Origin of the sequence: Kitasatospora sp. NRRL B-11411, assembly GCF_000721345.1 — a bacterium.
Lineage (GTDB): Bacteria > Actinomycetota > Actinomycetes > Streptomycetales > Streptomycetaceae > Kitasatospora > Kitasatospora cineracea.
On sequence record NZ_JOGH01000011.1, the window covers coordinates 56778 to 164009 of the forward strand.

Annotated in this window: 82 protein-coding genes and 1 pseudogene (1 of these 83 cut by a window edge); 48 read left to right on the top strand and 35 right to left on the bottom strand. The window is 74.3% G+C overall.

Features of this window, described 5'->3' with window-relative positions:
• From IH44_RS0107820 to IH44_RS40720, 7 genes are all read right to left on the bottom strand, one after another.
• A protein-coding gene (locus tag IH44_RS0107820) for a beta-ketoacyl synthase (protein ID WP_030458690.1) crosses the window boundary here: on the bottom strand, positions 1-83 show its 5' end (the start). The gene continues 1171 nt to the left of window position 1, outside the view; 83 of the gene's 1254 nt are visible here — the first part of the coding sequence; the start codon lies at positions 81-83; its stop codon lies off the left edge, out of view.
• Positions 80-403 carry an acyl carrier protein gene (locus tag IH44_RS0107825; protein WP_030458691.1) on the bottom strand — a complete coding sequence of 108 codons (324 nt, stop codon included), beginning with the start codon at positions 401-403 and terminating at the stop codon, positions 80-82. Before IH44_RS0107825 ends, IH44_RS0107820 begins: the two co-directional genes overlap by 4 nt.
• A 112-nt stretch (positions 404-515) precedes the next feature.
• Positions 516-1799: an aspartate aminotransferase family protein gene (locus IH44_RS0107830; RefSeq protein WP_035954320.1), complete on the bottom strand. Its 1284-nt coding sequence runs from the start codon at positions 1797-1799 to the stop codon at positions 516-518.
• Positions 1796-2251, bottom strand: a complete 456-nt coding sequence (locus IH44_RS0107835) for a type II toxin-antitoxin system RatA family toxin (protein WP_030458693.1) — start codon at positions 2249-2251, stop codon at positions 1796-1798. Before IH44_RS0107835 ends, IH44_RS0107830 begins: the two co-directional genes overlap by 4 nt.
• Positions 2238-3536, bottom strand: coding sequence for a GNAT family N-acetyltransferase (locus IH44_RS0107840; protein ID WP_198544964.1), 1299 nt, complete (start codon positions 3534-3536; stop codon positions 2238-2240). Before IH44_RS0107840 ends, IH44_RS0107835 begins: the two co-directional genes overlap by 14 nt.
• Positions 3537-3540: 4 nt before the next feature.
• Positions 3541-4671, bottom strand: a complete 1131-nt coding sequence (locus IH44_RS0107845) for an acyl-CoA dehydrogenase family protein (RefSeq protein ID WP_030458695.1) — start codon at positions 4669-4671, stop codon at positions 3541-3543.
• A gap of 60 nt (positions 4672-4731) precedes the next feature.
• Positions 4732-6000, bottom strand: coding sequence for a cytochrome P450 (locus IH44_RS40720; RefSeq protein ID WP_051816661.1), 1269 nt, complete (start codon positions 5998-6000; stop codon positions 4732-4734).
• A 391-nt stretch (positions 6001-6391) separates the two neighbouring features.
• Here IH44_RS40720 and IH44_RS0107855 point away from each other — a divergent pair, with 391 nt between their 5' ends.
• The 12 genes from IH44_RS0107855 (at position 6392) to IH44_RS0107910 (ending at position 20255) form a co-directional block, all read left to right on the top strand.
• Positions 6392-7243, top strand: coding sequence for a heparin lyase I family protein (locus IH44_RS0107855; RefSeq protein WP_035954324.1), 852 nt, complete (start codon positions 6392-6394; stop codon positions 7241-7243).
• Between the two features lie 63 nt (positions 7244-7306).
• Positions 7307-9346, top strand: a complete 2040-nt coding sequence (locus IH44_RS0107860; protein ID WP_030458698.1) for a PQQ-binding-like beta-propeller repeat protein — start codon at positions 7307-7309, stop codon at positions 9344-9346.
• A 110-nt stretch (positions 9347-9456) separates the two neighbouring features.
• A complete protein-coding gene (locus IH44_RS0107865; protein WP_107066491.1) occupies positions 9457-10653 on the top strand; it encodes a substrate-binding domain-containing protein in 1197 nt (398 codons plus the stop codon).
• A gap of 113 nt (positions 10654-10766) precedes the next feature.
• Positions 10767-12071: an ABC transporter substrate-binding protein gene (locus IH44_RS0107870; protein ID WP_030458700.1), complete on the top strand. Its 1305-nt coding sequence runs from the start codon at positions 10767-10769 to the stop codon at positions 12069-12071.
• Positions 12072-12162: 91 nt separating this feature from the next.
• Positions 12163-13059 carry a carbohydrate ABC transporter permease gene (locus tag IH44_RS0107875; protein WP_030458701.1) on the top strand — a complete coding sequence of 299 codons (897 nt, stop codon included), beginning with the start codon at positions 12163-12165 and terminating at the stop codon, positions 13057-13059.
• Positions 13056-14003, top strand: coding sequence for a carbohydrate ABC transporter permease (locus IH44_RS0107880; protein WP_030458702.1), 948 nt, complete (start codon positions 13056-13058; stop codon positions 14001-14003). Before IH44_RS0107875 ends, IH44_RS0107880 begins: the two co-directional genes overlap by 4 nt.
• A gap of 10 nt (positions 14004-14013) precedes the next feature.
• Positions 14014-15045, top strand: a complete 1032-nt coding sequence (locus IH44_RS0107885; RefSeq protein ID WP_030458703.1) for a hydroxyacid dehydrogenase — start codon at positions 14014-14016, stop codon at positions 15043-15045.
• Positions 15046-15100: 55 nt separating this feature from the next.
• Positions 15101-15781 carry a ThuA domain-containing protein gene (locus IH44_RS0107890; protein WP_030458704.1) on the top strand — a complete coding sequence of 227 codons (681 nt, stop codon included), beginning with the start codon at positions 15101-15103 and terminating at the stop codon, positions 15779-15781.
• A 113-nt stretch (positions 15782-15894) separates the two neighbouring features.
• Positions 15895-17070 carry a Gfo/Idh/MocA family protein gene (locus tag IH44_RS0107895; protein WP_030458705.1) on the top strand — a complete coding sequence of 392 codons (1176 nt, stop codon included), beginning with the start codon at positions 15895-15897 and terminating at the stop codon, positions 17068-17070.
• Positions 17067-18212: a dihydrodipicolinate synthase family protein gene (locus tag IH44_RS0107900; protein WP_030458706.1), complete on the top strand. Its 1146-nt coding sequence runs from the start codon at positions 17067-17069 to the stop codon at positions 18210-18212. The genes IH44_RS0107895 and IH44_RS0107900 overlap by 4 nt, the downstream gene beginning before the upstream one ends.
• A 109-nt stretch (positions 18213-18321) precedes the next feature.
• Positions 18322-19158: a sugar phosphate isomerase/epimerase gene (locus IH44_RS0107905; RefSeq protein ID WP_030458707.1), complete on the top strand. Its 837-nt coding sequence runs from the start codon at positions 18322-18324 to the stop codon at positions 19156-19158.
• Positions 19155-20255 (top strand): glycerate kinase, encoded by a 1101-nt coding sequence (locus IH44_RS0107910; protein WP_035954327.1) that lies wholly within the window; start codon positions 19155-19157, stop codon positions 20253-20255. The genes IH44_RS0107905 and IH44_RS0107910 overlap by 4 nt, the downstream gene beginning before the upstream one ends.
• A gap of 136 nt (positions 20256-20391) precedes the next feature.
• Here the strand turns inward: IH44_RS0107910 and IH44_RS0107915 are convergent, their stop codons facing one another.
• The 4 genes from IH44_RS0107915 to IH44_RS49050 form a co-directional block, all read right to left on the bottom strand.
• Positions 20392-20937, bottom strand: coding sequence for an NUDIX hydrolase (locus IH44_RS0107915; RefSeq protein ID WP_030458709.1), 546 nt, complete (start codon positions 20935-20937; stop codon positions 20392-20394).
• 4 nt (positions 20938-20941) lie between these two features.
• Positions 20942-22063, bottom strand: a complete 1122-nt coding sequence (locus IH44_RS0107920) for an NAD(P)-binding domain-containing protein (RefSeq protein ID WP_030458710.1) — start codon at positions 22061-22063, stop codon at positions 20942-20944.
• A gap of 320 nt (positions 22064-22383) precedes the next feature.
• Positions 22384-23598: a helix-turn-helix domain-containing protein gene (locus IH44_RS0107925; protein WP_030458711.1), complete on the bottom strand. Its 1215-nt coding sequence runs from the start codon at positions 23596-23598 to the stop codon at positions 22384-22386.
• A gap of 199 nt (positions 23599-23797) precedes the next feature.
• Entirely contained in the window at positions 23798-26629 is a 2832-nt protein-coding gene (locus IH44_RS49050; RefSeq protein ID WP_051816662.1) for an AAA family ATPase, read from the bottom strand.
• 259 nt (positions 26630-26888) lie between these two features.
• On the opposite strand from IH44_RS49050, the gene IH44_RS0107935 reads away from it, so the two are divergent.
• Entirely contained in the window at positions 26889-27269 is a 381-nt protein-coding gene (locus IH44_RS0107935; protein WP_030458713.1) for a hypothetical protein, read from the top strand.
• Between the two features lie 18 nt (positions 27270-27287).
• Here the strand turns inward: IH44_RS0107935 and IH44_RS0107940 are convergent, their stop codons facing one another.
• On the bottom strand, positions 27288-28088 hold the full coding sequence (locus IH44_RS0107940; RefSeq protein ID WP_030458714.1) for a DeoR/GlpR family DNA-binding transcription regulator: 801 nt from the start codon (positions 28086-28088) through the stop codon (positions 27288-27290).
• A 330-nt stretch (positions 28089-28418) separates the two neighbouring features.
• Here IH44_RS0107940 and IH44_RS0107945 point away from each other — a divergent pair, with 330 nt between their 5' ends.
• Together IH44_RS0107945 and IH44_RS49055 are read left to right on the top strand one after the other, a co-directional pair.
• Positions 28419-29861: an RICIN domain-containing protein gene (locus IH44_RS0107945; protein WP_030458715.1), complete on the top strand. Its 1443-nt coding sequence runs from the start codon at positions 28419-28421 to the stop codon at positions 29859-29861.
• Positions 29862-29964: 103 nt separating this feature from the next.
• A complete protein-coding gene (locus tag IH44_RS49055; RefSeq protein WP_051816663.1) occupies positions 29965-32388 on the top strand; it encodes an RICIN domain-containing protein in 2424 nt (807 codons plus the stop codon).
• Positions 32389-32452: 64 nt separating this feature from the next.
• On the opposite strand, the gene IH44_RS0107955 is transcribed toward IH44_RS49055, so the two are convergent.
• The 4 genes from IH44_RS0107955 to IH44_RS0107970 form a co-directional block, all read right to left on the bottom strand.
• Positions 32453-33520: a LacI family DNA-binding transcriptional regulator gene (locus tag IH44_RS0107955; protein WP_035954331.1), complete on the bottom strand. Its 1068-nt coding sequence runs from the start codon at positions 33518-33520 to the stop codon at positions 32453-32455.
• A 205-nt stretch (positions 33521-33725) separates the two neighbouring features.
• Positions 33726-34751 carry an ABC transporter permease gene (locus IH44_RS0107960; RefSeq protein ID WP_030458718.1) on the bottom strand — a complete coding sequence of 342 codons (1026 nt, stop codon included), beginning with the start codon at positions 34749-34751 and terminating at the stop codon, positions 33726-33728.
• Positions 34748-36307 carry a sugar ABC transporter ATP-binding protein gene (locus IH44_RS0107965; protein WP_035954333.1) on the bottom strand — a complete coding sequence of 520 codons (1560 nt, stop codon included), beginning with the start codon at positions 36305-36307 and terminating at the stop codon, positions 34748-34750. Before IH44_RS0107965 ends, IH44_RS0107960 begins: the two co-directional genes overlap by 4 nt.
• A gap of 145 nt (positions 36308-36452) precedes the next feature.
• On the bottom strand, positions 36453-37502 hold the full coding sequence (locus IH44_RS0107970) for a substrate-binding domain-containing protein (protein ID WP_030458720.1): 1050 nt from the start codon (positions 37500-37502) through the stop codon (positions 36453-36455).
• Positions 37503-37877: 375 nt separating this feature from the next.
• Here IH44_RS0107970 and IH44_RS0107975 point away from each other — a divergent pair, with 375 nt between their 5' ends.
• The 6 genes from IH44_RS0107975 to IH44_RS0108000 all read left to right on the top strand — a co-directional run bounded on the left by IH44_RS0107975 (position 37878) and on the right by IH44_RS0108000 (position 48625).
• Entirely contained in the window at positions 37878-38828 is a 951-nt protein-coding gene (locus tag IH44_RS0107975; protein ID WP_030458721.1) for a carbohydrate ABC transporter permease, read from the top strand.
• A complete protein-coding gene (locus tag IH44_RS0107980) occupies positions 38825-39718 on the top strand; it encodes a carbohydrate ABC transporter permease (protein ID WP_030458722.1) in 894 nt (297 codons plus the stop codon). The genes IH44_RS0107975 and IH44_RS0107980 overlap by 4 nt, the downstream gene beginning before the upstream one ends.
• Before the next feature lie 44 nt (positions 39719-39762).
• The gene (locus IH44_RS0107985; RefSeq protein ID WP_030458723.1) at positions 39763-41109 is read left to right on the top strand and encodes a sugar ABC transporter substrate-binding protein; all 1347 of its coding nucleotides are present in this window, start codon (positions 39763-39765) and stop codon (positions 41107-41109) included.
• An 82-nt stretch (positions 41110-41191) separates the two neighbouring features.
• Positions 41192-42943 (top strand): beta-galactosidase, encoded by a 1752-nt coding sequence (locus IH44_RS0107990; protein ID WP_030458724.1) that lies wholly within the window; start codon positions 41192-41194, stop codon positions 42941-42943.
• A 235-nt stretch (positions 42944-43178) separates the two neighbouring features.
• The gene (locus IH44_RS0107995; protein WP_030458725.1) at positions 43179-46082 is read left to right on the top strand and encodes an RICIN domain-containing protein; all 2904 of its coding nucleotides are present in this window, start codon (positions 43179-43181) and stop codon (positions 46080-46082) included.
• Positions 46083-46123: 41 nt separating this feature from the next.
• A complete protein-coding gene (locus IH44_RS0108000) occupies positions 46124-48625 on the top strand; it encodes an RICIN domain-containing protein (RefSeq protein WP_030458726.1) in 2502 nt (833 codons plus the stop codon).
• Between the two features lie 68 nt (positions 48626-48693).
• Here the strand turns inward: IH44_RS0108000 and IH44_RS0108005 are convergent, their stop codons facing one another.
• The 3 genes from IH44_RS0108005 to IH44_RS0108015 form a co-directional block, all read right to left on the bottom strand.
• Positions 48694-49821, bottom strand: a complete 1128-nt coding sequence (locus IH44_RS0108005; protein WP_232794861.1) for a nucleotide disphospho-sugar-binding domain-containing protein — start codon at positions 49819-49821, stop codon at positions 48694-48696.
• Positions 49822-50207: 386 nt separating this feature from the next.
• Positions 50208-51476, bottom strand: coding sequence for a cellulose-binding domain-containing protein (locus IH44_RS0108010; protein ID WP_030458728.1), 1269 nt, complete (start codon positions 51474-51476; stop codon positions 50208-50210).
• A 100-nt stretch (positions 51477-51576) separates the two neighbouring features.
• On the bottom strand, positions 51577-52737 hold the full coding sequence (locus tag IH44_RS0108015) for a lytic polysaccharide monooxygenase (protein ID WP_030458729.1): 1161 nt from the start codon (positions 52735-52737) through the stop codon (positions 51577-51579).
• Positions 52738-53071: 334 nt separating this feature from the next.
• Between IH44_RS0108015 and IH44_RS0108020 the strand changes: the two genes are divergently transcribed.
• From IH44_RS0108020 to IH44_RS0108030, 3 genes are all read left to right on the top strand, one after another.
• Positions 53072-53848 (top strand): thioredoxin domain-containing protein, encoded by a 777-nt coding sequence (locus IH44_RS0108020; protein ID WP_198544965.1) that lies wholly within the window; start codon positions 53072-53074, stop codon positions 53846-53848.
• Positions 53845-54663: a cytochrome c biogenesis CcdA family protein gene (locus IH44_RS0108025; protein WP_030458731.1), complete on the top strand. Its 819-nt coding sequence runs from the start codon at positions 53845-53847 to the stop codon at positions 54661-54663. Before IH44_RS0108020 ends, IH44_RS0108025 begins: the two co-directional genes overlap by 4 nt.
• 65 nt (positions 54664-54728) lie before the next feature.
• The gene (locus IH44_RS0108030) at positions 54729-55376 is read left to right on the top strand and encodes a GntR family transcriptional regulator (RefSeq protein ID WP_051816665.1); all 648 of its coding nucleotides are present in this window, start codon (positions 54729-54731) and stop codon (positions 55374-55376) included.
• Between the two features lie 54 nt (positions 55377-55430).
• Here IH44_RS0108030 and IH44_RS0108035 read toward each other — a convergent pair whose 3' ends face one another.
• Positions 55431-56921 (bottom strand): NAD(P)/FAD-dependent oxidoreductase, encoded by a 1491-nt coding sequence (locus IH44_RS0108035; RefSeq protein ID WP_030458733.1) that lies wholly within the window; start codon positions 56919-56921, stop codon positions 55431-55433.
• Positions 56922-57049: 128 nt separating this feature from the next.
• On the opposite strand from IH44_RS0108035, the gene IH44_RS0108040 reads away from it, so the two are divergent.
• The 3 genes from IH44_RS0108040 (at position 57050) to IH44_RS40725 (ending at position 61763) form a co-directional block, all read left to right on the top strand.
• Complete coding sequence (locus IH44_RS0108040; RefSeq protein WP_035954374.1) at positions 57050-58267, top strand: CdaR family transcriptional regulator; 1218 nt, start codon at positions 57050-57052, stop codon at positions 58265-58267.
• Positions 58268-58824: 557 nt separating this feature from the next.
• Positions 58825-59352 (top strand): hypothetical protein, encoded by a 528-nt coding sequence (locus IH44_RS0108045; RefSeq protein ID WP_030458735.1) that lies wholly within the window; start codon positions 58825-58827, stop codon positions 59350-59352.
• A gap of 188 nt (positions 59353-59540) precedes the next feature.
• The gene (locus IH44_RS40725) at positions 59541-61763 is read left to right on the top strand and encodes a hypothetical protein (protein ID WP_051816666.1); all 2223 of its coding nucleotides are present in this window, start codon (positions 59541-59543) and stop codon (positions 61761-61763) included.
• Positions 61764-61908: 145 nt separating this feature from the next.
• Here IH44_RS40725 and IH44_RS0108055 read toward each other — a convergent pair whose 3' ends face one another.
• Both IH44_RS0108055 and IH44_RS0108060 read right to left on the bottom strand, forming a co-directional pair.
• Positions 61909-62937 (bottom strand): LacI family DNA-binding transcriptional regulator, encoded by a 1029-nt coding sequence (locus tag IH44_RS0108055; RefSeq protein WP_030458737.1) that lies wholly within the window; start codon positions 62935-62937, stop codon positions 61909-61911.
• Between the two features lie 265 nt (positions 62938-63202).
• Entirely contained in the window at positions 63203-64237 is a 1035-nt protein-coding gene (locus IH44_RS0108060) for a hypothetical protein (protein WP_030458738.1), read from the bottom strand.
• Between the two features lie 382 nt (positions 64238-64619).
• On the opposite strand from IH44_RS0108060, the gene IH44_RS46325 reads away from it, so the two are divergent.
• From IH44_RS46325 to IH44_RS0108085, 5 genes are all read left to right on the top strand, one after another.
• Entirely contained in the window at positions 64620-65720 is a 1101-nt protein-coding gene (locus tag IH44_RS46325) for a hypothetical protein (RefSeq protein WP_157852187.1), read from the top strand.
• Positions 65721-65795: 75 nt separating this feature from the next.
• Entirely contained in the window at positions 65796-66641 is an 846-nt protein-coding gene (locus IH44_RS0108070; RefSeq protein WP_051816667.1) for an ACP S-malonyltransferase, read from the top strand.
• 99 nt (positions 66642-66740) lie between these two features.
• Positions 66741-70412: a type I polyketide synthase gene (locus IH44_RS42495; RefSeq protein WP_051816668.1), complete on the top strand. Its 3672-nt coding sequence runs from the start codon at positions 66741-66743 to the stop codon at positions 70410-70412.
• Complete coding sequence (locus IH44_RS44020; protein WP_051816669.1) at positions 70409-73270, top strand: MATE family efflux transporter; 2862 nt, start codon at positions 70409-70411, stop codon at positions 73268-73270. The genes IH44_RS42495 and IH44_RS44020 overlap by 4 nt, the downstream gene beginning before the upstream one ends.
• A 111-nt stretch (positions 73271-73381) precedes the next feature.
• Positions 73382-75343 carry an aconitate hydratase gene (locus IH44_RS0108085; protein WP_030458743.1) on the top strand — a complete coding sequence of 654 codons (1962 nt, stop codon included), beginning with the start codon at positions 73382-73384 and terminating at the stop codon, positions 75341-75343.
• A 7-nt stretch (positions 75344-75350) separates the two neighbouring features.
• On the opposite strand, the gene ligD is transcribed toward IH44_RS0108085, so the two are convergent.
• The 13 genes from ligD to IH44_RS0108155 all read right to left on the bottom strand — a co-directional run bounded on the left by ligD (position 75351) and on the right by IH44_RS0108155 (position 90193).
• Positions 75351-76253: a non-homologous end-joining DNA ligase gene (gene ligD / locus IH44_RS0108090; RefSeq protein ID WP_030458744.1), complete on the bottom strand. Its 903-nt coding sequence runs from the start codon at positions 76251-76253 to the stop codon at positions 75351-75353.
• Between the two features lie 96 nt (positions 76254-76349).
• A complete protein-coding gene (locus IH44_RS0108095) occupies positions 76350-77573 on the bottom strand; it encodes a PP2C family protein-serine/threonine phosphatase (protein WP_232794857.1) in 1224 nt (407 codons plus the stop codon).
• A gap of 333 nt (positions 77574-77906) precedes the next feature.
• Positions 77907-78674 (bottom strand): enoyl-ACP reductase FabI, encoded by a 768-nt coding sequence (gene fabI / locus IH44_RS0108105; protein WP_030458746.1) that lies wholly within the window; start codon positions 78672-78674, stop codon positions 77907-77909.
• Between the two features lie 92 nt (positions 78675-78766).
• A complete protein-coding gene (locus tag IH44_RS47770) occupies positions 78767-81040 on the bottom strand; it encodes an aminotransferase class I/II-fold pyridoxal phosphate-dependent enzyme (RefSeq protein ID WP_081966781.1) in 2274 nt (757 codons plus the stop codon).
• 21 nt (positions 81041-81061) lie between these two features.
• On the bottom strand, positions 81062-81772 hold the full coding sequence (locus tag IH44_RS40730) for a 4'-phosphopantetheinyl transferase superfamily protein (protein ID WP_157852189.1): 711 nt from the start codon (positions 81770-81772) through the stop codon (positions 81062-81064).
• Positions 81769-83280, bottom strand: coding sequence for a GMC family oxidoreductase (locus IH44_RS0108120; protein WP_030458749.1), 1512 nt, complete (start codon positions 83278-83280; stop codon positions 81769-81771). The genes IH44_RS40730 and IH44_RS0108120 overlap by 4 nt, the downstream gene beginning before the upstream one ends.
• A 46-nt stretch (positions 83281-83326) precedes the next feature.
• Positions 83327-83782 carry a MaoC family dehydratase gene (locus tag IH44_RS0108125; RefSeq protein ID WP_030458750.1) on the bottom strand — a complete coding sequence of 152 codons (456 nt, stop codon included), beginning with the start codon at positions 83780-83782 and terminating at the stop codon, positions 83327-83329.
• A 56-nt stretch (positions 83783-83838) separates the two neighbouring features.
• Positions 83839-85353: a long-chain fatty acid--CoA ligase gene (locus IH44_RS0108130; protein ID WP_030458751.1), complete on the bottom strand. Its 1515-nt coding sequence runs from the start codon at positions 85351-85353 to the stop codon at positions 83839-83841.
• Positions 85354-85362: 9 nt separating this feature from the next.
• Positions 85363-86244 carry an amidohydrolase family protein gene (locus IH44_RS0108135; protein WP_030458752.1) on the bottom strand — a complete coding sequence of 294 codons (882 nt, stop codon included), beginning with the start codon at positions 86242-86244 and terminating at the stop codon, positions 85363-85365.
• A 47-nt stretch (positions 86245-86291) separates the two neighbouring features.
• Complete coding sequence (locus IH44_RS0108140) at positions 86292-87203, bottom strand: SDR family oxidoreductase (RefSeq protein WP_030458753.1); 912 nt, start codon at positions 87201-87203, stop codon at positions 86292-86294.
• 44 nt (positions 87204-87247) lie between these two features.
• Positions 87248-88294, bottom strand: coding sequence for an aromatic ring-hydroxylating dioxygenase subunit alpha (locus IH44_RS0108145; protein WP_030458754.1), 1047 nt, complete (start codon positions 88292-88294; stop codon positions 87248-87250).
• Between the two features lie 11 nt (positions 88295-88305).
• The gene (gene mctP / locus IH44_RS0108150; protein ID WP_063759565.1) at positions 88306-89949 is read right to left on the bottom strand and encodes a monocarboxylate uptake permease MctP; all 1644 of its coding nucleotides are present in this window, start codon (positions 89947-89949) and stop codon (positions 88306-88308) included.
• Entirely contained in the window at positions 89939-90193 is a 255-nt protein-coding gene (locus IH44_RS0108155; protein WP_035954340.1) for a DUF3311 domain-containing protein, read from the bottom strand. Before IH44_RS0108155 ends, mctP begins: the two co-directional genes overlap by 11 nt.
• A 170-nt stretch (positions 90194-90363) precedes the next feature.
• Between IH44_RS0108155 and IH44_RS0108160 the strand changes: the two genes are divergently transcribed.
• From IH44_RS0108160 to IH44_RS40735, 16 genes and pseudogenes are all read left to right on the top strand, one after another.
• Positions 90364-91341, top strand: coding sequence for a DMT family transporter (locus IH44_RS0108160; protein ID WP_198544966.1), 978 nt, complete (start codon positions 90364-90366; stop codon positions 91339-91341).
• A gap of 191 nt (positions 91342-91532) precedes the next feature.
• Positions 91533-92168 (top strand): TetR/AcrR family transcriptional regulator, encoded by a 636-nt coding sequence (locus tag IH44_RS0108165; protein ID WP_030458758.1) that lies wholly within the window; start codon positions 91533-91535, stop codon positions 92166-92168.
• 246 nt (positions 92169-92414) lie between these two features.
• The gene (locus tag IH44_RS0108175; RefSeq protein WP_030458771.1) at positions 92415-93506 is read left to right on the top strand and encodes an alpha-hydroxy acid oxidase; all 1092 of its coding nucleotides are present in this window, start codon (positions 92415-92417) and stop codon (positions 93504-93506) included.
• 219 nt (positions 93507-93725) lie between these two features.
• Entirely contained in the window at positions 93726-95126 is a 1401-nt protein-coding gene (locus IH44_RS0108180; RefSeq protein ID WP_063759566.1) for a class I adenylate-forming enzyme family protein, read from the top strand.
• Between the two features lie 95 nt (positions 95127-95221).
• Positions 95222-95488: an acyl carrier protein gene (locus IH44_RS0108185; RefSeq protein ID WP_030458760.1), complete on the top strand. Its 267-nt coding sequence runs from the start codon at positions 95222-95224 to the stop codon at positions 95486-95488.
• A gap of 2 nt (positions 95489-95490) precedes the next feature.
• Complete coding sequence (locus IH44_RS0108190) at positions 95491-95736, top strand: hypothetical protein (RefSeq protein ID WP_030458761.1); 246 nt, start codon at positions 95491-95493, stop codon at positions 95734-95736.
• The gene (locus tag IH44_RS0108195) at positions 95729-96871 is read left to right on the top strand and encodes a beta-ketoacyl synthase (protein WP_030458762.1); all 1143 of its coding nucleotides are present in this window, start codon (positions 95729-95731) and stop codon (positions 96869-96871) included. Before IH44_RS0108190 ends, IH44_RS0108195 begins: the two co-directional genes overlap by 8 nt.
• Positions 96868-98049 carry a hypothetical protein gene (locus IH44_RS49355; protein WP_198544967.1) on the top strand — a complete coding sequence of 394 codons (1182 nt, stop codon included), beginning with the start codon at positions 96868-96870 and terminating at the stop codon, positions 98047-98049. The genes IH44_RS0108195 and IH44_RS49355 overlap by 4 nt, the downstream gene beginning before the upstream one ends.
• 34 nt (positions 98050-98083) lie before the next feature.
• The gene (locus IH44_RS0108205) at positions 98084-99721 is read left to right on the top strand and encodes a class I adenylate-forming enzyme family protein (protein ID WP_030458764.1); all 1638 of its coding nucleotides are present in this window, start codon (positions 98084-98086) and stop codon (positions 99719-99721) included.
• The gene (locus tag IH44_RS0108210; protein ID WP_030458765.1) at positions 99718-101004 is read left to right on the top strand and encodes a beta-ketoacyl synthase; all 1287 of its coding nucleotides are present in this window, start codon (positions 99718-99720) and stop codon (positions 101002-101004) included. Before IH44_RS0108205 ends, IH44_RS0108210 begins: the two co-directional genes overlap by 4 nt.
• Positions 101001-101510 (top strand): hypothetical protein, encoded by a 510-nt coding sequence (locus tag IH44_RS0108215; RefSeq protein ID WP_035954343.1) that lies wholly within the window; start codon positions 101001-101003, stop codon positions 101508-101510. The genes IH44_RS0108210 and IH44_RS0108215 overlap by 4 nt, the downstream gene beginning before the upstream one ends.
• A gap of 40 nt (positions 101511-101550) precedes the next feature.
• Positions 101551-102603, top strand: a complete 1053-nt coding sequence (hppD, locus tag IH44_RS0108220) for a 4-hydroxyphenylpyruvate dioxygenase (RefSeq protein WP_035954346.1) — start codon at positions 101551-101553, stop codon at positions 102601-102603.
• Positions 102604-102653: 50 nt separating this feature from the next.
• Positions 102654-103568, top strand: a complete 915-nt coding sequence (locus IH44_RS0108225) for a phytanoyl-CoA dioxygenase family protein (RefSeq protein WP_030458768.1) — start codon at positions 102654-102656, stop codon at positions 103566-103568.
• A complete protein-coding gene (locus IH44_RS0108230; RefSeq protein ID WP_030458769.1) occupies positions 103568-104656 on the top strand; it encodes a prephenate dehydrogenase in 1089 nt (362 codons plus the stop codon). Before IH44_RS0108225 ends, IH44_RS0108230 begins: the two co-directional genes overlap by 1 nt.
• Before the next feature lie 152 nt (positions 104657-104808).
• Positions 104809-106476, top strand: a complete 1668-nt coding sequence (locus IH44_RS0108235; RefSeq protein ID WP_030458770.1) for an acyl-CoA dehydrogenase — start codon at positions 104809-104811, stop codon at positions 106474-106476.
• Between the two features lie 82 nt (positions 106477-106558).
• Positions 106559-107232: pseudogene (locus IH44_RS40735) on the top strand (acetyl-CoA C-acyltransferase); the annotation flags it as partial.

Sequence of the window (107232 nt, forward strand, 5' to 3'; positions counted from 1 at the left end):
GTGTGGCCGACCGGGGTCTTCAGGCCGATGCCGGTGACGGCGACCCGGTGGCCGCCCGAGGGGTGCCGGTCGCGCGGGTTCACGCGGCGCCTTCCGGGGCGGGCACCAGGTCGATCACCGCGCCGGCCGGCCGGCTGCGGGGGGCCGCGGCCGCCGGATCGGCCAGCCGGGCGTGCAGCAGGTCGACGGCGTGGCCGACGTCGCGGGCCGAGAGCAGGTCGTCCGGGTCGATCCGCAGGTGCAGCGCCCGTTCCAACCGGGCGCCGATCTCCATGAGTTCGAGGCTGTCGACGCCGTGGTCGTCCGCCAGGCTGGTCCGTTCCTGCAGTGCGTCCGGCTCCGTGCCGAGGACGTCGGAGATGACCGTCCTGACCGTCACGGCCAGTTCCTCTCGCGTGGGCACCTGCGTTCGCTCCTTTCGCCGCACCGGGCGGCGTGCTCCGTACCGGCCGGTCCCGGCCGTTGTCCCGTGCGCCGGCCGGTCCCGGCCGGGGTTCCCCGTGGGCCGGCCGGGGTCAGCCGGTGGTGCCGGTCGGCCGCAGGGCGCGGCCGGTGGCGGTGAGCGCGGCATCCAGGGCCGCGGCCGCCTCGGCGAGTTCGGCCGCGGTCGCGATCAGCGGCGGCAGCAGCCGGACGGTGGTCGGTCGGCTCAGGCACGGAGAGACCAGCAGCCCGGCGGCGGCCAGTTCCAGCACCATCGAGCCGGCCGCCTGCGGGGAGGCGCAGTCCAGGCCGCGCAGCAGGCCGCGGCCGGGAACGGCCCGCACCACCTCGGGGTGGCGCGCGTGCAGGCCGGTCAGTTCGGCGTCCAGCAGGGCGGCCAACTCGCGTCCGTGGTCGGCGAGTTCCTCGATCGCGTCGAGGGCGGCGGGGACGGCGGCGCAGCTCAGCGGGTGGCCGCCGAAGGTCGCCGAGTGCAGGAACGGGTCGGCGGCCAGCGGCGCGTACAGCCGCTCCGAGCACAGCAGTGCGGAGAGCGGGACGACGCCGCCGCCCAGCGGCTTGCCGAGCAGCACCGCGTCCACCGGGAGTCCCTCGGCGAGAGCGACCGAGCGTTCGCCGCAGCGGCGCAGGCCGCACTGGATCTCGTCGGCGATCACGAAGGCGCCGTCCCGGGCCGCGTCCGCGCACCACTGGCGCAGCACGTCGGCGGGCAGCGGCAGCGCGCCGTTCTCGCCCTGCACGGGTTCCAGGACGATCGCGGCCACCTCGCCGCCCGCGGTCTCCCGGCCGACCGCGGCCGGGTCCTCGGCGTCCACGTGCACGACGTCGACCTCGCAGCCGAGCAGGCCGCGCCGGTAGAGCGGGCTGTGGGTGAGCGCGAGGGCGCCCTGCGACTTGCCGTGGAAGCCGCCGCGCACCGCCAGCACCCGGGGGCGGCCGGTGGCCAGCCGGGCCAGCTTGACGGCGACCTCGACCACGTCGGCCCCGTTCAGGCCGAAGTAGACCTTCGGGAGCGCGTCGCCGAGGTAGCCGCTGAGCCGGGCGGCGGCCTCGGCGGTGACCGGGTTGGCCAGGCTGCGGGTCGCGGTGGGCATGGTGTCCAGCTGGGCCCGGACGGCGGCGGTGACCGCGGGGTGGCGGTGGCCGAGCAGGGTGACCGCGTAGGAGCCGAAGTCGAGCGCGGTGCGGCCGTCGGAGAGCGTCACCCGGCAGCCGTCGCCGGCCGCCTCCACCGCGCCGCGCCCGGCGAAGCCGCCGGTCAGCGCGAGTTTCGGGGAGAAGTGGCGGCGCAGCCGGTCGAAGACCGCGGCGGGGTCGGCGGCCGGGCCGGTGGCCGGGCCGGTGGTGGTGGTCATCGGGCGGCTCCCTGGAGCAGCAGGCGCTGTTCGAGGGCGCCGAGCATCTGGGCCGCGCTCTCCCGCAGGGCGTCCGCGGCGACCGGGTCGAGCATCTCGGCGAGCAGCGGGATGCCGATGTCGAAGTCGACGTGCAGGGCGACGGTGCTGCCGCCGCCGGGGGCGGGCGACACCGACCAGTGGCCGGTGAACGCACCGAGGTCGCCGCTGGTCTGCGCGAAGTCGAAGCGGCGGGCGGCGTGGTCGATCACCTCGGCCTCGGTCCAGCGCAGCACCGAGCCCTTGAGCCGGACCGACCAGGCGGTGGTGCGGTGCCGGTCGTCGGGCTGCTCGACGAGTTCGACCGAGTCGACGCTCTCCATGCAGGCGGGGTAGCCGAGGACGTCCACCACCACCGGCCAGGCGTCCTCGGGGGCCGCGGCGACGGGCAGCTCCACTTCAACGTGCGGCATGCGGGGGCCTCTCTTCGGTGCGGGCTTCGGCCCGGGGGTGCGGGGGTGCGGGCCGGGCGCCGCCGTGCGGGCCCAGCGGGCCGTGCGGGCCGAGCGCCCGGTCGCGGGCGGCGGTCAGCGCGGGCGGCAGGAGCCGGCGGAGCAGGGCCCGGGGCAGCGGCCGGACGTGGGTCATCGCGTGCCACTGCTCGACCAGGGCGCAGCCCAGCTCCACCTTGGGCAGGTACGCGGTCTGGGCGAAGCGGATGTGCCGGCAGCCCTCGGCCATGGCCAGCCGGACGGCCGCGTAGTGCAGGTTGTGGTAGAGCGCGGCGTCGTGGGCCAGCCGGTAGTCCAGCCCGATCCGGGCCCCGGTCGCGCCCGCCGCGGCCGCTGCGACGACCCCGTCCCCGGCCCCGGCGACGGCCGCCTCCCCGTCCCCGGCGGTGAAGAGGGCCCCCGGGGTGAACAGGCAGAGCAGGAAGCCGACCAGCCGCTCGCCCTCGAAGCAGGCGACCAGGCGGCTGAGCGGGTCCTCGGCGACGGCGGCCAGGAAGGCGTGGTCGAGGACGTCCAGGGTCTGGTCGGCCCGGTCCATCACCTGCCCGTAGAGGGCGAGCACGGCGGGCAGCAGGTGGGCGAAGTCGGCCAGCACCTCGATCCGCAGGCCGGGGCGGGCGGCGAAGCGGCGGATCTTGGCCCGGGCGTTGCGGCGCGGCTTGGCCGGGAGGGCGGCCAGGTACTGCTCGAACGAGTCGGCGGGGAGGGCGAGTTCGGTGTCCGGGAGGCTGGGGACGAGGAAGAAGCCGGCCGCCGTCAGCGGGGCGCGCAGCGGGGCCAGGTCGGGCCCGGCGAAGTCCTTGAGGACGACGGTGCCGAGCCGCTCGCGGCGGGCGAAGTCGAGGACGGCGGAGACCAGCAGTTCCCCGGCCGGGCCGTCCAGCGGTTCGGCCGCCAGGACGTGGCCCTGGCCGAGCAGGTGGCCGCAGAACAGCATCGGTACCCGCAGCAGGCGGGGCGCGTGGCGGCGCAGCGGGGCGAGCAGGCGGCGTTCCCGCGGGCCGACGATCCGGTCGAGTCGCAGGTCGCGGAAGAGGCACAGCGGCAGCACCGCGACGGTCTCCGCGCCCCGGCGCACCGTCAGGTAGGCGTAGCCGGACGGGCCGACCCGGCTGCGTTCCAGGGCGCGGAAGACGCCGCGGGACCACATCGGGTCGCCCGCGGGGGCGAGCCGTTCCCAACTGCCGGGCGGCAGCTGGTCGATGCTGCGCAGCACCTCGGCCCGGTGGCCGGTCGCGCGTCCCACCGGGTCAGCCGATCCGCAGCGGGCGGCCGTCGAGGTGCTCCCGGAGCGGGCGGGCCATCCTGGTGCGGGCCGGGGGGTGGAAGGTCAGGGCGAGGGCGGCCGAGGCGAGGTAGGAGCCGTCCGGGGAGTGGACGAAGGACATCCCGCCGAGGGCGGCCAGGCAGGCCCGGGTGCTCTCGGCGATCGCGTCCTGCGCGGCGTAGCGGGCGGTGAGCGCCCGGACCAGCAGGGCCTCGTCCCAGGGCTCGTCGGCCATCGCCCGGGCGACGGCCTCCACGGCCAGCATCGCGCCCTCGACCGGGACGAGGTACGGCGTCGGGTCGTCCTCGGCGGCGCCCGGGCGGCGCAGGGCGCGTTCGACCAGGGCGCTGGCGGTGCCGAGGTAGCCGGCGGTCAGCAGCAGTTCGAACCAGAGGAAGCCCGCCACGTTGAGCGCGTCCGGCACGGCGTCGGCGGTGACCTCGGTGGCCACCACCATGCTCGGGTCCAACTCGACGTCGGTGAGCCGGACTTCGTCGCTCTCGGCGCCCGCCAGGATCGGCGTGCCCCAGAACGGGTGGACGGTGATGCCGGGGGTGTCGGCGGGGATCAGCGCGACGGCCAGCCGCGGCACGCCGTCCGGGCCGGTCAGCGCGACGGAGGCGGTCAGCAGGTCCATCGAGCGGGAGAGGCTGCACGGCATCTTGCTGCCGTTGAGCACGATCCGGTCGCCGTGCCGTTCGGCGGTCAGGTGCGGGGTGAGGATGTTCCGGCCGGGGCGGCCCTCGGCGAAGGCGGAGGCCAGCAGCAGCCGCTGCTTGGCGACGCTCTCCAGCAGCGCCCCGGCCAGGCCGTCGCCGTACTCGGCGGCCGCGGCCAGGCCCGCCACCGAGAAGTGGTGCATGGTGGTGGCCACCGCGAGCGAGGGGCAGCGGGCGCCGACCGCCCGCTGCACCCGGACGGCCTGCAGCGCGCTCGCCCCGGCGCCGGAGTTCGCGGCGGGCACCAGCAGCCCGGGGCCGCCGGCCGCCTTGAACGCGGCGATCGCCGGGCTGGGCGCCTGCTCCAGTTCGGCCAGCGGGTGGCGGGCCAGCGCCTGGTCCAACCCGGGCATGAGCGCGTCGAGTTCGGCGCGTTCGCGGTGCAGGAAGTTCACGGGCACGTCCTTCGGGGCTGCGGTCGGGAGGCTTCGAGCGGGGAGGGTGCGGGCGGGGCGCTAGCCGGTGGCCGCCAGCGGCAGTGCGTCGAACGAGCGCAGGCAGGCCGAGGCGCGCCGCACCGGGGGCCCGGCCGGGGCGAGCCGGGGGAAGCGCTCCAGCAGCCGGCCCAGCAGCACGGCCGCCTCCAGCCGGGCCAGGGCCGCGCCGAAGCAGTAGTGCGGGCCGGCGCCGAAGCTCAGCACGTGGACGTCGGGGCGGGTGACCAGGAACGCGTCCGGGTCGGGGTAGCGGCGCGGGTCGCGGTTGGCGGCGCCCAGCACGGCGGTGACGCTGGCCCCGGCGGGGACGGGCACCCCGGCGACCTCGGTGGGGCGGGCCGCCAGCCGCTCGGTCATCAGCACCGGCCCGTCCCAGCGCAGCGCCTCCTCGACCGCGCCGGGCAGCAACCCCGGGTCGGCCCGCAGCAGCGCCGCCTGCGCGGGGTGGGCCAGCAGCGCGGACACCGCGGTGCCGAGCAGGCCGGCCGTGGTCTCGAACCCGGCGACGAAGACCAGCAGCAGCAGGTCGGCCGTCTCCCGTTCGGTGAGCGGCGGTCGCCCGGACGGCGGCCGCGGGCCGCCCGGGTGGGACGCCGGGGCGAGCAGGGCGGTGGCGAGGTCCTCGGCGGGGCGGGCCCGGCGTTCGCGCAGCAGGCCGGTGAAGTACCCGCGCAGCGCGGTCACCGCCGCGTCCGCCCGCTGCCAGTCCTGCTCCGAGCGGACCGGCTCCAGCAGCCGGGCGGCGTCCCGGCCCAGCCGGTGGAAGTGCTCCCGGTCCGCCCCGGGCACCCCGATCAGCTCGCCCACCACCGCGACCGGCAGCGGGTAGCCGACCAGGGCCTGGAAATCCGCCGTCCCGCCGTCCGCGGTGGCGTCCGCGAAACCGTCCATCAGTTCGTCGGCGATTTTCTCGACGCCTGCCGACAGCCGCGCCGCCTGCCGCGGCCCGAACGCGGCCGTCAGCGGCGCGCGGAGGCGTTCGTGCGCGGCCCCGTTCGTTCCCAGCAGTGAGGCGTAGAAGAAATCCGCCGCGGGCCGGGCCGCCCACTCCGGGCGCTCCCGGGCCAGCCACCGCGCGTCCGGCACCGCGAAGGCCGGGCTCGCCAGCGCGGCCTGGCAGTCGGCGAAACCGGTCAGCAGCCGCGTCCCCAACTCCTCGTCGTACCAGGCCGGATCGGCCTCGCGCAGCGCTGCCAGCGCCCCGTACGGATCGGCCCGGAACGCCGGGCCGAAGGCCGTCGACGGGGCGTGCCGGGCGCCCGCCGGGTCAACCGCGGAACCGTCCACCGAGCTCGCCCACCTCCACCCACTGCCGCGCGTGCCGGACCGGACGAGCCGCCCGGGAATTCCGTTCCGTTCGAACCGAGAGTACCTGAATTGGCGGGCCGAATACACCGGGAATGCATTGAAGTGCCCATCCAGCAATAGGAATTACTGCCCGTCGGATCATTTCCTGGATCCCCTTTTCCGGCCCGCCCTCCCGGCCGCTGCCCCCTCGACCGCGCGGCCGTCCGACCGCCCCGGTGGTGGACGCAAGGCCCGCCGCCCCACGGTTCGGCAAACTTTCGCCGACAGCCTTTCGATGTCACATGAAACATGCCAGCATGCTCGGCGTCGAAAGACCCCACCTTCGACAGCGAGTGATGTCACTTGCTTCCATGAGCTTCGGAGGAGCGGCATGACCGCATTCCGCAGAACCTCGGCGCCCCTGCTCGCGGCGGCGCTGCTGCTGCCCGTCCTGGCGGCGCAGGCCCCGGCCCACGCCCAGCAGTCCGCCACCCCGGCGGGGTGCGCGGGGCTCGGCACCAGCCCCGCCCCGGCGCTGCTGGACGTCGACTACGAGAGCGGGACGCCGGACTCCGGCATCCCGGGCCTGACCACCACCCACGCGAGCGCCCCGGACGCCTCCGCCGTCGTGCAGCCGGGCCACCTCAGCGGGTACGCGATCCAGCACCGGGTCACCCTCGACGACCCCGGCTACTTCTCGGACGGCGCCCCGCGCAGCGAGAGCGCGACCGACCTGCTCCCCAACGGCACCTTCCGCCCGGGGGACGCCCAGCGCTACGAGTTCAGCGTGCTGCTGGAGGACTGGCAGCCCTACCAGGCGGGCGACAGCGCGAGCGGCGACATCTTCTTCCAGGGCAAGTACGGCGGCGGCCAGCCGCCGGCCTTCTACCTGATGACCAAGCGCAACGCGGTGGCGTTCCGCTCCCCGCAGCTGAACCGGCAGGAGACGGTCGTCGCGGACTTCCGGCCCTACGTCAACCAGTGGATGGACTTCCGGGTGGACGTGCGCTGGGCGACCGACTCCACCGGCTGCTTCCGGGTCTCGGCGCGGCTGCCCGGGCAGGACGCCTACCAGCAGGTCGCCGCGTTCGACGGGGTGCCCACCTGGCAGCCGTCCGCGCCCGCCGACCACGGCTACCTCAAGTGGGGGCTCTACCGCCCCTCGGAGTCGCTCCTGAACGGCGACGTCCCCACCCGGACCGTCCGGCACGACGACATCCGCATCCTCGACCTCCCCAGCTGACCCCCGCCCCCCCCACCCGCCCCCACGCACCCACGCACCGCAGATCCCCCCGAGGAGTACCCGATGACCGACAGCCCCTTCCTGAGCAGGCGCCTCCTGCTGCAGACCGGCGGGGCGCTCGGCGCCGCAGTGGCCGCCGGGCTGCTGCCCGCCGCCCGGGCCGCCGCCGCGGCGCCGAACCCGACCGCGGCCCCGGACCCGCACGCCGTGACGGTGACCGACCTGGGCCCGGGCCTGGTGCAGTTCTCGCTGATGAGCGGGCTGCGGGTGGGCGACACCCTGTACATCGGCTCGCGGAACCTGACCCCCTCCCGGGTGATCGGCTTCCACCTGCCGAGCCGCACCGTGGTGTCGCACACCGAGCTCGGCGCGGGCCCCGAGCCGTCGATCCAGGCGCTCGCGGCCGACCCCACCGGCCGCTACCTGTACATCGGCGTGCTGCTCAAGGCCGACCAGGGCAAGCCGAACCTGTACCGGTGGGACCTGACCACGCCGGAGCAGCCCGCCGTGCCGGTCGGCCGGACCGAGGACCGCGACATCCGCGACCTGGCGGTCGCCCCGGACGGGACGGTCTACGCGGTGGGCGGCATGCCGGGCACCGCGCCCGTGCTGTGGGAGTACGACCCGGCCACCGGCAAGGTGGCGAACCTCGGCGCCCCCGACCCGAACGCGACCCTGGCCCGGGCGGTGGCCGCCACCGACAGCACCGTCTTCTTCGGGGCGGGCAGCATCCTGGCCGGCGGGAACGGCGCCAGCGCCGCCTCGCTCTACGCCTACGACCGGGCCGCGCGCCGCTTCTCCCCGGTGCTGCCCGCGGAGCTGGCGAAGGACCCGAGCCTGCGCGAACTCGCGGTCATCGGCGACCAGTTGGTGGTGGGCACCTCGGGCGGGACGGACCCGGCGAAGTTCGCCGTGCTGGACCTGGCCGACCTCTCCCGCGCCACGGTGGTGCCCACCCGGGGCACCACCGTCAAGGCCTTCACCTCCGACGCGGAGCGGATCTACTTCGCCTCCGAGTCCGGCATCCAGGTCTACTCGAAGGCCGGACGGACCATCTCCCCGCTGCAGTTCGACGGTCCCGACCTCGGCGAGATCTGGGGCCTGGAGCAGACCGGCGGGAAGCTGGAGGCGGTCTCCGGCTACGGCATCGTGGTCGAGATCGACCTGGCCTCCGGCACCTCGGTGACCACCGACCTGGGCCAGGCGGGCGCGCCCGCCGACGCGCAGGCCGCGATGGGCGTCGCGGCCGGCGGCGGCTACGTCTACCTCGGCGGCAACGGCGCCATCGCCCGGCACGACCTGCGCACCGGACAGGTCGTCAACCTGCGGGCGCCCGGGGAGGCCAAGGACGCCGAGGTGATCGACGGCCTGCTCTACACCGGGCAGTACGACGCGCAGGGCATCTGGTGCTACGACCCGAGCGGCGGCGGGCAGCCGCACCAGGTCGCGGCGTTCCCCAGCGAGCAGAACCGGCCGCTGGACACCGCCTGGGACCCGGTCCACGGGCTGCTGCTGGTCGCCGTGCAGAACGACACCCGGGGCGGCGGCGCCCTGTGGACGTACGACCCGCGGACCGGGAGGTCCGCGTCCTTCGCGGACCCGGTCGACGGCGTCCAGCTGGTCCGGGCGGTGGCCTGCCAGGACGGGGTGGCGTACCTCGGCGGGGACAACGCCGCCAAGTCCGGGGCGCGCGGCACCGTCGTCGCCCTCGACCCGGTCACCGGCCGGGAGGGCTGGCGGATCGAGACCGGGCAGCCGGGCGGCGTGGCCGCGCTGGCCGCGCAGGGGCACCACCTGTACGTGCTGACCAGGAACGGCCGGGCGCTGGTGGTCGACCTGCGCACCCGGGAGGTGGTGTCCAGCGCCGACGTGAGCGGCGTCTGCCAGGGCTTCGCGGCGCTGGTGGCCAACCGGGGCATGGTCTACGGCGTCTCCACCACCACGCTGTTCCGCTTCGACCCGGTGACGTTCGCGGTCGGCACGGTCGTGGCCGGCGTCAACGGCGCCTGGTACAGCGGGCCGCACCTCAACGCCCACGGCGGCAGGCTGTACACGCTCCGCGACCACCACCTGATCGAGGTGGTGGACCGGACGGCGCGCTGACCGCCGTTCCGCCGGTCGCCCGATCCGCTCCGGTGTAGACCTTTGATTGATATCTTTCGACGGTCGAGTGAAGGGCAACCGGCTCACTCGCTACCGAGGGAGGGTCGAAGGTGTTGGCTGACGAACGCCGGCAGGCGATTCTGCGGGCCGTGGAACAGCGGGGCGCGATCACCGTCAAGGAGTTGGCGGAGGAGATGGGGGTCTCCGCCGTCACCCTGCGCCAGGACGTCCGGGAACTGGCCGACCGGGGCCTGCTGGCCCGGGTGCACGGCGGCGCCCGGGCGCTGGCCGGGGCGCCGGCGGCGGGGGGCGGCCCCGCGGCCGCCGCCCCGGCCGCACGGGTCGCACCGGTCCAGGAGCCGGCGGCCGCCGCACCACCGGCGGCCGCCGGCTCCTGGACCGTCGGGCTGGTGGTGCCGCCGGGCGGCTACTACTACGCGGAGGTGATCCGGGGCGTCCAGGACGCCGCCCGGGCCCGCGGCGTGCGGGTGGTGCTGGCGGTGTCCGGGGAGTCGCTGGCGGACAACCAGGAGCAGGTGCGCCGGCTGGTCGCGGGCGGCGCCGACGGCCTGCTGCTGATGCTGCACCCCGGCCTGCACCCGCTGGCCGGGGCCGAGGCGTGGCTGGACGGCCTGGAGCTGCCCGCCGTCCTGGTGGAGCGCCGGGCCGGCCTGCAGGCGGGCCGGCTGGAGCAGGTGGCCTCCGACCACGCCGGCGGCGCGGCCCTGGCGGTGCGCCACCTGGCCGCGCTCGGGCACGACCGGGTCGCCCTGGTGGCCCGCGCCGAGAGCCCCAACACCGCGCTGCTGAGCGCCGGTTGGTCGGACGCGGTGCGGTCCGCGGGGCTGGCGCCCGGGCCGGAGTACCGGATCACCACCGCCGGTGACGCCGCGGAGGCGGACGCCGGGTTCGAGGAGGTGGTCCGGGCGGTGGCGGCCGGCGAGTTCCGGGCCGCGCTGGTGCACAACGACATCGACGCGATCGCCCTGCTCGGCCTGCTGCGCGCCCGGGGCCTGCGGGTGCCGGAGGACCTGGCGATGATCACCTACGACGACGAGGTCGCCGAGCTGAGCGAGATCCCGCTGACCGCGGTGGCCCCGCCCAAGCAGGCGGTCGGGTCCTGGGCCCTGGAGCTGGTGCTCCGCCGGCTGACCGACCCGGCCGCGCCGCTGGCCGAGGTGCTGCTCCGCCCCGAGCTGCGGGTGCGGGCCTCCTGCGGCGCCGACCGCGCTGGCCTCGCCGACCGGGACGACCGCGCTGACGTCGCCGACCGGGCCGATCGGGCTGCCTCCGGGGTCGATGCCTGATCAAGTGACACTGCGGAGCTTTCGTTTCTAACATTCGACATCATTTGTATTGACGAGCTGTCGTACATACCGAATGATTGCGGTGACACCCCAGCAAACGATCGGTGGCACCCATGTTCCGCAGACGTCTGTCCGCGCTGTCCTGTTCCGTGGCCCTGCTCGGCGCCCTCGTCACGGGCTGCGGGAGCTCGGCGAACGAGCCCTCCGCAGCCCGGGAGGCGACCGGCTCGGTCACCTTCTGGTCCTTCGTCAAGGGCTCCGACAAGGTCGCCGACGCCTTCAACCGCACCCACCCCGGCATCAAGGTGACCTTCGAGTCGGTGCCCTCGGGCCAGGAGTACTACTCGAAGCTCACCAACGCGGTGAAGGCCGGCACCGTCCCGGACGTCGCGGTGGTCGAGTACCCGCAGCTCCCGGAGTTCGCCGCCCAGGGCGCCCTGGAGAGCCTGGACGGCGACCTCGCCGCCACCGTCAAGGGCGAATTCCCGGATTCCGTACGGCAGTTGGTCGAGCTCGGCGGCAAGACCTGGGGCGTCCCCCGGGACGCCGCCCCGCTGCTGATGTACTACCGCAAGGACTTCTTCGACGCCCACCGGATCGCCGTCCCGACCACCTGGGACGCGTACCGGACGATGGCCGGGCAGGTGAAGCAGGCCGACCCGAACGCCCGCGGCGGGGTGCTCTTCACCGACAACCCGGGCCTGCTGACCGCCCTCGCCTGGCAGGCCGGCGCCCACTGGTTCGGCATCCAGGGCGACGCCTGGCAGGTCTCGCTCACCGACCCGGCGTCCCGGAAGGTCGCCGACTACTGGGGCGACCTCGCCAAGCAGGACCTGGTCGGCTCGCTGAGCACCCTCGACCCGTTCTGGACCAGCGTCCAGCAGAACCGGACCGTCGCCTACGTCTGCGCCAGCTGGTGCGCCGGGTCCCTGCAGGCCACCGTCGCCGACCAGGCCGGCAAGTGGGCGGTCGCCCCCGTCCCGACCTGGGACGGCAAGCCGGCCTCCGCGATGTACGGCGGCTCGTCCTTCGCCATCCCGAAGGGCGCGAAGAACAGCGCGGCCGCCGCCGAGTTCATCAAGTGGATCACCACCGACCCCGAGGGCATGAAGGCCTGGGTCTCCTCCGGCACCAGCAGCATGTTCCCGGCCGACCCGAAGCTCGTCCCGGTCGCCAAGGCCGCCTACCCCACCACCTACTTCGGCGGCCAGGACGTGTACGCCGTCGGCAGCGCCTCCTACGACGCGGTCGTGCCCGGCTGGACCTGGGGCCCCGTGATGGGCACCACCAACACGGCGATCGTCGACCAGCTGCCGAAGGTCGCCACCGGCGGCGCGGACCTCTTCGCCGTCCTCGACGGCGCCCAGCAGGCCACCGTCAAGGACGTCCAGCACCGCGGCATGCGGCTCGCCCCGTAACCCCCGGCGGGGCCCCCGCCCGCACCCGACCGCCCCGCCCGGCGCCGCCACCGCCGGGCGCCCCTCCCCCGCACCCTCCGAGGAAGCCGGTATGGCAAGCCCGTCAGCCCGTGCCCAGCGCCGAACCGCCGCGCTGCTCCTGGCACCGTTTCTCGTCCTGTTCAGCGCCGTCACCCTCGCCCCGCTGCTCTACGCGGGCTGGATGAGCCTGTTCACCACCCGCACCTCCGGCCTCGGCTTCGGCGGCGCCCACGAGGTCTTCACCGGCCTGGACAACTTCACCAACGCGTTGGCGGACCCGGCGTTCCGCCGCGGGTTCCTCACCATCGCCCTCTACGTCGCGGTCTACCTGCCGGTGATGATCGGCGGCGCCCTCGCCCTGGCCCTGCTGCTCGACTCGGCACTGGTCCGGGCCCGGGCCTTCTTCCAGCTGGCCCTGTTCCTGCCGCACGCCGTGCCCGGACTGATCGCGGCGCTCATCTGGGTGTACCTGTACACCCCGGGGCTCAGCCCGGTGATCGCCCTGCTCGACTCCGGCGGCCTGCACCTCGACTTCCTGTCCGCGGACAACGCGGTGCTCTCCACCGCGAACATCGCGGTCTGGGAGTGGACCGGCTACAACACGGTGATCTTCTACGCCGCGCTCAAGGCGGTGCCCGGCGAGGTGCTGGACGCGGCCCGGATCGACGGCGCCGGCGGCATCCGCACCGCGCTGTCGATCAAGCTGCCGATGATCCGCCCCTCCGTCGCGCTGGCCGTCCTGTTCACCGTGATCGGGTCGATCCAGCTGTTCACCGAACCGAAGGTGATCTACAGCGCCTCCAGCGCGATCGGCAGCAGCTGGACGCCCAACATGTACGTCCAGACCGCCGCGTTCACCCGCAACGACTTCGGCCTCGCCGCCGCCGCCTCGCTGCTCATCGCGCTCTTCGCCGCGCTCCTCTCGTTCCTCGTCACCCGTCTGTCGCGCCACAGGAGCCAGCCGTGACCAAGCCCCTCACCCTCCGGGCCCCGGCCCCCGCCGCGGCCCCGGGCCCGGCCGGCGGGAGCGGGCCGCAGCGGTCCGCGCCGCGCCGCCCCCGCCGCGCCCCGGCCCTGCTCTCCCGGGCCGCCGTGACCGGACTGCTGGGCCTGGCCGCCCTCTACACCCTGCTGCCGATGCTCTGGCTGCTGCTGTCCTCCACCAAGAGCCGCCAGGACCTGTTCGGCACCAACGGCTTCGCCCCGGGCCGCGAGTTCGCGCTGCTGGACAACCTCGGCCACCTGTTCCGCACCGACCACGGCATCTACCTGCGCTGGATCGCCAACACCGTCCTGTACGCGGGCGGCGGCGCGCTGCTGGCCACCGTGTTCGCGGTCGCCGCCGGGTACGCCTTCGACAAGCTCGCCTTCCCGCTGAAGGAGAAACTGTTCGGCTTCGTGCTGCTCGGCGTGATGGTGCCGGGCACGGCGCTGGCCATCCCGCTGTACCTGCTGGCCGCCCGGGTCGGCCTGGTGAACACCTTCGCGGGCGTCTTCCTGGCCGGCCTGGTCTTCCCGTTCGGGGTGTACCTGGCCCGGGTGTTCAGCGCCGCCTACGTGCCCGACGAGGTGCTGGAGGCGGCCCGGATGGACGGCGCGGGCGAGTTCCGGGCGTTCTGCCGGATCGCCCTGCCGATGCTCGCGCCCGCCTTCGTGACCATCTTCCTGTTCCAGTTCACCCAGATCTGGAACAGCTTCTTCCTCCCCCTGGTGATGCTGTCCGACAAGGACCTGTTCCCGGTCAACCTCGGCCTGTACGTCTGGTACTCGTCCGCGCTCTCCCAGGGCCACCCGCAGGACTACCTGCTGGCCGTCGTCGGATCGCTGGTGTCGGTGGCCCCGCTGGTGGTGCTGTTCCTGATGCTGCAGCGGTTCTGGAAGTCCGGCATGACGGCCGGCGCCGTCAAGTAGGCCCACCGACATGAGGATCCCCGTGCCCGCCACCCCGCCCGCCCCGCACCGCCCGCGCGCCCTGTTCGCCATGGGCCGCCGGCACCGCGACGCGCTCTTCCCGCCCGCCGCCGTCGAACGGCTCACCCGCCACGTCGACCTCGACCTGCAGCTCGTCGTCGAGGACTTCGACCGGATCCCCGGCCCCGCCTCCGTCGAACTCCTGATCACCTCCTGGGGCTGCCCCCCGCTGGACGCCGCCGCCCTGGCCAGGATGCCCGCGCTGAAGGCCGTCGTGCACGCCGCCGGGAGCGTCAAGCACCACGTCACGGAAGCCTGTTGGGAGCGCGGCCTGCGGGTGTCCACCGCCGCCGCGGCCAACGCCGTCCCGGTCGCCGAGTACACCCTCGCCGCCGTGCTGTTCGCCAACAAGCGCGTCCTGGAGATCGCCGACCGCTACCGCGAGCACCGCACCGCGCTCGACTGGTCGGCGCAGTTCCCCGGCTTCGGCAACCACCGGCGCACCATCGGCGTCGTCGGCGCCTCCCTGGTCGGCCGCCGGGTGCTGGAACTGCTGCGCCCCTTCGACTTCGACGTCCTGGTGAGCGACCCCCACCTCGACCCGGCCGACGCCCTCGCCCTGGGCGCCCGGCTCACCGAACTCGACGAGCTGCTCGCGCAGTGCGACGTGGTCTCGCTGCACGCCCCCGCCCTGCCCGAGACCCACCACCTGCTGGACGCCCGCCGGCTGGCCCTGCTGCGGGACGGCGCCACCCTGGTCAACACCGCCCGGGGCTCGCTGGTCGACACCGCCGCCCTCACCGCCGAAGCCCGCTCCGGCCGCCTGCACGCCGTCCTCGACGTCACCGAGCCCGAGGTGCTGCCCGCCGACTCCCCGCTGTACGCGCTGCCCAACGTGCTGCTGACCCCGCACATCGCCGGCTCGCTCGGCAACGAACTGCTGCGGATCACCGACAGCGCCCTGGACGAGGTCGAACGCTACTGCGCCGGACGGGAGTTCGCCCACCCGGTGAACCGCGCCGCGCTCGCCGTCTCCGCCTGACCGCCCGCACACCCCGCCCGCACGCCCCGCCCGCACGCACTCCCGGAGGACCCCCGTGCCCCACCCCGGCCGACCCACCGACGTCCTCCTGTACACCCGCACCACCGGCTACCGCCACGACTCCATCCCCGCCGCCACCGCGGCGCTGCACGAACTCGGCCAGGACCACGGCTTCGCCGTCGAGGCCACCGAGGACCCCGCCGTGTTCACCGACGCCTCCCTCGCGGGGCGCGGCGCGGTGCTGTTCCTGTCCACCAGCGGCGAGGTGCTCACCCCGGCCGGCCGCGCCGCACTGCGCCGCTGGACGGCCGCCGGCGGCGGCTTCGCGGGCGTGCACTCCGCCGCCTGCACCGAGTACGACTGGCCGCACTACGGCGAGCTGCTCGGCGCCCGCTTCGCCGGCCACCCCGAACCCCAGCCCGGCACCGTCCTGGTGGAGGACCGCGACCACCCCGCGACGGCCCACCTGCCGCAGCGCTGGGCCTGGCACGACGAGTGGTACGACTTCCGCCACAACCCGCGCCCCGGCGTCCGCGTCCTGGCGACCGTCGACGAGTCCGGCTACCGGGGCGGCGGCATGGGCGCCGACCACCCCCTGGTGTGGTGCCGGGAGCCCGCCACCGGCGGCCGCTCCTTCTACACCGCGCTGGGCCACGCCGCCGACGCGTACGCCGACCCGGCCTTCCGCCGCCACCTGCTGGGCGGCCTGCGCTGGGCGGCCGGCGCCGCCTCCTGACGACCCGTCCGACCTAGGCGCGGCCCCCGTCCCGGGCCGGGCCGCGGCCCCGCACGCCCGAAAACCCCTGCTCCCCGCGCCCGGGGAGCCCCCTCCTCCGAGAAGAGACCCGCATGTCCCGCAGAGTGATCGGCATCGTCATGAACGGTGTCACCGGCCGGATGGGCTACCGCCAGCACCTGGTCCGCTCGATCCTGGCCATCCGCGAGCAGGGCGGCCTGCCGCTCGGCGACGGCGAGGTGCTGTGGCCCGAGCCGATCCTGGTCGGCCGCAACGCGCACAAGATCAAGGAGCTCGCCGACCGGCACGGCCTGGAGCACTGGACCACCTCGCTGGACGAGGCGCTTGCCCACCCCCTCGCCGAGATCTACTTCGACGCCCAGCTGACCCCGCTGCGCGAGCCGGCGATCCGCCGGGCCATCGCGGCCGGCAAGCACGTCTACACCGAGAAGCCGACCGCCGAATCCCTGGACGCCGCCCTGGAGTTGGCCCGCCTGGCCCGCGAGGCCGGGGTCTGCAACGGCGCGGTGCAGGACAAGCTGTTCCTGCCCGGCCTGCTCAAGCTGAAGCGGCTGGTCGACGGCGGCTTCTTCGGCCGGATCCTGTCGGTGCGCGGCGAGTTCGGCTACTGGGTGTTCGAGGGCGACTGGCAGGAGGCGCAGCGCCCGTCCTGGAACTACCGGGCCGAGGACGGCGGCGGCATGATCCTCGACATGTTCCCGCACTGGCGCTACGTGCTGGACAGCGTCATCGCCCCGGTCCGCTCGGTCTACGCGCACACCGCCACCCACATCCCGCAGCGGGTCGACGAGCAGGGCCGCCCGTACGCGGCGACCGCCGACGACGCCGCGTACGGCGTGTTCGAGCTGGAGGGCGGCATCGTCGCGCAGGTCAACTCCTCCTGGGCGGTGCGGGTCGACCGCGACGAGCTGGTCGAGTTCCAGGTCGACGGCACCGAGGGCAGCGCCGTCGCGGGCCTGCGCGAGTGCCGCTTCCAGCACCGCGCCGCCACCCCCAAGCCGGTCTGGAACCCGGACCTGCCGGTCACCGAGCCGTTCCGCGCCCAGTGGCAGCGCGTCCCGGACAACGCCGAGTACGACAACGGCTTCAAGACCCAGTGGGAGCTGTTCCTCCGGCACGTGACCACCGGCTCCGCCTACCGCTGGGACCTGCTGGAGGGCGCCAAGGGCGTGCAGCTCGCCGAACTCGGCCTGCGCTCCGCCCGCGAGGGCCGCCGCCTCGACGTCCCCGCCCTGGAGCTCGACGTCCCCGCGCGGGAGGTCCGGTGACCGCGCTGCAGCTGCCCGGCACCGGCACGTACCGGCTGCGCGAACCCGTCGCGTTCGACGTCCCCGCGGGCCCGCCGGTCTCCCGCACCGCCTTCGCCGCCGCGCACGTGGTCGCCGACCCGCTCGGCGGAAACGCCCCGGGCGCCCCCGCGGCCGTCGACTGGGACGCCACCCTCGCCTTCCGCCGCCACCTGTGGTCGCTGGGCCTGGGCGTCGCGGACGCGATGGACACCGCGCAGCGCGGCATGGGCCTGGACTGGGCCGCCACCCGTGAGCTGATCCGCCGCTCGGGCGCCGAGGCCCGGTCGGTGGGCGGGCGGCTGGCCTGCGGCGTCGGAACCGACCAACTCACCTCCCCCGTCGCCTCGTTGGCCGAGGTGACGGCCGCCTACGAGGAGCAGCTGGCGGTCGTCGAGGACGCGGGCGCGCAGCCGATCCTGATGGCCAGCCGGGCACTGGCGGCCTCGGCCCGCGGGCCGGAGGACTACCTGGAGGTGTACGGGCGGCTGGTCGGGCAGTCCCGGCAGCCGGTGGTCCTGCACTGGCTGGGCGAGATGTTCGACCCGGCGCTGTCCGGCTACTGGGGCTCGGCCGACCTCGACGCGGCCGCGGCGACGGTGCTGGAGCTGATCCGCAGCCACCCCGGCCGGATCGACGGCATCAAGGTGTCGCTGCTGGACGCCGGCCGCGAGGTCGCCCTGCGGCGCCGACTACCGGACGGGGTGCGGCTGTACACCGGCGACGACTTCCACTACCCGGAGCTGGTCCGGGGCGACGGACTCGGCCACAGCCACGCCCTGCTGGGCGTCTTCGACCCGATCGCCGCCACGGCCGCCGCCGCCCTGCACGCCCTGGACGCGGGCGACCTGGCGCGCTACGACGCGCTGTTCGCGCCGACCCTGCCGCTGGCCCGGCACCTGTTCGCCGCGCCGACCTTCCACTACAAGACCGGCGTGGTCTTCCTCGCCTGGCTGGCCGGCCACCAGGAACACTTCACCATGGTCGCGGGCGCCCAGAGCGGCCGCTCGGTGCCGCACCTGGTCGAGCTGTTCCGGCTCGCCGACGCGGCCGGGATCCTGCCCGACCCGGACCTCGCCGCCGACCGGATGCGCCGCTTCCTCGCGGTCGCCGCCCCGGCCTGACCGCCGCCCGGCCCCGGGGCCGCCGCCCGCCCCGGCGGCGGCCCCTCCTCCGTCCTCCGTCCCCCTCCCCCCCTTCCTCCGCTTCCCCTGCAACGAAAGGAGCCGCGCCATGACCGGACCGGACCGGCTGTCGCTCAACCAGGTCACCACCAAGCGGTGGAGCCTGCCCGAGGCCGTCCAGGGCTGCGTGGACGCCGGAATCCCGGCGATCGGCCTGTGGCGGGACAAGGTCGCCGAGACCGGGGTCGCCGAGGCCGCCAAGCTGGTCCGGGACGCGGGCCTGGCGGTCTCCACCCTGTGCCGGGGCGGCTTCCTCACCGCCCCCGGCCCGGACGGCCGGCGGGCCGCCCTCGCCGAGAACCTGCGCGCCCTGGAGGAGGCCGCCGAACTCGGCACCGACACCCTGGTGCTGGTGGTCGGCGGCCTGCCCGACGGCAGCCGCGACCTGCCCGGCGCCCGGGCCCGGGTCGCCGAACTGCTGGCCGAACTCGCCCCGCACGCGGGCGACTTCGGCGTCCGCCTGGCGATCGAACCGCTGCACCCGATGTTCTGCGCCGACCGCGCCGTGGTCTCCACCCTCGGCCAGGCCCTCGACCTCGCCGAACTCTTCCCCGCCGACCAGGTCGGCGTGGTGGTCGACAGCTACCACGTCTGGTGGGACCCGGAGTTGGAGCGCCAGGTGGCCCGGGCCGGCGCCGGCGGCCGGATCGCCTCCTACCAGGTCTGCGACTGGACGCTGCCGCTGCCCGCCGACGCGCTGCTCGGCCGGGGCCACGTCGGGGACGGCCACATCGACTTCCGCGCCCTGACCGGCCTGGTCACGGCGGCCGGCTACACCGGCTGGATCGAGGTCGAGATCTTCAACGAGCAGGTCTGGGACACCCCCGGCGCCGACACCCTGCGGACCGTGGTCGAACGCCACCGCGCCCACCTGGAGCGCGCGTGAGGGTCGTCATCGCCCCGGACTCCTTCAAGGGCACCGTCACCGCGGCGGACGCCGCCCGGGCCCTCGCCGAGGGCTGGCACTCCGTCCGGCCGGACGACCGCCTGGCGCTGCGCCCGATGGCCGACGGCGGCGAAGGCACCCTCGCCGCCGTCACCGCCGCCCACCCCGGGGCCGCCACGGTCCGAGTCGGCGGCCGCACCGGCCCGGACGGCCGCCCCGTCGACGGCGCGTACGCGCTGCTGCCGGACGGCACCGCGGTGGTCGAACTCGCCACCGCCAGCGGCCTGCCGCTGCTCGACGGCCGCCCGGCCCCGCTGACCGCCACCACCCGCGGCACCGGCGAACTGGTCGCCGCCGCCCTCGACGCGGGCGCCACCCGCCTGCTGCTCGGACTCGGCGGCTCCGCCACCACCGACGGCGGCACCGGCCTGCTGGCCGCCCTCGGCCTGCGCCTGCTCGACGCCGACGGCCGCCTCCTGCCCGACGGCGGCGGCGCCCTCGTCCGCGCCCACCGGGTCGACCGCACCCGGCTGCGGCCCGCCCCGCCCCGCGGCGTCGAACTGCTCACCGACGTCACCAACCCGCTGCTCGGCCCCGACGGCGCCGCCACCGTGTACGGCCCGCAGAAGGGCGCGGGCCCCACCGAGACCGCCCGCCTGGAGGCCGGCCTCGCCCGGCTCGCCGAACTCCTCGGCGGCGACCCCGGGCAGGCGGGCGCCGGAGCCGCCGGCGGCACCGCGTACGGCCTGACCGCCGCCTGGGGCGCCACCACCACCCCGGGCGCCACCGCCGTCGCCGACCTGCTGCACCTCGACGAGGCGATCGGCCGGGCCGACCTGGTGATCACCGGCGAAGGCCGCTTCGACGCCACCAGCCTGCGGGGCAAGGCCGTCGGCGAAGTCCTCGCCCGCGCCGCCCGCGCCGGAGTCCCGGCCCAAGTGGTGGCCGGCGAATCCCCCGACCCCACCACCCTCACCCTCACCACCCTGGCCGGCAACCCCCGCACCGCCCGCACCGCCGCCCCCCACTGGCTACGCCGCGCCGGAGCCCACCTGGCCGCCACTCACCGGAACACCGTTGCGCACTGGTCCGCCTGACGCTCCGCCAGCTACCGCGGCGATCCCCCGAAGGCCACCCCTCGGGATGCACGGGAAGTGGCGTTCTCCTGAGCAGCGCGGAGCCCCGCCCACCGGCCACAGGGCGTGGCAGGTGGGCGGGGCCGGTAGCGCCGGGTCAGCGAACGGCGGAGAGGACTCGTGTCCTCAGCCGGCCGTCAGCGATGGTGTCGGCGTCACGCCAGGCGTAGCCGCTCACTTCCTCCTCTTGCAGGGACAGGGCGGTGTCTTCCGCCGTCCGGAAGAGGAACCGGAAGTCGATGTGCTGGTGCGCGGGCTCGCCCTTGGCGTCGTTGGCCGGGATGGGGTGCACGTCGATGTGGACGGGCGAGCTGTCCACCAGGGTGATGCCCTCGGGGCTGATGCCGGTCTCCTCGGTCAGTTCCCGGAGGGCGGCCCCGGACAGGGTGTCGTCCTCCGGCTCCAGGTGCCCGCCGGGGGTGAGCCACTTGCCCAACGCCACGTGATGGATGAACAGCGCCTTGCCGTTCCGGTCCACCAGGACGGCCCCGGCGGTGGCGTGCCCCCGGAACTCCTTGCGGCTGGTCACCTCCGCCCCTTCGTCCACCAGGGCGAGGACGGCCGACAGCTCCGGCTTCTCCTCGGGGTGGGCGTCCAGGTAGGCGGTGACGGTCTCGCTGACGTGCTGTGCCGTGATGGGCATCGGATCACCTGTTGTAGTAGTCGAGCCAGGTAGCGGCGATGGCTGCCCGGTCGTCGCCGGGCACTTCGTGCATGGTGGCGTCGAGGTCCCGCCGGGCGAGCAGTCGCACGCCTGCCAGGATCTCAGCCTGTACGAGGTAGATGAACGGGCCAACTGACGCGCCGTGGAGGAAGTTGACGGCGTTTCCGTTGTTGAGCAGGTAGAAGTAGTGGCCCGTCGTGCTGTACCGGGTGACGTTCTCGCCGGAGCCACTGCGGGTGTAGCCGTCCGGCAACCCGTCCAGCTCCAACTCGTCCTCGCTGCTGGTGACCGTGGCGACGTAGGCCCCGTTCCGCAGGTTCGGGAAGTCCTCGCCCTTGAGCGCGAGCGCTCCCGTGGCGCACAGGACGAGCCCGGCGGCGGCGATCGCCCGCTCCCGGTCCCGGGCCAGGCCGAAGCCCTGGGAGAGCGCCTGGGCGCGCCGCACGGGGTCAATGTCATAGACCGTGACGTGAACTCCCTTTGCGTGCAACAGCCTTGCGATGCTCGAACCCAGCTTCCCGAACCCGATCACCAGCGCCGGACGGCCGTGCAGGATGTCTCCCCGGCCCCGCAACAGCGCCTCGGTGGAGAACACGACGGACTGACCGACGAGGAAGTCCTCCGGGTCCTTGAGCGGCGAGCGGGCCACCGACACGACGGGGCACGGCAGCTTGTCCCGATCGGCGTACCGCTTGTGGCCGTTCTCGGTGTCCTCCACCACTCCGAGGACGGTCCCGGAGAACCGGTCGCACAGCGCGTCGAGCACCGGGGCGAAGTAGCCGCCGACGTCCAGCAGCACCACGTCCTCGCCGGCCGCCCGGGTCTCCAGGTAGGTCACCGCCGCTTCCGGGTCGGCGAACAGCTCACGCGACAACTCGTCGCAGACGAAGCCCTGTTCGACCTCTCGGCGCGCTGCGGCGTCGATCGACTTCGGTTTGGGCAGGACCGCCCGGAGGCTGGACACGGTGCCGACCGCCCGCACGAACGACGGGCGCTCCGGCAACAGGTGCGTCACCAGCAGCGAGGACGGGAGGACCGGGGGCGTGAACCGCCGGGCGATCTTCCCGAAGTACGTGTCCAGTCGTGCGCGCTCCGAGGTCTCCACGGAGACTCCCCTCCCTGTCGCTGCTTTCGCTGGAAACCCGCCCGGGCCGAAGCTCTCCCCCAGCAGCCGGGGCGGGAGGCTGCGAGGCCCGCACGGGCCTGCTGGGGCGAAGGAACGCCCGCCCGCCGTGGGCGCCCATGCAGGTGCCTTCTGCGCCCAAGCGGGCCCGGCCCCGGACCACCTCGCCGATCTTCGGGCGGTAGTTCTCCCGCCTGGGTGTCCTGCGCATTGCCATCGGTCAACTCCTCTCCGTGATCACACGAAGAGGCTCCCGTGATGCGATCGGAGCCAACAGGGATGGAACGTCCTACTTCTGACGGCTAATCAGCAACACCCAGCAGGCGTGCCAGCCTCCGAAGGCCGGGGGGCCGGACCGGCCCCGCCCACAGGTCGGAGACGATCGCCACGGCGAGGGTGTGGTGCCGCATCCATCCGGGTGCCACCCGCTGGAGCTTCTCCAGGGTCGCCACCGCCCCGGCGGCGTCTCCCAGGTCCGTGTGCGCCCGCGCCACGTCCAGCAGTAGCCAGGTGCGCCATGAAGGCGGCGTGTCGGCGCTCAGACGGAGCCCACGGGCCAGCGTCAACGCTTCCTCCGGGCGAGCGTGCTGGACCGCGAGGCGCACCCGTTCGATTCGCACGGACGACCGGCTGAACACGCTCACCATCCGCCCGTCCGCAGGGGCTTCCAGGCGGGCCAGCCGAGCGGTGGCCTGCTCCGCCGTGAGCATCATGTCCGACGCGCCCGCGTAGTCACCGCTGCGGGCGGTGCTGGTCGCAGCCGACATGACCAGACCGCCCCAGACCCTCAGCCGCTCGGCGCTCGTCGTCCGGTCCCGCTCCAGCCCGTCGGCGGCACGCACGGCGAGTACCTGCGCGTCGTCCAAGCGGTTCTGCCGCTGGTAGGCCCAGGCCACGGAGTTGCAGATCATCGCGGACAGCAGCGGGTCTTCGGAGGCATCGGCAGCCGCTACGGCCCGCTCAAGGCTGGACAGCCCGAGGTCCGTCTTCCCCAGCCGGATCGCCAGGTGCCCGCCGAGTTGCAGCACCTTTCCGAGCGCGTGTTGGCCCTGTAGCCGATCACGACCGCGCCCGACAGCGGCAACCAGCCGAGCGTCCGCGATGACCCCCGGTAGAAGCTCCATGACCCTGCCGAAGTCGGCATTGTGGTAGAGCGTCCAAGCCTCTGCGATCTCTGCGCGCAGCAGCGCCGGGGACAGGCGATCAGCCCCGTCCGGCACCAGGGGAGGAGCGAACAGCGGCGGCATGATGGCGCGGCGTACCGCCACCAGCTCCGGGGGCTCCACGTCGCCGGTGGACGGTACGGCGGGCGGGTCTCCGAGCAGGGCCGTCACCTCCACTCCGAGTCCCCGCGCAAGTGCGTGCAGCGTCGGCAGTCGAGCGGAGTGCTTGCGCTTCTGCTCCAACTTCCTCACTACGTCTGCGGATACGCCCGACTTCTCCGCCAAGCCCTCTTGCGTGAGGTCCGCCAGCCGTCGCAGCCGGCCGAGCCGGTCGCCGAGATGGTCGTTCGCCATGTCGCAGACCCTACGCCGTGATCGGGCGGGAACAACCGCCTCGTGGCCAACGCGGAGGAGCCCGACACCGGCCCCAAGGTGACAGCCTGTTCACGGTGACCTTGGAGCGTGAGGGTTCCCCCGGCGCGTTCCGGAGGGTAAACAGTCCCCTCAGCAGAACCGCATCAACAACCCGCCACCCCGCCCACCTGACACGACGTCAGCCGCCGGCCCTGCGCAGCGCCTTGCGCGTGGTGCCGAGCTTGCGGAGCACCGCGGCGACGTGGTGCTCGGCGGTGCGTTCGGAGACGTAGAGGGCGGCGGCGATCTCCTTGTTGCGGGCGCCGTCGGCGAGCAGGCCGGCGACCTGGCGTTCGCGCGGGGAGAGGGTGTCGGCGGGGTCCCCGGGGGTGCGCGGGACGGGGCCGAGGGTGCGCAGGTGGCGTCGGGTCCGGGAGGCGTCGCGGACGGCGCCGAGGCGGTCGAACTCCTCGGCGGCGGCGGTCAGCAGCGGCCCGGCACCGGCGGCCGGCCCGGCGAGCGCGGCGCGTTCGGCGGCGAGGGCGGCGGGGTGGGGGCGGCCGACGGCCTGCCAGGCGTCGCGGGCGCGGAGGAACGCGGCGGCGGCCGCGTCCGGGGTGTCGGCGAGCAGTCCGGCGGCGGTGTGCTGTTCGGCCCGGCCGGCGGGGCTGACCAGCCCGTCGAGGCCGGCCGCGTGCTCGGCGGCGAGGGCGGTGGCGGCGGCCCGGTCGTCGCGGCGCAGGGCGGTGTCGACGGCGGTGGGCAGCAGGTCGAAGGCGAACGGCCAGAGTTCGCGGCGGCGCAGCAGGCGCAGCGCGGGGGCGAGGGTCTGCCAGGCGGTGTCGGGGTCGTCGCGGTCGAGGTGGTGGCGGGCCAGGCCGGCCGCGGAGGGCAGCGCGAGGACGCTGGTGGCGTCCTGGTCGAGGGCGCCACGGAAGTGCTCGGCGGCGCGGGCTGCCTGGCCGCGGGCGGCGGCGATGGTGCCCTGGGCGGCGGCGAGCAGGCCGGTGTCGGCGACGGGGCTGTCGGGGAAGCGCCGACGGTAGGCGGCGAGGGCGGCGTCGAACCGGGTCCACCGGCCGGCCGTCCAGTCGAGCAGGACGGGGTAGCTGTGGGCGTACATGGCGAGGCCGCCGAGTCCGGCGCGCTCGCAGAGGGCGGCGGCTTCTGCGGCCCAGCCGCGGACCGAGGCGTCGAGGCCGGTGCAGCAGCCGATCTCGGCGGCGTTGGAGAGGCTGATGGCCGTGCAGAGCACGATCTTGGGGTGGTCGCTGTGCCGGGGCAGGGCGGCGATCAGGTCGGGGATCCCGGGGGTGGCGCAGAGCGGGAGCGAGACCAGCCGGTTGGTCCGGACGACGGCGGTGGTCTCGGGGTCGTCGAAGCGCTCCAGCAGGGCGAGGGCGCGGTCCATCCAGCCCCGGCGTTCGGCGGCGGTGGCGTCGCCGGTGTCCATGGCGGCGATGACGGCCAGCGTCTTGGCCGCGTGCCGGGGGTTGTCGGCCTCCAACTCGACGGCGGCCTCCTCGAGTTCGGCGACGCCGTGGGAGCCGCCGAGGTGCAGTCGGAGGATGTTGCCGAGCCGGGCCCGGATCTCGCCGCGGACGGCCGGGGCCAGGCCGGGGGTGTCGATGATGCGGCGCAGCGCGTCGGCGCTGGCGCCGGCCTCCTCGGTGTAGGCGACGGCCTCGGCCAGCGAGCGGGCGGCGGCGCCGAGTTCGTCGGTGGGCAGGCCGGGGTGGTCGATGATCCGGCGGAGCATCAGGGCGGCGGTGCCGAGGTCGCCGACCTCCATCGCCCGGTCGGCGGCGGCGCGGGCGTGCACCAGCCACTGCGCGGTGTCGCCGAGCGCCTCGGTGTGGTGGGCGATCTGCACCAGCGGCTGCGGGTCCCGGGCGGTGAGCAGGCCGAGGACGCGGCGGTGCAGCCGGGTGCGGAGCGGGCCGGGCAGCGCGTCGTAGACGGAGCGGCGGGCCAGGGCGTGCGAGAAGCCGTAGCTGTCGGGGCCGTGCTCGACCAGGACGGAGCGCTCCAGGGCGTCGGTCAGGGCGGCGTCGGCCCGGTCGGCGGGGAGCGCGGCGGCCTCGGCCAGCAGGTCGCCGGACGCGGGGACGGCGAGCACCGCGGCGGCGTCGACCAGGTCGGCGGCGTCCGGGGTGAGCCGTTCGATCCGGGCGGCGAGCACCTCGCGCAGGCTGCGCGGCACGCCGAGCACGCCGAGCAGGTCGGGCCGGTCGGCGGCGCCGGGGCGGGTGCCGAGGGTGATCAGGTCCTCGACGGCGATCAGCGGCAGGCCGTGGCTGCGCTCGTACAGCGCGCCGGTGAGCCGGCGGGCGCCGTCCGGGCCGAGGGCGGAGCCGGCCAGTGCGGCGAGGGCCGGCCGGTCCAGCCGGTGCAGGGCCAGGTCGCGCAAGCCGGTGCCGGCGGGGCGGCGCAGTTCGCGGCCCAGCAGCGGGCCGCGCACCTCCTCGCCCCGGTAGGTGAGCAGCAGCGCGGTGTCCTCGGGCAGGCTGCCGGCCAGCAGCAGCAGGAGTTCGCGGGTCGCGTCGTCGGCCCAGTGGACGTCCTCGACCACCAGCACCACGGGGGCCGCGGCCGCCAGCAGGGCCCGGGTGGCGGTCAGCACCGCCTGGCGCTGCTCGCCGGGCCCGGTGGGCTCGGCGGGCGGCGGGGGCAGCCGGTCGGCGAGGTCGGGCAGCAGCGGTGCGAGGGCCGCGGTGGCGGCCCCGAGCCGGGCGCCGGGCGGCAGCAGCGGGCCGAGCGCCCCGAGGGCGTCGATGACCGGGCCGAAGGGCAGCGGCTCGCGCAGCGGGTGGCAGCCGCCCACCACGGTCCCCACTCCGCGGGCCCGCAACGCGTCGGCGGCCTCCGCGACCAGCCGGGTCTTGCCCACCCCGGCCTCCCCTTGCACCAGGGCGACGGCCGGACGGGCGGCCAACAGGTCCACCAGCTCGGCCAGTTCGGGCCCGCGGCCGACGAAGGCGAAGCCCCGCCGCTCCGGGGCGGGACCGAGCTGCCGTACCGTGCCGACCATCCGCCGCTCCTGACCACCGTGAACGCCTGTCCCCCACGCTACTGCCGCCCCCGCCGGGGAACCGCCCGGCGGGGCCCGGCGGATCGGGAGCTGACCGGTCGGGAGTCGGCCGGGCGGACCGCCCCGGTCCGGGTGCGGAACTACCCATGTCCCGGCCGTCGGCGGACGGGAATGGGTAGTTCCGCGTCTTCCGGCGGGCTGCGGGCCGGTCTTCCCTGGAACCAACAGCACCACCCGCACCACCCGGAGGCGAGCAGCCATGAACCCCACGAACCGTCCGGCGGCCAGCCGCCCCACCGCCATCTACCTGCGCTGCTACCCGTACGACGCGGGTTTCCTGCTGGACTTCTGGAGCGCGCTCAGCCATTACGCCCTGGCCACCGGGCTGGGCGAGGCGACCGTGTTCCTGGACAACGGGCGCCGCTCCCAGGACCCGCTGAGTTCGCTGGAGGCGCTGCTGGCGGCGGCCGCGGCGGGGCGGGTGTCGGCGGTGGTGGTGCCCGGCCCGTTCGTCTTCTCGTTGGACGACGAGGCGGCCCGGGCCACGGTGCGCCGGTTCGAGGCGGCGGGCTGCGCGGTCCACGAGCTGCCGGACACGCACCGGCGGCGGCCCTCCGCCCGGTTCGCCGTGGCGGGCTGAGCGGGGGCGGCGGGCCCGTCAGGGGGTCTCGGCGACGACCAGCTGTCCGACCTGTTCGCCGAGCACGGCCCGGGCGGGTGCGTCCAGGCCGGAGTCGGTGACGAAGCAGTCCAGTTCGTCCAGGGCCGCGAAGGCGCTCAGTCCGACCACGCCCCACTTGCTGTGGTCGGCCACCGCGACCACCCGGCGGGCCGAGGAGATCAGGGCCCGGTTGGTCTGCGCCTCGGCCAGGTTGGGGGTGGTGAGTCCGGCCCGTTCGGAGACGCCGTGCGCGCCGATCAGCAGGATGTCGACGTGCAGCGAGCGGATCGCCTGGTCGGCCAGCGGGCCGACCAGGGCGGCCGAGGGGGTGGGGGTGCCGCCGGTGAGCAGCAGGGTCGGTCCGCTGCCCGGGTTCTTCGCGGCGTGCTCGCGCAGCAGGTCGGCGACCGGCAGCGAGTTGGTGACGATGGTCAGGCCGCGGACGTCCAGCAGCCGGCCGGCCACCGCGTGGGCGGTGGTGCCGGCCGAGACGGCGACCACGCTGCCGGGTTCGACCAGGGCGGCCGCGGCGTCGGCGAGCGCGGCCTTGGCGGCGGACTCGCGCTGCGTCTTGGCCTCGAAGCCCGGTTCCTCGGCCCGGGCGGCGCTGGTGACCGCGCCGCCGTAGATCTTCTCCACTTCGCCGGCCCGGGCGAGTTCGTCCAGGTCCCGGCGGATCGTCATGTCGGAGACGCCGAACTGCTCGACCAGGTCGGCCACCCGGACGGCGCCGGTCCGGCGCACCAGTTCGAGGATCAGCGCTCGGCGCTGGGGGCCGAGAAGTGTCGGGTCCGCCACGGGTTCTCCTTACGCCGCTCGGCAGTGGTTCACGGATCAACAGAATAGTGCGGTCCTGATCAGCCGGACGTCCACCCCTGCCCACCCCACCCAGATTCAACATAATCAAACGTTCAATGACGGTGGCGGCAAGGTCACGAAATGTCTCCTTTGAACCGACCGAAACCCGGCTGAGCTGCGCAAACACCCTCGCTCCCGATCGGGGCCCGGAACCGGACCGGTCAGAACCCTTGACACAACCGAACACCGATCCGAAACTCTCCCCAGCCGCTTGTTTGCGCCAACATGCTTCACCCCCCACCCCCACCCGAAGCCGCGAGGTACTCCCCCATGTCGCGTACGAGATCCGCGCTGCTCTGCGCCCTGCTGGCGCTCGGCGCCCCGCTGGCCGCCGGCACCGCCCCCGCGCAGGCCGCCCCCGTGCCCGTCGTCAACGGCACCCAGTTCACCGACACCACCGGCGCGGGCGTGCAGGCGCACGGCGGCGGCGTGATCAAGGTCGGCGCGTACTACTACTGGTTCGGCGAGGACCGCAACGCCGACAACAGCTTCCGGTACGTGTCGGTGTACCGCTCCACCGACCTGAAGACCTGGGAGTTCCGCAACCACGTGCTGACCCAGGCCACCGACCCGGAGCTGGCCTCGGCCAACATCGAGCGACCCAAGGTGATCTACAACCAGGCCACCGGCCAGTTCGTGATGTGGATGCACAAGGAGAGCGCCACCGACTACGGCGAGGCCCGGGCCGCCGTCGCGGTCTCCTCCACGGTGGACGGCGACTACAGCTGGCGCGGCAGCTTCCGGCCGCTGGGCGAGATGTCCCGGGACATCACCACCTTCGTGGACGACGACGGCACCGCGTACATGGTCTCCGCCGCCAACGAGAACCGGGACCTGCACGTCTACCGGCTGACCGCCGACTACACCGGCATCGACGCCCAGGTGCAGAGCCTGTGGAACGGCTCCTCCCGGGAGGCGCCCGCGCTGTTCAAGCGGGGCGGCGTGTACTTCCTGCTCACCTCCGGCGCCACCGGCTGGGCCCCCAACCAGCAGATGTACGGCACCGCCACCAGCGTCACCGGCAACTGGAGCGGCCTGACCAACATCGGCGACGACGTCACCTACGGCAGCCAGACCGCGTACGTGCTGCCGGTCCAGGGCACCTCCGGCACCAGCTACCTGTACATGGGCGACCGCTGGGGCAACTCGATGGGCGGCACCGTCAACGACTCCCAGTACGTGTGGCTGCCGCTGACCTTCCCCACCGACACCAGCATGACGATGGGCGACTCCCCGCAGATCACCGTGGACGCCGCGGCCGGCACCGTCGCCCCGATGAACGCCACCTGGGAGAACCTGACCGGGCAGCAGAGCGGCAAGTGCATGGACGTCGCCAACTACGCGTTCTCCGCGGGCGCGCAGGCCATCCAGTGGTCCTGCGGCTGGGGCGCCAACCAGACCTTCTGGTTCAAGCCGCTCAGCGGCGGCTACGTGCAGATCATGGCCCGGCACAGCGGCAAGTGCCTGGACATCGCGGGCAACTCCACCGCCAACGGCGCGGCCGTCGTGCAGAACACCTGCTCCACCGCCAACTCCCAGCAGTGGCAGGTGCAGAAGGCCGACAGCAGCGGCAACGTCCGGCTGGTCGACCGGCGCTCCGGCAAGTGCCTGGACGTGACCAACCAGTCCACCGCCGACGGCACCGCGCTGGAGCAGTGGACCTGCAACACCGGCACCAACCAGCTGTGGCGGCGCGGCCCCTCCTGGCTCTGACCCCTCAACCGCCCCCACGCACCACCCCCACCCGACGGCACGTCCCTGGCCCTCGCCCGGCGAGGGACGTGCCGTTCCGCATGCCCGCCCCCGGAGGAACACCGTGTCCCCACAGCGCCGCACCGCCCGCGCCGCCGCCCTGACCGCCCTGGCCGCGCTCGCCGCCGGCACCCTGGCCGCCCCGCCCGCCGCGGCCGACGAGGCCGCCGCCCACGTCACCGTCCGGCTCGACCCCAGCTACCAGCAGCAGCCGTTCCAGGGCTGGGGCACCGCCCTGGCCTGGTTCGCCAACGCCACCGGCAACTGGCCGGACGCCAAGCGCAACGAACTCGCCGACGCCCTGTACGGGACGAACGGGCTGGGCTTCACCGTCGCCCGCTACAACATCGGCGGCGGCGACAGCCCCGAGACCACGCCCTACCTGCGCCCGGGCGCGGCCGTGCCCGGCTACTGGAACCGGCCCGCCGCGTACGGCCCGCCCGGCGGCGACACCACCGGGTGGACCGAGCAGCCGAACTGGTGGGACCCGGGCAACCCGGACGACTGGAACCCGCAGGCCGACGCCGCCCAGCGCTGGTGGCTGACCGCCGCGAAGAGCCGCGGCGCCGACACCTTCGAGGCGTTCTCCAACTCCGCGCCGTACTTCATGACCAACAGCGGCCTGGTCTCCGGCGCCGTCAACGGCTGGCAGGACAACCTGCGCCCCGACCAGTACGACCGGTTCGCCGCCTACCTCGCCGGGTCGCTGCAGCGCGCCCAGGCCGCCACCGGCGTCACCTTCGGCTCGCTGTCGCCGATGAACGAGCCCGGCACCTCGTACTGGCACGCCGGCGGCCCGCAGGAGGGCTCGCACTGGGACACCGCCTCGCAGACCCAGCTGGCCACCAGCGTCCGCGCCGCGCTGGACGCGGCCCACCTGACCACGCCCCTGGCGGCGATGGACGAGACCAACCCGGACCTGTTCCGCGACGAGTGGAACGCCTACCCGGCCGCCGCCCGCGCCGCGGTCGGCAAGCTCAACACCCACACCTACTCCACCGGCGGCCGCGGCACCGTGCGCGACCTGGCCAAGGGCGCCGGGCTGCCCGGCTGGATGTCCGAGGTGGACCTCGGCGGCTCGGTGCCGCAGAGCTTCACCGACATGTCGCCCGCGCTCGACTTCGCGCACCGGATCACCGACGACGTCCGGGAGCTGGAGCCGGGCGCCTGGGTGATGTGGCAGGCCGTCGAGGACTACACCAACATGACGCCCGCCCACGAGAACTCCAACTGGGGCCTGGTCCAGGTCGACCTGAACTCCGCCGACCCGGCGAACGAGCCGCTGCGGCTGAACAAGAAGTACTGGGCGATGGCCAACTACAGCCGCTTCGTCCGGCCCGGCGCCCGGGTGATCGCCACCGACTCCACCGACACGCTGGCCGCGCTGCGGCCGAACGGCACCGGCGCGGTCGCGGTGTACACCAACTCCACCGGCGCCGCGCAGACCGTCACCCTCGACCTGGCGGGCTTCCAGAGCGTCGACACCTCGGTGCCGGTGCAGCAGTGGACCACCGACGGCGGCAAGAACCTGGTCCGCGAACCCGACCTGGCCGCGACCGCCGCCAAGACCCTGACCGCCACCGTCGGCCCCGGCTCGGTGACCACCTTCGTGCTGCCCGGCGCCACCGGCACCGCCACCGCGGCCGCCACCGTCCCCACCGGCCAGACCCGCCGGCTGGTCAACGACCACAGCGGCCTGGCCCTGGCCGCCTCCGGCACCGCCGTGGTCCAGCACACCCCGAACACCACCGACACCACCCAGCAGTGGAACTTCACCCGGCTCGCCGGGACGTACGACTCCACCGCCGCCTACCGGATCACCAACGCCAAGAGCGGCAAGGCGCTCAGCGTCGCCGGCGGCGCGCTGTCGCTGGTCGCGGCGGGCAGCTCCACCCAGCAGCAGTGGCTGCTGTCCACCACCGGCGACGGGCACGACACCCTGGTCAACAAGGCCGGTGGCCTGCTGCTGGACGTCAGCGGCGAGTCCACCGCGGACGGCGCGCCGGTCGGCGCCTGGACGCCCACCGGCGGCGGCAACCAGTCCTGGGCGATCGGCTCCGCCGCGCCCGACGCCTACAAGGGCCTGAAGGTCCGGCTCAGCGGGCGCTGCGCGGAGGTCGCGGGCGGCTCCACCGCCGCGGGCACCGCCGTGGTCCAGCACACCTGCGCCAACGCCACCGACCAGCAGTGGACGCTGCGGCCGGCCGGCAGCCCCGGCCAGGTCAACGTGGTGGTCCGGTCCACCGGCCAGTGCCTGGACGTGTCGGGCGCCGCCACCGCGGACGGCGCGCCGCTGGTGCAGTACCCGTGCAACGGCGGGACGAACCAGCAGTGGTCGGTGCGCGACACCGGCTCCGGGTACGTGACGCTGCTGGCCCGGCACAGCGGCAAGTGCCTGGACGTGAACGGCTCCTCGACGGCCGACGGGGCGGCGCTGGTGCAGCGGCCCTGCACGGGCGCGCCGGGCCAGCAGCTGCTGGTCGGCTGACCGACCCGGCCGCGACGACGGCGGCGGGCCCCACCTCCGGGTGGGGCCCGCCGCCGTCGTTCGTTCAGCCGCGCGGGGCGGGCGGGGGCGCGGTGCTGGCCCGCACCACCAGCTCGGGGGCGACCACGACCGGCGCGTCCCCGGCCGTGCCGGGGGCCTCGATCTGGGCCAGCAGCCGGGCCACGCACTGCCGGCCGACCTCCTCGAAGTCCTGCCGGACGGTGGTCAGCGGCGGCAGGTAGTAGGCCGCCTCGGGCAGGTCGTCGAAGCCGGCCACGCTGACGTCCTCGGGGACCCGGCGGCCGGCCTCGTGCAGGGCCCGGAGCAGGCCGAGCGCGAGGTGGTCGTTGGCGGCGAACACCGCGGTGACGTCGGGGCGGGCGGCCAGTTCGCGGCCGATCCGGTAGCCGTCCTCGGCCGTCCAGTCGCCGTACCGCAGCGGGGGCACGGGCGCGCCGGCGGCCTTCAGCGCGGCGTGCCAGGCGGCGGCGCGGCGGCGGGCGGCGTAGGAGTCCTGCGGGCCGCCGAGGTGCCAGACGGTGCGGTGGCCGAGGTCGAGCAGGTGGCGGGTGGCGGCGGCGGCGCCGGCCGCCTGGTCGGTGTCGACCGAGGGGAAGCGGCGCTCCGGGTCGCCGTCGGCGACCACCACCGGGACGCCGGAGGTGACGGAGAAGCCGGGGCGGTCGAGGATCTGCGCCTCGATCACCACCAGGCCGTCCACGGCCTGGTCGGTGAGCTGGCGGACGGCCTGCTGCACGGCGCGCTCGGTCTGGTCCTCGGCGCAGACCACGTTCAGCGAGTAGCCGGCCCGCTGGGCGGCGCGCGAGATCGCGGCCAGGGTGCGGGCGTTGCCCTGGGCGGTGACGTCGAAGGTGACCACGCCCAGGACGTGGAAGCGGCCCAGGGTGAGCGCCCGGGCGGCGCTGTTGCGCTGGTAGCCGAGCACCCGCATCGCCGACAGCACCCGTTCGCGGGTCTCCGGTTCGACGTTGCTGCGGTTGTTGGCGACCCGGGAGACGGTCTGCGAGGAGACCCCGGCGAGCGCCGCGACGTCGGCCTGCGACGGCGGCCGCGTCCTGCCGCGGGCGGTGCCGTCGGCTGTCGGGCCCTGCTGCATGCGGTCCTCCTTCATGTCTGCGTAAACATGGTAGCGGGGTGGAGATCGGAAAAAGCCACCGCCCCGGCTGCCGGAGCAGTCGGGGCGGTGACCTGGCGGGCGCGGCCGACCCTCAACGGCCGGCCCGCCGTTCCGTCCCCGGCCAGGAGCCGGGCCGCCACGCCCGTGGGGCGGCCCACCGAAGCCCGGTGGCAGGGGGACGGAAGCACGGGAGGGCGGGTCAGGCGGGCAGGCCGATGGCGCGTTCGCCGCTGCGGCGCTGCTGGATGACGACGGCGACGACGAGCAGGGCGCCCTGGGCGACGTTCTGCCAGAAGGAGTTGATGCCCTGGACGGTGAGGCCGTTCTCCAGGCAGCCGAGCAGGGCGACGGCGAGCAGGGTGCCGCCGACGCCGCCCTTGCCGCCCTTGAGGGCGCAGCCGCCGAGGGCGGCGGCGGTGATGGCCTTGAGTTCGAGGCCCTCGCTGCCGGAGGTGGGCTGGCCGCTTCCGGTGCGGGCGGTGAGCAGCACGCCGGCGAGGGCGGCGACGATGCCGATCAGGCCGTAGACGGCGATCAGGTACTTGTTGATGTTGATGCCGGCCAGGCGGGCGGCGGTGTCGTTGCCGCCGATCGCGTAGAGGTTGCGGCCCAGGTCGGTGCGGGCCAGCAGGACGTGCACGGCGAGCGCGACCAGGACCAGCAGCCAGACCATGACGGGCAGCCCGGCGATCTTGCCGCGGCCGAGGAAGACGAACACCGGGTCGCCGAGCACGTAGCCCTGGGCGCGGCCGTCGGAGATCAGCTGGGCCAGGCCCTTGTAGGCGGCCAGGCCGGCCAGGGTGGCGATGGTCGGGTTGACCCGGCCGTGCACGATGATCGCGCCGTTGAGCAGGCCGATCAGCAGGCCGACGCCGACGGCGGCGGCGATGCCCGCGTAGGCGTTGGAGCCCGCGGAGGTGAAGGCCATCGCGGAGACCACGGAGGCGACGCCGGCCTGCGAGCCGACCGAGATGTCCAGGCCGCCGCAGATGATGACCACGGTCTGCACGACGGCCAGCAGGCCGGTGATGGTGGCGGCCTCGGCGATCACCTGGAGGTTGCCCAGGCTCAGGTAGTTGTCGTTGAGCGTGCCGAACACGGCGAGCACGACGACCAGGGCGCCGATCAGGCTCAGGTGCTGGGCGCCGAGCCGGGCGATCAGCGAGGGGAGGACGGAGCCCCGGGCGGCCTCGGGCCGGGCGGGCGGGCTGGTCAGGGCGGTCATGAGGTGGCTCCAGGAGAGGGGTTGCGGGGCGTGAGGTCGTCGGCCATGGCGAGGTGCAGGACGGCTTCCTCGGTGGCGTCGGCGCGGTCGAGTTCGCCGGTGATCCGGCCGCCCTGCATGACGACGATGCGGTCGGAAAGGCCGAGCAGTTCGGGCAGTTCGGAGGAGATCACCAGCAGGGCCACGCCCTGTTCGGCGAGGTCGGCGATGATCCGGTAGATCTCGGCCTTGGCACCGACGTCGATGCCGCGGGTCGGCTCGTCCAGGATCAGCACCTCCGGACGGCGGGCCAGCCAGCGGGCCAGCACCACCTTCTGCTGGTTGCCGCCGGAGAGCTTGCGCACCTCGTGCTCGATCGAGGGGGTGCGCACCCGCAGCCGCTCGGTGTACTCCTGCGCCAACTGCTTCTCGGCGCCGCGCCTGACGAACCGGAAGCGGCGCAGGCGCTCCAGCACCGCCACCGAGGTGTTGTCGCGGATCGAGCGGTGCAGGAACAGCGCCTGCGCCTTGCGCTCCTCGGGCGCCAGGCCGAGTCCGGCGCGGATCGCCCGGCCGGGGCTGCCGCCCAGCGGGCGGCCGTCCAGGGTCGCGGTGCCGGAGCGGATCGGCAGGTCGCCGGCCAGCGCCAGGGCCAGCTCGGAGCGCCCGGCGCCGATCAGACCGGCCAGGCCGACCACCTCGCCGGCGTGCACCCGCAGGTCGATGCCGTGCACGTCGTCGGTGCTCAGGTTCTTGACGTCCAGCACCAGGCGGTCGGTGGCCACGCGTTCGCGGGTGAACATCGCGGACAGGTCGCGGCCGACCATCAGGCGCACCAGTTCGCCCTCGTTCGTGGTGGCGGCCTCCTGGACGCCCGCGAGTTCGCCGTCGCGCAGCACCGCGATCCGGTCGGCGAGCCGGAAGATCTCCTGCATCCGGTGCGAGACGTAGATGACGGCGACGCCCTGCGCCCGCAGCCGGCCGATCAGCGCGAACAGCGCCTCCACCTCCTGCTCGGAGAGCGAGGAGGTCGGCTCGTCGAACGCGATGACCTTCGCCTCCCCGGTCAGCGCCCGCAGGATCTCCACCAACTGGCGCTGCGCCGGGGTGAGTTGCGAGCCGAGCAGGTCGGGGTCCAGGACACCGGCGAAGCCCAGGCGCTCCAGGTCGGCCAGGATGCGGCGGCGCAGCTCGGCCCGGTCCAGCCGGCGGCCGGCCTTGCGCGGCAGCGAGCCCGCGTAGACGTTCTCGGCGACGGTGACGTGCGGGATGATCTCGGGTTCCTGCGGGATGATCCGGATCCCGGCGGCCCGGGCGTCGGCCGGGGAACGCAGGTCGAGGCGGTGGCCGTCCAGGTGCAGGTGGCCCTCGGTGGGCAGGTGGTCGCCGGTGAGGATCTTCAGCAGGGTGGACTTGCCCGCCCCGTTCTCGCCCATCAAGGCGGTGACCTGCCCCGCGGGGAAGTCGAGGGTGACGCCGCCGAGCGCCCGGACGGCGCCGAAGCGCTTGCCGACGGCGACGACACCGGCCGTGCCGGGCGGGAGCGGTGGCGGGGAGTGGTCGGGTGGGGTGGTCATGGCGGGTCACCTCGAAGCGGACGGGCGAACGGGCGGAGGGCGCGGCGCGCAGGAGGGGCGCGCAGGAGAAAGGAAGGGGGTGAGGGAGGGTGGGCCCCCGGCCCGGCGGGGGCAGCCGGGCCGGGCCGGGGGCGGCTCGGGCGGGTCAGCCGCAGCTGACGCCGGCGTCCTGCCAGCTGGTGGCGTCCACCATCCGGGTCGGCGCGAACGCCTCGGCGGGGAACTCCTTGCCGTTCTTGAGCTTGTCGTACACGGTCTGGACGGCGAGCGCGCCGACGTCCTTGCCGTTGATGAACAGCGCGGCCTTCATGCCGCTGGGCTGCCCGCTCTTCCAGTCCTTGCAGGCCAGGTAGGCGCCGAGGCCGACGCCGGCCACGTCCTCGGCCTTGAAGCCGGCGTTGGCCAGCGCGGTGACGCCGCCCTGCACGTTCTCGTCGTTGCAGCCCCACACCACCCAGTGCTTGACGCCGGCGTTGGCGGTGACGGTGGCGGCGACCTTGTCCTGCGCGCCGGTGGGGGTGTTGTCGGTGGCGACGTCGATGGTCTTGACGCCGGGGACGGCGGCGTCGAAGGCCTGCTGGGCGGCCTTGACCCGGTCGCCGCAGACCGTGACGTCCTGCTTCCAGGCGGAGATCACCCGGGTGTCGGCGGCGCTCCAGCCGGCCTTGGTGAACTCCTCGGCGGCGCGCTTGCCGACCTCGCCGCCCATCTGGGCGCCGGAGAAGCCGATCCGCGGCACCAGCTGCTCCTTGGCGCAGGCGGCCGGGTCCGGGCCGTTGGCGCAGATCTGGTCGTCCGAGGTGAGCAGCGCGACCTTGGCGTCCCGGGCGGCCTGGACGACCTGCGGGCCGACCGCCGGGTCGGGGACGACCACGATCAGGCCGTTGGACTTCTGCGCGAGGGCGGACTGCACCTCGCTGACCGTCTTGTTGGCGTCGTTGCCGAGGTTGACGACCTTCAGGTCGACGCCGAGCTCGGCGGCCTTGGCCTTGGCGCCGGCCGCCTCGCCGACGAAGTACTCCTGGTCGCCCTGCTTCTGCAGGTAGGTGATCGAGATCTTCCCGTCCACCTTGGCGACGCCGCCGTCGCCGGACCCGGACTGCTGTCCGGTCGAGCAGGCGGTGGCGGCCAGGCCCAGGGCGAGCAGCAGGGCTGCGGCCGAGGCGGTGCGGGAGGAGGGGGCGGTTCGAGGCATGGGGACGCTCCTTGGCGCAGGAGTCCGGACCGGCGCGAGACTGGCGCGCCGAAGTCAACAGACAACCGAACACGATCAAACGTGATGCAACAATGAGAGGGGCGGGGACTCATCGGAGTCAAGCCGGGTGACCCACCGATACCGGGTCGTAATCTGGCCACCGAGTCGACCGAACCCGCCACCGCCCGCCCGACCACCACCGCACCGACCGCCGTGACCTGCGGCTTCTCCGGGTGGAACGGGCGCCCGCCGGGGCCGCCGCCCGATCACGAAGCGGCATCACGACGCAACAACTGCTTGACGCCCCGGCAACACCAGGTCAACACTCGTCGCCAACACCATGTTGGCGTAAACATCCGCCGAAGGGCACTTCCCGTGAGCACGTCGCAGAGCACCACCTCCAGTCCCGCCCGGTCCCGCTCCGCCCCCGCCGCCCGCCGTTCCCGCAACCGCGGTGCCCGGCACGGCGGTTGGGGCTTCGCGTTCTTCGCGCCGTTCCTGGTGGTGTTCGTGATCGGGGTCGCGGCGCCGCTCGGCTACGCCGCCTACCTGAGCCTGTTCCAGGACCGGCTGATCGGCGGCACCGTCTTCGTCGGGCTGGAGAACTACCGCCGGGCCCTGGGCGACGAACTCTTCCGGGCCGGCCTGTGGCGGGTGCTGATGTTCCTGCTGGTGCAGGTCCCGGTGATGCTCGGCCTGGCCCTGCTGGCCGCGCTCGCCGTCGACAGCGGCCGGCTGCGCCGCCCCGGCCTGTTCCGGATCGGCGTCTTCGTCCCGTACGCGGTGCCCGCCGTGGTCGCCTCGCTGATGTGGGGCTACCTGTACGGCGACCGGTTCGGACTCGCCGGGCAGATCGGCGACTTCCTCGGCACCAAGCTGCCCGACCTGCTCGGCCCGGACTGGATGCTGGCCTCCATCGGCAACGTGGTGACCTGGCAGTACACCGGCTACAACATGCTGATCCTGTACGCCGCGCTGCGCACCGTGCCCACCGAGCTGTACGAGGCCGCGGCGCTGGACGGCGCGGGCGAGTTCCGCAAGGCGTGGAGCATCAAGCTCCCCGCGGTCCGCCCGGCCCTGGTGCTGGCCACGGTGTTCTCGATCATCGGTACCTTCCAGCTGTTCAACGAGCCCAACGTGATGCAGTCGCTGGCGCCGAACGTGGTCTCCACCAGCTACACGCCCAACATGTACGCCTACAACCTGGCCTTCAACGGCCAGCAGTTCAACTACTCGGCAGCCGTCGCCGTGGTCCTCGGCGGCGTCACCGCCGTGATCGCCTACGCCGTCCAGCTCCGGTCGATGCGGAAGGGGCAGGGCGCATGAGCAGCACCACCACCACGAAGCGGCGGCCGCGCCGCAGCCGGGCCAGCAACGCGCTCACCCTGGCGATGGCCCTGATGCTCGGCTACGCGCTGCTCCCGCTGGTGTGGCTGTTCATGGCCTCCACCAAGGACACCGCCTCGCTGATGAACAGCTTCGGCCTGTGGTTCGGCCACGGCTTCCACCTGTTCGGCAACATCGCCGACGTGCTGAGCTACGACCACGGCATCTACCTGCGCTGGTTCGGCAACACCCTGCTGTACGCGGTGGTCGGCGCCGGCGGCGCCGCGTTCATCGCCACCGCCGCCGGGTACGGCCTGGCCAAGTACCGCTTCCGCGGCCGCACCGCGCTGGCCGCCACCGTGCTCGGCGCGATCGCCATCCCCGGCACCGCGCTGGCCGTCCCGACCTACCTGCTGTTCAGCAAGGCCGGGATCGTCGACACCCCGTGGGCGGTGCTGCTGCCCTCGCTGGTCAGCCCGTTCGGCGTCTACCTGATGCGGGTGTACGCCGCCGAGGCGGTGCCGGACTCGATGCTGGAGGCGGCCCGGATCGACGGCGCGGGCGAACTGCGCACCTTCTTCACCGTCTCGCTGCGGCTGCTCGCCCCCGGCTTCGTCACCGTCCTGCTGTTCGCCCTGGTCGCGACCTGGAACAACTACTTCCTGCCGCTGATCGTGCTCAGCGACCCGAAGTGGTTCCCGCTGACCGTCGGCCTCAACCAGTGGAACTCCCTGGCCACCGGCGCGGCCGGCAGCGGCGCCACCACCACCGACTTCTACCCGCTGGTCGTCACCGGCAGCCTGCTGGCGATCGTCCCGCTGGTGGTCGCCTTCCTCTTCCTGCAGCGCTACTGGCAGTCCGGCCTGTCGGCCGGCTCCGTCAAGGAATGACGGCACCTCCCCCTCCCTCCCCCTCTCCACGGCAAGGAACCACCATGTCTCCCGCACCCGCCCGCCGCCGCAGACTCGCGGCCCTCGTCCCGGCCGCCGCCCTGGTGCTCGGCCTGACCGCCTGCGGCTCCTCCGGCGCCGGCTCCGCCGCCCCGGCGGTCACCGACCCCGCCGCGGCGCTGGACACCCCGACCACGCTGACCTTCTGGACCTGGGCCCCGAACATCGACAAGACGGTCGCACTGTTCGAGCAGAAGTACCCGAAGATCAAGGTGGACGTGGTCAACGCCGGCCAGTCCGCCACCGAGTACACCAAGATGCAGACCGCGATCAAGGCCGGCAGCGGCGGCCCCGACATCGCCCAGGTCGAGTACTTCGCGCTGCCCGAATTCGCGCTCTCCAAGCGGCTGGTGGACCTCAAGCAGTACGGCGCGGCCGGCCTGGAGTCGAAGTTCACCCCGTCCGCCTGGTCGCAGGTCGCGCTGAACGGCGGCGTCTGGGCCGTCCCGCAGGACACCGGCCCGATGGCGATGTTCTACAACCAGAAGCTCTTCGACCAGCTCGGCCTCAAGCCGCCCACCACCTGGGCCGAGTTCGAGGACGTCGCGGTGAAGATCAAGGCGTCCGACCCGAACCGCTTCATCACCTCCATCGACCCCGGTGACGCGGGCGGCCTGGACAGCCTGATCTGGCAGGCCGGCGGCCGGCCCTTCCAGCAGAAGGACGCCGCCAACGTCGCCGTCGACCTCCAGGACCCGGGCAGCAAGAAGGTCGCCGACCTCTGGACCTCGCTGCTGCAGCGCAAGCTGGTCGACGCCGCGCCCGGCTGGACCAACGAGTGGTGGCAGAGCATGGACAGCGGCCGCTACGCGATGTGGATGACCGGCGCCTGGGCGCCCGGCAACATCGCCTCCACCATCCCGAACACCGCCAAGGACTGGCGGGCCGCACCGATGCCGCAGTGGTCGGCGGGCGACAAGGTCTCCGCGGAGAACGGCGGCTCGGCCGTCGCGGTGCCCACCTCCAGCAAGCACCAGGCCGCCGCCGCGGCGTTCGCCATCTGGCTGAACTCCGACCCGGAGGCCGTCCGCTCGCTCAACGACAACGGCCTCTTCCCGGCCACCACCGGCCTGCTCACCGACAAGGCCTTCCTGGACAAGCCGCTGGACGCGCTCGGCGGCCAGCAGGCCAACCGGGTCTTCGCCGACTCCTCCGCCACCGTCGGCACCGGCTGGCAGTACCTGCCCTACCAGGTGTACGCCAACTCGGTCTTCAAGGACACCGTCGGCCAGGCCATGAACGGCGGCGACCTGAACGCCGGCCTGGGCGCCTGGCAGAAGCGGATCGCCGACTACGGCAACCAGCAGGGCTTCAAGGTCACCACGCCGTGACCCCCGGCCGGTGCCCGCCCGTCCCGCCGCGGACGGGCGGGCACCGGCCCCCTCCCTCCAGCACCCCAGGAGCAGCAACACCATGCCCGTCCTCGACACCGACGGCGGCGAGTTCACCCTCGACGGCGCCCCGTTCCGCATCCTCTCCGGCGGCCTGCACTACTTCCGGATCCACCCCGACCACTGGGCCGACCGCCTGCGCAAGGCCCGGCTGATGGGTCTCAACACGGTGGAGACCTACGTCCCGTGGAACCTCCACCAGCCCCGGCCCGGCGAGTTCCGCTTCGACGGCGGGCTCGACCTGCCGGCCTTCCTCGACCTCGCCGCCGCCGAGGGCCTGCACGTGCTGCTCCGCCCCGGCCCGTACATCTGCGCCGAGTGGGAGGGCGGCGGCCTGCCGTCCTGGCTGCTCACCGATCCCGACATCCGGCTGCGCAGCAACCACCCCGGCTACCTGCACGCCGTCGAGGGCTGGTTCGGCGCGCTGCTGCCACGGGTCCTGGACCGGCTCGCCACCCGCGGCGGCCCGGTGCTGGCCGTCCAGGTGGAGAACGAGTACGGCGCGTACGGCGACGACACCTCGCACCTCGCCCACCTCGCCGAACTGCTGCGCCGGCACGGCGTGGACGTCCCGCTGTTCACCTGCGACCAGCCCGGCGACCTGGCCCGCGGCGCGCTGCCCGGCACCCTGGCCACCGTCAACTTCGGCAGCCGCTCCCGCCAGGGCCTCGCCGCGCTGGACGAACTGCGGCCCGGGCAGCCCAAGCTGTGCGCCGAGTTCTGGATCGGCTGGTTCGACCGGTGGGGCGGCCGGCACGTGGTGCGCGACCCCGAGGACGCCGCCCGCGAACTCGACGATCTGCTCGCCACCGGCGCCTCGGTCAACCTGTACATGTTCCACGGCGGCACCAACTTCGGCTTCACCAACGGCGCCAACGACAAGCACACCTACCGGCCCACCGTCACCAGCTACGACTACGACGCCCCGCTCGACGAGGCCGGCGACCCCACCGCCAAGTACCACGCCTTCCGCGAGGTGCTCGCCAAGTACGCCCCGCTGCCCGTCGAAGCGCCCCCCGCCGCCGGGCCCAAGCTGCCCGCCGCCACCGTCCACCTCACCGAGAGCGCCCCGCTGCTCGCCGACCTGCCGGTGCTCGGCACCGCCGTGCCCGCGCTGCGCCCGCTCACCATGGAGGAGCTCGGCCAGGACTTCGGCTTCGTCCTGCACAAGGCGATCCTGCCCGCCGCGGGTCCCGCCCTGCTGGAGGTCGGCGCCGTCGCCGACCGGGCCCAGGTGTTCGTCGACGGGCAGCCGGTGGGCGTGCTGGAGCGCGAGAACCACGAGCGGGCGATCGCCTTCCACGTCCCGCGGGCCGGCGCCGTGCTGCGGCTGCTGGTGGAGAACCAGGGCCGGGTCAACTACGGCGAGGGCCTGCACGACCGCAAGGGCCTGCACGGGCCGGTGCTCCTCAACGGCGTGGAGCTGACCGGCTGGAGCAGCCTGCCGCTGCCGCTGGACGACCTCGGCGAGCTCTCCTTCACCGGGACCGCGGGCCCCGTCCCCGGCCCGGTCTTCCACCGCGGCACCTTCCAGGTCGACGAGCCCGCCGACACCTTCCTGCACCTGCCCGGCTGGACCAAGGGCAACGCCTGGGTCAACGGCTTCCCGCTCGGCCGCCACTGGTCCCGCGGCCCCCAGTGCTCGCTGTACGTCCCCGGCCCGGCCCTGCGCCCCGGGCCGAACGAGCTCACCGTGCTGGAGCTGCACGCCGCCCCGTCCCACCGCACCGCCCGGCTGCTCCCCCACCCGGACCTCGGCCCGACCGAGGAGTAGCCCCGGCCCCGGACCCGATCACCGAACCGACCACCGGACCCCGGCGGCCACCGCGCCGCCGGGGGCTTCGGCCTGCCCGTGACCAGGGAGAACACCGGCAATCATCACAATCAAACATGATCCATCAGGAAACTCGTCCGTAACCTTGACACAACCAAACAGTGCTCTGAGACTCTCAGCAGTGTCCGCCCGACCGCCCGGGCGCCTCCCCCACCGCGAGCAGGAGTCCACCCCCATGCCCTCTCCCCACCCCTCGTTGGACCGCCGGCAGTTCGTCACCGCCGCCGCCCTGACCGCCGGGGCCGCCGCCCTCGGCGGGGCCCTGCTCCCCGCCGTGCGCGCCGCCGCCGCCGTCCCCCCGCAGGTCACCCTCCCGCAGCGCGGCAGCTACGACACCGCGCAGGCCACCGCCTGGACCGACGGCTTCGTCACCGGCAACGGCACCCACGGCGCGGTGCCCTACGGCGCCCCCGCCCTGGAGCGGGTCGTCCTCAACCACCACTCCTTCGTGCTCCCCAACGGCACCCGCGACCTCCTGCCGCCCGTCCTCTCCGGCAACCTCGACACCGTCCGGGACAAGGCGCTGGCCGGCGACTACTGGGGCGCCGCCGGGACCTTCGCCGACGGCTGGTCGCTGCGCTGGACGCAGACCTTCCACCCCGGCTACGAGCTGCAGCTGAACAGCCCGGCCATGACCACCGCCAACAACTACGCCCGGATCGTCGACTACCGCACCGGCGAGGTCACCCACACCTGGACCGACAGCGCCGGCACCTGGAAGCGGCACGTCTTCGCCTCCCGGGCCGACGACGTGGTCGTGCACGAGCTGCTGCCCGCCACCGGCCAGACCGTCAACACCACCGTCACCGCGAACACCGCGCTCGACGGCGCCCCCGCGAACGTGACGTTCACGACCGCCGCCGCCCGGGTCTCCACCACCGAGGGCACCCTCGACGTGCGCGGCACCTACCCGGCCGGGCTGGGCGCGTACGGCTTCGAGGGCGTCACCCGGGTCGTGGTCACCGGCAGCAAGGCCACCGTCACGGTCTCCGGCAGCGGCCTGGTGGTCGCCAAGGCCGCCAAGGTGCTGCTGCTCACCAAGCTCGGCCGGTACGAGAACGCCACCGGGTGGAACGCCAAGCCGCTGCAGGCCGCCCTGGCCGCGCTGCCCGCCGACTACCCCACCCTGCTGGGACGGCACACGCCGCTGCACCAGGCGCTGTTCGACTCCTCCAGCCTCGACCTCGGGGTGTCCGCCGCCGACCGGCAGCTGTCCACCGGCGAACTGATCGCCCGCCAGAACGGCAACCGCTCCACCGTCGACCTGGCCCTGCTGGAGCGGATGTACGACTCCGGCCGCTACCTGTTCGCCAGCTCCAGCGGCCTGCTGCCGCCCCGCCTCACCGGCCTGTGGGCCGGCTCCTGGAACGCCGCCTGGGCCGACGACATCACCACCGACGCCAACATCAACCTCCAGGTCGCGGGCGGCAACCTGCTCGGCCAGGACGGCGCCATGAACGCCTACTTCACCCTGGTCCTCGGCCAGCTCGCCGACTGGCGCGACAACGCCACCCGCCTGTACGGCGCCCGCGGCTTCCTCGCCCCGAGCCGCACCGACGGCGAGGACGGCCACATGCTGCACTTCAACAACGGCGACTTCCCCGGCCAGTGCTGGACCGGCGGCGCCGACTGGCTGCTGTACCCGCTGCTGGAGCACTACCAGGTCACCGGCGACGCCGCGTTCCTGCGCGACAAGCTCGGCCCGGCCCTGATGGAACTCGCGCTGTTCTACGAGGACTTCCTCACCCGCACCGACAGCAGCGGCAAGGCGGTCTTCGTCCCGTCCTTCTCGATGGAGAACTCGCCGTCCAACACCGGGCAGTCGCTCTCGATCAACGCCACCGGCGACATCATGGCCGGCCGGCACGCCCTGCAGGCGGCGATCGACGCGGCGAACGCCCTCGGCCTCGAACAGGGCTCCGGCCAGGGCGTGGCCCGCTGGACGGCGCTGCTCGGCAAGCTCCCCGACTACACCGTCAACGGCGACGGCGCGCTCGCCGAATGGTCCTGGCCCGGGCTGCAGGACCGCTACAACCACCGGCACGTCCAGCACCTGTACGGGGCCTGGCCGCTGCACGAGATCAACCCCGAGGAGCGGCCCGACCTGGTCCGCGCGGCCGGCCGCGCCCTGGACCTGCGCGGCGACGAGAACTACTCGGCGCACGGCAGCCTGCACCGCGCCCTGGCCCGGGCCCGGCTCAAGGACGGCGCCGGCGTCCTCGACAACATCCGCAAGATCCTCGGCAGCAACATGGTGTGGCGCTCCCTGGTGACCTCGCACAACCCCGACCTGACCACCTACAACTGCGACGCCGCCAACGCACTGCCGGGCGTCCTCGCCGAGGCCCTGCTGTACACCCGCCCCGGCGTGCTGGAGATCCTGCCCGCGCTGCCCGAACAGCTCGTCAAGGGCACCATCCGGGGCGTCCGGGGCCGCAACCGCGTCCTGGTGGAGAGCCTGACCTGGGACACCTCGGCCCGCACCGCCACCGCCACCCTGGTCTCCGACACCACCCAGACCCTCACCTTCATCTGCCGCCGCGGCATCGCCGCGCTCTCCACCACCGCCGCCACCGGCACCTCCCCGCTCGGCGCCCACGCCCGGACCCTGACCCTGACCGCCGGCACCCGCACCACCGTCACCGTCACCACGCTGGCCGGCACCTACCGCCTGGTCAACCGGGCCAGCGGCCAGGTCCTGGACGTGGCGAACCAGTCGACCGGGGACGGCGCCCAGGTCGTCCAGTGGCCCTGGAACGGCGGCGCCAACCAGAAGTGGCAGCTGCTGCCCGACTACGACGGCTCGTTCCGGCTCGCCAACGTCAACAGCGGCAAGGTCCTCGACGACCCCGGCTCCTCCCCCATCCCCGGCCAGGCCCTCGACCAGTGGACGGACACCCGCAGCCCCAACCAGTGGTGGAACCTCGTCCCCGCCGCCACCGCGGGCTACTACAAGCTGGCCAACGCCTCCAGCGGCCTCTACCTGGACGTGGCCGGCTCCACCACCGCCGGCGCCCCGGCCGTCCAGCTGGCCGCCGGCACCGCGGCCGGCCAGGAGTGGCAGCTCGTCGCGGTCTGACACCCCGGCCCCACCCCCCACCCCGATCCAGGAGCCGCACCGTGCAACACCCCCGCAGCAGAACCACCGCCAGGGCCGTCGCGGCCGTCGCCGCGCTGGCCACCGCCGTCATCGGACTCGGCGCCCCGCCCGCGGCCGCCGCCGGGAAGACGTACTACGTCGCCACCGCCGGCCGCGACAGCAACGCGGGCACCCAGAGCAGCCCGTTCAAGACCGTCCAGAAGTGCGCGAGCGTCGCCGTCGCGGGCGACACCTGCCTGATCGGCACCGGCACCTACCGGGAGACCGTCACCCCCGCCGCCTCCGGCACCGCCCAGGCCCCGATCACCTTCGCCGCCGCGCCCGGCGCGAGCGTCACCGTCGACGGCACCGACCCCGTCACCGGCTGGACCCTCGACAGCGGGCACGTCTACAAGACCCGGGTCACCCTGGCCGGCACCGCCACCGCCCCCTACGGCTCCACCCCGTACCCGGGCAACACCGACCTGTGGGCCAACCAGCTGTTCACCGGCACCACGCCCGTCCCCGAGGCCGCCTACCCGGCCGCGTCCAGCGACCCGTGGCAGCAGTCCTTCGTCACCGGCGGCTGGTCCTCCACCCGCTCCGGCAGCCCCGACACCTGCGCCACCCCGCCGTGCACCACCGTGCTGGACGGCACCCTGAGCTACGACGGCTTCCCCGCGCTGGGCGACCTGAGCGGCGCCACCGTCTACCTGGCCGGCTCCTGGGTCGCCAACTCGGCGACCGTCAGCGGCGGCACCCTGGACGGCTCCAACAAGACGCTGAACCTGCGCTTCCCCGCCAGCGACGGCCACGTCGAACCCGGCGGCTACTCCACCAAGTTCCGCCTGGTCGGCAAGAAGTCCCTGCTGACCGGCCCGAACGCCTGGTACTACGACGCCGGCGCCCGCGAGCTGTACCTGTGGGCCCCCGACGGCCGCACCCCCGCGAACATCACCGCCAAGAAGCGCAACTTCGGCTTCGACCTGGACGGCCGCAGCAACGTCACCGTCCGCGGCATCGGCCTGTTCGCCACCTCCGTCACCACCGACGACGCCAGCAGCGGCGACGTCCTGGACGGCATCACCGCCCGCTACCTCTCCACCTGGCAGACCGCCCAGTACGACACCTCGCTGCCGTACGCCGGGGTCTACGACGCCAACCACCACTTCGACAGCGGCATCCTGCTGCACGGCACCGGCAACGCGCTGCGCAACAGCACCCTGCAGTACTCGATGGGCAACGGCGTCTCGGTCAAGGGCAGCGGCCACGACATCAGCAACAACCTGATCTCCGACGTGGCCTACGGCGGCACCTACACCGCGGCGGTCGCCCTGGAGGTCGGCGCGAGCGGGGTGACGGTCACCCACAACACCATGCGCGCCACCGGCCGCGACGTCGTCAACATGAACACCAACGCCTACCCCAACCCCGGGTACCGCGACATCCGCATCGCCTACAACGACATGTCCGACTACGCCCGCACCAACTTCGACCTGGGCGCCGTCTACACCTGCTGCAACACCGCCTACACCGGCAGCCGGATCGACCACAACCGGATCCACGACCCGGCGCAGATCGGCAACGGCCTGCACTTCGACAACGGCAGCTACGACCTGGACGTCGACCACAACGTCATCTGGAACACCCTCGGCGGCACCGGCATCTCCTTCGGCGGCTTCACCCAGTCCGGGCAGCAACTCCCGTACCTGACCGGGCACATCACCAACAACACCATCGTCACCGGCTCCGGCGACCCGATCTTCGACTACTACGCGGACGCCTCCCAGGTCGCCAACACCGTGCTGCGCAACAACATCCTCGACGGCGCGCACCCCGCCGGACAGAGCTACGACTACATCCCCGGCGGCACCCCGAACGAGAGCAACGACCTGGTCACCACCCGCAGCCAGAGCGGCACCGACCCCGACCCGGGCTACACCGCCCCCGGCAGCGGCGGCTTCGGCCCGCGCGCCGGCTCCCCCGCCGTCGACGCCGGCACCCCCGTCCCCGGCCTGACCGACGGCTACAGCGGCGCCGCCCCCGACCAGGGCGCCTACGAGAGCGGCCAGACCCCCTGGACCGCGGGCTGCACCCTGACCGGCTGCGCCTCCCCCACCCCGGCCTTCGCCACCCTCGGGGCCGTCGGCAGCGGCAAGTGCCTGGACCTCGACGGCGGTTCCATCACCGACGGCGCGGCCGCCATCCAGTACGGCTGCGGCAGCCAGTTCAACCAGCAGTTCACCCTCACCGACCAGGGCGGCGGCTACCTCCGCCTGGTCAACCGCAACAGCGGCAAGTGCCTGGACGTCTCCGGCGGCTCCACCGCCGACGGCGCCGGCATCGTCCAGTGGACCTGCAACGGCCAGCCCAACCAGCAGTTCACCCTGACCGGCACCACCGGCCACCAGCAGATCGTCTCCCGCAGCAGCGGCAAGTGCCTGGACATCTCCGGCGGCTCCACCGCGGACGGCGCCCGCGTCATCCAGTGGACCTGCGGCACCCAGGCCAACCAGCAGTGGGCGGTGACCCCGGTCGCCTGAGCACCGCCCCGCCCCGCCACCGGGCGCGCCGACCGCTTCGAGCGGGCGGCGCGCCCCGGGCTTCCGGCTCAGCGGTGGCCGGTCACCAGGGCCTCGATCGCCGGGACGCTCGCGGCCGGGGTCGGCAGGGCCTCGTTCTCGGCGCGCAGGCGGGCCGCGGCGGCCTGCAGGCCGGGGTCGGTGACCAGGCGGGTGAGCAGGGCGGTGTCGACGTCGGCGGAGCCCGCGCGCAGGCCCGCGCCGGCCGCGGCCAGGGTCTCGGCGGCGATGAAGTTGTCGGCGCCCTGCGGCAGCACCAGCTGCGGGACGCCGGCCTGGAGGCCGGTGAGGGTGCTGCCGGAGCCGCCGTGGTGGACCACCGCGTCGCAGACCCGCAGCAGTTCCGCCAGCGGCACCCAGGGCAGCGGGCGGACGTTGGCGGGCAGCGGGCCGAGCTCGCCGAGGTCGGCGCCGCCGACCGCGAGCAGGAAGTCCGCGTCGACCCCGGCGGCGGCCGCCACCAGGCGGCCGATCGCGGCCAGCCCGTCCGTCCCGGCGATCACGGTGCCCAGCGTGACGGCGACCCGCGGCCGCGCCCCGCGGCGCAGCAGGTCGGCGGGCACGGTGCCGCCGCCGTTGTAGGGCAGGTAGCGCATCCGCAGCCCGCCGGGGTCGCCGCCGAGCGACTCGGGGACGATGTTCAGCGGGGTGGTGGCGGCCGGGCCCGCGACGCCGTGCTTGTCGTACAGGTCGGTGAAGTGGCCGGCCAGCCGGCCGGCCATGTCGAGGCCGGAGCCGAGGCCGAAGTTCTGCAGCGCAGCCGGGATGCCCAGCTTCGCGGCGACCAGCTGGGCGGACGCCAGGCAGGAGTCGTGCACCACCAGGTCGGCGCCCCACTCCTCGGCGACGGCGAGCAGGCCGTCCACGGTGGGCCGGGAGGCGTGCGCGAAGGCGGCGGCCGCCAGGTCGAGGTTCTCGTCCTGGGTCTTGTGCGGCCGGGCGTAGCGGAAGGGCTCCCCGGCGGGGAGGACCGCCTCGAACGAGTCGCGCAGCGAACTGCCGTCGCCGATCTCGACGATCGGGAACCCGGCCTGGCGGAGCTGGTCGAAGGGCGCGGGCGAAGCGAACAGGACCTCGTGCCCGGCCGCCCGCAGGGCCTGCGCGGTCGGCACCATCGGGAACACATGGGTGGGCGCGGCCGGGCCGGTGAAGAGCATGCGCACGGTGGTCTCCTCGTGTTTCGTCAGCAGACGGAATCGCGTGGGCGCGGGCCGTACCCGGACGACCGCGCCCGCTCCATTAACTGACGGATCCTCAGTTGACCTTCCCGGCACGATCGATAATCGGACGTTCTGTCGCGCCCCTTGCCTTCCCGGCCCCGGTCTGCTCCCGTCGACCGCCGCTCCGGGTGAACCGTTGGTCAGCGGCGGGTGACGGCCGCGGCCCCGGCGAAGCGGTGGCGACGCTTGTGCCGCCACCGCCGCCGGAGCGCCGCGACCGGTGCCCGGCAAACGACCGGATGCCGCCGCAGTCCCCCGGAGGGAACTGCGGGCGGGCGGGCGGTTCAGCGGGCGGGCCGCGGTTCAGCAGGCGGCGCGGCGGTTCAGCAGGCGATCGGCGCGGAGCCCAGGGCCACGTCGTCGTACCAGAGGGTGTCGGCGCCGTTGCCGTAGGCCTCCCAACCGAGGTCCAGGGTGACCGGCCGCGGGGCGGTGGTGCGGCTGAGCCACTGCTGGTCGATGTCCGCGGTGGGGACGCCGTCGTCGTGCAGGCCGGGCACCAGCTGGTCGTTCAGCCAGGTGTCCATGGACTGCCTGGTGGTGTCGACGGCGAAGCGGACGCAGACCCACTGGTTCACCGGCAGCGGCACGCTCTGCGCGACGCCGACCGGGCTCTGCGCGGGCAGCGTCGCGTCGTCGGACTCCCGGTTCCACTGCAGGGCGCCGTTCTGGCCGCCCAGCCGCAGGTGCTTGTTGCCGTCGGCGGAGTCCGCCATGGTGACCATGGCGATGTGGTCGGCCGGCAGCGCGGTGGTGTGCCGCACCCAGTACCGGGCGTAGACCACCGGCCCGACGGCGGCGACGTTCGCGGTGGCGGCCGCGAACACGTGGTTGCAGTAGCCGGCCTGCCCGTTGACCCGCAGCGAACGCCCGCCGCTGTGGGCGACCGCGGTGTCGACGGTCACCGTCCCGGCGCCCGAGCAGTCGGGGGCGGCGACGGTCCAGTCACCGCTCAGGCTGCTGCCGCTCTGGTCCTCGAAGCCCGAGCAGACCACCGTCCCGGCCCCGGCGCAGCCGGTGGAGCCACTGGAGCTGGGCGACGGGGACGGACTGGACGACGGCGACGGGGACGAGGACGGGCTGGACGACGGGGAAGGGGACGGGCTGGGTGTCGGGGACGGTGTGGGCGTGGGCGAGGGGGTGCCCGAACCCCCTTGGCAGGAGGCGCCGTTGAAGGCGAAGTCGGCGGGGGCCGGGTCGCTGCCCGACCAGGTGCCCTGCAGCCCGAAGGACACCGAACCCCCGCTCGCCACCGTCCCGTTGTAGCTCAGGCTGCTCGCCGTGACGGCGGTGCCGCTCTGGACGAGCTGCGCGTTCCAGCCCGAGGTCATCTGCTGACCGGCCGCGAACGTCCAGCTCAGCTTCCAACTGCTGACTGCCGCACCCGAGTTGGTGACGGTCACCTGCGCGGTGAAGCCGCCGGTCCACTCGTTGCCCACCCAGGAGACCTGGCAGGCCGCACCGCCCGCGCCCCAGGCCGGCGCCGGCCCCTGCCCGAACCCGGCCAGCAGTCCGAGCACCACCGCGAGCACGGCGAGCACCGCTCCCCGTCCGCGCCGGCTTCCGTACGTCCTCGCTCCGTTGCGCACCATGTCGAACCTCCTCGTGTCGTCGGTTCCCGTCCGTGGGTCGTGCGGGCCCCGGGTCCGGGCCCGCCGCGGACCACGGCGAGCCCGGACCCGGGGCGCGGGGTCACGCGGCGGTGCAGGAGATGGAGCCGGTCGGGAAGTTGTTGCCGGTGGAGTTGGCGGTGAAGCCCAGCGTGGTGCTGGAGTTCGCGGCGATCGTGCCGTTGTAGGCCGCGTTCATCACCGTCACGTCGCTGCCCGAGGTGGTCAGCGCCCCGTTCCACAGGCTGGTGATGGTGGTGCCCGGACCGGTCTGCCACTTCAGCGTCCAGGAGTTGACCGGCGTCGCGTTGTGGTTCATCACCTCGACCGACGCCTGGAACCCGCCGCCCCAGGAGCTCACCACGCTGTACGTCGCCATGCAGCCGCTGCCCGGCATCGTCGTACCGCTGGACGACGGGGACGGGGACGGGGAGGAGGACGAGCTCGGGCTCGGGCTCGCGGAGGCCGACGGGCTGGAGCTGGGGCTGGGGCTGGTGGAGGCCGGGGCGCTCGGGGAGGACGAGGAGGTCGGCAGGTGGATGCCGGTCACCTCGCCGTTGCCGCCGTCGAAGACCAGGTCGGAGCAGGAGAAGAAGTTCTCCTGGCTGTCCGAGCGCACCCACTGGATGAGCATCTCGGCGGCGCCGCTGCGGCCCGACGGCAGGGCGAGGTTCCAGTAGTAGTGGCCGCCGTCGACACCGGGGCTGCCCACCTGCGGCGGGTTGGCGACGGTGGTGAGCAGGCCGAGGTCGGCCCAGGCCAGCGGGGTGGTCGGGGACCAGCCCTGCTTGGTCAGGTAGACCCGGAACTCGCCGGGGTGGGCGGCCCAGTTGGAGTAGTCGACCTCGATGGTGGCGCCGGAGGTGAGGTGCGTCTTGGGCCAGTCGTCGCGGGCCGCGTTGTAGGCGGAGAAGTCGTACGGGGACTTGTTGCCGGCGCTGCACAGGGTGCCGTCGGGGACGTAGCCCTGGCCGCGGCCGCCCGCGTTCGAGTCGAGCACCGCGAACCAGTTGTAGAGCGGGGTCGTGCCGCTCTGCGCGACGGCGGCCTGGCAGGCCGGGTTGGTCGGCGTCAGCGCGCCGGTCCCGGTGAGCCCGTCCTGGTAGCACAGGTACGTGCGCGAGCCCGGGACGATCGCCACGCCGTGCGCGTGCGCCGGGGACAGCCCGAGCAGCAGCGCGCAGATCGTCGCGGCCGCGGTCGCCAGGGCCGCGACGATCGTGGAGGTCTTGCGTCGTGACATGAAACTTTCACCACCTCGGTGGATGGGGCCCGCGCGTGCCGTCCCGGCCGGGCGAGCCGTCTGACTGGGGAAAAGCCATGCTCATGCCATGAGCGAGGGGGTCTATGGGAGCGCTCCCAGGGCCCAAGGTAACGGGCTGTCAAGAGCGTGTAAACGGGGTGGCCCGCCGACCGTGAAAGGTTCAAGTCCGTTGAGCGGCAAGGCTGTTGGCGATCACCGCCCCGAGACCCGGCGCCCGCTCGGACCCTGCGCCGACTCCGCACGGGCCCCGAGCCGACCCGGACCCGCCCGGACCCGCCCGGCCCTGCTGGGATTCCACATGTATCCTAGTTGGGTGCCGGATTACCGATCCTCTGCTGCCCTGGAAGCCCTGGAGCGCCGCCTGCGCCACTCCCGCCTCCTGAACGTCGTCCTCGCCGCCGTCTGCGTGTTCCTGCTGGTCGTCGCCCTGGCCGGCGGCGGCTCCCGCAAGGTGGCCGGGTCCGCCCCGGCCCCCGCGGCCACCGGCGGCGCGAGCGCCGGCGCCACCGCGCAACGGACCACCGCCGCCGACTCGTTGGCCCGGCGCGACCCGGCGGACCGGATGGCGCTGGGCCCGGTCGACGCGCCGGTGGTCATGGTCGAGTACGCGGACCTGCGCTGCCCGTACTGCGCGCTGTTCAGCCGGCAGACGCTGCCCGCGCTGCTGTCCGAGTACGTCGACACCGGCAGGGTCCGCTACGAGTTCCGGGACCTGGCGTTCTTCGGCGACCAGTCGGTGGACGGCGCGGTCGCGCTGCACGCCGCGGCCGACCAGGGGCGGTTCCGGGAGTACCTGACCACCCTGTACGGCGCCGCCCCCGACCACGGGCACCCCGACCTGCCGAAGGAGAAGCTGCTCGGCTTCGCCCGCACCGCGGGGGTCCCGGACCTGGCGGCCTTCGAGACCGCGCTCGGCGACGCCGACCTGCGCGCCGCCGTGACCGCCGCGACCGGGAAGGCGCAGGACCTGGGCGTCACCAGCGTCCCGTTCTTCGTGGTCGGCGACCGGGTGCTGTCCGGCGCGCAGCCCGCCGACGCGTTCCGCGAACTGCTCGACGGCGCGCTGGCGAAGGCGGGCGGCACCCGGTGAACATCGGCTTCGCCGGGGCCCTGGCCGGCGGCGTGCTGACCCTGCTCAGCCCGTGCTCGGTGATGCTGCTGCCCGCGTTCTTCGCCTACGCCTTCACCGCGCCGGGCCGGCTGGTCGCCCGCACCGGGGTCTTCTACCTGGGCCTGCTGGCCACCCTGGTGCCGGTCGGCGTGCTGGCCGGCGGCCTGGGCGCCGTCGTCGCCGAGCACCGCGGCCTGCTGGTGGGCACCGCCTCCTGGACGGTGATCGCCCTCGGCCTGGTGCAGCTGGCCGGCCTGACCCTGCCGGCGCTCGGGCAGACCCGCACCGGCGACCTGACCTCGAACCTGTCGGTGTTCCTGCTGGGCAGCGTGTACGGGGTGGCGGGGGTGTGCGCGGGGCCGGTGCTGGGCTCGGTGCTCGCACTGGCCGCGCTCGGCGGCACGCCGCTGTACGGCGGCACCGTGCTGGCGGTGTTCGCGTTCGGCATGGTCGTGCCGCTGTTCCTGCTGGCGCTGGCCTGGCCGCGGCTACCGTGGGTGCGCCGCGCGGTGCGCCCGCGCGAGGTGCGGATCGGCCGGTGGCGCAACACGGTGACCCAACTCGTCGGCGGGGCACTGGGCGTGGCCCTGGGCGTGCTGCTGCTGGCCACCGACGGGACGACCGCGCTGGGCGGGTTCCTGGGGGCGTCCGAGCAGTTCGCGGTGGAGACCCGGACCCTCGACGGGGCCGCGTCCGTGCCCGACCTGGCGGTGGTCGGGGCGGCCGTCCTGCTGCTGGGCGCCGCCCGGCTCGTGCACCGCCGCCGCGCCCGGGCCGCCGCTGCCCGGCGTTGACGGGCGGACGCGCCGCCTGCCCGCCCGGTCGTCCGGCCGGCTCCGGGTCGGGGAAGATGGGGGCCATGTCGACAAGCGAGAGCGCCTCCGAGCGGGCCTACGCCGCCCTCCGGACCGGCATCCTGGACGGGACGCACCGGCCCGGGACGATGCTCGGCGAGGCCGGCCTCGCCGCCGAGCTCGGCCTCAGCCGCACCCCCGTGCGGGCCGCCCTCGCCCGGCTCCAGGACGAGGGCTGGATCACCGTCTACCCCAAGCGCGGCGCCCTGGTCCGCGGCCTGGACGGCAAGGACGTCCAGGACCTCGCCGACGCCCGGCTGATCCTGGAGAGCACCGCCGTCCAGCGCACCACCCCCGAACGCCGGACCGCCCTCGCCGCCCGGCTGGCGGGCGAGGTCGACCGCCAGGAGCAGGTGCTGGCCGACGGCGACCTGCCCGGCTTCATCGAACTCACGGTGGCCTTCCACCGCTCCTTCGTCGAGGCCGCCGGCAACCAGGTCCTGCTGGAGCTGAACGACCGCCTCGCCGACCGCCAGCGCTTCCTGCTGTTCAGCTACGGCGGGCAGCTGATGGAGCGCTGCGCCGACATCATCGCCGAGCACCGCGCGCTGGTCGCCCGCCTCGCCGCCGACGACATCCAGGGCTTCTCCGACATCCTGCGCTCGCACGTCGGCGACACCTACGGCTTCGACCTGCGCCACCTGCGGGTCTGACCCGCCGTCACACCTGCGGCTCCGACCTGCGCCACCTGCGGGTCCGACCCGCCGTCACACCGCCGCCCCCGCCCTGGAGCAGTGCAGTTCCGGGTCGGCGACGCTGCCGGTGCGCAGCAGGGCGACGTCGCCGCGGTAGTCCATCGAGGTCAGCCACGGCATCCGGTCGCCCTGGCGGGGCAGCGAGTCTACGGCGCGCCGGACGTACCCGGCGCCGAAGTCCAGGAACGGGCGGGTGGGCATCGCCGGGTCCGCGGGCTCGGGGCGGCAGACGTCGTGGCCGTGGGCGTCCAGGTGGGCGAGCAGGCGGCAGAAGTGCTCGCACAGCAGGCCGATCTTCAGCGTCCAGGAGGAGTTGGTGTAGCCGATGGCGAAGGCGAAGTTGGGGACGCCGGAGAGCATCATGCCCTTGTAGGCGAGGGTGTCGGCGAGTCGCACCTCCCGGCCGTCGACGGTCAGCCGCAGGCCGCCGAACGCCTGCACGTCCAGGCCGGTGGCGGTGACCACGACGTCCGCCGCGAGCTCCCGGCCGGACTCCAGCCGGACGCCGGTCTCGGTGAAGGTCTCGATCCGGTCGGTGACCACCGAGGCCCGGCCGGCGCGGATCGCGGCGAACAGGTCGCCGTCGGGGACGGCGCACAGCCGCTGGTCCCACGGGTCGTACGGCGGGTTGAAGTGCTCGTCGACGGGGTAACCGGCGGGCAGCCGGCGGGTGTTGACCCAGCGGATGATCCGCCGGGCGGCCCGCGGGTGGCGCCGGCAGAAGCTCCACACCAGGCGCTGCTGGGCGATGTTCTTGCGCCGGGTCAGCGCGTAGCCGCGGCGCGGGCCGAACAGCCGCTTCAGCGCGTTGGCGACCGGGTCCTTTCGGGAGACCGGCATGACGTAGGTCGGGGTGCGCTGCAGCATCGTCACGTGCCCGGCGGTGGCGGCCATCGCGGGGACGACGGTGACGGCGGTGGCGCCGCTGCCGATCACCAGGACGCGCTTGCCCGCGTGGTCCAGGTCGGCGGGCCAGTGCTGCGGGTGGACGACGGTGCCGGTGTAGCGCTCGCGGCCGGCGAACTCCGGGGTGTGGCCCCGGTCGTAGCGGTAGTAGCCTCCCGCGCTGAACAGCCAGCCGCAGGTCAGCACGGTGCGCTCACCGGTGTCGGTGCGCTCCACCTCGACGCTCCAGCGGGCCGTCGCGGTGGACCAGGACGCGCCGAGCACCTTGTGGTGGTAGCGGATGTGCGGGTCGATGCCGTTCTCGGCGGCGGTCTCCCGCAGGTAGGCCAGGATCCGGGGGGCGTCGGCGATCGACTGCTCGTCGCGCCAGGGCTTGAACGCGTAGCCGAAGGTGTGCAGGTCCGAGTCCGAGCGGACCCCGGGGTAGCGGAACAGGTCCCACGTCCCGCCGGAGGCCGCGCGCGCCTCCAGGACCGCGAAGCTCTTCGCGGGCAGTTCGGTCTTCAGGTACCGGGCGGCGCCGATGCCCGATATCCCGGCCCCGACGACGAGGACGTCGAGGTGCTCGACGTCGGCACTGGCAGCGGACGGGGACACGGGCGGCTCCGGGGGCGTCGGCGGGCGGACGGGTTCATCGTGCTGCCGCCGCGCCCGTCCCGGCAATGTGCGAACCGCACCCTCCAGGGCCCTTCGAGTGGGCGGAGTGCACCACTACGATGGGCCGCATGTCGTGGCCGCCGCCCTCGCCCCGGGTCCGGGAGCTGATCCGCCGCGGCGCCGGGATCGCCCTCGACCCGCCGCCCGGCTGGCTCGCCGAACTCGACGCCGCCGTGCTGGCCGGCGAGGCCCGGCAGCAGATCGCCGCCGACCCGGTGCTGGCCGCCGGGACGCGCCGCACCAACCGCTCCAACCTGCTGTTCTGGGCCGCCTCCAACATCCGCGCCCCCGGCGAGCCCGTCCCCGCCAACGACACCGGGGCCCCGCTCGCCGTCGCCCGCGACCTGATCCGGCGCGGCCTCGACGAGTCCGCGCTGGACGCCTACCGGGTCGGCGAGAGCGTCGCGGTGCGGATGTGGACGCAGATCGCCTGCACCCTCACCGGCGACCCGGAGGAGCTGCGCGAACTCCTCGACGTCTCGCTGCGCTCCATCTCCGCCTTCGTCGACGACACCGTCAGCGCCATCTCCGCCCGGATGCGCGCCGAACGCGACGAACTCACCCGCGGCACCCAGGCCGAACGCCGCGCCACCGTCGCCCTGCTGCTCGAAGGGGCGCCGATCACCCGGCAGCGCGCCGAGAGCCGCCTCGGCTACCGGCTGCAACCCGCGCACACCGCCGCCGTCCTGTGGAGCGACTCCCCCGCCCCCGACCCGCGCCAGCTCGACCGCGCCGCCGACGCCCTCACCGAGGCCGCCGACCAGCCCCGCCCGCTCAGCGTCGTCGCCGGCACCGCCACCCGCTGGCTCTGGGTGCACGGCCGCCCCGACGCCGACCGGCTGCGCGCCGCCCTCGACCGGCTCCCCGACGTCCGCCTCGCGGTCGGCCCCACCGCCCCCGGCCCCGACGGCTTCCGCCGCAGCCACCTCGACGCCCTGACCACCCAGCAGCTGCTCACCCGCCTGCGCTCCCCCGCCCGCCTCGCCTTCCACCACGAAGTGGAACTCGTCGCCCTCCTCACCGCCGACCCCGACCGCGCCGCCCGCTTCGTCACCCGCACCCTCGGCGCCCTGGAGACCGCACCCCCCGAACTCACCGGCACCGTCCGGGTCTTCCTCGCCGAGCAGTGCAACGCCACCCGCGCCGCCGCCCGCCTCTTCACCCACCGCAACACCCTGCTGCGCCGCCTCGCCCGCGCCGACCACCTCCTCCCCCGCCCCCTCGCCGAGCACCCCCTCGACGTCGCCGCCGCCCTCGAAGTCCTGCACTGGAGCGGCCGGCCCTGACCCCGCCGCGCCCGCCGACCCGGAGTTCGGCGCCGTTCCGCATCGAGGCGAGCCGGTCCCGACCGCTCCTGCCGGCAGGAGGAACGGACGACCAAATGACCTTACAAGTAGCTCAATTGACGATATGACAGCAGTGGATCTACCCTGGGGGCCGTACGAGCCCTCCATGACTTGGCGACCAGCAGACGGCAGACGGCCGAATGCCACCCGAAGCTCCGAATGGCGGACCTCACAGACTTGTTGAGTCTGGGCAGGCCATCGAGGAGGAGCCCGGGGAGCCGGGGAGTGGGGAGACGCAGCGCGTATCGCCCGAATCCACATGTTCGACCGTGTCCCGACCCGGTTGGACGATCAGTTCGAAGCGGTGCAGCCGCACGCCTTCCTGATCACGTTCGGATTCGCGCGAAAGGCCGGGGACCACCATCAACGCCCGTCAGTCTGTCGACCGTCTGTGGTACGTCGACGAATCCGGAATCACCGGGACCGGCCTCGCGCTCTACACCGCGATCGGCCTCTCCCCGCTGTCCGCCCCCGAGATCCTCGCCAGTTGGCTGAGCATGCGCTCCCGGTGGGACCGCGAGCACAACGTGCCGGTCGGCTACGAGCTGCACGCGACCAAGTTCCTCGGAGGGCGGGGCCGCCCTGGCGGCTCGAACCCCGCCAAGCACGAGCGGTACCGCATGGCCCAGGAAGCCCTCGCCCTGCTCGGCTCCTGGCCCTCGCTCGACATCGTGACGGTCTACGCCGAAGAACCCTCGCACTGGGGGAAGGCGAAGCAGCGGGCCTACGAGGGACTGCTCCGCGGCCTGGACCGGCGCTCGGCCGAAACGGGCGAACACGCCGGGCTGGTCATCGACGGGGACGGCACGGAAAGGCTCTACGAAGAAGCGCATCAGCTGGTGAACCCGCGGTGGCTCCCGCTGCCGGCCGTACAGGTCCCCGCCCACACCTCGGAGTGGCTCCAGATGGCCGACCTGGTGGTGCACGTCGCCTGCCAGGCGATCGCCCGGCAGCCGACGAAGCAGCCGATGTGGGGCTGGTTCAGCCGGTACCTGCCGAAGGCCCCCGCCCCGGAGCGGAGTTGACCCGAGGAGCGGGCGGGGCGCGACATGACGAAGCCCCGGCCGCCGGCCGGGGCTCGTGAAAGCAGACCTGGCACGCGCGGAGCGCGAGCCCTGACTGCGTTCCCCAGTCTAACGGGCGGGGCAACAGCCAGCCAGTGGCGTTATCAATGGAAATTTTCCAACTCTGCCAGCTTCTCGAAAGGAAGAACATGTCTGACGCCAGCGAATCCCAGGCCACCGGCGAGGAGGAAGGCGGCTCCGCAGCCCGTGCCGCAGTGCCGGTGAGCGACCCCGAGACGATCTCCTTCCGCTTCGCGGGAGAGGAGTTCACGGTCTCGGGATTCGAGCGGACCCTGCCGGCCCCCGCCAGCGCAAGCGAGCGCTCCTCGCTGGTCCGAGCGGGTCTGGCGGCCGAGGGCGCCTCGCTGGACGAGGACGGATGGCACACAGTGGCGCGTGCCGTCGTCTCGCCCGACGCGGCAGCGGCCCAACTGCGCTCCTCCAAGGGCCAAGCCTCCGCCTTGATCGAAGAACACGTGGAAGGGGCGACACTCCGCTCGCTCCACACCAGGGTGTGGCTGACCGAGTTGTTCCCGGGGCACCAACCCCGCACCAGCCAGGGCGCGCTGCCCGTGGAGGACCCGGAGGTGCAGGGCGACGTGAACGAGGACGGGCAGCCGTACGCCCGCGTCGTCTACCGCTACCGCGACCACGACCACCTGCGGGCCCACCTGACGCAGACCATCGAGCAGACCCGGCACGCCAATCCGAACCCCTATGACCGGTCGATCCTGGCCCGGCGAATCACCCGCGCCCTCATCGCCCACCCGTGCCGACTCGAATTCACCGACGGCAGCGAGCACATCGACGTCCTCGCCGTACGTGACGGCATCACGCGTCTGACCAGCGCCTGGGCCCTGCTCACCGAGGGGGATTCACCGTACGCCGATGAGATCGCCGCAACGGCCGTCAAGGTGCTGATGTCCGAGAAGACCTCGCGGCGCGGCGCCAGCGAAAAGGCGCTCAGCCAGCGCATGGCGCTCGGCCGACAGGAGGCACTCGTCGGCTTCCTCGCCGAATTCCAGCGCGGAGTCAACGAGGCGCAGCCGACGGACCGTTCGGTGCGCCTCGGCCAGACCCTGGTCGTGCCCGCGCAGGTCACCGTCGGTGTCCATCGCCACAACTCGGCCGAGCTCTCCGCAGAGGAGGTCTTCGATGATGCGATCCGCTCCATCCTCGCCTCGATCCACGTCGAATTCCGGCACTGGGACGCGGCAGCGCAGAACGTGGAGGTCGGCACCCGGGCGATCAGCCGTATCCGCCTTCCCGGACTGCCGCGGCACAACCTCCTGGAAGGAATCATCGGGCTCGCCGTCGGACGCCGGAAACCGACGGAGGTCCCAGCGGCGTTCCTCGACGCCAGCATCCCGGGAACGGCGCTCTGGCGGGCCGTCTACCTGGTTCACTTCCTCACCCGGCCCGAGATCTTCGAGCAGGTCAAGAAGTTCGCCAAGGACATCAAGGGCACGAGCAAGATGAGGACGGCCGGATACGCGGAACTCCTCGGTCCGGTCATCGACTTGCCCTGGCGCGGGTACAAGGCGGGGTCGCTCCAGCAGGCACGCAACGCCTGGGCCAACGGCGGGGTGCTCACCAAGGGCGTCATGGGCGACTGGGATCCGGTTCCCACCACCGACTTCACCGAACTCGTCCATTCCGCTTCGAACGGCAACGAGAACGCGAGGCAGACCCTCGCGGTGGCCGGCGGGATCGCGCTCATCACGGACAAGCTCATCACCCGCAACGTCGGGTCGGCCGTGGGCCGGACGGTGCCGTTCCGCGCTAACACGGACCAGATCGTCGCCGGACTCGCGGAGTCCGAGGAGGGCCTGTGGACCCTGGCCTTCGCCGCCAACACCTTCGACCCGGAACGGGAGTGCCTCAACGCCTTCACCGGCGCGCAGCTCCTCGGGCGCAACACTGCTTCGATGTACTCCATCCCGGCAGTCGACCTCACTGCCGCGGACAAGATCCGCAAGGATGCGGGGGGCGTCGCGCCCGAAGCGCTCAGCCAGTGGGTCATCGTGGCGCTCTCCGACCCTGAGAAGGCCCGCAAGGCCGAGAACGAACGCAACTCGGGGCAGGAGAAGGCCAGCGCCGATCAGTCGATCCAGGACCAGCTCTCGGTCGAGCGGAGGGCCCTGCGCAGCGCCGTGACCGAAGCACGGCAGGCCGTGAAGCGGCTTCTGACCCTCGCGGACACCCCTGAGGCCCGGGCCACCACCTTGCACCCCTTCGGATCCGTCGAGGATCAGAACCGCATCATTGCCGAGGTGCGCAAGCTGGCAGGGGAAATCGTCGTGACCTCGCCGGCCGTGGGCCAGGAAGACGACGAGGAGGACGAGGAGGACGGGTACGAGGACGAGGAGTGACCGGGCCACCCCGTGCCGGGAAGGATGCGGACGGGCTGCCGGCACCGGTCTGACTGACACACCGCCACCGCCGGCTCCAGTCGTCGGTGCAGGCACGGAGCGGAAACTCCGACCGAGGCCGGATGCCGCGCCCGTCCGGGCCGGGTCAGGCGGACTCGCGGCAGACCAGCGTGGTGGGCAGCAGGGTCCGGGGGCCCGGGGGCGTGCGGTTCTCGATCAGGGCGAGGATGTGGCGGGCCATCGTCGAGCCCTGCTCCTCCACCGGCTGGCGGATCGTGCTGAGCGGGGGGTGGGTGTACTGGGCGACCGGGTCGTCGTCGAAGCCGATGACGGCGACGTCGTCGGGCACCCGGCGGCCCGCCCGGCGCAGCGAGCGCAGGGCCCCGGCCGCCATCAGGTCGGAGGCGGCGAAGACCGCGTCGAGGTCGGGCCGGCGCCTGAGCAGCCGGGTCATGGCGCGCTCGCCGGACTCCAGGGAGAAGTCGCCGAGGTCGACGACGGGTTCCAGGCCGGTGGCGGCCAGGGCCTCGGTGAAGCCGCGGAGCCGGTCCTGGCTGGCGGCCATGTCGCGCGGCCCGGCGATGGTGCCGATCCGCTGGCGGCCGGCCGCCAGCAGGTGGTGGACGGCGGCCTGCGCGCCGCCGTAGTTGTCGGTGTCCACGTACGGCGCCCCGTGCTCGGCCAGCGGCCGGCCGCACAGCACGGTGGGCACCCGGGCCGTGTCCAGGACGGGCATCAGCGGGTCCGAGCCGTGCGAGGAGACCAGCAGCACCCCGTCGACCCCGCGCTGCACGAAGCGGGCCGCCGCCACGTACTCGCTGCGGTCCTGCACCGCGACGAACGCCAGCTGGTAGCCGGCCGGGGCGAGGGCCCGGGACGCGCCGTGCAGCAGGCGGGCGAAGAACGGGTCCGAGAAGAACCGCTGGCTGGACTCGGTGACGATCGCGGCGACCGACCCGCCGCCCGAGCGGTGCGCCCGGGGCGCCCGGCGGCGCACGTAGCCGAGCTGCGCGATCGCCTCCTGGACCCGGCGGTTGGTCTCCTCGCTCACCCGGGCCGAACCGGTGAGGACCCGCGACGCGGTGGCCGTCGAGACGCCGGCCCGCAGGGCCACGTCGGTGAGGGTGGGCGGCGGCGGTGACGGGCTGCCGGCGGCATCGGCGGGTGCGGGCACGGACTCCTCCACGGGGTACCGGGCGACGGGAGCGGACGGGGGCGCCGGACGCGGCCGGGACGGGGTCGGGCGGGATCGGTCGGGATCGGACCGGGGACCGGGGCCCGGCGGGGACGGCCCGGGAGGCGCCTCGGGCGCCTCGGGCGCCTCGGGCGTCGGGCCGGAGCGGCGGCCCGGCGGTCGTCCCACCCATGATCCACAGCACCGGACGCACCGTCAATCCCGGCCCCGGCGGGCCCACTTGGCGCCGAACCCCGGCGGCAGGTCACCGGTGGACGCCGTCACCGCCGTCCGGCAGGAGCCGCGGCAGCCGGGCCGCCTCCTCCGTGAGCAGCGCCGCCGCCCGCTGCTCGCGCCGGCGCAGCTCGGCCAGGTCGCCGCGGATCCGGTCCGCCGTCAGCGCAGGTGCCCCGGCGTGGAAGGCGTTGATCCGGTCGGAGAGCGCGGTGGCCAGCTGCGCGACGTCCGCGTACGCGGCGCGGACCTGCCCGCCGTGCCGGGTGAGCGCCAGGAAGCGGCCGAACAGGGTGCGCGAACCCGCCAGCAGGGCGATGCTGTTGACGCCGGGCGCCCGGTACACGGCGTCGGCCGCCGCCCGTTCGGCGGCCAGGTTCTCGCCGATCAGGTCGTAGATCCGGAACCCGTCGCGGAACCGGGCCAGGAAGGCGCGGTAGGCGGACTCGAAGCCGTCCAGGTCCGGTCCCGACCGGGGCACCACGGTGGAGCAGTCGACGAACCAGCGCTCCGGCTCCCGGGCGTACCCCTCGCGCAGCACGTCCCACCCCACCGTCAGCGGGACGTACTCGTGGTCGTCGGTGGTGTTGTCGAGCAGCAGCACCTCGCTGCCGCTCGCCCCGCCCACCAGGAACGAGTGCAGCAGCCGCCGTTCCTCCGCGACGGTGCCGACCCGCTCCATGAACTCCACCCAGTGCGGGAAGTGGTGCCGGGGCGCGTAGAACAGCACCGGCCGTCCCGCGGCGAGGAGTTCGGGCAGGCCGGCGGCGAAGCGGTCGACGTCCACCGTGCCGGCCGAGAGCAGGTCGAAGCCGAGCAGCCGCAGGTCGTCCTCGGTCACGTAGGGCGCCTCGAACGCCCAGCGGTCCCTCCCGCGCAGGTAGCAGTGGCGGTAGACGGCCGAGGTCGAGCCCAGCGCCCGGTACATCAGCAGGTCGGAGTGCGGGGTGCGGCCCGCGACGTGGGCCAGCAGCTGGGACTTCCGGCAGTGCAGGTGGTTGTTCGGGTCCTGCGTGCGGATGCGGTCGGCATCCGGGATCCGGATCATCCGGTCGGTGAGCGCCACCGTGGTTCCTTCCGTCGCGTGCGGTCGGGGCGGTCCTCCGTTCCAGCATCCGGCGGCGGTGGCGGACGAAGACGGGCGGCGGGAGGAGATCCTCGCCCCGGCGGCGGGCACCGTCAAGGCGCCCCCGGTCCGCCGCCGGCGGGGGGCCCGGAATCCGCCGGGTCCGGCCGCCCGGACCTGCGGCGGCGGCCCGGATGTAAATTTCACGGCCTTTTGACCCGCCGTCAGGCCCGGACGCATATTGCTGCCCGAGCGACCGATCACGGCGTCAGCCCGTCGCGGGCGGGATTCCCGGCGGTCCGGCGGGCCGGTGCTGCGGGCACCGCTCCGGGCGGCGCGCCCCCCCCCATGACCGACTACCGGTGAGGACGTACCTGTGCGGGTGTTACTCCATTTCGGCGGCCTGGGCGATCCCGGGGGCCCGCTGCTGGACCGGCTCCGCGCGCTGTTCCGGCAGCCGCAGAACGCCCGGTTCTTCGCCTCGGCCCTCGCGGGCGTCGAGACGGCCTTCGAGATCGCGGGCCGCGCGGAGTGCGCCCGCTTCCTGCCCGGCGGGCTGCCGGTGCGCGACTGGCTGGCCGCCCCCGGCGACCCGCCGGTGCCCGCGGCGGCGCGCGGCTCGGTGGCCGAGGGCGTGCTGCTGCACCTGTACCAGCTGTGCGTGCTGCAGCCGGGGCCGGGCAGCCCGCTGGCCCCGGCGGGCGGCCTGCGCCCGGTGGGGGCGGTCGGGCACAGCCTGGGCAGCTACGCCGCGGTCTTCTCCGCCCTGCCCGTCGCGGGCCGGCGCGGGTACGCGGAGGCCGCCGGACGCTCGGTCGCCCAGGTCACGGTGGCGCTGCTGCGCTGCCACCAGGTCGTCCCCGCGGCGCCCCGGCCGGACGGGGAACTGCTGCGCCGGCACGCCGCCCTCGGCCCGGGGGCGGGCGTCCCCGCGGCGATGGCCGCCGTGGTGGGCCCGCGGCGCCCGGTGCTGGAGGAGGCGGTCCGGCGCAGCGGCGACGGCCCGGGCGGCCGGGTCGGGATCGGCCTGGTCAACTCGCCCACCTTCCACGTCCTCACCGGCGCCACCGAGGCGCTGATGCGGCTGCGGCTGGCCGAGGCCGAGCTCTTCGAGCGGCCCGGCGCCCGCTGGACCTACCTGGGCGCCACCGCCCCCTTCCACAGCCCGGCGCTGACCCCGGCCATGGCGCTGATCGGCCGCGACGTCGACCACCACTGGCAGCCCGTCAAGGGCGACGGCCTGACCATGCCGGTCTACGGCACCGGCACCCCCGCCAACCTGCAGTCCTCGCCGCACGTCCTGTACGAGGTGGCCGAGCAGCAGATGTGCCGCCCCTTCGACTGGCCGGCCGTCGTCGACGCCGCGCTGGCGGAGCTGGACCCGGACCTGGTCCTCGACCTCGGCCCCGGCGTCTCGGCGGCCGCGCTGACCAGGTCGCGGCTGCGCGAGAGCGGCTCGGCCGCGCGGTTCACCTCGCTCTGACCGCCCGCCGCGCCCGCGTCGCGCCGCCGGACCCGTACACCCCACGACCACACCCCACGACAGGGAGGGCGCGCCGTGCGCTGCCTCGTTTTCCCCGGCCAGGGCGTCCAACGCCCGGGCATGGGCGCCGAGTTGTTCGACCTGTTCCCGGAGGAGGTCGAGGCCGCCGACGCGGTGCTCGGCCACTCGGTCCGGGAACTGTGCCTGCACGACCCCGAGGGGCGGCTGGGCGACACCCGCTACGCGCAGCCCGCCGTCTTCCTGGTCAACGCCCTCGACGCCCGGCGGCGGCTGGCCGAGGAGGGCGACGGCGCCGAGCCGGTCGGCTGCTACGCGGGCCACAGCCTGGGCGAGTACAACGCCCTGGTGGCGGCCGGCTGCCTGGGCCTGCTGGACGCCCTGCGCCTGGTGCGGGCCCGGGCCGAGGCCATGGCGACGGTGCGCGGCGGGGCGATGGCGGCCGTGGCGGGGATCGGCGGCGACCGGGTGGCGGCGGCGCTGCGGGAGGCCCGGGTGCGCAACGTCTACGTGGCCAACCGGAACTCCGACCGGCAGACCGTCGTCGCGGGCGGCCGGGACGAACTGGCCGGCGCCGCCGCCGTGCTGCGGGCCGCGGGGGCCCGGGCGGTGGTCCCGCTGCCGGTCAGCGGCCCCTTCCACACCCCGCTGATGGCGCCCGCCGCGCGGGCGTTCGCGGCCGCGCTGCGCGGGCAGGCGTTCGCGGCCCCCGCCGTGCCGGTGTTCTCCGGCGTCACGGCGGCGCCCTTCGAGCCGGACCGGGCCGCCGCGCTGCTCGCCGCGCAGATCACCGCCCCCGTGGAGTGGGTGCGCACCGTGCGGGCGCTGCGGGCCGCCGGGGTCACCCGGTTCGACGAGGCCAACGGCAGCACGCTCACCGCCCTGCTGCCCGCGATCGCCTGACCGCTCCGCACCCGCACATCCCGGCAGCCCGCCGCCCGCTGCCCGCTGCCCGCCTGCTGCCCGCCCGCTGCCCGCCCGCCCGTCCCGAAGGAGAACGCCTTGAACTCGGACATCGCCATCGTCGGCATCTCGGTGGAGGTGCCCGGAACCCGGGACGTCCACGGGTTCTGGGACCTCGTCGCCGAGGGGAGGAACCTCACCGGCCGCTTCCCCGAGCACCGGGCCCGGAGCATCGACGCCTACCTGCGCTACGTCTTCGGCACCACCGTCCGCTCCCCCGCGGACGCCGGCATCGCCTACCGCGACGGCGCCTACCTGGAGCACCCGGAGTACTTCGACGCCGAGTTCTTCGGGATGACCCCGAAGCAGGCCGCGACCACCGAACCGCACCTGCGGCACGCGCTGCGCGCCATGTACCTGGCCTTCGAGGACGCCGGCTACCCGGCCGCCCGGCTGCGCGGCAGCCGGACCGGCGTGTTCGTCGGCTTCGCCGTCAACCCGGGCTCGGCCTACCTGGAGTACCTGTCCAAGATCGACCGGTCGCTGATCCAGCCGGCGCTCACCGGGAACGTGCCCACCATGATGGCCAACCGGCTCTCGCACCTGCTGGACCTGCGCGGCCCCAGCATGGTGGTGGACAGCGCCTGCTCGGCCTCGCTGGTGGCCGTCCACCAGGCCAAGAACGCCCTGCTGCTGGGCGACTGCGACACCGCGGTGGTCGCCGGGGCGCGCATCGTCAGCGCGCCGATCGACCACCCGGACACCCGGATCGGCATCGAGTCCTCCGACGGCCGCACCCGCACCCTGGACGAGCGCGCCGACGGCACCGGCTACGGCGAGGGCTCGGGCGCCGTCGTCCTCAAGCGCCTCGACCACGCCCTCGCCGACGGCGACCGGGTGTACGCCGTCATCAAGGGCAGCGCCGTCAACCACGACGGCACCGCCGGCGGCGTCACCACGCCCGACTCCGCCTCGCAGGCGGACCTCCTCCACGCGGCCTGGGCCGACGCCGGGGTCGACCCGCGCAGCATCGGGTACATCGAACTGCACGGCACCGCCACGAAGTTGGGCGACCCGATCGAGATCGAGGGCCTGCGGCAGGCGTTCGCCCCGCACACCGCGGACCACCGGTTCTGCGCGGTGGGCACGGTCAAGGCCAACATCGGGCACCTCTTCGAGGGCTCCGGCGTGCTGGGCCTGATCAAGGCGGCGCTGGTCCTGCGCCACCGCACGCTGCCGCCGCTGGCGGGCTTCGAACAGCCCAACTCCCGGATCGACTTCGACCACTCCCCGGTCCGGATCCCCACCCGGGCCGAACCGTGGAGCAGCGAGCACGGCCCGCTGCGCTGCGGCGTCAGCGCGTTCGGGCTCGGCGGCACCAACTGCCACGTGGTGCTGGAGGAGTACCCGGACCCGGCCCCCGTCCCCGTCCCCGTCTCCGTCGGCGCGCCCGCGCCGCAGCTGTTCGCGCTCAGCGCGCACAGCGAGGAGTCGCTGCGGCTGCTGGTCGGCGCCTACGCGGACTGGTTCGCCCTGGGCCGGTTCGACGGGGTCACCCTCGCCGGGCTGTGCGCCGCCGTCCGCCGCTCCCGCGCCACCCACCGCCACCGGCTGGCCCTGGTCGTCACCGGCCTCGACGAGCTGCGCGCCCGCCTGGAGGCGCTGGCCGCGAACCGGCCGGCCGACGCCGCGCCGTTCCACTCCAGCCACCCCGACTGGGAGTTCTGGGCCCCCGCCCCCGGCACCGCGCCCGACCCGGACCTCGCCGCCCGGGCCGCCGCCTGGGCCGCCGGGGCCGACCTCGGACCCGACGACGACCGCCCCGGCACCGGCCCGGCCCCGCGCCCGGTCGACCTGCCGCCCTACGAGTTCGACGAGCGCCGCGCCTGGATCGACTTCCCCGAGGACTGGCGGGAGGCCCTCGCCCTCGGCACCCCCGGCTCCGCCGGCCCCGCCACCCACCAGGTCGTCTTCCGGCCCGCCGACGGCCCCGCCCCCGCCGCCGACCCCGGCGCCCGGGTGCTCGCCCTGGTCGACGGCTCCACCGGCGCCGAGGAACTGCTCCGCGCCGCCGGCCTGACGGACGCCCAGCTCGTCCGCCTGCCCGCCGCGGCGGACACCGACGCGGACACCGACGCGGACACCGACGCCGACGCCTTCTACGAGGAGCTGGCCGTCCGGGCCGTGGAGGAGGGCGTCACCCACCTCGTGCACGCCCTCGGCTTCGAGGCCGACCCGGCCCGGGACCTCGCCGCCCTGGACGCCCGGCTGGAGAAGAACCTGCACGGCCTGTTCCGGCTCGCCAGGGCGCTGATCACCGAGGGCGCCGAACTCCACCTGGCCGTCCTCACCCGCACCGCCCTGGCCTCCCGCCGCGCGGAGCCCGGCGTCGTGGTGGAGAACTCCACCCTGACCGGCCTGGCCAAGAGCGTGAGCCGCGAGTACCCGTACCTCACCGTCTCGGTGGTCGACACCGACGGCGCCACGCCCGCCCGCACCGTCCTCGACGAGCTCCTCGGCGCCGAGCCCGCCGTCGTCGCGCTGCGCGACGGCGCCCGGCTGCGCGAGACGTTCGCCGAACTGCCGGAGGCCGAGCTGGCCGACCGCGGCGAGTACCTCAAGCCCGGCGGCACCTACCTGGTCACCGGCGGCACGGCCGGCCTGGGCCTGGCCCTGTGCCGCGAGTTCGCGGCCCGCCGGCCCGGCATCAACCTGGTGCTGCTCAGCCGCTCCGGCGACCCCGGCCCGGACGACGGGCAGGCCGGCGCCGACACGCCCGGGGCCCGGCTGCGGGCCGCCCTGCGGGAGCTGCGCGACCTGGGCGCGGAGGTCCTGGTGCTGGCCGCCGACGCCGGCGACCCGGACGCCCTGGCGGCGGCCGTCGCCACCGTCCGGGAGCGCTTCGGCCGGATCGACGGGATCGTCCACGCGGCCGGCGTCCCCGGCGGGGAGGTGATCACCCAGCGCTCCCGGGAGGACTTCGACGCGGTGGTCCGCCCCAAGGTGCACGGCGCGTTCGCCCTCGACCTGCTGACCCGCGACGACCGGCCCGACTTCGTCGTCCACTTCTCCTCGGTGGCGGCCGTGTTCCCCGCCATCGGGCAGGCCGACTACGCCGCCGCCAACCAGTTCCTGGACACCCTGGCGGAGTCCGAGACCGACCCGGACTGCCACGTCATCACCTTCGACTGGGTGTCGTGGAAGGAGATCGGCATGGCGGTGCGCAGCCGCGCCAACGTCGACACCACTTTCAAGGCGCTGCCCACCGCGCTCGGCCTCTCGATCGCCGACGCCGGCCTGCGCTCCGGCCGGGCCCGGGTGTTCGGCGGCGAACTGCACTACGAGGGCGACTACGCCGACGCCCTGCCCGGCTACCACATCGCCCTCGACCCGCCGATCGCCGCCAAGCTCCAGGAGGCGTCGCGCCGCCGCACCGCCCGCCGCGAGCAGGGCGCCGACCAGGCCCGCCGGGAGATCGCCGAACTGCCGGTCGAGCTCACCGGCCGCCTCGACGGCCGGTACACCGACACCGAGCTGACCATCGGCCGCTGCTGGGCCCACGTCTTCGGGTTCACCAGCATCGACGTCGACGCCGACCTGTTCGACCTCGGCATCGACTCGATCACCGGGATGTCCCTGGTGGCCACCGTCACCTCGGTGCTGGGCGTCGAGATGCAGAGCAGCGACCTGCTGGTGGACCGCACGGTCGCCGCCCAGGCCAAGATCGTCGACGAGCGCCGCGCCACCGGGCCCGACGGCCGCCGCGGATGAGCGGGGCCACCCGCACCGGCCCGCCCGGGGGCACCCCGCCCCCGGGCGCCGCCGACGCCACCACGGCCGCGGCCGGAACCCCGGCAGGGGAGCGCTCCCGGCTCACCCGCGGCCCCGTCCTGCGCGCCGTCCTCGGCTTCGCCGCCCCCCTCACCCTCGCCAACCTCCTCCAGCAGACCTACCTGCTCGCCGACGGCGCCGTGCTCGGCCACTGGGTCGGCGTCGACGCGCTCGCCGCCGCCGGTGTCGTCCAGCCGCTCTACCTGCTCGCCGACGGCGTCTTCCTCGGCCTGACCACCGGCTTCGCCATCCGCCTCGCCCACCACACCGGGGCCCGCTCCCGGCGCGGCCCCGCCACCGTCGCCACCGCGCTGGCCCTGGCCGCCGCGGTGTGGGCGGCGGTGTGCTTCCTGGTCGCCCGCACCGCCGGCGGCGCCCTGCTGCGGCTGACCGGGGCCCGCGGCGCGGTGCTGCACGACGCGCAGGTGCTGCTGTCGACGCTGGCGTACGGCTTCCCGTCGGTCTTCGCGGTGTCCGCAGTCTTCGCCCTGCTGCGCGGCCTCGGCGACTCCCGGGCCCAGATGCGGCTGATGGTCGGCAGCAGCCTCGCCAACCTGGTGCTGGCCTGGTTCTACGTGGTGGTGCTCCAGCTGGGCGTGGCCGGCGCGGCCCTGGCCACGGTCACCGCGGCCACCGGCACCGCGGCCGCCGGGCTGGTCCTGCTGCGCCGCCGGGGCGAGCTGCTGCCGCGCCGCTCCCCCGGGTGGCCGGACGTGCGGGCCGAGGCGGCGGCCGCCCTGCGCCTGGGCCTGCCCGGCGCCGTCCAGCAACTGCTGATCGCGCTGGGCATCGTGGCGCTGATCCGGATCGTCGCCCCGCTCGGCGCGCCGCTGCTGGCGGCGGTCACCGTGGTGGGGCGGCTGGAGTTCTTCGCTAGCACCGCGTTCCTCGACCTGTCCGGGGCGCTCACCGTCTTCGTCGCCCAGAACCGCGGCGCCGGCCGCCCCGACCGGGTCCGCCGCGCCATCCGCCGGACGCTGCCCTTCGCGCTCGCGCTGGCGCTGGCCGTCAGCCTCGCCGTGGTGCTGCTGCGCCCCGTCATCGCGGCGGCCGCCACCACCGACCCCGCCACCCGGCACCTGGTGGAGCTGTACGTCCTGATCACCTACCCGTGCTTCGTGCTGTACGCCGTCACGGCCGTCGTGCACGGCGCGCTGAACGGCGTCGGCCGCACCGTCGTGCCGCTGGTGTGCACGCTGGTGTCGTTCGTCGCCGTCCGGCTGCCGCTGTCGTACCTGCTGCGGGTGCGGCACGGCGCCGAGGGCGTGATGTGGGCCGTCGACCTCGGCTGGGTGGTCGGCGCGCTGTACACCGCGTTCGCCGTCCGCCGCCACCTGCGCCGCCGCCCGGCCGCCCGGCCCGCGCTGCCCGGGATCCCCTGGACGCGGGTGCTGGCCCCGGTGCTGTGCGCCTGCACCGTCCTGCTGGCCACCGCCGGCCGCTACGGCTACTTCCGCGACGAGCTGTACTGGCTGGCCGCGAGCCGCCACCTCGCCGCCGGCTACGACGACCAGCCGCCGCTGGTGCCGCTGATCGTCCGCGCCGAGACCTGGTTCGGCGGCGACTCGGTGCAGGTCGTGCGGATCGCGCCGATGCTGTTCGCGGCCGCCACCGCCCTGATGTCGGTGCTGTGCGCCCGGGAGCTCGCCGGGACCGACGAGCGGCGCTCGCACCGCGCCCAGCAGATCGCCGCGGTCGCCGTCTCGGCCTCCGTGCTGGTGCTCGTCGAGGGGCACTTCTTCACCACCGCCACCTCCGGCCTGTTCTTCTGGTCGGTGGCGATCTGGCTGGTGCTGCGGATCCTGCGCACCGGCGACCGCCGCCTGTGGTACGGCTTCGGCGCGGTGCTGGGCGTCGGCATGCTCAACAACGACACCATCGTGATGCTGCCGATGTCGCTGCTGGCCGCCGCCCCGTTCACCGGCCACGCCCGGCTGCTGCGCGACCGCGCCCCGTGGCTGGCCCTGCTGCTGGCCCTCGCCGTCGCCTCGCCCGACCTGCTCTGGCAGGCGGCGCACGGCTGGCCCCAGTTCACGATGGCCGGCCACCTGTCCACCTGGGCCAAGCGGTTCACCGCCCTGCCGCTGCAGTTGGAGGCCGCCACCGTGCTCAGCTGGCTGTGGCTGGCCGGCCTGCGGCACACCTGGCAGGACCCCCGCTACCGGGTCCTGCCCGCCGCCTACGCGGTGACCCTCGGGATCGTGGTCGTCTCCGGCGGCAACTTCTACTACCCCATGGGCTGGTACCCGCTCCTGCTCGGCGCCGGGGCCGCCCGGCTCGCCGCCCGCTGGCCGGCCGGCCGCCGCCGGTTCACCGCCTGCGCGGCGGCCGCGGCCGCCGTCACCCTCGCGCTGGGCCCGCCCCTGCTCCCGGTGTCCGCCTACCGCCACCTGACCGCCGTGAACCCCTTCAACGCCGACTCCCTCGGCTGGCCCCGGCTCGCCCGGCAGGTCGCCGACCTGGAACGCCGGCACCCCGGCGCCACTCTGCTCGCCGTCAACTACGGCGAGGCCGGCGCCCTCGCCCACTACGGCCCCGCGCTCGGCCTGCCCGCCCCCTACGCCGACCACAACGGCTACAGCCGCTTCGGCCGCCCCGCCGGCACCTCCGCCACCACCATCGCCGTCGGCTACACCCCCGAGTCCCTCGCCCCCTACTGGCAGAGCTGCACCGTCGCCGACCGCATCGACAACGGCCGGAACGTCCCCGCCATCGAGCAGGGCCTCCCGATCCTGGTGTGCACCGGCCAGAAGTACTCCTGGGAGGAGCTCTGGCCGCTCCTCAAGCACTACAACTGAGCCCGAACCGGCCGGCACAACCGAGCCCGAACCGGCCGGTCGGCGGTTGAAGCCGGCCGTTCCGGGAAGGCGCCCGGTACGGCGACACCGGCGCGCACGGAGGTGACGGCGATGACCGGACCGCGCACGGCCGCCGGGCAGTTGATCGCCTCCCACCTGGTCGGCGGCCGGCCGGTGCCCGGCGAGGAGATCGCCCTGCGGATCGACCAGACCCTCTGCCAGGACGCCACCGGCACCCTGGTCATGCAGGAGCTCGAGGCCCTCGGCCTGGACCGGGCCCGCACCGAGCTGAGCGCGCAGTACGTCGACCACAACATCCTGCAGGCCGACCAGCGCAACGCCGAGGACCACCTCTTCCTGCGCTCCGCCGCCCGCCGCTTCGGCCTCTGGTACTCCAAGCCCGGCAACGGCGTCTCCCACCCCGTCCACATGCAGCGCTTCGGCGTCCCCGGCAAGACCCTGCTCGGCTCCGACTCGCACACCTGCGCCGGCGGGGCGCTCGGCATGCTGGCGATCGGCACCGGCGGCCTGGACGTCGCCCTCGCCATCGCCGGACAGCCCTACCACCTGACCATGCCCCGCGTCTGGGGCATCCGGCTCGACGGCGAACTGCCCGCCTGGGTGAGCGCCAAGGACGTGATCCTGGAACTGCTGCGCCGACACGGGGTGCAGGGCGGGCTGAACCGGGTCCTGGAGTACCACGGGCCCGGGCTGGCCGGGCTGAGCGCGATGGACCGGCACGTCATCGCCAACATGGGCGCCGAACTGGGGGCGACCGCCAGCGTCTTCCCCGCCGACGGCGCCGTGCGGGACTTCCTGCGCGCCGAGGGCCGCGAGGAGGACTTCCGGCCGCTGGCCGCCGAGCCCGGCTGCCGCTACGACCTCACCGAGCGGATCGACCTGTCCGCCCTGGTGCCGCTGGTCGCCGCGCCCAGCTCGCCCGGCAACGTCGTCCCGGTCCGCGAGGTCGCGGGCACCCCGGTCGGCCAGGTGGTGATCGGCTCCTCCGCCAACCCGGGCCTGCGCGACTACGCGGTCGCCGCCGCCATGGTCCGCGGCCGCCAGACCTCCGGCCGGGTCAGCCTGGACGTCAACCCCAGCTCCCGCGAGGTGTTCCAGGACCTGCTGCTGACCGGCGCCGCGTTCGACCTGACCGCCGCGGGCGCCCGCATCCACCAGACCGGCTGCCTGGGCTGCATCGGCATGGGCCAGGCCCCCGCCACCGGGCAGAACTCGCTGCGGACCTTCCCCCGCAACTTCCCCGGCCGCTCCGGCACCCCGGACGACTCGGTCTGGCTGTGCTCGCCCGAGACGGCCGCCGCCTCCGCCCTCACCGGCGTCCTCACCGACCCCCGCGCCTGGGCCCGGCAGGAGGGCCTCGCCCCGCCCGACCCGGCGCTGCCCGACCACGCCTCGGTCAACCGCACGATGCTGGAGGCGCCGCTGCCCCCGGAGGCCGCCGCCGCGGTCGAACTGGTCCGCGGACCCGGCATCTCCGCACTGCCCGACTTCGACCCGCTGCCGGACGACCTCGACCTCCCCGTCCTGCTGAAGACCGGCGACGACGTCTCCACCGACGAGATCTGCCCGGCCGGCGCCCGGGCCCTGCCGTTCCGCTCCGACCTGCCGAGGCTCGCCGAGTTCACCTTCACCCGGATCGACCCCGACTACCCGGACCGCGCCCGCGCCGCCGGCCCGCACCTGGTCGTCGCGGGCGACAACTACGGCCAGGGCTCCTCCCGCGAGCACGCCGCCATCACCCCGCGCCTGCTCGGCCTGCGCGCCGTCCTCGCCAAGTCCTTCGCCCGCATCCACTGGCAGAACCTCGCCAACTTCGGGATCCTCGCCCTCGAGTTCACCGACCCCGCCGACCACGACCGGATCCAGCCCGGCGACCGGCTCCGGCTCACCGGCCTGCACCGGGCCCTGGCCCCCGCCGCCGAACCCCGGCTGACCGTGCACAACGCCACCCGGGACGAGGACTACCCGGTCATCCACCGCCTCTCGCCCCGCCGGCGCGAGGCCGTGCTCGCCGGCGGGGCCGTCCCCGCCCTCCGGCACGCCGGCAGGTGACGGCGGCTCAGAGCGCGGCCAGCCGCCGCCCGGCCGGCCCCAGGGAGCGGCCGCGGCGCAGCTCCCCCGCCCAGGGGTCCTCGCCCGCCAGGCGCTCGCCGAGGGTGGTGAGCGTCCAGCGGCGCGGGGTGAGCGCGGGGTCGTCCAGTTCGTCCCAGCCCAGCGGGGTGGCGACCGGGGCGCCGGGCAGGGCGCGGACCGCGTAGGGGGTGACGGCGGTCTGGGCGTAGGCGTTGCGCTGGACGTCGAGGTAGAGGCGGCCGCCGCGGGCCTGCTTGCGGGCCTCGGTGCTGAGCAGGTCGGGGTGGCGCCGGGCGAGCAGGCGGGCCGCGTCCCGGGCGAAGGCCCGGACCTCGTCGAACGGGGCCCGGCGGTCGAGCCGGACCAGCACGTGCAGGCCGCGCGAGCCGGTGGTCATCAGGGCGGCGGGGAGGCCGAGTCCGTCGAGCAGGCCGTGCAGCAGCCCGGCGGCCTCCCGCACCGGTTCGAAGTCCTCGCCGGACGGGTCGAGGTCGAAGACCAGCAGGTCGGGGTGGTCGGGCCGGTCGGCCTTGGAGAGCCAGCGGTGCGGGGTGACGCACGCCTGGCCGGCCAGGTAGAGCAGGGTGGCCAGGTCGTCGCAGACCGGGTGGGTGACGGTGCCGCCCTCCTTGGGCAGTTCGCTGCGGTGGATCCAGTCGGGGAAGTGGTCGGGGGTGTCCTTCTGCATGAAGCGGCCGCCGTCGATGCCGTCGGGGTGGCGCTCCAGCATCAGCGGGCGGCCGCGCAGCTGCGGCAGGATGCGCCGGCCGACCCGGCGGTAGTGCGCGGCGAGGTCGGCCTTGGTGAGGCCGTCCGCCGGGAACAGCTCCTTGTCGGCCCGTTTCAGCTGGATGATCCGGCCGCTCGCCCGGATCTCGACGGTGGTCATGGCGTGCCCCCTTCGCGGATGGCGTCGGCCGGCCGGCCCCGGGCCGGCCCGGGCAGCGCGGGTGGCGCGGCCGTCCGGCGCGCTGCGCCCCGGCGCCTACCCGGCCGGGGCCGCCCGACACACCCCCGGAGCGGGTGAGCCCCGGGCCGCGGACCGCCCCCGGCCGGGGCCGTGCCAGTCGAGGCACAGCACGGTGGCGTCGTCCGCCAGGTGGCCGCCGCCGGCGTCGGTGACGGCGGCGGTCAGGATGCGCACCACTTCGCGGGGGTGCTCGCGGGCGGTGGCGCGGATCAGCCCGGGCAGGTCCACCCGGGCCGCCTCGCGCTCCTGCATGCCGTCGGTGTACAGGACCAGCCGGTCGCCCGGCCGCAGGTCGAGGCGCTGCACCCGGTACGGGGGGCCCATCACGTCGAGGCCCAGCGGCATGTCGGCGTGCAGCCGCACCTCCTGCACCGCGTCCCCGCGCAGGCGCAGCGGCCGGGGGTGGCCGGCGTTGACGAGTTCGGTGCCGCTGCCGTCGAGGGCGACGCGCAGCAACTGGCCGGTGGCGAAGGCGTGTCCGTGGTCGACGAGGGCCTGGTGGGTGCGGCGGGCCTGCTCGGCGAGGTCGCAGCCGGCCCGGCGGGCGCCGCGGGAGGCGTTGACCAGGAGGGTGGCCGTGAGGGCGGCGGCGACGTCGTGGCCCATCGCGTCGGTGACGGACAGGTGCAGGGTGTCGTGGTCGAGGGTGTAGTCGTAGGTGTCCCCGGCGATGCTGTCGGCCGGGACCAGGGCGGCGGCCAGGGCGAACTCCGGGGCGTCGTAGCTGGACGCGGAGGGCAGCAGCTGGCGCTGGATCTCCGCGGCCAGGCTCAGGTCGGTGGTGCGCCGGCCGCACTGGTAGACGTCGGTGAAGCGGCGGTCGGCCACCACCAGGTAGGCCAGGGCGTGCGCGGCCCGCGCCACCCGGTCCAGGACCTCCCGGGTGACGCGGTCCAGGTGCAGTTCGAGGACGCCGAGGGCGTCGCCGCGGTGGGTGACCGGCGCGAGGATCCGCTGCCCGTGGTCGCCGTCGTCCTCGTGCACCGCCGTCTGGGCCCGCAGCACGTCCTCGTAGCGGCTGCCGGCCAGCGGGACCTGGCCCGTGCGGCACCCGTGCCCCGCGGTGGACTCCTCGCCGACCCGCACCATGCGCCGCCCGGTGACGTCGAGGAGCAGGAACGACGCGTACCGGGCGCCGAAGCGCTCCCGCAGGTCGCGGGCCGCCGCGTCCAGGGACGCCATCGGCGCGTGCCGCTCCGCCGCGGCCAGCATGTCGGCCGGCCCGACCCGTGCACCCATCGCGCATCACCTCCCGGGCCACACCCCGCTTCTGTCCGGGCCGCCCCGCCCGCACACCCCGCCCGGGTCGGACCCCGGGGCCCGCCCGTGTCGGATCCCCCCGGAGCGGGCAGACGTGCGGTGACCGAGAAGGTGATGGAGATGACCACGACCACCACGGCCAAGCGCCCCGCCCCGCCCCGTCCGCGTCCCCCGCTCGACCTGCGCACCCCTTCGGGCCGCCGCCTCCCGTACTGACGCCCCGCGCGGGCGCACGGACGGGCCCGGCCCCGGCACTGTCGCCGGGGCCGGGCCCGTCCGCGTCCCGTGCCCGGGGCCGCGGCGGCCCCGGGGTCAGGCGCCCATGGCGTGGACGCCGCCGTCGACGTGCACGATCTCGCCGGTGGTCCGCGGGAACCAGTCGGACAGCAGCGCCACCACGCCGCGCGCGGCGGGCTCCGGGTCGCGCAGGTCCCAGGGCAGCGGGGAGCGGGTCTCCCAGATCGCCTCGAAGTCGGCGAAGCCGGGGATCGACTTGGCCGCCATCGTGCGGATCGGGCCGGCCGCGACCAGGTTGGAGCGGATGCCGCGGCCGCCGAGGTGGCGGGCCAGGTAGCGGGAGGTGGCCTCCAGCGCGGCCTTGGACACGCCCATCCAGTCGTAGCTGGGCCAGGCCACGGTGGCGTCGAAGTCGATCCCGACCAGCGAGCCGCCGTCCCGCATCAGCGGCAGGCAGGCCGTCGCCAGCGCCTTGTAGGAGAACGCGGAGACCTGGACGGCGGTCGCCACGTCCGCCCAGTCGGTGTGCAGGAAGTTCCCGCCCAGGGCCGCGGCCGGGCCGAACGCGATGGAGTGGACGACGCCGTCCAGGCCGTCCAGGTGCTCGCCCACCCGGTCGGGGAGCGCGGCGAGCTGCCGGGCGTCGGTGACGTCCAGCTCGATCACCGGGGCCGGCTTGGGGAGGCGGTCGGCGACGCGTTCGACCAGGCTGAGCCGGCCGTAGCCGGTCAGCACGACCTCCGCGCCCTCCTCCTGGGCCAGCCGGGCGGCGTGGTAGGCGATCGAGGCGTCGGTGATGACGCCGGTGACGAGGATCCTCTTGCCGAGCAGGAGAGTGCCCATGGTTGCGTGACCTGTGCCCAATCTGCCGCCGGGACGCGGCGGCTGCGGTCGGTGCCGGTGCGGCGGGGTGCGTCAGGGTGCGGCGGGGTGCGTCAGGGTGCGGCCGTGGCGCACTGCGACGCCACGAAGGAGGCGAGCCGGCGGACGCCCTCCTCGATCTCGGAGGGGGACAGGTAGCTGCAGGACAGCCGGAGCAGGCGGGTGCCGGAGCCGTCCGGGTAGAAGGGACTCATCGGGGTCCAGAGCACCCCGAACTCGCGGGCCGAGCGCTCCAGGGCCCGCTGGTCGGCGGTGAACGGGACCGTCATGGTGAGGAAGTAGCCGCCGGCCGGCCGGTTCCAGCCGATGCCCAGCTCCGCCCGGCGGGCGGCCGGGAAGTGGCGCTCCAGCTCGGCCAGCAGGGTCTCCAGGGTGGCCCGGTAGAAGGCGATGGCCCCGGCGTTGGCCTCGCGCAGCCGGAAGCCGCTGTCGATGAGCAGCCCGCCGATGACCGCCTGGCTGAGCGTCGGGGTGTTCACCGTGGTCATGCTCTTGATCTTCGACAGTTCGTCGGCCAGCAGCGTCCGCCGGCCGTCGGCGCCGCGCACCTCCTGGTCGGCCACCACGTAGCCGACCCGGGCGCCGGGGAAGGCGGTCTTGGCGAACGACCCCAGGTAGACCACCCGGCGGCCGGTGTCCATCGACTTGAGCGTCGCGGCCGGCTCGCTCTCCCGGGTGAAGAAGCCGTACGGGTTGTCCTCCAGGAGCAGCAGGTCCTCCGCCTCGGCCACGTCGAGCAGGTCCCGGCGCGCGCCGTGGGACAGGCTCGTGCCGGAGGGGTTGGCGAAGTCGGGCACCAGGTACAGCGCCCGCGGGCGCCGCCCCTCGGCGCGGACCCGCCGGGCGGCCTCGGCGACCGCGGCCGGGTCGAGGCCGTGCGGCCCCTCGGGGACGGTCACCACCGGGATGCCCAGCAGGCTCGCGGCGCCCGTGACGCCCACGTAGCACGGGGAGCTGACCAGCAGGACGTCCGCCGGGGTGGCGCACAGGGCGCGCAGGGCGATCAGCATGCCCTCCTGGCAGCCGACGGTGACCACGACGGACTCCGGCGGCACCGCGATGGACTCGTCGTTGGCGATGGTCCGGGCGACCAGGTCCTGGATGAGGCCGCTGGTGCGCCCGTACTGGAAGAGTTCGGTGTCGACCTGCCGGCCGGTGTAGCCGCGCTCCTTGCGCAGGTGGTCGGTGTAGACGGTGAGCCAGTGGGTGACCTGCTGGACGTCGAAGAAGCCCTCGTAGGGGCGGCCCGGGGCGAAGGAGAGCGCGTCGGGGAAGCGGCCGGTCACCTCGTTGAGGAAGTTCATCGCGTCGAGCAGCGGGTCGGAGACCGAGCCGTGCAGCTCCGCGAGGTCCAGCACCACCGGGGCCGACGCCGGGGCCGGGGCGGGCGCGGGCGCGGCGAGCGAGTCGCGCAGGAAGCGGGCGGCCTGCGCGAGCGCCTGCCGGCCCGCGTCGAGGACGCCGCCCATGGCGAAGAAGCCGTGCACGACGCCCGGGTAGCGGGTGAGCTCGGCCGCGACCCCGGCCGCGGCCAGTTTCCGCGCGTACTCCTCGCCCTCGTCCCGGAGCGGGTCGTACTCGGCGGTGATCACCAGCGCGGGCGGCAGGCCGCCGTGGTCGGCGGCGCGCAGCGGGGAGGCCAGCGGGTCCGAGCCGTGCTCGGGGTCGGCCAGGTAGTTGTCCCAGTACCACTGCGCGGAGCGGGCGTTGAAGAAGTACGGGTCGTTGTTCTCGCGCCGGGAGGGGGTGTCGGAGCGGTAGTCGGTGTTGGGGTAGACGAGCAGCTGGGCGGCGATCTCCGGCCCGCCCCCGTCCCTGGCGCGCAGGGTGACGCCGGCCGCGAGGTTGCCGCCGGCGCTGTCGCCGCCCACGGCCAGGCGGTCCGGGTCGAGCCCGAGTGCGGCGCCGTGCCGGGCGATCCAGTCCACGGCGGCGTGGCAGTCGTCCACGGCCGCGGGGAACTTGTGCTCGGGGGCCAGCCGGTAGCCGACGGCCACCACCGCGCAGCCGGCGGCGTTGGCCAGCGACCGGCAGATCGCGTCCGAGGTGTCGATGGTGCCGAGGGTCCAGCCGCCGCCGAAGAAGTAGACCAGGACGGGCAGCGTCCCCGCGGGCCGCGGCCGGTAGATCCGGATCGGCAGGTCGCCGCCCGGCCCGGGGATGCTCCGGTCCTCCACCAGGGCGACCGGCTCCGGGGTCCCGGCGGTGGCCAGGATCGCCGCGAGGTCCTGGGCCCGGGCCTCCTCGACGGTGTAGCTGTACAGCTGGCGGTGTCCGCCCGCTTCCCGGGCCGCGCGGATCGCCTGGACCTGCGGATCGAGTGGCATGAGTGTCTCCACGAGAGGGGTTCAGGTACGGGTCGGGGACGGTGGGGTGCCGGGGACGACGACGGTGGCCGGGGCGCCGGCCGCGCCGGGGGACCACACGCCGACCGCCAGGCAGAGCCCGGGCGGGGCCTGCGGCAGGCAGAGCGCGAGGTCCGGCCGGGCGGGCAGCGGGGCGAGCAGGCCGGTGGGCGGGGTCCCGGGCGGCAGGACGCGGCGGCGCATCCCGCCGCCGCGCAGCCCGGTGCCCAGGGCCTTGCCGAGCGCCTCCTTCTGCACCCACAGCCGCAGGAAGGCCGTCGGCTGCTCCGGGCCGGGCTGCCGTGCGAGCCACTCGGCCTCCGCCGGGTCGAACCAGCGGCGGGCCAGGCCGGCGGTGGGCAGCGGCCGGACGCGCTCCACGTCCACGCCGACCGGGCCGAGCCGGGTGAGGGCCGCGGCCACGGTGTCGCGCCCGTGGCTGAGCGCGATGTGCAGCGGCCGGTCGGCGCCCTCCGCCGCCGGCGGGCCGGCGCCCTCCAGCACCGGCCGGCCGCCCGGCTCGCGGGCGATCCGCAGGCCGGCCCGGGGGACGCCGAGGGTGTCCGCGGCGGCGTCGAGCAGGAGGCCGCGGACGGTCCGGCGGGCGTCCGGCCCGGCGGCGGCCACCAGCACGGTGACCCCCGCCGCCTCCTCCGACACCGCCGCTGCCGCTGTCGCTGCCGTCGGCGCCACCGCCGCGGTCGGGCCGGTCACCGGTGCGGGGTGGGCCAGTTGAGGGCCACGGCCCGCTCGGCGAGCATCAGCACCGGCAGGTGCGTGGTGGCGCGCGGGCTGACCGGCATGACGGAGGCGTCGACGACCAGCAGCCCCTCGACGCCGTGCACCCGGCAGCGGCCGTCCACCACGGCGTCCGGGGTGTCGGCGGGCGCCATCCGGCAGGTGCCCACCGGGTGGTTGTAGATCGCCGGGTGGTGGCGCACCGCCTCCTCGAGGTCGGCGTCGGCGACCTCGGGGCCGGGGCGGAGCTCTCCGGTGAGCAGTTCGCGCAGCGCCGGGGTGTCGGCCAGCCGGCGGGCCGTCCGGACGCCGGCCGCGACCCTGCGGGCGTCCTCCGGGTCGCGGTAGAAGCCCGTGTCGATGACCGGGTGGTCGGCGGAGTCCGGGGAGGCCAGCCGGACCGAGCCGGTGGACCTCGGCTGGACCAGGCCGACCATCATGATCATGTCGTAGCCGGTCGGGTGGGGGCCGCGGCTCAGGGTGGGGGCGGCGGCCCGGGCCTGGACGTGCAGGTCCACGTCGGGGGCGTCGGGCGAGCTGCGCAGCGACAGCATGGTGCGCAGGCGCGGGGCCGGGTAGTCGCCGGGGCGGGCCGCGAACACGGTGCGGTACGCCGGGTGCTCGACCAGTCCGGAGCCGACCCCGGGCCGGTCGCGGACCACCGCGATGCCCAGCTCGCGCAGGTGGGCGGCGGGTCCGATGCCGGAGCGCTGCAGGATCGCCGGGCTGCTGTAGCTCCCGGCGGACAGCACCACCTGACGGGCCCTCAGCTCCTCCCCGGTGCCCAGCCGGACCCCGACCGCCCGGCCGTCCTCGACCAGCACCGAGTGGACCTCGCAGTCGGCCCGCAGCCGGAGGTTCGGCCGCCGCAGGGCCGGGGCGAGGTGGGTGAAGACCGCGTTCTCGCGGCGGCCGCCCCGCTGGTTGAGCGGTGCCACGCCGACGCCCTCGGCGGTCGGGTCGTTGAAGTCGGCGACCGCCTTGTGCCCTTCGCTGCGGCAGGCCGCCAGGAAGCTGCGCTGGGCGTCCGTCAACTCCTCGGCGCCGCCGCGCCGGACCGGCACCGGGCCGGAGCGGCCGTGCCAGCGGGGGTCGCCGTCCGGGTCGTCCTCCAACTGCCGGTAGAACGGCAGCACTTGCTCCCAGGACCAGTCCGGCAGCCCCAGGGCGGCCCAGGCCCGGTGGTCGGCCGGGCGGCTGCGCAGGGCCAGGCAGTAGTTGACGGCGGAGGAGCCCCCGACGACCTTCCCGCGCAGCAGTCCGACCGGACGGCGGGTTCCGGGCGGGACGGTCTCGCGGTAGCCCCAGTCGTGGTCGGCGGGCATCGCGGCGGCGTCGAGCAGCTGCTCGGGCCACCGCCCGTCGGCGGTGTGGTCCGGACCGGCCTCCAGCAGCAGGACCTCCCGTTCCGGGTCCTCGCTGAGCCGCGCGGCCACGACGCACCCCGCCGAGCCCGCCCCGACGACGACGACATCCAACTCCATGGCTACTCCGTAAGGTGTTCGGTGCTCCGGCGGCGGTCGGGCGGGCTCAGCGGTAGAAGCGGTAGAGGGCCTGGGCGACGCAGGCGGGCTTCGGGCCGCCCTCCACCTCGACGGTGAAGTCCAGGGCCAGTTCGAGGCCCTTGGGGACGTCGGTCACCGAGGCGATCCGGGCCGCCAGCCGGATCCACTGGCCGGTGCGGACCGGTGCCGGGAAGCGGACCTTGTTCAGGCCGTAGTTGACGGCCATCGCGGCGCCCTTGACCTCCAGCAGCTCCAGGAAGAGCGGGATGAGCAGGGAGAGCGTCAGGTAGCCGTGCGCGATGGTGCCGCGGAAGGGGCTGGCGGCGGCCTTCTCCGGGTCGACGTGGATCCACTGGTGGTCGTCGGTGGCGTCGGCGAAGGTGTCGACGCGGTCCTGGGTCACCGGCATCCAGCCGGTGTGGCCGAGGTCGAGGCCGGCCAGGTCCTTGAGTTCGTCCATGGTGTGCACGTGGGTGGGCATGTCGATCCTTCCGAACCGTTGCGTGGGGGCACACCGCGGAGGCGGGTGCCGGGGCGTCAGGGGAGCTCGGCCAGCCGGTGCCGCAGGAGCTTGCCGAGCGCGTTGCGGGGCAGGGCCGGCAGGAACCGGACGGCCCGGGGGACCTTGTAGCCGGCCAGCCGGCCGCGGAGGAACTCGATCAGTTCCGGCCCGTCGGCGGAGGCGCCCGGGCGCAGCACCACCGCGGCGTGGCCGCTCTCGCCCCACTTCGGGTCGGGGACGCCGAACACCGCGCACTCGGCGACGGCGGGGTGGCCGTGCAGGACGTTCTCGACCTCGGCCGGGTAGATGTTCTCCCCGCCCGAGATGATCATGTTCTTGAGCCGGTCGACGATCCGGACGCAGCCGTCCCCGTCGCGCACCCCGACGTCGCCGGTGCGCAGCCAGCCGCCGGACAGGGCGGCGTCGGTGGCGTCCGGGTCGCCCCAGTAGCCGGCCATCACGTTCGGCCCCTCCAGCAGGAGTTCGCCCTGCTCGCCGTCGGCCGCCCCGGCCGGGTCCGGGCCGGCGACCCGGAGGTCGGAGAAGAAGTTGGCGACGCCCACCGACCCGGCCTTGGCCGCCGCCCGCTCCGGTTCCAGCACCGTGGCGCACGGGGAGCTCTCGGTCATGCCGTAGCCCTGGACGAAGGGCAGCCCGCGGTCGAGGTAGGCGCGGACGGTGCGGTCGGAGGCCGGGGCGCCGCCGCTGAGCACGATCCGCAGGCTGCTCAGGTCGGCCGTCGCCCAGCCGGGCGCGGCGGCCGTCGCCTCGTGCATGGTGGGGACGGCGAACACGAAGTCGACCCGTTCCCGCTCGATCAGTTCGAGGGCGCGCTGCGGGTCGAAGCCGTCCTCCAGCAGCACCTTCCCGCCCTTGAGCAGGGTGGGCAGGCAGATCAGGTTGAGCGCCGCCGCGTGGAACAGCGGGGCGTGCACCAGGGACACCCCGTCGGAGTCCAGGTCGAGGTCGACCAGCAGGTTCAGGCAGTTCCACACGACGTTCCCGTGGGTCAGCACGGCGCCCTTGGGACGGCCGGTCGTCCCCGAGGTGTACATGATCAGGCAGGGGTCCTGGTGGCCGACCGGCAGGTCGACGGGCTCCGGCGGCGCGGCCAGCAGCTCCTCGTACCCGGTGTCCCCGGCCGCCGGGCGGGCGGCCTCCAGTGCGACGAACCGCCGCACCGGCGTGCCGGTCCGCAGCCCGGCCACCGCCTGCGCGTGGCCGGGCGCGTGCACCAGGACGGAGCTGCCCGAGTCGGTCAGGACGTGGGCCAGTTCGGGCCCGGCCAGGCGGGTGTTGAGCGGCACGAACACCGCGCCGAGCAGCCCGCAGGCGAACAGGGTCTCCAGGAAGGCCGGGTGGTTGCCGCCGAGGTAGGCCACCCGGTCGCCGCCGCGGACCCCGAGCGTGCGCAGCCCGTTCGCGGCCCGCAGCACCCGTTCGTGGAGCTCCCGGTAGGTGACGGGGCGGTCCCGGTGGAGCAGGGCCACCCGGTCCGGGGAGCGCCTGGCCCGGCGGGCCGGCCACGAGCCGATCCCGTGGTTGCGCACCCCGGGCTCTCAGTCCTTGACCAGGCCGAGCAGGCGGGCCGCGTTCCCCTTGAGGATCTTCGGCCGCACCTCCGGCTTGATGTCGAGCTTCTCGAAGTCCGCCAGCCAGCGGTCCGGCGTGATCATCGGGAAGTCGGAGCCGAACAGCATCTTGTCCTTGAGCAGGGTGTTCGCGTACTGGACCAGCTGCGGCGGGAAGTACTTCGGGGACCAGCCGGACAGGTCGATGTAGACCAGCGGCTTGTGGTTGGCCACCGCCAGCGCCTCGTCCTGCCACGGGAAGGAGGGGTGCGCCATGATGATCGGCAGGCCCGGGAAGTCGGCGGCGACGTCGTCGATCAGCAGCGGGTTGGAGTACTTGAGCCGGATGCCCGCGCCGCCCGGCGCGCCCGCCCCGATGCCGGTCTGGCCGGTGTGGAAGAGCGCCGGGACGCCCAGTTCCTCGATCGCCTCGTACATCGGGTACGCGGCACGGTCGTTGGGGAAGAAGCCCTGGACGCTGGGGTGGAACTTGAAGCCCCGGACGCCGAACCGCTCGACCAGCCGGCGCGCCTCGCGGGCGCCGAACCGGCCCTTGGCCGGGTCGATGCTGGCGAACGGGATCAGCACGTCCGGGTTCGCGGCCGCGACCTCGGCGACCTCCTCGTTGGGCACCGCCGGGGCGCCGGTGGCGGCCTCGGCGTCGACCGGGAAGATCACGCAGGCCATCTTCCGCTCCCGGTAGTAGCCGGCCATGTCGGCGGCGTTCGGGTAGCGCTTGCGCTCCACCTTGAAGTACGCGGCGGACGCCTCCTCGATCTCGTCCGGCAGGGAGTTGCGGCCCTCCAGCGAGACCTGCGCGTGGGTGTGCATGTCGATGGCGACGAGGTCGTCCACGTCGAGCGTTGTCATCTGCTTCTCCTGGTGGTTTCCGACGGGCGGCACGGGCGGTGGCGGGGTCAGGAGGACAGCTGCTGGAGGGCGGCGATCCCGTACGACTGCGGCTCGGCGCCGACCGAGGTGGGCCAGGCGGTGGCGATCGCGTCCGCGCTCCAGCCGCCGTCGGTGAAGGCCGCCGCCACCTCCTCGGGGTGCGACCACAGGGTGAGCTTGTCGCCGCCGATGCCGACGCACTGGCCGTTGACGTCCTCGGCCGCGTCGGAGGCGAGGAAGACCACGGCGCCCGCCACGTCCTCGGCGGTGCCGAAGCCGATGCCCTTGCGCAGGAAGTCGGGCAGCGGGGTGCCGTGCTGCTCCCAGGCGTCGATGTGCGGCGCGAAGGCCGGGATGGTCTTGGTCATGGCGGTCGCCGCGTTCGGGATCACCGCGTTGACCGTGATGCCGGCCCGGGACAGCTCCATCGCCCAGGTGCGGACCATCGCCGCGATGCCGGCCTTGGCGGCCGCGTAGTTGGTCTGCCCGAAGTTGCCGCGCTGCCCGGCCGGGGAGCCGGCCAGGATGAGCCGGCCGCCCCCGCCCTGCTCGCGCATCCGGACGGCGGCAGCCCGCGCGCAGACGAAGGTGCCGCGCAGGTGCACCCGGACGACGTCGTCGAAGTCCTCGTCGGTCATCTTCCACAGCACCCGGTCGCGCAGGATGCCGGCGTTGGTGACCATCACGTCGAGGCGGCCGAAGCCGTCGACGGCGGCGGCGACCAGCGCGTCGGCGGACGCGCTGTCGCCGACCGCGGCGACCACCGGGACGGCCCGGCCGCCGGCGGCGGTGATCTGCTTGACGGTCTGCTCGGCCGCGTCCGCGTCCACGTCGTTCACCACGACGGCCGCGCCGCTCGCGGCGAGCGCCAGCGCGTACGCCGCGCCGAGCCCGCGTCCGCTGCCGGTGACGACCGCGACCTTGCCGGTGAGCTCCATTGATCTGCCCTTTCGTTGCGACGGATGAGCGGGACGGTGCGCGGTCAGCCGGCCCGGCCGGAGCGGGCCGCCTCGGCGGCGGCCATCTCCTCCACCAGGCGCCGCGCGCGCAGGGTGCCGGCGTCGTTGCGCAGGTTGACGGTCGGCCGGCCGGGGTTGCGGCGCATCACCGAGTAGGCGCCCTCGATGGCCCCGCTGTCCTCGGCGAAGACGTTGGCGAACTTCTTCTGCAGCACCTCGTCGTAGCCGGGCTCGTCGCGCCGGAACTTGCGGGCGAAGGCCCAGAAGTACCAGGTGGTGTGCTCGGTCTCCGGGGTGCCGAAGTTGAGGTTGCAGCCCTGGGCGCCGTGGCTGCGGTCGCCGCCCGGCGCGCCGGTGCCGACCGGGGCCACCCCGACGTCCAGGACGGTGGAGGCCGGCGGCTGGAACCTGATGATCTGCCAGCGGTCCACGTTGCCGTCCTGGTTGAGCGCCTCGCGCCACAGCGGGGCGGCGTCGTGGTCCAGGATCCAGCGGGTGACCAGCACCGACTTCTCGTCGCCGGTCACGCTGATCGGGTTCGCCTGGATGTTGTCGTCGCCGAGGCTGCCGATGTGGACGTAGGTCTCGTGGGTGGTGTCGATCAGGTTGTCGGCCAGCAGGGTGTAGTTGGCCTGCAGGTGGATCGTCCCGTGGACGGACGTCCAGTCCGGGTGGTCGTTGCGCTCGAAGATGTCCTGGATCAGGTCGGGGTCGGCGAGTTCCGCCTCGCCCGGCCAGACCCAGACGTAGCCGTGGCGCTCGACGCAGGGGAACGCCCGGACCCTGGCCGCGGCCGGGACGTTCGCCTGGCCGGGGGCCTCCACGCAGCTCCCGTCGGCCTCGAACCGCAGCCCGTGGTACATGCAGCGCAGGGTGCAGTCCTCCTCCAGCCGTCCGAGCGCGAGCGGCATCTGCCGGTGGCAGCAGCGGTCCTCCAGCGCGGCGGGCCGGCCCTCGCGGTCGCGGAACAGGACGATCGGCTCGTTGCAGATCGTGCGGGAGAGGATCTCCCCGGGCGGGACCTCCTCGGGCCAGGCGGCGACGTACCAGGCGTTCATGATCAGCGTCATGGCTTCCCCCTTCAGGATGGTGAGCCCTCGGCGCGGGCGGCCACCACGGGGCCGGCCGGGCGAGGGAGCGGGGCCGGGGTCCTCGCGGACTCGGCCGGGGCGTGGAAGTAGTCGTCGGTCCGGGTCTCGTCGGCCCCGTCCGGCACCCGCAGGGCGCGGCAGGCCAGGGTCACCAGGACGGTCACCACCAGGTTGACGACCAGGGCGAGCACGCCGACGTACATCGTCATGTGCGTGTGGAAGCCGAGTTCGGACAGCGGGAGGGCCGAGCCGCCGAAGTGGGCGTGGTGGGTGGCCGGGTTGGGGATCCGGTAGAGCATCCACAGGCTGGCCGCCATGCCGAGCACCCAGCCCGCCAGCAGGCCGGTGCGGTGGAACCACCGGACCACCACGCCGAGGCCGACCGCCGGGAGCGTCTGGAGGATGATCACGTTCCCGATCAGCTGGAAGTCGGTGGAGAACTGCGGGGTGAGCATCAGGGTGCAGATCAGGGCGCCCAACTTGACGGCCAGCGAGGCGAGTTTGGACACCCGCGCCTCCTCGGCGGGCGTCGCCCGGGGCCGCAGGAACTCCCGGTAGACGTTCCGGGTGAACAGGTTGGCCGCGCCGATCGACATGACGGACGCCGGGACGAGGGCGCCGATGCCCACCGCCGCGAACGCGATGCCGGCGAACCAGCTCGGGAACATCTGGTGGAAGAGCAGCGGGACCACGGTGTTGGAGTCGGTGCCCCCGTCGGCGGTGCCGAGCGGCACCACCCCGGCGGCCAGGGCCATCAGCCCCAGCAGCGCGATGAAGCCGACCGCCAGGCTGTAGGCCGGCAGCGCCGCCATGTTCCGCTTGATCACCTTGCGGTCGCGGCTGGCCAGCGCGGCGGTGCTGGTGTGCGGGAAGAGGAACAGCCCCATCGCCGAACCGAGCGCCAGCGAGGCGTAGTTGAGCTGTCCCTGGGGGGCCAGGGCGGTCCTCCCGGTGCCGGACGCGGAGAGCTTGTGGCCGGCCGTGTCGAAGATGTGCCCCCAGCCGCCGAGCTTCAGCGGGATGAACACGATCGCGGCGATGACCACCGTGTAGACCAGGACGTCCTTGACGATGGCGATCAGGGCGGGGGCCCGCAGGCCGGACTGGTAGGTGAACCCGGCCAGCCCGACGAAGGCGACCGCCACCGGCCACTGCCCGTCCACGCCCATCGTCCGCAGCACCGCCTCGATGCACATCAGCTGCAGGGCGATGTAGGGGAGGGTGGAGAGGATGCCGGTCACCGCGACGCACAGCGCCAGCGTCCGGGAGCCGAACCGGCCGCGGACGAAGTCGGCGGTGGTGACGTACCCCTTGGCCTTCGACACCGACCAGAGCCGCACGAGCAGCAGGTAGACCATCGGGTAGACGATGGCCAGGTCCGGCAGCGAGAAGAAGCCGGCGCCGCCCACGTGGTAGATCAGGGCCGGGATGGCGACGAAGGTGTACGCGGTGTAGAGGTCGCCGCCGATCAGGAACCAGGTGATCCAGCTCCCGAACTGGTGGCCGCCGAGGCCCCACTCCTTGAGGTCGTCCATGGCCCGGGTGCGGCGCCACCGCGCGGCCAGGAAGCCCAGCACCGTCACGGCGAGCAACAGCACGGTGAACACGGTGAGTTCGGTGACGTCAAGCTTCATCGGACGCTCCGCCCCGCCGGGTCGCCAGGTAGACGGCGGAGGTGCAGGCCGCGGCGAAGGCGACCAGGAGCAGCTGGAACCAGTAGAAGAACGGGATGCCGGCGAGCCGGGGTTCGTCCCGGTTGAAGATGAAGGTGAGCAGCGGCGCGATCGCCGCCGGGGCGAGCAGCCAGTTCCAGGGGCTGCGGTCGCGTCTCGCGGGTGAGGGTTCGGCGGACGAGGAGTCCGAGGTGGCCTTGACCACGCTTCCTCCGTCGGGTCAGCGGGCGGCAAGTGACGTCAAACAAAGTGAACGATCGATCGGGCAATGTCAAGAGCCCTCAATTCCCCATATCGGGCAGCACTCTTGGGTAACTGATGGTACGTTCGGTCAGTTACATCGTCGTCACCGGCTGTGAGAAGAGAGTGAAAGCCATGGCTGTTTCGCGCACGGCGGCAGGTGTCAGCAGCGGCATCGTCACCGGCCTGGCCTGGGGCTGCATGTTCGCCGTCGCCAAGTCCGCGTACGGGCACCTGGACCCGTTCCACCTGACGGCCGTCCGGTTCGTGCTGGCCGCCGCCGTCTTCTGCGTCCTGCTGCTGGTCCGGGAGGGGCGCGCCGCCTTCGCCTTCGAGGGGCGGCTGGGCCGCCTGTGGGTGCTGTCCACGATCGGCTTCGCCGGCTTCAACTTCTGCACCTACGTGGGCCTGGAGAGCATCCCCGCGCAGAGCTCGGCCCTGATCATGGCGACCATGCCGCTGGTGACCGTGCTGGTGATGTGGGGGCGCACCCGCAAGGCGCCGCCACTGGTCACGCTGGCCCTGGTGCTGGCGGCGCTGCTCGGCGTCGCCATGGTGCTGGGCAACGGCAACCCGGCCGCGGTCGTCACCGGCGGCGTCGGCTACGGCGGCCTGCTGACCCTGGTCGGGGTGGCCGGCTGGATCCTCTACACCACCGGCGCCGCCGGCTACCCGTCCTGGTCGCCGCTGCGCTACACCACGCTGACCTGCCTGCTCGGCACCGCCAGCATCGTGGTGATCACCGTCGCCGCCTCGTTCACGGGCTGGATCCCCAACCCCGGTCTGCGCGAGTACCCGGCCGTGTGGTGGCAGATCCTGTACGTGGTGGTCGCCGCGACCACCGTCGCCGCCCTGACCTGGAACACCGCCTTCCGCAACCTCGGGCCGTCGAACGGCGTGCTGTTCATCAACCTCGTCCCGATCACCGCCTTCGCGGTCCAGGCGTTCCGCGGCCACCGGCCGACCCCCTACGAGATCGCCGGGGTCTGCGTCGTCCTGGCCGCCCTGGCCGCCTCCAACCTCTACTCCCGCCGCCGGGCCGCCGCGCAGGCCGCGCAGGCCGCCCCGGCGACGGAGGCCGAGCCCGCCCCGCAGGCCGCCGCGGGCCGGTAGCCGGGCGTGACGCCCCGGCCGCCGCGTCCCGGCCATGACGTAAGCTGCACGACACCCAACGACCAAGAATCCGGGTGCCGAGCGAGCGGACCGGGCACCACCCCGGTCCGCCGGCCGCACGGCCGGATCTCCACCAGGGGCGCCCACCGCTCTGCCCGGCTCCGCCCCGCAGCCAGACGGATGGAGCCAACATGATCGATCCCCGGACCGACGGCCGCATCCTCCGAGGCAACCAGACCCGACGGACGATCGTGCGCCGGGCCGTCGACATCGCCTCCGTCGAAGGACTGGACGGCCTGTCGATCGGCCGGCTCGCGGCCGACCTGAAGCTCAGCAAGAGCGGCGTGTTCGCCCTCTTCGGCTCGAAGGAGGACCTCCAGCTCGCCGCGGTGCGGGCCGCCACGAAGATCTACACCGAGCAGGTGGTGGATCCCTCGATGGAGGTGGCGCCCGGACTGGGGCGGGTCTGGACCCTCTGCGAGCGGTGGCTGGACTACTCGGAACAGCGCGTGTTCCCCGGCGGCTGCTTCTTCTTCTCCGCGTCGGCCGAGTTCGACTCCCGGCCCGGGCGGGTCCGCGACGCCGTCGCGGACGCCAGCCGGACCTGGCAGCAGATCATGGCGCGGAGCATCACCGACGCGGTCCAGATCGGCGACATCGCCTCCGGCACCAACAGCGACCAGCTCGCCTACGAGCTGATCGCCCTGCTCGAAGCCGCCAACGGGATCGCCCTGCTGCACGACGACCCCGCCGCCTACGTCCGCTCCAGGATGGCGATCCGCGCCCGGCTCAGCACGGTCTGCACCTCGCCCGCGCTGCTCCCCTAGCGATCCGGCCGGCCCCACCCCCCTCCGCGGTGGGCGCCGGCCGGTCGCTGCCCGCCAGTTGACGACTTCTGCATGTTGCCAATTTACAAATTGACATACCGCCGACTTCCAGAATTCTCACTGGTGGCCCTTGGCCACGCCCGGTCACGGATGGTAAAAATGTATGACCGTTCGGTCAGACTTTCGCACCCAGGCTCCCGGAGCGCAGCAGGGCGTCCTGGTCCGACCGCACCACTGGGGAGAGGCATGGACAGACGGGGTGCGAAACCCCTGCTCGTCCGGGACTACGAGGACCTGGCCAGGGCCCGGCTCCCGGCGGACGTCTGGGACTTCATCAGCGGCGGCAGCGGCACCGAGTCCACCCTGACCGCCAACCGGGCCGCCCTGGAACGGATCCGGCTGCGCCCGCGCGTGCTCACCGACGTCACCGCGTGTGACCCGGGGACCGAGCTGCTGGGCGCCCGGATCGCCGCGCCGATCGGGATCGCGCCCATGGCCTACCACCGGCTGGCCTGTCCCGAGGGGGAGACCGCGACGGCCCGGGCCGCCGGGCTGGCCGGCGTCCCGCTGATCGTCAGCATGTTCGCCAGCCGCACCCTGGAGGAGATCGCCGCCGCGGGGTCCGGCCCCCTGTGGCTGCAGCTGTACTGGCTGCGGCAGCGGGAGTTGCTGACCGGGCTCGTCCGCCGCGCGGAGGAGGCCGGCTTCGGCGCGCTGGTGCTCACCGTCGACGCGCCGCGCGTCGGCCGGCGCCTGCGGGACGTCCGCAACGGGTTCGTCCTGCCCCCCGGCGTCCACGCGGCGAACGTGGCCCCCGAAGCGATGGCGGCCTCGCACCGCGCCGCGCCCGGCGCCTCGGCGATCGAGCGGCACGCCCGGGAGCAGTTCGATTCCTCGATCACCTGGAAGGACCTGGCGCGGCTCCGCGCGATCACCGCCCTCCCGCTGGCCCTGAAGGGGATCCTGACGGCCGAGGACGCCCGGCTGGCCCTCGAACACGGCGTGGACGCCGTCATCGTCTCCAACCACGGCGGCCGCCAGTTGGACGGCGCGGTGGCGAGCGCGCAGGCGCTGCCCGAGATCGCCGCGGCGGTGGGCGGCCGCTGTCGGGTCATCGTCGACGGCGGGATCCGGCACGGCACGGACGTCCTGAAGGTGCTCGCCCTCGGGGCGGACGCCGCACTGGTGGGCCGGCCGGTCCTGTGGGGGCTCACCCAGGGCGGCGCGCAGGGGGTCTCGGACGTGCTGGGACTGCTCCGGGACGAGCTGGAAGAGGCGATGGCGCTGTCCGGGCGGCCGCGGATCTCCGACGTCGACCGGTCCGCCGTCACACTTTAGAAAGAATCCATACCAGCCCCGTTCATATATCTCCCGGAATATTTTCCGACCCCCCTTGCGCACCGACCGCCCACCCGCAAGGATGAATTCGCCTTCGTTTTCGAATCGCAATGAAAACCGCCCGGTGATGTGCATTCTCCCGGGCGCCTCCCAGCCAGAACGCCGAAACATTGGCTCGTCCCGTCAGCCCGGCATATCAGGTTTCATGGAGGAATCACCATGCATCGATCGTCTTCACCGGAAACGCCGGGAGATTGGGTCGACCGGTTACTCCTGGCCGGCCCGGAGCAGGATATCTGCCTGGAGTTCGACCGGCCGATTTCCCGGGCCGAGCTGCGTGCATCGGTTTCCGAACGGCAGCGGGCGCTCGCCGGGGCCGGCCTCGCGGCCGGCGGGGCGGTGGCGCTGCGGCTGCCGCCGTCGCTCGCCTGCGTCACCGACCTGCTGGCCGCCTGGCGGCTCGGCGCCCAGGTCGCCCTGCTGGACCACCGGCTCACCGAGCACGAGGTCTCCCGGGCGCTGGAGCGGCTCGCCCCGCAGTTCCTGGTCGAGCCGAGCCGCCCGCCGGCCGCCGGCGCCCTGCGCGGCTACCTCTCGGTCGAGGCGCGGATCACCGCCCTCCCCGGCCGGCCGGCCGACGGCGACCACGTCCTGGTCCAGCTGAGCTCCGGATCGACCGGCCCGTCCAAGGTGATCGGCCGCACGGCGGCCGACCTGGCCGCCGAACTCGGGCGCTACGACCTGATCGAGGGCTTCCCGGGCCGCGGCCACCGGGTCGTGGTGCTGGCCTCGCTGGTGCACGTGCTGGGCCTGGTCGGCGGCCTGCTGCACAGCCTGCACGCGGGTGCCCGGATGGTGGTGCCGGAGCGGTTCAGCGTCGACGGGATCCTGCGCGCGCTGGCGGCCGCCGAGGAGCCCACCACCGTCCTGGGCGTCCCGTTCCACGCCGAGATCCTCGCCTCGGTCGCCGCCCCGCCCCCGCTCCCCTTCCTGACCGGCATGATCACCGGCGGCGAGCCGGTGCGCCAGGAGGTCTGGGAGGCGTTCACCGCCCGCTACGGCGCGACGCTGGGCAACATGTACGGGATGACCGAGGCCGGGGTGATCGCCACCGACGTCACCGGCCGGCACCGGCCGGAGCTCGCCGTCGCGCCCGGCATGGAGGTCCGGGTGGACGCGGGCGAGATCCTGATCGGGCGGCCCGCCTCCCCCTACCTCGGCGCCGCCGGCCCGAGCCGCTGGGCGGACGGGTGGCTGCGCACCCGCGACGCCGGCGTCGTCGACCCCGCGACCGGCCGGCTGGCCGTCCGGGGCCGGCTGGACTCCCAGGTCTCCATCGGCGGCCTCAAGGTCGACCTGGCCGAGGTGGAGCAGACCGTCCGGTCGCTGCCGCAGGTGCGCGAGGCCGTCGTGCTGCACGGCAGCCACATCGAGGCGTACCTCGCCCTCGCCGAGCCGGCCCCGGTGGCCGAGCTGGAGCAGGCCCTCGCGGCCCGGCTCGCGGCCTACAAGCGGCCCCGCCGCCTGCACGTCCTGCCGGACCTGCCCCGCACCGGCACCGGGAAGCTCGTCCGGGACCCGGCGGCGCTGCGCGCGGCCGCCGGACAGCCCGCCTCCTGACCCCCCTCCTCCCCCACGCCCCCGGCGGCCCGCCGCCCCGGTTCGCACCGCTCCGCACCCGCCCGCATCCTTCGTGTACATGACAAGGAGTCCCCATGAGCGCCGACATCAACCGGTTCATCGTGAAGAGCCTGGCCGAGATGAACTACGACACCTCCGAGATCTCCGACGAGACCCCGCTCGGACCGTCCGGCCTCGACCTGGAGTCGCTCGCCCTCGCCGAGATCGCCATCCAGGTCGAGGACGAGTACGGCGTGCGGATCGACGAGGACGAGACCGAGCAGCTGGCCCTGATGACCCTCGGCGAGCTCGCCGCCGAGATCGCCCGCCGGGCCTCGCTCACCCAGGCCGGGGGCAAGTGAGCATGGGCCGGCCCCCGCGCATCGACCGCGCCGAGGTGCTCGCGCTGCTCGCCACCTACCGCGAGCGGGCGGCGCAGGACGGGGTCGAGCAGATCGACTCGCTGGAGCTCGCCTGGCTGATCCACCAGGTCGAGCAGCGCTACCAGGTCCAGCTCGACCTCGGCGACGACCAGCTCGTCCGGATGGCCACCGTGCCCGGCGCGGTCGGCGTCCTGGACGAGCAACTGCAGGAGTGCGGCCATGGCTGACCCCGCCCCCGACCTCGAACCCGTGATCACCGGCCTGTCGGCGCTCTCCGCCTGCGGCCGGGGCGCCGAGGTCCTGTACGAGCGGGCGGCGGCCGGCGAGCCGGCCTTCGGGCCGGTGACCCGGTTCGACGTCAGCCGGTTCCGGGCCGGCGCCGCCGCCCAGCTGCCCGGCGACCCGGTCCTCGCCGACGAACTGGCCGCGGTGACCGAGGAGGCCTGCGCCGCCGCCCGGCTGTCGGCCGGGCAGCGGGCCGGCAGCCGGCTGCTGCTGGCCGGCCACACCGACCCGGCCGCCGCCCGGCTGCCCGCCGCCGACCGGGCCCGGCACACCCCGGCCGCCGACGCCCGGACCCTCGCCGACCGCTGCGGACTGCGGGCCGGCCACCGCGCCTACACCACGGCGTGCGTGGCCGGGAGCACCGCCGTCGCGGACGCCGCCGCCGCGATCCGCACCGGCTCCGCCGAACGCGTCGTGGTCGCGGCCGGCTACCTGGTCGACGAGGAGCACTTCGCGCTGTTCGACGCCGGACGGGCCCTCGCCCCCGACGGGCGGGTGCGGCCGTTCAGCGCGGGCCGCCAGGGCATGGTGCTCGGCGACGGCGTGGCCGCCGTGGTGCTGGAGTCGGCCGCCGCGGCCCGCCGCCGCGGCGCCCCGGTCCTGGCCCGGCTCGCGGGCTGGGGCCGGGCCGGCGACGCCCACCACGTCAGCCAGCCGCACCCGCAGGGCACCGGGCTCGCCCGGGCCGTCCGCAACGCCCTGCACCGGGCCGGCCGGCGCCCCGAGGACATCGGCTACGTCAACGCGCACGGCACCGGCACGGCGGCCAGCGACGCGGCCGAGACCGCCGGCCTCCGGGCGGCGCTCGGCGACCGGGCCGCGCTCGTCCCGGTGAGCTCGTCCAAGTCGGTGCACGGCCACACCCTGGAGTCCTCCGGACTGCTCGAACTCGTCGTCACCGTCGGCACGTTGCGGGCCGGCCGGCTGCCCGTCAACGCCGGCTACCTGGGGGCGGACGAGCGCTGCGGGCTCAACCTGGTGACCGAGGGCCCGCACCGGGCCGCCCCCCGCTACGCCCTGAGCCTGAACGCCGCCTTCGGCGGGGCCAACACCGCGCTCCTGGTCGGTGCCGCGTGAGCCCGACCGCCCACCGGGCCGAGGCCACCGCCGACCGCCCGACCGCCCGACCCGCCGAGGCACCGACCACCGGCCGGACGATCCGTCAGACCGGATCACTCGACGACAACCCGGCCACCCGGCACGCCGGAACCGACAGCCCGACCCCCCACCGGGCCGAGGCCCCCGCCGACCACCCGACCGGCCACCGGGCCGAAGCCGACACCGGCAACCCGACCGCCCACCGGGCCGGGGCCACCCCCGACCGCCCGACGACCCGACCCGCCGGGGCACCGACCGCCGGCCGGACGATCCGTCAGACCGGATCACTCGACGACAACCCGGCCACCCGGCCCGCCGAGGCCGACGCCACGACCACCCGGCCCGCCGGAACCGACAGCCCGACCACCCACCGGACCGGGGCCACCGCCGACCGCCCGACCGGCCAGCAGGCCGAGGCCGAGGCCGACGGCCCAGCCGCCCACCGGGCCGAGGCCACCGCCGACCACCCGACCGCCCACCAGGCCGCGGCCACCGCCGACCGCCCGACCGGCCAGCAGGCCGAGGCCGACCACCCGACCGGCCACCGAGCCGAAGCCGACACCGGCGACCCGACCCGTCAGCAGACCGAAGCCGAAGCCGAAGCCGACGGCCCAGCCCCAGCCGCCCACCGGGCCGGAGCCGCCGCCCGCACCGTCCGGGCCCGGGCCGTCTGGCCCGAGCCCGGCGAGGGCGGGGCGCCCGCCATGCCCGCCGGGTTCATCGCCTCGACCTTCCCCGCCCTGGTCGCCACCGTCGCCGACCGCTGCCTGCGGCGCGGCTACGGCGAGCCGGGCGGGCCCGCCGCCGGAGGCGGGGAGCGGCGCACCGCCGTCGTGCTGGTCAGCGAGCGCGGCGACCAGGGCACCCTCGACGCGGTCGCCGCCGCGGTGGACGGCGGCCGCCGGATGCAGCCGCTGCTGTTCTTCCAGTCCGTGCCCAACGCGGTGCTCGGCTGGGTCGCGGCCCGCTGGGCGCTGGTCGGCCCCGTGGTGTGCGTCAGCCCGGGCGGCGACCCGGTCGCCGAGGGGCTGGAGCTGGCCGACCTGCTGATCGAGGACGGCGACGCGGACGACGTGCTGCTGCTCCTGGCCGACCAGGCCGCCGGGCCCGACCAGCCGGACCGCGCGACCGCGTTTCTGATCACCCGACCGTCGTGAGCAGGCCCGGAAGGGTCCTGACCCAGGAGATGACATGAGCCTACGCACGATCCGCGCCGAGCTCGCGGCGGACCCGCAGCTCGGGACCGGCAACGTCCTCACCACGCTCGTCGCCCGCGGCGAGGGGCTCGACGAGCCGTCGCTCACCTTCGACACCGACGTCGACGGCCACCCGGCGCTGCGCGCCCTGACCCTGCGCGAGCTGGACGAGCGGGTCGCCGCCCGGGCCGCCGCGCTGCACGCGCTCGGCGTCAAGCCCCGGGACCCGGTCGCCGTCCAGGTCACCGCGGGTGCCGACCAGGTCCTGAGCTTCCTGGCGCTGGCCCGGCTCGGCGCCATCCCGGCGCTGGTCAACGGCAGGCTCCCGGCGGAGCCCGCCGCCGAGTTCATCCGCCGGCTGCGGGCCGCCGCCCTGCTGACCGACGCCGCGCACCGCACGGCCTTCGGCGACCGGGACCTCGGCGTCCCGCAGGTGATCGACGTCGCCGGGCTCGGCGCCGGCGACCCGGCCGCGGCCCCCGCCCCGTTCCGGCACCGCCCCGGCGACCCCGCCGTCATCACCCACTCCTCCGGCACCACCGGCCTGCCGAAGGCCGTGGCGCACTCGCACGCCAGCCTGTTCGCGTCGGTCCGCCACCGGCTCACCCTGCCCCGGGCCCAGGGCGTCGAGCGGCTGCTCGGCGCGCTGCCCCCCGCGCACGCCGCCACCGTCATCGCCGTCAACCTGGCGCTGGCCAACCGGTCCGAGCTGCTGGTGCTCTCCGAGCCGAGCGGGACGACCGTGCTGGCGGCGATCGAGGGCTGGCGCCCCACCGGCGTGCTCGGCTTCGCCGCCATCTGGTCGGAGCTGGCCGCCGTCGACCTGACCACCCGGGACGTGGACTCCGTCCAGCTCTGGTGGAACACCGGCGACTGCGCCCACGAGGCCCACATCCGGCGGCTCGTCGCGGTCGGCAGCCGCCGGGTGGCCGCCCGCGGCGGCGGCCGGGTCCAGCCGGGCTCGGTGTTCATCGACGGCCTGGGCTCGACCGAGATGGGTCACTCGCAGTTCTTCATCACCCACACCCCGGAGACCGAGCGCTACGGGCGGTGCATCGGCAAGCCGCACACCTTCTCCGACGTCGCGGTGCTGGACGAGGCCGGCGAGCCGCTCGGCGTCGGCGAGGTCGGGCAGCTCGGGATCAACGCGCCGACCCTGGCGCTCGGGTACTGGAACGACTCGGTCACCACCTGGCGCACCCGGCTGAACGACTACTTCCTCACCGGCGACCTGGTCTACCGCGACGAGGCCGGCTACTACTACCACGTCGACCGGATGGTCGACTCGGTCGACCTGGGCGGCGGCCGGCGGCTGTTCACCGCCGCCTGCGAGGAACGGGTGCTCGCCGCCCTGCCCGACGTGCTGGAGTGCACCGTGGTCGCGGTCGCCGGGCCCGCCGGCGCCGACAGCCACGTGCTGCTGGTGCTCACCGCGGACGCCGACCCGGCCGTCGACCGGACCGCCGCGGTGCTCGCCGCGCTGGAGGAGCACGTCGCGGCGACCGTCCGCGGCGTCGTCGTGGTGGACCCGGACCGGCTCCCGCTCGGCCCGACCGGCAAGGTCCGCAAGCTGCTGCTGCGCGAGCGCTACCTCGCCGGGCAGCTGCTCGCCCCGACGGGCGGTGCCGCATGAGCGCGGACCGCCGCCCCCGGGCCGTGGTCACCGGCATCGGGCTGATCAGCTCGCTCGGCCGCGGCGCCACCCGGACGTTCGAGGCCCTGTGCGCCGGCCACTCCGGCCTGCGCCGCCCGGGCGAGCAGCACCCGGTGGCCGGTTCGGTCGACGTCGCGGGCATCGCCCCCGGGCTGGAGGCGGCCGCCCTGCTGCCGCCCAGCGAGGGCCGGTTCGTGGACCGCTACGCGCTGCTGGCCCTGGCCGCCGCGGACGACGCGCTCGCCGACGCCGGCCTGGTGGTCGGCCGGGACGCCGACCCCTGGCGCACCGGCGTGGTGGTCTCCAGCGGCGGCGGCGGCCTGGAGACGTACGAGGAGCAGGCCCGCGGCCGGCACGCCCGCGGCCGCACCGCCGTCAGCCCCTACCTGCTGCCCGGCATGCTGCCCAACATGGCGGCCGCCAGGATCGCCATCAAGCACGGTATCCGCGGGCACAGCGCGGCGATCGCCACGGCCTGCGCGGCCGGGGCGCAGTCCGTCGCGGAGGCGCTGCGGCTGATCCGCGGCGGGGAGGCGGACGTGGTGGTCTGCGGCGGCTCGGACGCGCCGCTGCACCCCACGATCGCCGAGGCGTTCGGCAACGCCCGGGCGCTCGCCCACGGCTTCGCCGACCCGCGCGAGGCCAGCCGGCCCTTCGACACCCGGCGCAACGGCTTCGTCCTCGCCGAGGGCGCCGGCGTGCTGGTGGTGGAGCGGGCCGAGCACGCTGCGGCCCGGGGCGCCGCCGCCTACGCCGAGCTGCTCGGCTGGGGCGCCACCACGGACGCCTACCGGCCGACCACCCCGCGCCCGGACGGCGAGGGCGCGGTGGAGTGCATGCGCCGCGCCATCGCCGACGCCGGGCTGTCCCCGGCCGATGTCGGCTACGTCAACGCGCACGGCACCGGCACCAAGCTCGGCGACGTCGCCGAGGCGAAGGCGATCCGGGAGGTGTTCGGCCCGCACTCGCCGGCCGTCGGCGCGACCAAGTCGATGACCGGCCACCTGCTGGGCGGCGCCGGCGCGGTGGAGGCGGCCATCACCGCCCTCGCCCTGGCCACCGAGGCGCTGCCGGCCACCCGCAACCTGGACACCGTCGACCCGGCGTGCGAGCTGGACCACATCCGCGGCAAGGCCCGGCTGACCCGGGTCGCCGCCGCCGTGTCCAACTCCTTCGCGTTCGGCGGGCACAACCTCTCCCTGGTGCTCGGCCCGGTCGAGGGCCGGGCCAAGGCGCTGGGCGAGGCGGGCCGGGACCGATGAGCGACGGCCACGACGCCCCGCCGGCCCACCAGTTCTGGTGGCTGCACGACGCCCGCTGGTACCAGGGCGTGCTGAAGCGCTTCGGCCAGGACGCCGCCAACGAGATCAACGCCGAGGCGATCAAGTTCGTCGCCCGCCGGGCCGCCATGTGGTACCGCCGGCAGTCCGGGACGAAGTTCGACGAGATCCCGATGAAGGAGTTCGTCGAGCTCTTCGGCAACGTCCCGCCGCTGATGTGGACCGACGACATGTACGTCGCGGACCAGGTCCACCTCGGCGAGGAGGAGTGGGAGAGCGTCGTCCACTTCAACTACGCGCTGAAGATGCTCAGGGCCGCCCGGGCCCTGGACGGCTACGAGTGCCCGTGCCTGGAAATGCGCCAGGGCTGGTTCGAGGGACTGGGCGTGTCGGTGTGCGACCGCCGGGTCGAATGCCTGCGGACCGGCGGCGGGGCCTGCCGTTTCCTGGCCGTGCGGAACGGCCGGTCCGGAAAGACCGCGGAGTGACCGAGAATTCCCATCCGATTCATCCGACGTTGAGGGACGCATGGAAATCCGAGGAATAGACCACGTGGAATTCTACGTGGGCGACGCGCAGCAGTCCGCTTTCTACTTGTGCACCGCACTGGGATTCCGCCTGTGCGGGGAGACCGAGCCCACCGACCACCGCTCGCTGCTGCTGCGCCAGGGCGGCATCCAGGTGGTCCTCACCTCCGCGCTGTCCGAGCACCACCCGGCCGCCGAGTTCGTGCGGCGCCACGGCGACGGGGTCGCGGTCATCGCCCTGGAGACCGCCTCGGCGGCCGCCGCGTACGACACCGCCGTGGCGGCCGGCGCGGCCCCGCTCGCCGAGCCCGCCGTGTACGAGCACGAGGGGGCCCGGGTGGTCACCGCCGAGGTGGCGGCGTTCGGCGACGTGGTGCACCGCTTCGTCGAACGGCACTGCGGGACCGAGGAGTTCCTGCCCGGCGTGATGAACGTGCTCGCCCCGGACCCGGAGCCCGGCGACGAACTGCTCAGCACCATCGACCACTTCGCGGTCTGCCTGCCGGCCGGCGAGCTGCGGCCGACCGTCGAGCGCTACCAGCGGGTGTTCGGCTTCCGGCAGATCTTCGAGGAGTTCATCGAGGTCGGCGACCAGGCGATGGACTCCAAGGTGGTGCAGAGCCCGTCCGGGCAGGTGACGCTGACCCTGATCGAGCCGGTCACCACCAAGCGGCCCGGGCAGATCGACGAGTTCCTCGCCCGCCACAACGGCACCGGCGTCCAGCACATGGCGCTGCTCACCGACGACATCGTCAGCACGGTCCGGACCCTGACCGAACGCGGCGTCACCTTCCTGCGCACCCCCGGCAGCTACTACGACCTGCTGGAGGAGCGGCTCGGCGAGCCCGAGGTGCGGATCGAGGAGCTGCGCGAGACCAACGTCCTGGTCGACCAGGACCACCACGGGCAGCTGTTCCAGATCTTCACCCGCTCCATGCACGTGCGCCGGACGTACTTCATGGAGGTCATCGACCGCCACGGCGCCCGGACCTTCGGCAGCGGCAACATCAAGGCCCTCTACGAGGCCGTCGAACGGGAGAAGGTCACCAGCTGACCCGCCCCGCCCGCCCGTTCCGACCCAGACGAACCCCTGGAGAACCCACCATGTCCGCACAGGAATTCCGGCTCACCGACGAGGAACTGGGACTGCTGCCCACCGACGAGGACGTCCGGTTCTACGCCGAGCACGGCTGGTACCTCAGCGCGAAGCTGTTCACCGACGAGGAGGTCGAGCAGCTGGAGGCGGCCAGCGAGCGGTTCTACGCCGGCCACCGCGACCGGACCCTGCCGGTGCGCCCGCCCAAGCTCGCCTACTGGGAGCCCGCCAAGGGCGAGGTCCAGCGCCACAACGACTACATCCACTACGAGGACGACACCATCGGGCGGATCCTGCGCAAGCCGCTGCTCGGCGCGGTCGCCGCCCGGCTCGCCGAGGCCGACGAGATCCGGGTGTTCCAGTCCACCCTGATCTTCAAGCCGCCCCGGCCGGAGGAGCAGAGCAACATCGTGCCGTGGCACTTCGACCGGCACTACTGGGCCACCTCCACCTCCGAGCGGATGCTCACCGCGTTCATCCCGTTCCACGACTGCGGCGAGGAGATGGGCACCATCACGATGGTGGACGGCAGCCACCGGTGGAAGGAGATCGGCGGGCGGGACACCACCTCGCTGCACTTCGCCGAGCGCAACCGCGACGAGCTCGACGCGATGCTGGAGGAGAACGCCGCGTTCAACGGCACCGAGGTGCGCAAGGTCCCGGTCGAGATCCCCAAGGGGCACGTGAGCTTCCACCACTGCCGCACCTACCACGGCAGCGGCGCCAACCGCAGCGACCGGCCGCGGCGGGCGATCTCCTTCCACCTGCAGGACGGCGGGAACCGGTTCCGCCGGTTCGCCCGCTCCGACGGGAGCCTGGTGTCCTACAACCACGACGTCCTGGTGCGGCGCACCGCCGACGGCGACCCGGACTACGCCGACCCCGAGTTCCTGCCGGTCGTGTGGCGCGCAGAGGCCCCCTGATGCGCAGCATCGCCGTGGTGGGCACCGGCCTGATCGGCACCTCGGTCGCCCTGGCCGCCCGCAGCCGGGGCCTGACCACCTACCTGCTCGACCGCAGCTCGCTGGCGGTCGGCGCCGCGGTGGCCCTGAACGCCGGGATCGCGGGGCCGCCGCCCGAACCGGTCGACCTGGCCGTCATCGCCGTCCCGCCGGCCCAGCTGGCGACGGTGCTGAAGGAGCAGCAGGACCGCGGCCTCGCGCGCTGCTACACCGACGTGGTCAGCGTGAAGACCCGGACCAGGCTGGCCGCGGCCCGGGCCGGGTGCGACCTGAGCCGCTTCGTCGGCGGCCACCCGATGGCCGGCAGCGAGCGGTCGGGGCCGTTCGCCGCCGCCGCGGACCTCTTCCAGGGGCGCAACTGGGTACTGACCCCGTCGCCGTCCACGGACCGGCAGGCGATCGACCTGGTGCTGCGCCTGGTCGCGCTCTGCGGTGCCACGCCCGTCCTGATGGAGGAGGAGGACCACGACCGCACCGTCGCGCTGACCTCGCACGCCCCGCACCTGGTGGCGAGCCTGCTGTCGGCCCGGCTGGAGTCGATCGGGCCGGCGACGGCCCAGCTGATCGGCCAGGGCCTGCGGGACACCACCCGGATCGCCGGCGGCAGCCCCGGGCTGTGGACCGACATCCTGGGCGCCAACGCGGTGGCGGTGGCCGAGATCCTGGACGGGTTCGCGCAGGACCTCGGCCGGGCCCTCGAAGCCCTGGAGCAGCTGGGCAGCGAGGACCCGGAGCACCGCCGCGGCGGCGAGCGCGTCCTCGGCGAGCTGCTCACCCGCGGCGTGGCGGGCCAGGACCGGATCCCGCCCCGCCGCGACGGGCGGGCCGGCACCCCGAGCAGCCGGGTCTCCGTGCCGGTGGCCAACCGGCCCGGGGACGTGGAGCGGCTGTTCGCCGACGTGTGGAGCACCGGGATGCACATCGTGGACCTGGCGGTCGACCACACGCCGGACGCCCCGGTCGGCCGGCTCGACCTGATCGTCGACCCCGAGGCGGCGGGCGACCTCGCCTCCCACCTCGCCGAGCGGGGCTGGGCGGCGCGCCGCTGACGCCCCGCCGGCTCCGGCCCGCACCGCCGTCCACCGGGTGGAGCCCGTCCGCCGGTGGGCGGGCTCCACCGGGCCGGACGCGCGGCACCACCGTTCGCATCCGTTTCGAGTCCATGCAACTGACGAGCGTTCACGTGTTCAAGGAGGGTCCCATGGGGCACTACAAGCCGAACCTGCGCGATCTGGAGTTCAACCTCTTCGAGGTGTTCGGCCGGGACGGGCTGTTCGGGACGGGCCGGTTCGCCGAACTGGACGAACAGACCGCGCGCAGCGTGCTCCACGAGATGGCCAGACTCGCCGAGGGGCCGCTGGCCGAGTCCTTCGCCGACATCGACCGCAACCCGCCGGTCTTCGACCCCGCGACCCGCTCGGCCCCGGTCCCGGACTCCTTCCGCAAGAGCTACCGGGCCTACCAGGACGCCGGGTTCTGGCGGCTGGGGATGGCCGAGGAGCTCGGCGGCACCGCCAGCCCGCGCCTGCTGTACTGGGCGCTGGGCGAACTGGTGCTCGGCGCCAACCCGGCGATCTGGATGTACGCGACGACCCCGGGCTTCGCCGGCGTCCTGCACAGCGAGGGCACCGAGGAGCAGCTGCGGATCGCCCGGCTGATGGTGGACCGCGAGTGGGGCTCCACCATGGTGCTGACCGAGCCGGACGCCGGCTCCGACGTGGGCGCCGGCCGCACCAGGGCGATCGAGCAGGCGGACGGCTCCTGGCACATCGAGGGCGTCAAGCGCTTCATCACCTCGGGCGAGCACGACATGTCCGAGAACATCGTCCACCTGGTGCTGGCCCGCCCCGAGGGCGGCAAGCCGGGCACCAAGGGGCTGTCGCTGTTCATCGTGCCGAAGTTCGACTTCGACCGGGAGACCGGCGAGCTCGGCGAGCGCAACGGCGTCTACGCCACCAACGTCGAGCACAAGATGGGCCTGAAGGCGTCCAACACCTGCGAGTTGACCTTCGGCGCCGAGCACCCGGCCAAGGGCTGGCTGGTCGGCGGCCGGCACGACGGCATCCGCCAGATGTTCAAGATCATCGAACTGGCCCGGATGATCGTCGGCACCAAGGCCATCGCCACCCTGTCCACCGGCTACCTGAACGCGCTGGAGTACGCCAAGGAACGCGTCCAGGGCCCCGACCTGGCCCGGTTCACGGACAAGGCCGCCCCGCGCGTCACCATCACCCACCACCCCGACGTGCGCCGCTCGCTGCTCACCCAGAAGGCGTACGCCGAGGGCATGCGCGCCCTGGTCCTGCACACCGCCGCCGTGCAGGACGAGATCGAGGTGCTCCGGGCCCGCGGAGCGGACGCCACCGGCGCGCAGCACCTGAACGACCTGCTGCTGCCGATCGTCAAGGGCTACGGCTCGGAGAAGTCCTACGAGCAGCTCGCCCAGTCGCTGCAGATCTTCGGCGGCTCCGGCTACCTGCAGGAGTACCCGGTCGAGCAGTACATCCGGGACGCCAAGATCGACACCCTGTACGAGGGCACCACCGCCATCCAGGGCCAGGACTTCTTCTTCCGGAAGATCGTCAAGGACGAGGACCCGGCGAACATGTACAAGGTCGGCCTCAACACCACCCGCCTGCTGCTGGTCTCCGGCGACGTGCTGGTCGGCTGGCTGCTGCTGCGCCAGGCCGACGTCGCGCTGCGCGCCCTGGCCGCGGGCGCCAGCGGGAAGGACGTCCCCTTCTACCGGGGCAAGGTCGCCACCGCCCGCTTCTTCGCCCGCACCGTCCTGCCGACCGTCACCCCGCAGCGCCTGATCGCCGAGGACGTCGACCTCGCCGTCATGGAACTGCCCGAAGAAGCGTTCTGACCACCCGTCGGCCCCGACAGCCCCGACAGCCCCGTCGGCCCCGTCGCACCACGCACCCACCCCAGCCGGAACGGAAACCGCCATGCCCGAAGCCGTCATCGTCAGCACCGCCCGCTCGCCGATCGGCCGGGCGTTCAAGGGCTCGCTGAAGGACGTCCGCCCGGACGACCTCGCCGCGCAGATCATCGGCGCCGCCCTCGCCGAGGTCCCGCAGCTCGACCCCCACCGGATCGACGACCTGATGCTGGGCTGCGGCCTGCCCGGCGGCGAGTCGGGCCACAACCTGGCCCGGATCGTCGCCGTCCACCTGGGCCTGGACCGCCTCCCCGGCACCACCGTCAACCGCTACTGCGCCTCCTCGCTGCAGACCACCCGGATGGCGCTGCACGCGATCAGGGCCGGCGAGGGCGACGTCTTCGTCTCGGCCGGTGTCGAGACCGTCTCTCGCTCGGTCAACGGCACCTCGGACGGCCTCCCCGGCACCCACAACCCGCTGTTCGCCGAGGCCGAGGCCCGCACGGCCACCTGCGCCGAGGTGGGGAGCGACCACTGGTACGACCCGCGCGAGGACGGTCTGCTGCCGGACGCGTACATCGCGATGGGGCAGACCGCGGAGAACCTGGCCGCGCTCAAGGGCATCACCCGGGCCGAGCAGGACGAGTTCGGCGTGCGTTCGCGACGGCCGGTAACTGCTGCCCGCTCAACGACGGCGCCGCCGCCCTGGTCGTCATGTCCGACACCAAGGCCCGCGAACTC

Coding starts and splice junctions, on each gene's coding strand:
- IH44_RS0108175 (WP_030458771.1), top strand. CDS start 92,415: ATGGACAGACGGGGTGCGAAACCCCTGCTCGTCCGGGACTACGAGGAC.
- IH44_RS0108005 (WP_232794861.1), bottom strand. CDS start 49,821: ATGCTCTTCACCGGCCCGGCCGCGCCCACCCATGTGTTCCCGATGGTG.
- IH44_RS0108195 (WP_030458762.1), top strand. CDS start 95,729: ATGGCTGACCCCGCCCCCGACCTCGAACCCGTGATCACCGGCCTGTCG.
- IH44_RS0108145 (WP_030458754.1), bottom strand. CDS start 88,294: ATGACGCTGATCATGAACGCCTGGTACGTCGCCGCCTGGCCCGAGGAG.
- IH44_RS0107905 (WP_030458707.1), top strand. CDS start 18,322: ATGACCGGACCGGACCGGCTGTCGCTCAACCAGGTCACCACCAAGCGG.
- IH44_RS0108160 (WP_198544966.1), top strand. CDS start 90,364: ATGGCTGTTTCGCGCACGGCGGCAGGTGTCAGCAGCGGCATCGTCACC.
- IH44_RS0107915 (WP_030458709.1), bottom strand. CDS start 20,937: ATGCCCATCACGGCACAGCACGTCAGCGAGACCGTCACCGCCTACCTG.
- IH44_RS0108030 (WP_051816665.1), top strand. CDS start 54,729: ATGTCGACAAGCGAGAGCGCCTCCGAGCGGGCCTACGCCGCCCTCCGG.
- IH44_RS47770 (WP_081966781.1), bottom strand. CDS start 81,040: ATGCCACTCGATCCGCAGGTCCAGGCGATCCGCGCGGCCCGGGAAGCG.
- IH44_RS0107895 (WP_030458705.1), top strand. CDS start 15,895: ATGTCCCGCAGAGTGATCGGCATCGTCATGAACGGTGTCACCGGCCGG.
- IH44_RS0108185 (WP_030458760.1), top strand. CDS start 95,222: ATGAGCGCCGACATCAACCGGTTCATCGTGAAGAGCCTGGCCGAGATG.
- IH44_RS0108180 (WP_063759566.1), top strand. CDS start 93,726: ATGCATCGATCGTCTTCACCGGAAACGCCGGGAGATTGGGTCGACCGG.
- IH44_RS0108230 (WP_030458769.1), top strand. CDS start 103,568: ATGCGCAGCATCGCCGTGGTGGGCACCGGCCTGATCGGCACCTCGGTC.
- IH44_RS0107870 (WP_030458700.1), top strand. CDS start 10,767: ATGTTCCGCAGACGTCTGTCCGCGCTGTCCTGTTCCGTGGCCCTGCTC.
- IH44_RS0108225 (WP_030458768.1), top strand. CDS start 102,654: ATGTCCGCACAGGAATTCCGGCTCACCGACGAGGAACTGGGACTGCTG.
- IH44_RS0107925 (WP_030458711.1), bottom strand. CDS start 23,598: ATGGCGAACGACCATCTCGGCGACCGGCTCGGCCGGCTGCGACGGCTG.
- IH44_RS0108135 (WP_030458752.1), bottom strand. CDS start 86,244: ATGACAACGCTCGACGTGGACGACCTCGTCGCCATCGACATGCACACC.
- IH44_RS0108190 (WP_030458761.1), top strand. CDS start 95,491: ATGGGCCGGCCCCCGCGCATCGACCGCGCCGAGGTGCTCGCGCTGCTC.
- IH44_RS0107875 (WP_030458701.1), top strand. CDS start 12,163: ATGGCAAGCCCGTCAGCCCGTGCCCAGCGCCGAACCGCCGCGCTGCTC.
- IH44_RS0107990 (WP_030458724.1), top strand. CDS start 41,192: ATGCCCGTCCTCGACACCGACGGCGGCGAGTTCACCCTCGACGGCGCC.
- IH44_RS0107960 (WP_030458718.1), bottom strand. CDS start 34,751: ATGACCGCCCTGACCAGCCCGCCCGCCCGGCCCGAGGCCGCCCGGGGC.
- IH44_RS0108210 (WP_030458765.1), top strand. CDS start 99,718: ATGAGCGCGGACCGCCGCCCCCGGGCCGTGGTCACCGGCATCGGGCTG.
- IH44_RS0108140 (WP_030458753.1), bottom strand. CDS start 87,203: ATGGAGCTCACCGGCAAGGTCGCGGTCGTCACCGGCAGCGGACGCGGG.
- IH44_RS0107935 (WP_030458713.1), top strand. CDS start 26,889: ATGAACCCCACGAACCGTCCGGCGGCCAGCCGCCCCACCGCCATCTAC.
- hppD (WP_035954346.1), top strand. CDS start 101,551: ATGGAAATCCGAGGAATAGACCACGTGGAATTCTACGTGGGCGACGCG.
- IH44_RS0108010 (WP_030458728.1), bottom strand. CDS start 51,476: ATGGTGCGCAACGGAGCGAGGACGTACGGAAGCCGGCGCGGACGGGGA.
- IH44_RS0108040 (WP_035954374.1), top strand. CDS start 57,050: ATGTCGTGGCCGCCGCCCTCGCCCCGGGTCCGGGAGCTGATCCGCCGC.
- IH44_RS0108205 (WP_030458764.1), top strand. CDS start 98,084: ATGAGCCTACGCACGATCCGCGCCGAGCTCGCGGCGGACCCGCAGCTC.
- IH44_RS44020 (WP_051816669.1), top strand. CDS start 70,409: ATGAGCGGGGCCACCCGCACCGGCCCGCCCGGGGGCACCCCGCCCCCG.
- IH44_RS0107830 (WP_035954320.1), bottom strand. CDS start 1,799: ATGACCACCACCACCGGCCCGGCCACCGGCCCGGCCGCCGACCCCGCC.
- IH44_RS0108085 (WP_030458743.1), top strand. CDS start 73,382: ATGACCGGACCGCGCACGGCCGCCGGGCAGTTGATCGCCTCCCACCTG.
- IH44_RS0108045 (WP_030458735.1), top strand. CDS start 58,825: ATGCGCTCCCGGTGGGACCGCGAGCACAACGTGCCGGTCGGCTACGAG.
- IH44_RS0107980 (WP_030458722.1), top strand. CDS start 38,825: ATGAGCAGCACCACCACCACGAAGCGGCGGCCGCGCCGCAGCCGGGCC.
- IH44_RS0108165 (WP_030458758.1), top strand. CDS start 91,533: ATGATCGATCCCCGGACCGACGGCCGCATCCTCCGAGGCAACCAGACC.
- IH44_RS0108215 (WP_035954343.1), top strand. CDS start 101,001: ATGAGCGACGGCCACGACGCCCCGCCGGCCCACCAGTTCTGGTGGCTG.
- IH44_RS0107945 (WP_030458715.1), top strand. CDS start 28,419: ATGTCGCGTACGAGATCCGCGCTGCTCTGCGCCCTGCTGGCGCTCGGC.
- IH44_RS49050 (WP_051816662.1), bottom strand. CDS start 26,629: ATGGTCGGCACGGTACGGCAGCTCGGTCCCGCCCCGGAGCGGCGGGGC.
- IH44_RS0108125 (WP_030458750.1), bottom strand. CDS start 83,782: ATGCCCACCCACGTGCACACCATGGACGAACTCAAGGACCTGGCCGGC.
- fabI (WP_030458746.1), bottom strand. CDS start 78,674: ATGGGCACTCTCCTGCTCGGCAAGAGGATCCTCGTCACCGGCGTCATC.
- IH44_RS0107985 (WP_030458723.1), top strand. CDS start 39,763: ATGTCTCCCGCACCCGCCCGCCGCCGCAGACTCGCGGCCCTCGTCCCG.
- ligD (WP_030458744.1), bottom strand. CDS start 76,253: ATGACCACCGTCGAGATCCGGGCGAGCGGCCGGATCATCCAGCTGAAA.
- IH44_RS0108015 (WP_030458729.1), bottom strand. CDS start 52,737: ATGTCACGACGCAAGACCTCCACGATCGTCGCGGCCCTGGCGACCGCG.
- IH44_RS0107995 (WP_030458725.1), top strand. CDS start 43,179: ATGCCCTCTCCCCACCCCTCGTTGGACCGCCGGCAGTTCGTCACCGCC.
- IH44_RS0107970 (WP_030458720.1), bottom strand. CDS start 37,502: ATGCCTCGAACCGCCCCCTCCTCCCGCACCGCCTCGGCCGCAGCCCTG.
- IH44_RS0108235 (WP_030458770.1), top strand. CDS start 104,809: ATGGGGCACTACAAGCCGAACCTGCGCGATCTGGAGTTCAACCTCTTC.
- IH44_RS0107860 (WP_030458698.1), top strand. CDS start 7,307: ATGACCGACAGCCCCTTCCTGAGCAGGCGCCTCCTGCTGCAGACCGGC.
- IH44_RS0107955 (WP_035954331.1), bottom strand. CDS start 33,520: ATGAAGGAGGACCGCATGCAGCAGGGCCCGACAGCCGACGGCACCGCC.
- mctP (WP_063759565.1), bottom strand. CDS start 89,949: ATGAAGCTTGACGTCACCGAACTCACCGTGTTCACCGTGCTGTTGCTC.
- IH44_RS40725 (WP_051816666.1), top strand. CDS start 59,541: ATGTCTGACGCCAGCGAATCCCAGGCCACCGGCGAGGAGGAAGGCGGC.
- IH44_RS0107965 (WP_035954333.1), bottom strand. CDS start 36,307: ATGACCACCCCACCCGACCACTCCCCGCCACCGCTCCCGCCCGGCACG.
- IH44_RS0108120 (WP_030458749.1), bottom strand. CDS start 83,280: ATGGAGTTGGATGTCGTCGTCGTCGGGGCGGGCTCGGCGGGGTGCGTC.
- IH44_RS0107835 (WP_030458693.1), bottom strand. CDS start 2,251: ATGCCGCACGTTGAAGTGGAGCTGCCCGTCGCCGCGGCCCCCGAGGAC.
- IH44_RS0107885 (WP_030458703.1), top strand. CDS start 14,014: ATGAGGATCCCCGTGCCCGCCACCCCGCCCGCCCCGCACCGCCCGCGC.
- IH44_RS0108095 (WP_232794857.1), bottom strand. CDS start 77,573: ATGGGTGCACGGGTCGGGCCGGCCGACATGCTGGCCGCGGCGGAGCGG.
- IH44_RS0107855 (WP_035954324.1), top strand. CDS start 6,392: ATGACCGCATTCCGCAGAACCTCGGCGCCCCTGCTCGCGGCGGCGCTG.